General features: G+C 70.7%; 101 protein-coding genes, 3 tRNA genes and 1 other RNA gene (2 of these 105 only partly in view). 47 read left to right on the top strand and 58 right to left on the bottom strand.

Annotated elements, in window-relative coordinates; genetic code table 11:
- The 4 genes from ACZ6TB_RS25910 to ACZ6TB_RS25895 all read right to left on the bottom strand — a co-directional run.
- Window positions 1–840, bottom strand: partial view of a hypothetical protein gene (locus ACZ6TB_RS25910; protein ID WP_465557825.1) — the 5' portion only. Its footprint begins 558 nt before the window's first position; 840 of the gene's 1,398 nt are visible here — the first part of the coding sequence; the start codon lies at window positions 838–840; its stop codon lies beyond the left edge, outside the window.
- Between the two features lie 89 nt (window positions 841–929).
- Window positions 930–1,922 (bottom strand): glycine betaine ABC transporter substrate-binding protein, encoded by a 993-nt coding sequence (locus ACZ6TB_RS25905; RefSeq protein ID WP_465557823.1) that lies wholly within the window; start codon window positions 1,920–1,922, stop codon window positions 930–932.
- Window positions 1,923–2,058: 136 nt separating this feature from the next.
- Entirely contained in the window at window positions 2,059–2,772 is a 714-nt protein-coding gene (locus tag ACZ6TB_RS25900; RefSeq protein WP_465557821.1) for an ABC transporter permease, read from the bottom strand.
- A complete protein-coding gene (locus tag ACZ6TB_RS25895) occupies window positions 2,769–3,488 on the bottom strand; it encodes an ABC transporter permease (RefSeq protein WP_465557819.1) in 720 nt (239 codons plus the stop codon). Before ACZ6TB_RS25895 ends, ACZ6TB_RS25900 begins: the two co-directional genes overlap by 4 nt.
- A 2-nt stretch (window positions 3,489–3,490) precedes the next feature.
- On the opposite strand from ACZ6TB_RS25895, the gene ACZ6TB_RS25890 reads away from it, so the two are divergent.
- Window positions 3,491–4,504 (top strand): ABC transporter ATP-binding protein, encoded by a 1,014-nt coding sequence (locus ACZ6TB_RS25890; protein ID WP_465557817.1) that lies wholly within the window; start codon window positions 3,491–3,493, stop codon window positions 4,502–4,504.
- 45 nt (window positions 4,505–4,549) lie between these two features.
- Here ACZ6TB_RS25890 and ACZ6TB_RS25885 read toward each other — a convergent pair whose 3' ends face one another.
- The 7 genes from ACZ6TB_RS25885 to folP form a co-directional block, all read right to left on the bottom strand.
- Entirely contained in the window at window positions 4,550–5,041 is a 492-nt protein-coding gene (locus tag ACZ6TB_RS25885) for a hypothetical protein (protein ID WP_465557815.1), read from the bottom strand.
- A gap of 63 nt (window positions 5,042–5,104) precedes the next feature.
- The gene (locus ACZ6TB_RS25880; RefSeq protein WP_465557813.1) at window positions 5,105–5,410 is read right to left on the bottom strand and encodes a hypothetical protein; all 306 of its coding nucleotides are present in this window, start codon (window positions 5,408–5,410) and stop codon (window positions 5,105–5,107) included.
- 28 nt (window positions 5,411–5,438) lie between these two features.
- The gene (locus ACZ6TB_RS25875) at window positions 5,439–6,662 is read right to left on the bottom strand and encodes an ABC transporter permease (RefSeq protein ID WP_465557811.1); all 1,224 of its coding nucleotides are present in this window, start codon (window positions 6,660–6,662) and stop codon (window positions 5,439–5,441) included.
- Window positions 6,663–6,810: 148 nt separating this feature from the next.
- A complete protein-coding gene (locus ACZ6TB_RS25870) occupies window positions 6,811–7,290 on the bottom strand; it encodes a DUF3180 domain-containing protein (protein WP_465557971.1) in 480 nt (159 codons plus the stop codon).
- 35 nt (window positions 7,291–7,325) lie between these two features.
- Complete coding sequence (gene folK, locus ACZ6TB_RS25865; protein ID WP_465557809.1) at window positions 7,326–7,853, bottom strand: 2-amino-4-hydroxy-6-hydroxymethyldihydropteridine diphosphokinase; 528 nt, start codon at window positions 7,851–7,853, stop codon at window positions 7,326–7,328.
- Window positions 7,850–8,212 (bottom strand): dihydroneopterin aldolase, encoded by a 363-nt coding sequence (folB, locus tag ACZ6TB_RS25860; RefSeq protein ID WP_465557807.1) that lies wholly within the window; start codon window positions 8,210–8,212, stop codon window positions 7,850–7,852. The genes folK and folB overlap by 4 nt, the downstream gene beginning before the upstream one ends.
- Before the next feature lie 12 nt (window positions 8,213–8,224).
- Window positions 8,225–9,043, bottom strand: coding sequence for a dihydropteroate synthase (gene folP, locus ACZ6TB_RS25855; protein WP_465557970.1), 819 nt, complete (start codon window positions 9,041–9,043; stop codon window positions 8,225–8,227).
- Window positions 9,044–9,405: 362 nt separating this feature from the next.
- On the opposite strand from folP, the gene ACZ6TB_RS25850 reads away from it, so the two are divergent.
- The 7 genes from ACZ6TB_RS25850 (at window position 9,406) to ACZ6TB_RS25820 (ending at window position 17,845) form a co-directional block, all read left to right on the top strand.
- The gene (locus ACZ6TB_RS25850) at window positions 9,406–9,699 is read left to right on the top strand and encodes a hypothetical protein (RefSeq protein WP_465557805.1); all 294 of its coding nucleotides are present in this window, start codon (window positions 9,406–9,408) and stop codon (window positions 9,697–9,699) included.
- Window position 9,700: 1 nt separating this feature from the next.
- Window positions 9,701–10,063, top strand: a complete 363-nt coding sequence (locus ACZ6TB_RS25845; protein ID WP_465557803.1) for a hypothetical protein — start codon at window positions 9,701–9,703, stop codon at window positions 10,061–10,063.
- A 103-nt stretch (window positions 10,064–10,166) separates the two neighbouring features.
- Window positions 10,167–13,598: an ATP-binding protein gene (locus ACZ6TB_RS25840; protein WP_465557801.1), complete on the top strand. Its 3,432-nt coding sequence runs from the start codon at window positions 10,167–10,169 to the stop codon at window positions 13,596–13,598.
- Window positions 13,595–15,583, top strand: a complete 1,989-nt coding sequence (locus ACZ6TB_RS25835; RefSeq protein ID WP_465557799.1) for an MFS transporter — start codon at window positions 13,595–13,597, stop codon at window positions 15,581–15,583. The genes ACZ6TB_RS25840 and ACZ6TB_RS25835 overlap by 4 nt, the downstream gene beginning before the upstream one ends.
- Window positions 15,584–15,588: 5 nt before the next feature.
- Window positions 15,589–16,134, top strand: a complete 546-nt coding sequence (locus tag ACZ6TB_RS25830; RefSeq protein ID WP_465557797.1) for a hypothetical protein — start codon at window positions 15,589–15,591, stop codon at window positions 16,132–16,134.
- Complete coding sequence (locus ACZ6TB_RS25825) at window positions 16,131–17,243, top strand: M23 family metallopeptidase (protein ID WP_465557795.1); 1,113 nt, start codon at window positions 16,131–16,133, stop codon at window positions 17,241–17,243. The genes ACZ6TB_RS25830 and ACZ6TB_RS25825 overlap by 4 nt, the downstream gene beginning before the upstream one ends.
- A gap of 11 nt (window positions 17,244–17,254) precedes the next feature.
- Window positions 17,255–17,845 (top strand): hypothetical protein, encoded by a 591-nt coding sequence (locus ACZ6TB_RS25820; protein ID WP_465557793.1) that lies wholly within the window; start codon window positions 17,255–17,257, stop codon window positions 17,843–17,845.
- Between the two features lies 1 nt (window position 17,846).
- Here ACZ6TB_RS25820 and ACZ6TB_RS25815 read toward each other — a convergent pair whose 3' ends face one another.
- Entirely contained in the window at window positions 17,847–18,233 is a 387-nt protein-coding gene (locus ACZ6TB_RS25815; protein ID WP_465557791.1) for a hypothetical protein, read from the bottom strand.
- Window positions 18,234–18,521: 288 nt separating this feature from the next.
- On the opposite strand from ACZ6TB_RS25815, the gene ACZ6TB_RS25810 reads away from it, so the two are divergent.
- Genes ACZ6TB_RS25810 through ACZ6TB_RS25800 form a run of 3 tightly spaced genes read left to right on the top strand, consistent with a single transcriptional unit; the run spans window position 18,522 to window position 22,065 of the window.
- Complete coding sequence (locus ACZ6TB_RS25810) at window positions 18,522–21,116, top strand: FtsK/SpoIIIE domain-containing protein (RefSeq protein WP_465557789.1); 2,595 nt, start codon at window positions 18,522–18,524, stop codon at window positions 21,114–21,116.
- Window positions 21,113–21,796 carry a hypothetical protein gene (locus ACZ6TB_RS25805; protein ID WP_465557787.1) on the top strand — a complete coding sequence of 228 codons (684 nt, stop codon included), beginning with the start codon at window positions 21,113–21,115 and terminating at the stop codon, window positions 21,794–21,796. The genes ACZ6TB_RS25810 and ACZ6TB_RS25805 overlap by 4 nt, the downstream gene beginning before the upstream one ends.
- 8 nt (window positions 21,797–21,804) lie before the next feature.
- Complete coding sequence (locus tag ACZ6TB_RS25800; protein WP_465557785.1) at window positions 21,805–22,065, top strand: hypothetical protein; 261 nt, start codon at window positions 21,805–21,807, stop codon at window positions 22,063–22,065.
- Between the two features lie 4 nt (window positions 22,066–22,069).
- Here the strand turns inward: ACZ6TB_RS25800 and ACZ6TB_RS25795 are convergent, their stop codons facing one another.
- The 7 genes from ACZ6TB_RS25795 to dacB form a co-directional block, all read right to left on the bottom strand.
- Window positions 22,070–22,468 (bottom strand): RidA family protein, encoded by a 399-nt coding sequence (locus ACZ6TB_RS25795; RefSeq protein WP_465557783.1) that lies wholly within the window; start codon window positions 22,466–22,468, stop codon window positions 22,070–22,072.
- A gap of 47 nt (window positions 22,469–22,515) precedes the next feature.
- Window positions 22,516–23,163: a GTP cyclohydrolase I FolE gene (gene folE, locus ACZ6TB_RS25790; protein ID WP_465557968.1), complete on the bottom strand. Its 648-nt coding sequence runs from the start codon at window positions 23,161–23,163 to the stop codon at window positions 22,516–22,518.
- The gene (ftsH, locus tag ACZ6TB_RS25785) at window positions 23,160–25,172 is read right to left on the bottom strand and encodes an ATP-dependent zinc metalloprotease FtsH (protein WP_465557781.1); all 2,013 of its coding nucleotides are present in this window, start codon (window positions 25,170–25,172) and stop codon (window positions 23,160–23,162) included. Before ftsH ends, folE begins: the two co-directional genes overlap by 4 nt.
- Before the next feature lie 249 nt (window positions 25,173–25,421).
- A complete protein-coding gene (gene hpt, locus ACZ6TB_RS25780) occupies window positions 25,422–25,997 on the bottom strand; it encodes a hypoxanthine phosphoribosyltransferase (RefSeq protein ID WP_465557779.1) in 576 nt (191 codons plus the stop codon).
- 139 nt (window positions 25,998–26,136) lie between these two features.
- Window positions 26,137–27,087: a tRNA lysidine(34) synthetase TilS gene (gene tilS / locus ACZ6TB_RS25775; RefSeq protein ID WP_465557777.1), complete on the bottom strand. Its 951-nt coding sequence runs from the start codon at window positions 27,085–27,087 to the stop codon at window positions 26,137–26,139.
- Complete coding sequence (locus ACZ6TB_RS25770) at window positions 27,088–28,149, bottom strand: zinc-dependent metalloprotease (RefSeq protein ID WP_465557776.1); 1,062 nt, start codon at window positions 28,147–28,149, stop codon at window positions 27,088–27,090. It lies immediately after the preceding gene.
- 95 nt (window positions 28,150–28,244) lie between these two features.
- Window positions 28,245–30,071, bottom strand: a complete 1,827-nt coding sequence (gene dacB, locus ACZ6TB_RS25765) for a D-alanyl-D-alanine carboxypeptidase/D-alanyl-D-alanine endopeptidase (protein ID WP_465557775.1) — start codon at window positions 30,069–30,071, stop codon at window positions 28,245–28,247.
- Window positions 30,072–30,420: 349 nt separating this feature from the next.
- Here dacB and ACZ6TB_RS25760 point away from each other — a divergent pair, with 349 nt between their 5' ends.
- Window positions 30,421–30,921, top strand: a complete 501-nt coding sequence (locus tag ACZ6TB_RS25760) for an inorganic diphosphatase (protein ID WP_465557774.1) — start codon at window positions 30,421–30,423, stop codon at window positions 30,919–30,921.
- Window positions 30,922–31,219: 298 nt separating this feature from the next.
- Here ACZ6TB_RS25760 and eccD read toward each other — a convergent pair whose 3' ends face one another.
- Window positions 31,220–32,653, bottom strand: a complete 1,434-nt coding sequence (gene eccD / locus ACZ6TB_RS25755; protein ID WP_465557773.1) for a type VII secretion integral membrane protein EccD — start codon at window positions 32,651–32,653, stop codon at window positions 31,220–31,222.
- Between the two features lie 214 nt (window positions 32,654–32,867).
- Here eccD and eccCa point away from each other — a divergent pair, with 214 nt between their 5' ends.
- Window positions 32,868–36,839, top strand: a complete 3,972-nt coding sequence (gene eccCa / locus ACZ6TB_RS25750) for a type VII secretion protein EccCa (protein WP_465557772.1) — start codon at window positions 32,868–32,870, stop codon at window positions 36,837–36,839.
- 156 nt (window positions 36,840–36,995) lie between these two features.
- Window positions 36,996–38,234, top strand: coding sequence for a type VII secretion-associated serine protease mycosin (gene mycP / locus ACZ6TB_RS25745; RefSeq protein ID WP_465557771.1), 1,239 nt, complete (start codon window positions 36,996–36,998; stop codon window positions 38,232–38,234).
- A gap of 516 nt (window positions 38,235–38,750) precedes the next feature.
- Here the strand turns inward: mycP and ACZ6TB_RS25740 are convergent.
- From ACZ6TB_RS25740 to ACZ6TB_RS25720, 5 genes are read right to left on the bottom strand one after another with little or no spacing between them, the layout of a single operon-like run.
- Window positions 38,751–39,929, bottom strand: coding sequence for a MarP family serine protease (locus ACZ6TB_RS25740; protein ID WP_465557770.1), 1,179 nt, complete (start codon window positions 39,927–39,929; stop codon window positions 38,751–38,753).
- 34 nt (window positions 39,930–39,963) lie between these two features.
- Entirely contained in the window at window positions 39,964–40,671 is a 708-nt protein-coding gene (locus ACZ6TB_RS25735) for an NUDIX hydrolase (RefSeq protein ID WP_465557769.1), read from the bottom strand.
- Window positions 40,668–41,168 (bottom strand): TlpA family protein disulfide reductase, encoded by a 501-nt coding sequence (locus ACZ6TB_RS25730; protein ID WP_465557767.1) that lies wholly within the window; start codon window positions 41,166–41,168, stop codon window positions 40,668–40,670. Before ACZ6TB_RS25730 ends, ACZ6TB_RS25735 begins: the two co-directional genes overlap by 4 nt.
- A gap of 41 nt (window positions 41,169–41,209) precedes the next feature.
- Window positions 41,210–42,007 (bottom strand): endonuclease III, encoded by a 798-nt coding sequence (gene nth / locus ACZ6TB_RS25725; RefSeq protein WP_465557966.1) that lies wholly within the window; start codon window positions 42,005–42,007, stop codon window positions 41,210–41,212.
- A gap of 41 nt (window positions 42,008–42,048) precedes the next feature.
- Window positions 42,049–43,236 (bottom strand): CapA family protein, encoded by a 1,188-nt coding sequence (locus tag ACZ6TB_RS25720; RefSeq protein WP_465557765.1) that lies wholly within the window; start codon window positions 43,234–43,236, stop codon window positions 42,049–42,051.
- A 206-nt stretch (window positions 43,237–43,442) separates the two neighbouring features.
- Between ACZ6TB_RS25720 and ACZ6TB_RS25715 the strand changes: the two genes are divergently transcribed.
- The 3 genes from ACZ6TB_RS25715 (at window position 43,443) to ACZ6TB_RS25705 (ending at window position 47,682) form a co-directional block, all read left to right on the top strand.
- On the top strand, window positions 43,443–44,120 hold the full coding sequence (locus tag ACZ6TB_RS25715) for a Crp/Fnr family transcriptional regulator (protein WP_020515203.1): 678 nt from the start codon (window positions 43,443–43,445) through the stop codon (window positions 44,118–44,120).
- A 218-nt stretch (window positions 44,121–44,338) separates the two neighbouring features.
- Window positions 44,339–45,679, top strand: a complete 1,341-nt coding sequence (locus tag ACZ6TB_RS25710; protein WP_465557763.1) for a carboxyl transferase domain-containing protein — start codon at window positions 44,339–44,341, stop codon at window positions 45,677–45,679.
- Entirely contained in the window at window positions 45,676–47,682 is a 2,007-nt protein-coding gene (locus tag ACZ6TB_RS25705) for an acetyl/propionyl/methylcrotonyl-CoA carboxylase subunit alpha (protein ID WP_465557761.1), read from the top strand. The genes ACZ6TB_RS25710 and ACZ6TB_RS25705 overlap by 4 nt, the downstream gene beginning before the upstream one ends.
- Here the strand turns inward: ACZ6TB_RS25705 and ACZ6TB_RS25700 are convergent.
- From ACZ6TB_RS25700 to ACZ6TB_RS25680, 5 genes are all read right to left on the bottom strand, one after another.
- The gene (locus ACZ6TB_RS25700) at window positions 47,659–48,609 is read right to left on the bottom strand and encodes a serine/threonine-protein kinase (protein ID WP_465557759.1); all 951 of its coding nucleotides are present in this window, start codon (window positions 48,607–48,609) and stop codon (window positions 47,659–47,661) included. The two genes, ACZ6TB_RS25705 and ACZ6TB_RS25700, sit on opposite strands and share 24 nt — an antisense overlap.
- Window positions 48,610–48,640: 31 nt before the next feature.
- Complete coding sequence (locus ACZ6TB_RS25695; RefSeq protein WP_465557757.1) at window positions 48,641–52,339, bottom strand: adenylate/guanylate cyclase domain-containing protein; 3,699 nt, start codon at window positions 52,337–52,339, stop codon at window positions 48,641–48,643.
- Complete coding sequence (locus ACZ6TB_RS25690) at window positions 52,336–53,133, bottom strand: MBL fold metallo-hydrolase (protein WP_465557755.1); 798 nt, start codon at window positions 53,131–53,133, stop codon at window positions 52,336–52,338. The genes ACZ6TB_RS25695 and ACZ6TB_RS25690 overlap by 4 nt, the downstream gene beginning before the upstream one ends.
- Window positions 53,134–53,221: 88 nt before the next feature.
- A complete protein-coding gene (locus ACZ6TB_RS25685; protein WP_465557753.1) occupies window positions 53,222–53,707 on the bottom strand; it encodes a RidA family protein in 486 nt (161 codons plus the stop codon).
- Entirely contained in the window at window positions 53,704–53,859 is a 156-nt protein-coding gene (locus tag ACZ6TB_RS25680; protein WP_157437327.1) for a DUF4177 domain-containing protein, read from the bottom strand. Before ACZ6TB_RS25680 ends, ACZ6TB_RS25685 begins: the two co-directional genes overlap by 4 nt.
- A 109-nt stretch (window positions 53,860–53,968) precedes the next feature.
- Between ACZ6TB_RS25680 and ACZ6TB_RS25675 the strand changes: the two genes are divergently transcribed.
- The 3 genes from ACZ6TB_RS25675 to bagB are packed head-to-tail and all read left to right on the top strand — an operon-like array spanning window position 53,969 to window position 56,952.
- On the top strand, window positions 53,969–54,835 hold the full coding sequence (locus ACZ6TB_RS25675; RefSeq protein WP_465557750.1) for an Rv0361 family membrane protein: 867 nt from the start codon (window positions 53,969–53,971) through the stop codon (window positions 54,833–54,835).
- Between the two features lie 22 nt (window positions 54,836–54,857).
- Window positions 54,858–55,811: an ATPase BagA gene (bagA, locus tag ACZ6TB_RS25670; protein WP_465557748.1), complete on the top strand. Its 954-nt coding sequence runs from the start codon at window positions 54,858–54,860 to the stop codon at window positions 55,809–55,811.
- Window positions 55,812–55,830: 19 nt separating this feature from the next.
- Window positions 55,831–56,952 (top strand): ATPase BagB, encoded by a 1,122-nt coding sequence (gene bagB, locus ACZ6TB_RS25665; RefSeq protein ID WP_465557746.1) that lies wholly within the window; start codon window positions 55,831–55,833, stop codon window positions 56,950–56,952.
- Between the two features lie 25 nt (window positions 56,953–56,977).
- Here the strand turns inward: bagB and ACZ6TB_RS25660 are convergent, their stop codons facing one another.
- A complete protein-coding gene (locus tag ACZ6TB_RS25660; protein WP_465557744.1) occupies window positions 56,978–57,280 on the bottom strand; it encodes a WhiB family transcriptional regulator in 303 nt (100 codons plus the stop codon).
- 321 nt (window positions 57,281–57,601) lie between these two features.
- Between ACZ6TB_RS25660 and ACZ6TB_RS25655 the strand changes: the two genes are divergently transcribed.
- Window positions 57,602–60,022 (top strand): transglycosylase domain-containing protein, encoded by a 2,421-nt coding sequence (locus ACZ6TB_RS25655; protein WP_465557964.1) that lies wholly within the window; start codon window positions 57,602–57,604, stop codon window positions 60,020–60,022.
- Between the two features lie 114 nt (window positions 60,023–60,136).
- Window positions 60,137–61,246 (top strand): MrcB family domain-containing protein, encoded by a 1,110-nt coding sequence (locus ACZ6TB_RS25650; protein ID WP_465557742.1) that lies wholly within the window; start codon window positions 60,137–60,139, stop codon window positions 61,244–61,246.
- A gap of 190 nt (window positions 61,247–61,436) precedes the next feature.
- Here ACZ6TB_RS25650 and ACZ6TB_RS25645 read toward each other — a convergent pair whose 3' ends face one another.
- Window positions 61,437–62,192 carry an ankyrin repeat domain-containing protein gene (locus tag ACZ6TB_RS25645; RefSeq protein ID WP_465557740.1) on the bottom strand — a complete coding sequence of 252 codons (756 nt, stop codon included), beginning with the start codon at window positions 62,190–62,192 and terminating at the stop codon, window positions 61,437–61,439.
- Between the two features lie 59 nt (window positions 62,193–62,251).
- Window positions 62,252–62,674: a hypothetical protein gene (locus ACZ6TB_RS25640; protein ID WP_465557739.1), complete on the bottom strand. Its 423-nt coding sequence runs from the start codon at window positions 62,672–62,674 to the stop codon at window positions 62,252–62,254.
- 196 nt (window positions 62,675–62,870) lie between these two features.
- Between ACZ6TB_RS25640 and fdhA the strand changes: the two genes are divergently transcribed.
- Entirely contained in the window at window positions 62,871–64,109 is a 1,239-nt protein-coding gene (gene fdhA / locus ACZ6TB_RS25635; RefSeq protein ID WP_465557737.1) for a formaldehyde dehydrogenase, glutathione-independent, read from the top strand.
- A 348-nt stretch (window positions 64,110–64,457) separates the two neighbouring features.
- Here fdhA and ACZ6TB_RS25630 read toward each other — a convergent pair.
- Window positions 64,458–64,534: transfer RNA gene (locus tag ACZ6TB_RS25630), tRNA-Pro, on the bottom strand.
- 72 nt (window positions 64,535–64,606) lie between these two features.
- Window positions 64,607–65,503: a metallophosphoesterase gene (locus ACZ6TB_RS25625; RefSeq protein ID WP_465557735.1), complete on the bottom strand. Its 897-nt coding sequence runs from the start codon at window positions 65,501–65,503 to the stop codon at window positions 64,607–64,609.
- Between the two features lie 25 nt (window positions 65,504–65,528).
- Here ACZ6TB_RS25625 and ACZ6TB_RS25620 point away from each other — a divergent pair, with 25 nt between their 5' ends.
- Window positions 65,529–65,984, top strand: coding sequence for a GatB/YqeY domain-containing protein (locus ACZ6TB_RS25620; RefSeq protein ID WP_465557733.1), 456 nt, complete (start codon window positions 65,529–65,531; stop codon window positions 65,982–65,984).
- Window positions 65,985–66,057: 73 nt separating this feature from the next.
- On the opposite strand, the gene ACZ6TB_RS25615 is transcribed toward ACZ6TB_RS25620, so the two are convergent.
- The 3 genes from ACZ6TB_RS25615 to ACZ6TB_RS25605 all read right to left on the bottom strand — a co-directional run bounded on the left by ACZ6TB_RS25615 (window position 66,058) and on the right by ACZ6TB_RS25605 (window position 69,788).
- On the bottom strand, window positions 66,058–66,354 hold the full coding sequence (locus ACZ6TB_RS25615; RefSeq protein ID WP_465557732.1) for a hypothetical protein: 297 nt from the start codon (window positions 66,352–66,354) through the stop codon (window positions 66,058–66,060).
- 78 nt (window positions 66,355–66,432) lie between these two features.
- Window positions 66,433–68,625 (bottom strand): putative bifunctional diguanylate cyclase/phosphodiesterase, encoded by a 2,193-nt coding sequence (locus tag ACZ6TB_RS25610; RefSeq protein WP_465557730.1) that lies wholly within the window; start codon window positions 68,623–68,625, stop codon window positions 66,433–66,435.
- A gap of 2 nt (window positions 68,626–68,627) precedes the next feature.
- Complete coding sequence (locus ACZ6TB_RS25605; protein ID WP_465557728.1) at window positions 68,628–69,788, bottom strand: FIST signal transduction protein; 1,161 nt, start codon at window positions 69,786–69,788, stop codon at window positions 68,628–68,630.
- 92 nt (window positions 69,789–69,880) lie between these two features.
- Between ACZ6TB_RS25605 and pyrE the strand changes: the two genes are divergently transcribed.
- A complete protein-coding gene (gene pyrE / locus ACZ6TB_RS25600; protein WP_465557726.1) occupies window positions 69,881–70,399 on the top strand; it encodes an orotate phosphoribosyltransferase in 519 nt (172 codons plus the stop codon).
- 3 nt (window positions 70,400–70,402) lie between these two features.
- Here pyrE and ACZ6TB_RS25595 read toward each other — a convergent pair whose 3' ends face one another.
- A complete protein-coding gene (locus ACZ6TB_RS25595) occupies window positions 70,403–71,470 on the bottom strand; it encodes an aspartate-semialdehyde dehydrogenase (RefSeq protein ID WP_465557724.1) in 1,068 nt (355 codons plus the stop codon).
- Window positions 71,471–71,478: 8 nt separating this feature from the next.
- A complete protein-coding gene (locus ACZ6TB_RS25590) occupies window positions 71,479–72,744 on the bottom strand; it encodes an aspartate kinase (RefSeq protein WP_465557722.1) in 1,266 nt (421 codons plus the stop codon).
- Between the two features lie 182 nt (window positions 72,745–72,926).
- Here ACZ6TB_RS25590 and ACZ6TB_RS25585 point away from each other — a divergent pair, with 182 nt between their 5' ends.
- From ACZ6TB_RS25585 to ACZ6TB_RS25570, 4 genes are all read left to right on the top strand, one after another.
- Window positions 72,927–73,724 (top strand): hypothetical protein, encoded by a 798-nt coding sequence (locus tag ACZ6TB_RS25585; protein WP_465557721.1) that lies wholly within the window; start codon window positions 72,927–72,929, stop codon window positions 73,722–73,724.
- Window positions 73,725–73,925: 201 nt separating this feature from the next.
- Window positions 73,926–75,653, top strand: coding sequence for a 2-isopropylmalate synthase (leuA, locus tag ACZ6TB_RS25580; protein ID WP_465557719.1), 1,728 nt, complete (start codon window positions 73,926–73,928; stop codon window positions 75,651–75,653).
- A 100-nt stretch (window positions 75,654–75,753) separates the two neighbouring features.
- Window positions 75,754–76,455: an HNH endonuclease family protein gene (locus ACZ6TB_RS25575; protein WP_465557717.1), complete on the top strand. Its 702-nt coding sequence runs from the start codon at window positions 75,754–75,756 to the stop codon at window positions 76,453–76,455.
- On the top strand, window positions 76,455–76,820 hold the full coding sequence (locus ACZ6TB_RS25570; RefSeq protein WP_465557715.1) for a hypothetical protein: 366 nt from the start codon (window positions 76,455–76,457) through the stop codon (window positions 76,818–76,820). The genes ACZ6TB_RS25575 and ACZ6TB_RS25570 overlap by 1 nt, the downstream gene beginning before the upstream one ends.
- Before the next feature lie 54 nt (window positions 76,821–76,874).
- Here the strand turns inward: ACZ6TB_RS25570 and ACZ6TB_RS25565 are convergent, their stop codons facing one another.
- The 9 genes from ACZ6TB_RS25565 to ffs form a co-directional block, all read right to left on the bottom strand.
- On the bottom strand, window positions 76,875–77,912 hold the full coding sequence (locus ACZ6TB_RS25565) for an ABC transporter ATP-binding protein (RefSeq protein WP_465557712.1): 1,038 nt from the start codon (window positions 77,910–77,912) through the stop codon (window positions 76,875–76,877).
- Window positions 77,913–77,940: 28 nt separating this feature from the next.
- The gene (locus ACZ6TB_RS25560; RefSeq protein WP_465557710.1) at window positions 77,941–78,993 is read right to left on the bottom strand and encodes an ABC transporter ATP-binding protein; all 1,053 of its coding nucleotides are present in this window, start codon (window positions 78,991–78,993) and stop codon (window positions 77,941–77,943) included.
- 11 nt (window positions 78,994–79,004) lie between these two features.
- Window positions 79,005–80,003 carry an ABC transporter permease gene (locus ACZ6TB_RS25555; protein WP_465557708.1) on the bottom strand — a complete coding sequence of 333 codons (999 nt, stop codon included), beginning with the start codon at window positions 80,001–80,003 and terminating at the stop codon, window positions 79,005–79,007.
- Window positions 80,004–80,117: 114 nt separating this feature from the next.
- Entirely contained in the window at window positions 80,118–81,893 is a 1,776-nt protein-coding gene (locus ACZ6TB_RS25550; RefSeq protein WP_465557706.1) for an ABC transporter substrate-binding protein, read from the bottom strand.
- 84 nt (window positions 81,894–81,977) lie between these two features.
- Window positions 81,978–82,985, bottom strand: a complete 1,008-nt coding sequence (locus ACZ6TB_RS25545; RefSeq protein ID WP_465557704.1) for an ABC transporter permease — start codon at window positions 82,983–82,985, stop codon at window positions 81,978–81,980.
- 397 nt (window positions 82,986–83,382) lie between these two features.
- A complete protein-coding gene (gene recR / locus ACZ6TB_RS25540; protein WP_465557702.1) occupies window positions 83,383–83,976 on the bottom strand; it encodes a recombination mediator RecR in 594 nt (197 codons plus the stop codon).
- A 4-nt stretch (window positions 83,977–83,980) separates the two neighbouring features.
- Entirely contained in the window at window positions 83,981–84,292 is a 312-nt protein-coding gene (locus ACZ6TB_RS25535) for a YbaB/EbfC family nucleoid-associated protein (RefSeq protein ID WP_465557962.1), read from the bottom strand.
- Window positions 84,293–84,846: 554 nt separating this feature from the next.
- Window positions 84,847–88,236 carry a DNA polymerase III subunit gamma and tau gene (locus tag ACZ6TB_RS25530; protein ID WP_465557700.1) on the bottom strand — a complete coding sequence of 1,130 codons (3,390 nt, stop codon included), beginning with the start codon at window positions 88,234–88,236 and terminating at the stop codon, window positions 84,847–84,849.
- Between the two features lie 84 nt (window positions 88,237–88,320).
- Window positions 88,321–88,417: signal recognition particle sRNA small type (ffs, locus tag ACZ6TB_RS25525), an RNA gene on the bottom strand.
- A gap of 81 nt (window positions 88,418–88,498) precedes the next feature.
- Here ffs and ACZ6TB_RS25520 point away from each other — a divergent pair.
- A tRNA-Ser gene (locus ACZ6TB_RS25520) sits at window positions 88,499–88,583 on the top strand.
- 421 nt (window positions 88,584–89,004) lie between these two features.
- Here the strand turns inward: ACZ6TB_RS25520 and ACZ6TB_RS25515 are convergent.
- Entirely contained in the window at window positions 89,005–89,346 is a 342-nt protein-coding gene (locus ACZ6TB_RS25515; RefSeq protein WP_465557698.1) for an STAS domain-containing protein, read from the bottom strand.
- 777 nt (window positions 89,347–90,123) lie between these two features.
- A tRNA-Ser gene (locus tag ACZ6TB_RS25510) sits at window positions 90,124–90,210 on the bottom strand.
- A gap of 148 nt (window positions 90,211–90,358) precedes the next feature.
- Here ACZ6TB_RS25510 and deoD point away from each other — a divergent pair.
- Window positions 90,359–91,075, top strand: a complete 717-nt coding sequence (gene deoD, locus ACZ6TB_RS25505) for a purine-nucleoside phosphorylase (protein WP_465557696.1) — start codon at window positions 90,359–90,361, stop codon at window positions 91,073–91,075.
- A 69-nt stretch (window positions 91,076–91,144) separates the two neighbouring features.
- Here the strand turns inward: deoD and ACZ6TB_RS25500 are convergent, their stop codons facing one another.
- The 4 genes from ACZ6TB_RS25500 to ACZ6TB_RS25485 all read right to left on the bottom strand — a co-directional run bounded on the left by ACZ6TB_RS25500 (window position 91,145) and on the right by ACZ6TB_RS25485 (window position 94,216).
- Complete coding sequence (locus ACZ6TB_RS25500; protein WP_465557960.1) at window positions 91,145–91,561, bottom strand: nucleoside deaminase; 417 nt, start codon at window positions 91,559–91,561, stop codon at window positions 91,145–91,147.
- Window positions 91,562–91,694: 133 nt separating this feature from the next.
- Entirely contained in the window at window positions 91,695–92,210 is a 516-nt protein-coding gene (locus ACZ6TB_RS25495) for a tRNA adenosine deaminase-associated protein (RefSeq protein WP_465557694.1), read from the bottom strand.
- Window positions 92,211–92,550: 340 nt separating this feature from the next.
- On the bottom strand, window positions 92,551–92,946 hold the full coding sequence (locus ACZ6TB_RS25490; protein ID WP_465557692.1) for a hypothetical protein: 396 nt from the start codon (window positions 92,944–92,946) through the stop codon (window positions 92,551–92,553).
- Window positions 92,947–93,088: 142 nt separating this feature from the next.
- Window positions 93,089–94,216, bottom strand: coding sequence for an outer membrane protein assembly factor BamB family protein (locus tag ACZ6TB_RS25485; protein ID WP_465557690.1), 1,128 nt, complete (start codon window positions 94,214–94,216; stop codon window positions 93,089–93,091).
- Between the two features lie 79 nt (window positions 94,217–94,295).
- On the opposite strand from ACZ6TB_RS25485, the gene ACZ6TB_RS25480 reads away from it, so the two are divergent.
- Together ACZ6TB_RS25480 and ACZ6TB_RS25475 are read left to right on the top strand one after the other, a co-directional pair.
- Window positions 94,296–95,294: a prephenate dehydrogenase gene (locus ACZ6TB_RS25480; RefSeq protein ID WP_465557958.1), complete on the top strand. Its 999-nt coding sequence runs from the start codon at window positions 94,296–94,298 to the stop codon at window positions 95,292–95,294.
- A gap of 39 nt (window positions 95,295–95,333) precedes the next feature.
- Window positions 95,334–95,906 (top strand): DinB family protein, encoded by a 573-nt coding sequence (locus ACZ6TB_RS25475; protein ID WP_465557688.1) that lies wholly within the window; start codon window positions 95,334–95,336, stop codon window positions 95,904–95,906.
- Between the two features lie 162 nt (window positions 95,907–96,068).
- Here the strand turns inward: ACZ6TB_RS25475 and mtnA are convergent, their stop codons facing one another.
- A complete protein-coding gene (gene mtnA, locus ACZ6TB_RS25470) occupies window positions 96,069–97,031 on the bottom strand; it encodes an S-methyl-5-thioribose-1-phosphate isomerase (protein ID WP_465557686.1) in 963 nt (320 codons plus the stop codon).
- Window positions 97,032–97,062: 31 nt separating this feature from the next.
- On the opposite strand from mtnA, the gene ACZ6TB_RS25465 reads away from it, so the two are divergent.
- The 10 genes from ACZ6TB_RS25465 (at window position 97,063) to ACZ6TB_RS25420 (ending at window position 109,016) form a co-directional block, all read left to right on the top strand.
- Window positions 97,063–98,121: a PHP domain-containing protein gene (locus ACZ6TB_RS25465; RefSeq protein WP_465557684.1), complete on the top strand. Its 1,059-nt coding sequence runs from the start codon at window positions 97,063–97,065 to the stop codon at window positions 98,119–98,121.
- Between the two features lie 25 nt (window positions 98,122–98,146).
- Entirely contained in the window at window positions 98,147–99,817 is a 1,671-nt protein-coding gene (locus ACZ6TB_RS25460; RefSeq protein WP_465557682.1) for a DUF885 domain-containing protein, read from the top strand.
- Between the two features lie 500 nt (window positions 99,818–100,317).
- Entirely contained in the window at window positions 100,318–101,400 is a 1,083-nt protein-coding gene (locus tag ACZ6TB_RS25455) for a hypothetical protein (RefSeq protein WP_465557680.1), read from the top strand.
- Window positions 101,387–104,428, top strand: a complete 3,042-nt coding sequence (locus ACZ6TB_RS25450; RefSeq protein WP_465557678.1) for a sensor histidine kinase — start codon at window positions 101,387–101,389, stop codon at window positions 104,426–104,428. Before ACZ6TB_RS25455 ends, ACZ6TB_RS25450 begins: the two co-directional genes overlap by 14 nt.
- Complete coding sequence (locus ACZ6TB_RS25445) at window positions 104,425–104,889, top strand: roadblock/LC7 domain-containing protein (RefSeq protein ID WP_465557676.1); 465 nt, start codon at window positions 104,425–104,427, stop codon at window positions 104,887–104,889. Before ACZ6TB_RS25450 ends, ACZ6TB_RS25445 begins: the two co-directional genes overlap by 4 nt.
- The gene (locus tag ACZ6TB_RS25440; protein WP_465557674.1) at window positions 104,886–105,344 is read left to right on the top strand and encodes a DUF742 domain-containing protein; all 459 of its coding nucleotides are present in this window, start codon (window positions 104,886–104,888) and stop codon (window positions 105,342–105,344) included. Before ACZ6TB_RS25445 ends, ACZ6TB_RS25440 begins: the two co-directional genes overlap by 4 nt.
- A complete protein-coding gene (locus ACZ6TB_RS25435; RefSeq protein WP_465557672.1) occupies window positions 105,322–105,951 on the top strand; it encodes a GTP-binding protein in 630 nt (209 codons plus the stop codon). The genes ACZ6TB_RS25440 and ACZ6TB_RS25435 overlap by 23 nt, the downstream gene beginning before the upstream one ends.
- A 94-nt stretch (window positions 105,952–106,045) precedes the next feature.
- On the top strand, window positions 106,046–107,128 hold the full coding sequence (locus ACZ6TB_RS25430; protein WP_465557670.1) for a hypothetical protein: 1,083 nt from the start codon (window positions 106,046–106,048) through the stop codon (window positions 107,126–107,128).
- Between the two features lie 484 nt (window positions 107,129–107,612).
- A complete protein-coding gene (locus ACZ6TB_RS25425) occupies window positions 107,613–108,650 on the top strand; it encodes a UDP-N-acetylglucosamine 2-epimerase (RefSeq protein WP_465557668.1) in 1,038 nt (345 codons plus the stop codon).
- Window positions 108,651–108,665: 15 nt separating this feature from the next.
- Window positions 108,666–109,016, top strand: a complete 351-nt coding sequence (locus ACZ6TB_RS25420) for a hypothetical protein (RefSeq protein ID WP_465557666.1) — start codon at window positions 108,666–108,668, stop codon at window positions 109,014–109,016.
- 15 nt (window positions 109,017–109,031) lie between these two features.
- On the opposite strand, the gene ACZ6TB_RS25415 is transcribed toward ACZ6TB_RS25420, so the two are convergent.
- The gene (locus tag ACZ6TB_RS25415) at window positions 109,032–109,784 is read right to left on the bottom strand and encodes a dienelactone hydrolase family protein (RefSeq protein ID WP_465557664.1); all 753 of its coding nucleotides are present in this window, start codon (window positions 109,782–109,784) and stop codon (window positions 109,032–109,034) included.
- A gap of 59 nt (window positions 109,785–109,843) precedes the next feature.
- Between ACZ6TB_RS25415 and ACZ6TB_RS25410 the strand changes: the two genes are divergently transcribed.
- Together ACZ6TB_RS25410 and ACZ6TB_RS25405 are read left to right on the top strand one after the other, a co-directional pair.
- Window positions 109,844–110,404, top strand: a complete 561-nt coding sequence (locus ACZ6TB_RS25410) for a TetR/AcrR family transcriptional regulator (RefSeq protein ID WP_465557662.1) — start codon at window positions 109,844–109,846, stop codon at window positions 110,402–110,404.
- An 88-nt stretch (window positions 110,405–110,492) separates the two neighbouring features.
- Window positions 110,493–111,950 (top strand): cellulose binding domain-containing protein, encoded by a 1,458-nt coding sequence (locus tag ACZ6TB_RS25405; RefSeq protein WP_465557660.1) that lies wholly within the window; start codon window positions 110,493–110,495, stop codon window positions 111,948–111,950.
- A gap of 71 nt (window positions 111,951–112,021) precedes the next feature.
- Here ACZ6TB_RS25405 and ACZ6TB_RS25400 read toward each other — a convergent pair whose 3' ends face one another.
- Window positions 112,022–112,621 (bottom strand): TetR/AcrR family transcriptional regulator, encoded by a 600-nt coding sequence (locus ACZ6TB_RS25400; RefSeq protein WP_465557658.1) that lies wholly within the window; start codon window positions 112,619–112,621, stop codon window positions 112,022–112,024.
- 103 nt (window positions 112,622–112,724) lie between these two features.
- Here ACZ6TB_RS25400 and ACZ6TB_RS25395 point away from each other — a divergent pair, with 103 nt between their 5' ends.
- Window positions 112,725–113,162, top strand: a complete 438-nt coding sequence (locus ACZ6TB_RS25395; protein WP_465557656.1) for a MarR family winged helix-turn-helix transcriptional regulator — start codon at window positions 112,725–112,727, stop codon at window positions 113,160–113,162.
- On the top strand, window positions 113,159–113,490 hold the 5' portion of the coding sequence (locus tag ACZ6TB_RS25390; protein WP_465557655.1) for an MDR family MFS transporter. It continues 1,255 nt past the right edge of the window; 332 of the gene's 1,587 nt are visible here — the first part of the coding sequence; the start codon lies at window positions 113,159–113,161; its stop codon lies off the right edge, out of view. The genes ACZ6TB_RS25395 and ACZ6TB_RS25390 overlap by 4 nt, the downstream gene beginning before the upstream one ends.

The following is a 113,490-nucleotide window of genomic DNA, read 5'->3' as shown; positions in this document are numbered from 1 at the left end:
GCGCTGACGAGGGATGGCGGCCGACGCGGCGGCGGCCACGGGCCGGCCACCGGAGTTGAGGCCCGGCTCGCGCCCGGGAACGGATGCCATCCCGGCGCCGCCCGGCACCGACGCCCGACCGGGACCGCCCGGCACGGAAGCCCGGCCCGGACCGCCCGGCACGGATGCCCGGCCGGGACCGCCCGGCGCGGGCGCCATGCCGGAATCATCAGGACCAGCGCCAAAGCCGGCGTCCGGGCCGAAGCCCTCGGGCCCGCCGGCGTCGAAGCCGTCGACGTCCGGGCCGGGACCGCCGAAGCCGCCGGGAGCGATCGGCCGGACCGCGGCCGAAGCTGCCGCGGGAGCCGGGACCGCCGCCCGGCCACCGCTGGCGAAGCCGTCCATCGCCGGGCCATCGTGGAAGAAGTCGGAATTGTCGGGCCGGGCGGAACCGAAGCCCGTGGGACCGGGCGCGGCGGAACCGAAGCCCGCGGGACCGGGCGCGGCGGAACCGAAGCCGGCGGAACCGGCCGCGGCGCCCGGGCCGAAGCCGGCCGGGCCACGGGTGGCGGGAACGGCGGCGGCGAACTCGGCTCGCAAGTCGGCCCGCAGCGCTTGGATCTCCTCGGCAATGCGGTCTTCCACGTGCATGCGCTGAAGCACCGGGTCGGCCCGGATCAGCACCGAGGCGCCGACCAGGACGACACTCACCGCTATCAGCAGCACCGCGAAGCGCACCGAGTTGGAGCTTTGACCGAGCAGCACGATCGCCGCGGCCAGCGGGGCGAGCAGGACGCCCGCCCAGATCAGGCCGCGGAGCAGTCGCGAGCTGTGCTCAGTCTCGTGGTCCCTCTCCGGCATGGGCGCTGATGCTACCGAGAGTGCGCCACGGCGCAAACGGGTGAGCGCCGAGCTTCGATTACGCGAAACCCGGCGCCCCACCGAAACGGTCAGCCGGCGGCCAGTGCGCCGTCCGAGCTGAAGACCAGACCCACGCTGGCCGTGCCCTGCTTGAGGGCGGTCTTGGTGAGCGGGCCGCCCGCGTCCAGGGTGGCGAACTTGCCGGCCTGGAACTGGTAGGTGTCGACCAGGCCCTGCTGGCACTTCGGCCGCTGCGGGCACTCGGCCGGACCGCCGAGCACGGTGGCCGCGCCGGAGCACTTGGCCGCCAGGTCGGAGAGCGTCTTCACGCCGTACTTGTCGGAGAACGCCGTGGTGACCGCGAACGCGTTCTGGTCCTGCGCCTGCGACGCCTGACCGAAGACCAGGCCGACCTTGTCGCCCAGGGCCTTCAGGTTGGTCACCGTGGTGTTCAGGTCGGACGAGGACGGGTCCTTGCCGCTCTTGTCGACCTTGCCCTGCAGGAACGTGGCCAGGGTCGCCGCGTACTCGGGGACGACGTCGATGTCGCCCTTCTCCAGCGCGGGCTCGTACAGCTCACGGTTGCCGATCTGCTGCACCTTGACCTTGAAGCCGGCCGCGGTGAGGACCTGGCCGTAGATCTCGCCCAGCGTCGCGCTCTCGCTGAAGTTCGCCGCGCCGACCGTGACGTCGCCGGAGCCCTTGTCGAGGCCCGTGCCGAGGTTGTTGGTCGTGATGAACTCGGTCGCCGCCGCCTTGGACGACTTGCGGTCGATGTCGACCGCCTTGTTCAGCGCGATCAGCTTGGTGGTGTCGAGCGCCCCGGAAACCTTGTCCAGCGCGGCGATCAACTGCGGCGAGGACGCCTTCTTGTTGATCGCGGGGATCACGTTGTCGGTGTTCTGCAAGTTTTTGTCGTCGGTGAGCACCACCAGGTCGTTGCCGGCGACCGGGGCGCACCCCGCGCCCGCCGCCGACGAGGGTGGCGCCTCCGTGCCGGAGGAGCCGGCGTTTCCACAGCCGGCGAGAGAGACGACGGCCGCCGTGGTCGTGGCGGCCATCAGGAGCAGGTGTCGACGCATACTGCCGCCTTCTGTGTCCCGGCGTGACGTGTTGCCATGCCGCGTGTCCGACGGGCAGCCGAAGTGCGTGCCCGTTTGTATGCCCTGCAAGGTCTACCCGCTGGGTATGACAACTTCCCGGAAAGATGCTGGTCCGTTACCCGGCCGTGGCGGGGCGGGCGGCCCGGCGGCGGCGAACGGAACGCAGCGGACGGGGCGTGACCAGGCGTTCTATGCCGGCGAATAGCGCTTCGACCAGGAGTGCGAGGAGCACCACAGCGATGCCGCCGGCCACGATCTGGTTGCCGCCGACGTTGATGCCGAGCCCGAACCCGGCGGTGATGATCTGGCCGAGGCCGCCGCCGTTGACGAACGTCGCGAGCGTGGCGGTGGCGACCACCTGCACCGCGGCGGTCCGCAGGCCGGAGGCGATGTACGGCACCGCGAGCGGCAGCTCGACCCGGCGCAGCAACTGGCCGCCGGACAGGCCCATCCCGATCGCGGCGTCCTTGGTCTCGGGGTCGACCGAGCGCAGCCCGGTGTACGCGTTCGCGAGCAGCGGCGGCACGGCGAAGACGGCGAGCGCGATGATCACCGGCAGCTTGCCGAAGCCGAGCGGGGTGAGCGGCAGGATCGTGAGCAGCGCCAGCGTGGGCAGCGCCCGGGTGAGATTCGACACCGTGATCACGGCGCCGCCGCCCCGGCCGCGGTGCCCGAGCCAGATGCCCAGCGGCAGGCCGATCAGGCAGCCGAGCAGCACCGCCCAGAACGTGATCACCAGGTGCTCCTCGAGCCGGTCGAACAGCCCGCCCGGGTTGGTCCAGTTCAGCGGGTCGTTGAGCCAGATCAGGCCGTCCCGGAAGTAGCTCATGCGGCGCGCCTCCGGCTCCACGGGGTGAGCAGCCGGCCGAGACCGACGAGAGCCAGGTCGAAGATCAGCGCCAGGGCGACGCAGAGCACCGTACCGGTGAGAATCTCCGCCTTGTAGAAGTTGTTCCAGAAGCCGCCCATGATCAGATCACCGAGGCCGCCCTGCCCGATGATCGCGCCGATCGTGACGAGGGCCACCGTCGAGACCGTCGCCAGCCGCAGCCCGGTCACGATGCCGGGCATCGCCAGCGGCAGCTCGACGTGCCAGAGGCGCCCGAACCGGCCGTAACCCATGCCCGATGCCGCGTCCCGAACCTCGGCCGGAACCTGAGTGAGACCGGTCAGAGCGTTACGAATCAGGAGCAGCAGGGCGTAGAGCACGAGTGCGATCAATACCGTCACCCGGTTGGTCGCGCCCAGCAGCGGGGCCAGCAGCGCGAGCAGCGCGAGCGACGGAATCGTGTAGAGCACGCCGGAGAGTGCGAGAATCGGGCCGGTCAACGGTCTGATCCAGTACGCGATGACGGCGAGCGGCACGGCGACCAGCAGCGCGATCACCACGGTCTCGAGGGTGATCCCGATGTGAAAGCCGAGCTTGGTCATGATGGTGCCGGCGTTGTCCTGCACGTACTGCCAGGAGAACCACGGATTTCCCGGCCCGTCACCGGCGGGCGCGGCAAGCGGCGGGGGCGCCGGCGCCCACGACAGGAAGGACATACGTGGACGCTACCGCGATCAACGGCTCCGGGCCCGCCCGGAGCGCTGCGTCGATCACGCTGGAGGACATCGGCAAGACCTACCCCGACGGCACGGTCGCGGTCGGCGACTTCAGCCTCGAGGTGAGCGCCGGCGACCTGGCCGTATTGATCGGGCCGTCGGGCTGCGGCAAGTCCACGATCCTCCGGATGATCAACCGGTTGATCGAGCCGACGCAGGGCCGGATCCTCATCGACGGGCAGAACATCCTCGACCGCAACCCGGTCGAGCTGCGCCGGCACATCGGGTACGTGATCCAGAACGTCGGGCTCTTCCCGCACCAGAACATCCGCACCAACGTCGGCACCGTCCCGCGCCTGCTCGGCTGGACCAAGGCGAAGATCAACGCACGCGCCGACGAGCTGCTCGACCTGGTCGGCCTCGACCCGGCCCGGTACGCGAAGCGCTACCCGCACGAGCTCTCCGGCGGTCAGCGGCAGCGCGTCGGCGTGGCCCGGGCGCTCGCCGCCGACCCGCTGGTGCTGCTCATGGACGAGCCGTTCTCGGCGGTCGACCCGATCGCCCGCGGGCGCCTCCAGGAGGAGTTCCTCCGGCTTCAGGCGACCGTGCGCAAGACGATCGTGCTGGTCACCCACGACATCGACGAGGCGGTCCGGCTGGGCGACAAGATCGCGGTGCTGGCCGAGGGCGGCCGGCTTCTCCAGTACGCGGCCCCGGCCGAGCTGCTGCGCCGACCGGACTCGACCGCGGTCAGCGACTTCGTGGGCGCCGACCGCGGGATCCGCCGGCTGGCCGTGACCCCGCTCGCGCAGGCGATGCAGACGCTGGAGCCGGGCGCGGCGATCGACGGACGGCCCACGGTGGCGACCGGCGGCACGCTCTACGACGCCCTGGCGGCCATGCTCGCCGCCGACGCGACCGAGGTGGTGGTCATGGACGGCGATCGCCCGGCCGGCCTCGTCAGCAGGACGGCGATCTTCGACGTACCGGCGCCGGAAGCCGAAGCGACGCGATGAGTGGAGTGGGGGCCGGGTCGCGCTGACCCGGCCCCTTACCGCTTCTCAGCTTCTACCTCGGCGTCCGCCGAGGGTGGCGAGGCCGATGATCCAGCCGACGAAGAAGCCGTACGTGACGCCGACGCCGGTCAGCTTGAACGCGTTCAGCAGCGACGGGTTGGTGAAGAACAGGCCGGTCACCAGCGCGGCGAGGGCGGCCGCGAAGATGTACGCCGACCAGCCCGCGAAGAACTGGCTGAGCGTGCCCCGGGCCCGGGCCAGCTGGTTGCCGGGCAGCATGTACAGGAACATCGCGGTGAAGATGACCAGCAGGATCGCCTTGAGGTCGCCGACGAGGACGTCCCGCAGCGAGTCGTTGGAGTTGAACGTCCAGTGCGGCCAGGCGAGCAGGCGCAAGAACCAGCCGCCGGCCGAGTTCTCGTCGGCGTTCTTGAACACCCAGTTGAAGTACCACGGGCTGCCGAAGACGAGGACCAGTATGAGTGCGGCGAGCGTGCCCGCACCGGGCGCAGACTTGTAACGATTGCCGAGAGCCATGCGCCGCTAATTCCCAACGCGAGACTCTTTTCAAACGACGGTGGTAAATGCCTGATTTACCGGTTACTGGTGCTTTTGCAGGTAATCGATGAAGGCAGCTCGCAGCAACGGCTCCTGCTCGCCGTACCCGTGCTCCTCGTATCCGCCGCGGCCGCGCAGCTCGCGCCAGAGCGCCACCGCCTCGTCGATGGTGGGACCGATCGAGTTGGGCGCGCCGTCGAGCTCCGCCGCATCGTCCGAGTCGGGCAGGTGCTTGAACACCGACCAGATGAACTTGATGTCGTGGTGCTTGCGGGCCACCGTGAAGGCGCGCTCGCGCAGCTCCTCGGTCGGCAGCGCGTCCAGCTCGGCGAAGCTCGGAGAGGTCATGACGGCAAGCATAGGGTGACCGCGCGGGTCACTTGGCGGATCCCCAGGGGCCGTCGTCCCAGCGGTCGGGGCGGCCGGTCGAGGTCGCCGGGGTCCAGCTCTCCAGATCGGGCGTCCAGTTCGTGGCGGTGCTGGTGGTGGGGGCCGCGTTCCAGTCCTCGCCGGCCGGCGGGAGCGGCCGCCCGTACGTCTCGACCAGCCGGGTCACGATGAGGCCGCCACCGAAGACGCAGGCCGCGACGGCGAACAGCGCGATGTCGAAACCCTTCCGCGCCTGCCAGTCGAGGAACAGGGTGAGTGCGGCGACGGCGAAGAGCGTTCCGAAGATTCCACCCCGGCGTCCGTACGCGCTGGTGCCCGCCAACATGGCCAGACCGAGCGCGATTCCGGACCATTCGAGGCCGGTGCCGGGCGGGATCGGACCGGCCGACTGCGCCGACATGAGGATGCCGGCCGCGACCGCGAAGACCGAGGACAGCAGCAGGGACAGGATCACCGGCAGCGCGACGACGCCGCCGCGGCGCCGGGCCGGGTCGCCGGACGGGCGCATCCCGCCCAGCCAGCGGCGCACCGGCGTCACCGTGCCCAGCGCGCCGCCGAGCACGGCCAGCAGCGCGAACCCGCCGAAGAGGAAGAACGCCTGGTCGGTGGGGTCGTACTGGCCCTGCACGACGACCGGCGCGTTGCGCAGCTGGTCGTAGACGATCACGCCGAACCCGGCGGCGAGGGTGGCGGCCCAGCCCGGCACGTGCAGCACGAGGACGAGCAGGCCGACCGCGACCGCGCCGGCGGCCGCGATGATCAGCGCCGGGACGGCCGCCTTGACCAGGCCCTGGTCGCCCTGCTCGGCGTAGTTCAGGGCGGCGGCCAGCGCGATCGGGCCGAGCGCGAGGTTGGGCACGCCGGCCCGCAGGGTCAGGCCGGCGCCGAGCGTGAGCAGGCCGAGGACGGCGCCGTTGACGAGCAGGTTGTCGAGGGCGGGACGTTTCAGGCTGGTCGGGTCGAGGCGCCAGAGCAGGAAGCCGAACGCGGCGGCGGCCAGCAGGAGCACGACCTCCCAGCCGAGGTGGATGCCGAGGCGGTCACGGCCGTCGTCGTCGGCGCGCAGCAGGTCGGGCGAGGTGGTGACGGCCGCCGCCTCCTCCTCGGCGCGGCGGCGCTGCTCGGCCGCGGCCAGCGTATTGGCCCGGTAGGCGGCCGGATCGGTCGGCTGGTCGTCAGTCCGACGGAAGGTCGTCTCGTCGTACGCCATCGTCGCCTCCTCGTGTGCGTCTCCGTGCGGTCGAGACGCACGCCGAAAACCGCCGGGTGATTACACCCCGCGTCCAGAGCATACGGAAACGAGTCAGGCTCAGTTCAAGGCCGAATTCGTGCCGGATCAGCGACGGCGAGTAGCGCCCTCAGCGACGGCCGGTGGGGTGGTCCGAGTCGTCCTCGTCCTTGGCGTCCGGCTTCTCCGGAATGCGGCAGGCCCGCTCGAGCCAGAGCGCGCCGCCGACCAGGGCCAGGGCCGAGACCAGGCCGGCGGCCGCGGTGGGCAGGTCGTCGTGGGCGGCCTGGGTGGGCTCCATCGCGAGCCAGGCCGTGAGACCGGCCGAGAACCCCGCCGAGATGGCCCCGACCAGGGACGACGCCTTGGCCAGCGCGACGTAGCGGGCCACCGCGAGCGGGTCGACCGGGAGCGTGCCGGGCTTGCGCTGGATGCGGGCGCTGGTGTTCTGCGCGAGCAGGCCCTCGGCGATCGCCAGCACGACCAGCACGATCACCGGGGACCACGGCAGGTCGGGCAGGGAGGAGTAGGAGAAGCTCAGGAGCAGCCAGCCCAGGGCGGCGGCGGCCAGACCGGCGACGATCAGGACCGAGATGCTGGTCGGCCGCATCGACGGGTCCGACTTGGGCGCCTGCGGGTTGCTGCTCACGACCTCGACTCTAACGGCAGATCGGGACGCGGGGTCATCCCGGCGAGGTCGTCGGCGAGGGCGGGATCGTTCAGCAGGTCGGTCAGCCACCCATGGCCGGACAGTTGCCCGTACGGCTGGATGTCGATCCACGGGCGCAACACGAACGCCCGCTGGTGGGCACGCGGGTGGGGCAGGGTCAGCTCCGGGTCGTCGCTGAGCACCGGCCGGTCGTCGGCGTCCCAGACCGCGATCACGTCGACGTCCAGCGTGCGGGGGCCGAACCGGCGCTCGGGGTCGCGCACCCGGCCCGCCGCCGCCTCGCACGCGCGCGCCCGGTCGAGCCAGTCGCGCGGCGCCGCCCCGGCGTCGACGGCCAGCACCACCGCGTTGAGATAGGACGGCTGGTCGGGGTCGCCCCAGGGCGGGGTCTCGTAGACGCCGGAGACCACCGCCACGCTGTCGCCGAGCGTGCGGACCGCCTGCCGGAGGTGCTGGTAGCGGTCGCCGAGGTTGCTGCCGATCGACAGCACGGCCCTGGTCACGGCCGGCTCCGGCGCAGCGTGACGGCCACGTCCGCGAAGTCGTGCGGGATCGGGGCCTGCGGCTTGTGGACGGTGACCTCGGCGGCGGCCACCCGCTCGTCGGCCAGGCAGACCGCGAGCAGCCGGTCGGCGAGTGTCTCGATCAGATTGACCGGCTCCCCGGTGACCACCGCGACCAGCCGCTCGGCCAGCTCGCCGTAGTGGACGGTGTCCTGGACGTCGTCGCTGGCCGCGGCGCCGGTCAGGTCGAGCTCGAGCACGACGTCGACGACGAAGTCCTGCCCCTGCTCGCGCTCGAAGTCGTAGACGCCGTGGTTCCCGCGAGCCCGCAGCCCGCTCAGCATGATCCGCCCGCTCATCTCCGCCACCTCTCAGACGACCTTCTCAGGCGCGAGGCGCGGTGACCCGGAGGCGCGCCAGACGGCCAGGGCGTCGGCGGTTCCCCGTACGTCGTGGACCCGCACGCCCCACGCGCCGGCGGCCACCGCCAGGACCGACGTCGCCAGCGTGGCGGCCTCGCGCTCGCCGACCGGGCGCGGGTGGCCCTCGGCGTCGGCGAGCAGGCGTCCCAGGTAGGTCTTGCGGCTCGCCCCGAACAGGACCGGGAAGCCGAGGTCGACGACGACGTCGAGGCGTCGGGTCAGCAGCCAGTTGTGCTCGGCGTTCTTGGCGAAGCCGAGCCCCGGGTCGAGAATGATCTGTCGCGGGTCGACGCCCGCGCCGACCGCCGCGTCCACCCGGTCCAGCAGCTCGGCCCGCACCTCGGCCACCACGTCCTGGTAGACGGCCAGCTGGTTCATGTCGCGCGAATGGCCGCGCCAGTGCATCAAGATCCACGGGCAGCCGGCGTCGCGGGCCACGGTGGCCATCGCCGGGTCGGCCAGGCCGCCCGAGACGTCGTTGATCGCGGTGGCGCCCGCCGCCAGCGCCGCGGCGGCCACCGCGGCCCGGGTGGTGTCGATGCTCATCGGCACCCCGGCCGCGGCCAGGGCCTCGATCACCGGGACCACCCGGGCGATCTCGGTGGCGCCGTCGACCCGCGGGGCGCCGGGCCGGGTCGACTCGCCCCCGATGTCCACGATGTCCGCGCCGGCCCGATGGAGGGCCATGCCATGTTCGACGGCGGCAGCCACGTCCGTGTACCGGCCGCCGTCCGAGAAGGAGTCGGGGGTGACGTTGACGATCCCCATCACGACCGGGTGATCTCGACGGATTGCTTGTACGCCCGTGAGCTGCGCGTCTCTCGGCTGACTCGTCACGGAACGAGGGTAGGACGGGCGGGTTGTGGCACGTATGTACGATGGTTGGTAACTCATCTTCATTCACGCCTTTACGTTGCGTAACGTTTCAGGCGCTTGTAGGCAGGAAGTACGCGCCGTACTCTTCGGATCTGGGCATCATGAAGGAACCGAAGAGAGCAGACGAGCATGGCAGTGCCCGAACGGCTCACTCGACGCGGTGAGCTGGAAGTAGCACGATATGGGCGTCGCCGTGTGGCTACACAACTGCAGCGTGTCCGAATCCCCCTAACCGGACACGGGGAGGTTTATCAATGATCGCCACCGAGCTCGCCACGCAAGTGGTGACGGCGCTCCACCAGGGAACGCTGGCGGCAGCCGATCCCAAGGGCATCGACACACAAGGCATCGTCAAGTTCTTCGCCAGCAACATCGCGCCGATCCTGCTCGCGGTGCTCGGCGTGATCTTCATCGGACGAGCCAGCCGCGGCGAGATCTCCAAGGTGCTCACCAGCTCGGCCATCGCCATCGTCGGCCTGGCCTTCATCGCCGGTGCGGCGACACTCTTCTTCGTCGGCGACTACATCATCAACCTGATCTTCAACTGAGATGCGGCTTCGTACCGACGACGACATCTACCGGGCGCGCTTGGTCTATCTGGGTCCGCCCGGGTACACGCTGCCCATGCACCTCCCGTACGCGCAGTACGGCATGTTCGTCATCCTGGTTCCGCTGTTCATGGTGCTGCACTACCTGCTGACGTTCAGGTTCGACCCGTTCCCGGCGTGGGAGATCGCGCTCGCGATGGTCTCCACGTCGTACGTGTTCCGGCATGTCGATCCCGACCGGCCGGCCCGGGTCGTCATCCGCACCGCTCTCACCGACTGGCGCCGCACGCGGGAGCCCGCCGTGGAGCAACGCGATCCGAGACTCGTCGCCACTCGCATCCGGGTTCGGGAGGAGCTGGTATGACCAGTTTTGCCGTACGCTCCCTCGGGGTTGGCGCATGACCGGATCCCTACCGCACGGGCATCCCCGCGCGGATGCAGACACGCCGGGCAGGCAGAGTAACCCTATGCATTCGGACCGCTACTCCTCGTCCGATGCGGCCGACGTCAATGCCGACGAGTTCGTCGCCGCCCCCGGCCACGGCGCCGTCGGCGTCTTCCAGGCGCCGCAGCCGGTCCGGCCCCGCAACGGGGCGGTCGACACCACCCTGGACATCGACTCGCCGTTCCTCGACCTGTTCGGCGGCGCGCCGGTGGTCGAGCCGCAGGTCTCGCCCGCGGCGCCGGAGTCCGATGCGGAGTTCGACTTCGGGTTCGACTTCGACTCCCCCGGCCCGGCGCCGTCCTCGCCGGCCGCTCCCCGGTCCGCGCCGCCCGTCGCCCCCCGCTCCGCGCCGCCCGCGCCGTCTTATGGGCCGCCGGCCGCTCCGCTTTCCGGGCCGCCGGCCGCCACGCCGCCGCCCGCATCGGCCTCCGCGGCCGCACCTCCGCCCGCGCCGGCCTCGGCGCCACCGGCCGACGGTCCGGCCGGCGCCTGGGGCGTGCCGGAGCCGATCTCGCCCTTCAGCCGCGCCCCCGTCGGGCCCAAGGCCGACTTCTACCAGGAGGCCCAGACGCCGGCCCCGGCCGAGTCCTGGCCCGACTTCGACGCCTGGCCGGCCACCCCGCAGGCGGGCATCGCGCCGCCGGCCGCCACTCAGGACGCGGTGGCGACCCCGCCGGCCGCGCTCTGGCAGACCGTCGGCGCGGGCGCCTCGGCCGTGGAGCCGTACGCCCCGCCCGCCCAGGCTGAGCCCGAGACGGCCCTGCCCGTACCGTCGCCGGTCAAACCGCCCGCCAAGCGCAAGGAGAAGTCTCCCGCCCGCAAGAAGGACAAGGAGAACCTCCCGGTCCGGGCGAAGAAGGAAGTCAAGCCCGCGCCGCTGCGCCCGCACAAGCTGAAGTTCAGCGACCGCGACCCGGCCATGGAGCTGGCGATCAGCGAGATCGCCGGGCACCTGACCTTCACCCAGAGCACGGTCACCGCCTGGTACTACCTGCCCGAGGTGCGGTGGGCCTTCCGGCCCGACGCCGAGCGCGAGGCGCTGCTGTCGGCGATCTCCGAGCAGTACGCCGGCCTGGCCGGGTTCCGCCTGCACCTGCGCCGCACCAACCGGCCCTTCCCGGCCGACGAGTGGGCCCGCACGGTCGACTCGTTCACCGCCAAGCCCCTGCCCGACGTGCGCGGCGCGACCTCGTGGTCCGACCACCTCGTCGCGGCGCAGCGGCACCTGCTCTCGGTCAACCACGCCGAGGGCCAGACGTACCTGGGCGTGACGTTCGCCCGGCGGTCGCTCGGCGACACCTTCGCCGAGCGGATCATGCGGGTCTTCGGCCGCGGCACCACCGACGGCGAGCGGCGCAAGCTGGGCCGCACGGTCGAGCAGTTCGACGAGGTGCTCAACGCGTTCGGCATGCGCGGCCGCCGGGTCGCCCCGGCCGAGCTGGAGTGGCTGCTCTACCGCTCGGTGGCGCTGGGCATGGCCCCGCCGACGATGCTGTCGCCGATCACGAACGGACAATGGGAGACCGGCGATCTGCTTGCGCTCACCGAGCAGGTGGAGCGATACCGTACGCCGTACGGGTCGACGGTCAAGCTGGTGAACCGGATGACCGGCGAGGAGCGCCACGTCGCCGTCCTCTCCGTGGGCCGGATGGAGCCGCTGGAGATCCCCGAGAAGCACGAGCCGTGGCTGCACTTCCACGAGCGTCTGCCGTGGCCGATGGAGCTCTCCTCGCGGCTGGACATCCTCGGCTCCGGCAGCTCGTTCAAGAACCTCGAGCACCGGCTCCGGATGATCCGGTCGCAGCAGCTGGACTACGCCGAGCACGGCATCGACGCGCCGCCCGAGCTGGAGCGGCTGGCCAAGCGCGCGCTGGTGATCGGCGACGAGATGACCACCGGGCTGCCGGTGGAGTCGGCCCGGGCCCACGGCTGGCACCGGATCGCGGTCAGCGGCGCCACCCGCGAGGAGTGCCTCGAGCGGGCGCGCCGGCTCATCCAGCTCTACTCGCGCGAGCTGCGCATCTCGCTGCAGCACCCGAAGAACCAGGACCAGCTGGCCCGCGAGTTCATCCCGGGCGAGCCGATCGCGAACACCGGCTACGTCCGGCGCATGCCGGTCAAGCTGCTCGCGGCGGCGCTGCCCCAGGCCGCCTCCACGGTCGGCGACCGGCGGGGTGACCTGATCGGGCGTACGGCGGGAACGTGCCGCCGCCCGGTCTTCCTCGATCTCCATTTCCCGATGGAGGTGCGGGAGCGTTCCGGCCTCGGCGTCTTCGTGGCCGAGCCCGGCGGTGGCAAGTCGACGCTGATGGGCGCGCTGGGCTACCTCAACGCCCGGCGTGGCGTGCAGGTGACCCTGCTCGACCCGTCCGGGCCGCTCGCCCGCCTGGCCCAGATGCCGGAGCTCCGGCCGTACTCCCGCGTCCTGAATCTGACCGGGTCCGAACAAGGCACCCTGGCGCCGTACGCGTTGATCCCGACGCCGGTCCGCTCCGAGTTCCCGACCGGTCCGGGCGGTGACCGGGAGTTCGAGATCTCCGTCTCGAACGCCCGCGCCGAGCGCCGCATGCTGGTGCAGGACATCTGCTCGATGCTGGTCCCGCCCCAGGTCGCCAAGGAGGCCTCGACCGCGACCCTGCTGCGGCACGCCGTCCGGCAGGTGCCGGCCGAGGAGTCGTCCACCCTCGACGACGTGGTCCGCACGCTGCGCGGCCTCGACGACGACGAGGGCAAGGAGCTTGCCAACCTGCTGCTCGACACCGCCGAGATGCCGCTGGCGCTGCTGTTCTTCGGCTCGCCGCCGCAGCACCTGCTCGGCGCCGACGCGGCCCTGACCGTCATCACGATGGCCGGCCTGCGGCTGCCCGACCTGAAGATCGAGCGCGAGTACTGGTCGGCCGAGGAGGCCCTGGCGCTGCCGATGCTGCACACGGCGCACCGGCTCGCGGTCCGGCGCTGCTACGGCGGCTCGATGTCGTCGCGCAAGATGGTCGGCCTCGACGAGGCGCACTTCATGGAGGGCTGGCGGTCCGGCCGCTCGTTCCTGGTGCGGCTCGCCCGAGACTCCCGCAAGTGGAACCTGGCGGCGCTGGTGGCCTCGCAGAACCCGCGGGACATCCTCGGCCTCGACGTGCAGAACCTGGTCTCCACGGTCTTCGTGGGCCGCATCGCCGAGGACCAGGAGATCGCCTCGGAGGCGCTGCGCCTGCTGCGGGTACCCGTCCACGACGGCTACGAGGCGACGCTGGCCTCGCTGTCGCAGGTCGACACGTCCTCGCACAACCGCCTGGGTTTCCGCGAGTTCGTGATGCGCGACGTCGACGGCCGCGTGCAGAAGGTGCGCGTGGACGTGTCCTACGTCGAGGGCCTGCTGGAACACTTGGACACCACGCCGGCCGCGACGAAGGCGCCGCAGACGGCGATCCCGATGTCCGCGTCAGACCTGGAGGCATGACAATGGCACGGCGGGCCTTGGCGCTGGCCATGACGATGTTCGTCACGGTGGTGGCGTCAATCGTTTGGGCCGTGGCCGCGCCGGGAGCCGCAAACGCGGGCGTCGGCGGGGGCGTGCTGAAGGCTCCGAACGGGGCGTGCAACACCGAAGAGTGGCAGCAAGACTTCAAGTCTTGTGTCAGCCGGTTGACCGACGTCAGCGCCAGCCGTGCTCAATGCCTTCTGCCGCCCACTCCAAGCACGCCGGACTCCGGTCTCGCTGGATGGTTCGCGGAGCGTCCCGAGTCGTCGACCAAGCCCGGGCCACAGGGGCTTTACAGCCAATATGGTTACGCCGGCTACAGCTATACGACGTATGACTTGGACAGCGGCTGCGCGTCAACGCTGATAGATCCTGACTACAAATTCGAGACAACCGTCGCCAATGGCGAGTTCATGATCGCGACAGCGATCATCGGCGCGTCCAATGCCCTCCGAGAGCGTGCGTGGGATCCCCAATCGCTTTGGGGATGGGCGGATCCGCTGGTGCAGCAGGCCACCCAGGCGGTATACGAGAAGGTATTCAGCGTCTTCGGCGTCATCACGCTCGCCATCGTCGGTCTCTATCTACTCTGGCGGTCTCGTCAAGCTGACATGGGTGCAGCAACGACAACAGCTGGGTGGGCAATTCTGGTCATGGTCGCGGTTACCGCCATCGCGGCGTGGCCCGTTCGCTCGGCCAATCTCGCGGATCAGAGCCTGATCACCTCGTTGGGCGTTGTCCATGACGCGGTCGGTCCGCGTGCCCTGAACACGCCAAGCGGCAAATGTGACGACCCCACTCCGGGCGCTTGCGACGACAATCGGCCACCCGCGGTTCGGGCCAGCGATACGTCAACCGAAACCATGCTCTATCGCAACTGGTTGCGTGGAATCTTGGGCTCGGCGGATAGCGAGACTGCGAAGAAGTATGGACGGGCGCTTTACGACGCCCGCTCACTGACCTGGGACGAAGCGCAGAAGATTCGCGACAACCCAGAAACGCGCGAAGGAACGCTGAAGGCCAAGAAGGCACAGTGGGAGAAGGTCGCTGAGCAGGTCAAGCAGGAGGATCCCGAGGCCTACGAGTATCTGCAAGGCGTCAACGGGATGGATCGCATCGGCGCCGGCTTCATCGCAGTGCTGGCGTCGATCATGTTCGCCATGTTCGATGTGACCGCGTCGGTGCTGGTGTTGCTCGGCTTCCTGATCTTCCGGTGGGCGGTCATCGCGGCGCCGATTCTTGGCACCGTTGGGCTGTTGCGCCCGGCCAGCGCGGGCATCCGGCGGCTGGGCAACGCGGTCGTTGCCGCCATCTTCAACATCGCCATCTTCGGGACCGGGGCGGCGATCTATCTCTTCGCCGTGGATTTGATCATGAACACGGCAAGCCTGCCCGGCTGGCTGCAGGTCGTGCTCGTCTGGCTCTGCGGCGTCGTCGGCTGGCTGCTGCTACGTCCGTATCGGCGCATCACGCAGCTGGGCGGCAAGGACGGCACGCGGGCGATCGCTTCGGCTGGGCAGTGGCATCGGCGGTTCTTCCGGGACATGCGTGAAGCGGCCAAGCTGGACGTCGCCGAGGGCGGGGGCACGCGCGAGCCGACCATGGGCAAAAACGGTCGGACCGTCTACGCCGATCAGAGCAACCTGCGGCCCGAGGCTCGTCTCGAGGACCCGGCGCACAACGCGTCGAGCCGTGAGCTCGAGCCGGTCAGGACCGGCGGCCGTGAGGTCGTGCCGGCGCAGACGCGTCCCGATGGCAGCGAGTCCGTGCACGACGCCCCGCCGACGACCGGCGATCGGCCGCGGCAGGAGCCGGCCTCGGCGCCGTCCCGAACCCGGCGTGGCGCCGGCTGGACCGAGCCCGACGTGTCCGAGCAGCCGGCCTCGTACGCGATCTATCGACCGGAGACCGGGAACACCACCCGGGAGCCGGCGACGCCTCGGGTGCGCTCCGAGGCTAAGTGATCGGTATGCCTCGGTTTCTCGAACTCGGCCTCAATGGGATCTTCCGCTCGCGCGTCGGCGTCGCCATCGTCATCGTTGCCCTCGTGGCCGCGGTGGTGGGCATCGGCCGGATCTTCGCGGACGGCGGCCATGACTCGCCCACGGTGAGCGTCGCCTCCCCCGCGCCTGCCGTCAGCATCGACCCGAGCGATGACGACAGCGTCATCGACACGGCGGCGCCGCCGAGTCCGTCGACCAGCCCGGGGCGGGCTCAGCCGGAGACGGTGGCCTACGCATTCGCGTCGGCGTGGTCCAACCACAAGGGCATCACGCCGAAGAACTGGCGGGATCGGCTGCTGCCGAACTCCACGAAGAACCTCGCCGACGAGCTCAGCGGCGTGGATCCGGCCGGGGTTCCGGCCGATCGGGTGGTCGGCAAGCCGGCGCTCGTGCCGGTCAGCGCCACCGTGGTGACCGCGGTCGTCACGATGGACTCGGGCAAGCTCACCCTTCGCCTGGTCTCGCCGGACGGGCACTGGCTCGTCGACGGCATCGACTGGGACAACTCATGAGCCTGCCGCGACCACGCAAGGTAGTCCTGCTGGTCGCGCTCGTGGCGACGCTCGCCCTGCTCTGCTGCGGAGGCAGCGTCACCGCCATCCTGCTGGGCGGCCTCAACGACAACGACGCCAAGCTCAACGCTTCGCTCGGCTGCGGCAAAGGCGGCCCGGTCGACCCCGACTCCAAGCTGCCCCGGATCCGGCAGTACGGCGCCGCGCAGATCCGGAACGCCGCGATCATCATCAACGTCGGCTCGGATCTGAAGATGCCTCCCCGGGCCTGGGTCATCGCGGTGGCCACCGCCATGCAGGAGTCCCGGCTCACCAACCTCGGCAACCTCGGCTCGCGGAACGACCACGACTCGCTCGGGCTGTTCCAGCAACGGCCGAGCTCCGGGTGGGGCACGCCGGCGCAGGTCACGGATCCGGTCTACTCGAGCACCAAGTTCTACGAGAAACTCAAGACCATCGCGGGCTGGGAGACCATGCCGCTGACCGAGGCGGCTCAGCGGGTGCAGGTCAGCGCCTATCCCGACGCGTACGCGAAGCATGAGCCGGTAGCTACCCAGATGGTCAATGAGCTCGCGGATGGCGCGGCCGGCGCCGTGGGAAGTTCGATCAGCATGGTGTGCGCGTCGGCCGGGCAGATCGCGGCCTCGGGGTGGACCATTCCGCTCAAGGCCGTGGTCGGCTCCGGCTTCCGGACCGCGGATCGGCCCACGCACCAGGGCGTCGACCTGATCGTCGGGCGGTACACCCCGATCGGGGCGGCGGCCAGCGGCATCGTCTCGAAGGTCAAGTGCGATGAAGACCACAGTGGCCGGCAGACCTGCAACGTCGACGGCTACCCGGGCAAGGGCGGCTGCGGCTGGATGGTGGAGATCCAGCACGCCGGCAACATCATGACCCGGTACTGCCACATGGTGCAGCGGCCGTTCGTGAAGGAGGGCCAGGAGGTCAAGGCCGGCGAGATCATCGGCCGGGTCGGCACCAGCGGCAATTCATCCGGGCCTCACCTGCATTTCGAGGTACACCTGAACAATGACCGGTCGAGCGCCGGCGCGATCGACCCGGTTCCGTTCATGAAGGAGCAGGGCGCCCCGCTGGGAGGTGAGGGATGACCGGAGGATCCATGCCCGACCCGTTCGCCGCGCATCCCGAGTGGGCGCTGGACCCGCCGCGCTCGATCGTGCCCACGCCCGCGAACATGAGCGGCCAGCTGCGTGGCCGTCGGGTTCTGGTCGGCTTGCCGGGGCACGGCTGGCGTGCCGATCTGCGCGCCGACGAGAAGGTCGTGCAAGGTAGCCGTACCTATGTGCCGGTCATGGTCGAGTCCGAGTGGTATCGGGCCGAGGCCGAGCAGACCGAGGTCTTCGCGCCGCTTGTGCCGATCGAGCGGGTCTGGGTGGAAGAGTTCGGGATCGCGGGGTCGCTGTCGGCCGATCGCGGGAACGCGCCGCGGCTGGTGTCGCTCGACGAACCGCCTCGCCGGGAACCGACCGCCGCGCTTGACGCCGGCGCCATCACGGGGCGGCGGGTGGTGCGGATGCTGGAGGACGGCGGCGAGCGGCGGAACCTGCGAGCGGTGACGGAGCTGCACACCAACGATGTCGGGGATGTCTGCGCCCGCGTGGCTGGGGAACTCGACTGGTATCGGTGGGCGTGGAGCGGGAAGGCTCCGAAGACTCTGGAAGTGCCCGCTCACCTGCTGTGGGTCGAGTAACTCACGACAGCTTCGTAGCGCTACAGGCTCGCCAACCGTCCTCGTCGACCACACCGAATCTCCATGACTCGGTCCGTCGGCTTACAGTGTTTCCCTCCGACGAACCTGCGATGGTGAGGTCGGCGCTGACGTTCTTGTCGGACTTGTCGACGTCAGTCACGGTCAAGGTACTCCAGGTCGCATTGACCTTTACATCGAAGTTCTTCTCACGATTGATCATTTCGACGCGAAGACCCGAGAGCGCCGCAAAGTCGCCGCCGGACTTGCACGTGAACAGCGAGGCTTCCTTGTCGTCCCGGTCAACGAGGTAGGCCCGCAGGAAGCTGTCCACGACCGCGTCCGGGGCGGTTCGCTTGATCTCGGTGGCCTGGTCGTAGATCAGGAACACGACGCCGGCGCCGCCTAGGCAGAGGATTGCCAGGACGCCTCCGAGGATTGCCAGGATCAGGCGGGGGCGGTTCGCGCGGCGTTTGGGGCTCGTTGACACGGGCACCGCGGGGGGCGGGGCTCCTCCGGTCACGGGCTCTCGCGGCTGCACACATACGACAGTAATGCCTCCCGGCACCCAGACCCGCCCACACCACCCACGATCGTGAATGCGCGCCGCGCAAGGTGGTCGGGCCCGGGAACGCGATGTGCGCCCCGGTCTGGGATAAGTTTTATCCGCACACAGGAGGTGAGGGCGGTGGCGGATTCGGGTTTGCGGGTCCAGCAGGCTGCTGCCCTGCATCGGCAGGCCGTCGCCGCGGTCGAGGCGGCCGAGGTCGCGCTCGAGGCCGAGGCGCCGCCCGCCGCCGACCCGCTCGAGCAGCACTCGCTGGCCGAGCAGTTGCGGGCCGCGGCGGCGGTGCTCGCGCCGGGGTGGCTCGGGTCGCCGCTCGAGGCTCAGTCGGCCAGCACGCCGCTCGGCGGCGTCTACCCGCCTCAGTTCGTGCGCCTCGGCATCGCCCAGCCGCTCGACGACGCCAGCTTCCCGGCCCTCGTCCCGCTGCTCGGCACCGGGCACCTCACCATCGACGCCAACGCCACCGACAACCGCGTCTTCGGGCTGCTGCGGTGTTTGCTGCTGCGGCTCGTGGCCGCCGCGCCGGCCGGGTCGCTGCTCGTGCGGGCCGTCGACGGCGTCGGCGGGGGCGCGGTCTTCGAGCCGTTCGCCGATCTGGCCGACGCCGGGCTGATGTCGCCGCCCGCGACCGACCGGCAGGGGCTGCTCGATGTGCTCGCCGAGGCCGACAAGTGGCTGCGGCCGGGGCGGGGCGGGCCGCCGCGACGCGCCCGGCGTGACCGGATGATGCTGGTCGTCATCGCGAGCCTGCCCGCACAGACCGAGGGCGAGGAGCTGCGGCGCATCGCCGCCCTGGCCCAGCAGGGGCCCGACTCGGGACTGCACCTGATCGTCGCCGGGTGGCCGCCCCCGCCGCTGACGGCCGAGACGACCCAGCCGCCGCTGCCCCGCACGACCACGGTCTCGGTGCGCAACCCGTACGCGGTGATCGGTGATCCGCCGGGCGCGACCTACGGCTCCGCGCCCGAGGCCACCTGGTTGAACGCTCCCGTCTTCCTCGATGAGGACCCGCCGCCGCACCTGGTCGACGCGGTCTGCCGCGAGCTGGCCACGCACTCGGCCGCCGCCTCCCGGGTCAGCCTGAGCGACCTGCTGCCCGAGCCGGGCGAGGAGCTGTGGGGCGGCGACGCGGCCGACGGGCTGGGCACGATCGTGGGCCACGACGGCGACACCCCGCTGGTGCTGCGCTTCAACGACCTGACGCCGCACTGGCTGGTGGGTGGCCGGTCGGGCGCCGGCAAGACCGCCTTCCTGATCAATGTGCTGTACGGGTTGGGCGCGCGGTACAGCCCGGCCGAGATGGCGCTCTACCTCCTCGACTTCAAGGAGGGCGTCTCCTTCGCCGAGTTCGTGCCGACCCAGCGCGACCGCACCTGGCTGCCCCACGCCCGCGCGGTCGGTGTCGAGTCCGACCGCGAGTACGGCCTGGCCGTGCTGCGCGAGCTCGACGCCGAGATGACCCGCCGCTCGGTCGCCTACAAGCGGGCCGGCGTGACCCGATTCGCCGAGCTCCGGCAGGCCGCCGACGACGGTGTGCAGAAGAAGCTGACCCGCATCCTCTGTGTCATCGACGAGTTCCAGGTGCTGCTGGCCGGCAACGACACGATCGCCACCGAGGCGGTGAGCCTGCTCGAGTCCCTGGCGCGCAAGGGCCGGTCGTACGGCATCCACCTGATCCTGGCGAGCCAGACGGTGCTCGGCGTCGAGGCCCTCTACGCGAAACGTGACTCGATCTTCGGCCAGTTCCCGGTGCGGATAGCGCTGCCGGGCGGCGGCGACGTGCTCGAGCCGACCAACGACTCGGCCGCCGGTCTGCCGCTGGGCACCGCGGTCGTGAACACGGCGGGCGGCCTGGGCGGCCCGCGCGGCGCCACCCGCGGGCACGAGAAGACGGTCCGCTTCCCCGACCCGCACGCCGACCGCGACGTGCTGAGCGCGCTGCGGCACAAGCTGTGGGGCGCCCGCGATCCCGAGGCGACGCCGCCGCGCATCTTCGCCGGCTACGCGCACCAGCATCTCGCCGACGACCCGACCTATCGCGCCGCGCTCGCCGGCCGCGCGGCCCGCCCGGCCGCCCTGGTCGGGCGCGTGATCGACGTGAACCTGTCGACCGCGGCCTTCCCCCTCGACTCGTCCCCGGGCCGCCACCTGGCCATCTTCGGCTCGCAGGCGTCCGGCTCCGAGGTCCTCGACGCGGCCGCCCGCAGTGTCGCCGCGTTCCACCCGCCGCGTACCACCCGCTTCGTGATCGCCTCGCTGGTCGCCGAGGGTGACCGGCTCGCCGAGGCCCTCGCCGCCGAGATCGGGCACCGGCAGGAGGTGGCGCTGGTCGACGCGGCCGGCCTGGCCACCGCCATGGATCTCGATCGCCCGGGCTACGTCGTCGTGTTCGGCATGGACGCGGCCGGCCCCGGCGGCCTGCCCGGCCTGCGCCGCCTGCTGCGCGAGGGACCGGGCCACGGCGTGCACCTGCTGTCCTGGTGGCGGGGCATGCGCCGGTTCAACGAGGAGACCGGCGGCGTCGGCGGCCGGGAGGACGTGGCCGGCCTGCTCTTCCTCAACTGCTCACCGTCCGATGTGGGCCTGATGCTGGGCCGCCCGGTCGACTGGCACCCCCGGCCGAACCGGGCTCTGCTGCACGACCGCCAGGCCGACCGCACGGTCAACGTGGTGCCGTTCGTGCAGCCGGAAGGCGACGAGCCATGACGGATCAGCAGGAACAGGCGACCGCCGCGATCCCGGCCCAGGCCACGCCGCCCGCGCCGGGACCCTGGGCGGACTATCTGGCGGCGGCGCAACGGCTCGACGCGGTCCGCCGGGCCGCGAGCCAGGCGGCGGGCGAGCAACAGGCGGCGGCTTCCGCGGCGCGTCAGGAGCTTGCGGCCGTACGGGATCGACTGGCTCCCCAGCATGCGCGGCTGGTGCGGGATTTCGGCGTACCGGAAACCGAATTGACGCCGCACCCCGCCGAGCTGGAGTCCGCCTCGTTCGCCGTGGCCGGCGGTTCGGCCGCCGTGCTCGCCTCGCTGCAGCAGGCCCGCCGCACCGCCGACGCCGCGGACGCCGCCATCATCGGACCGGGACCGGCCCGAGCGCTGCGACCGTGGGCCCGCAACCTGCTGGTCTACGGACCGTTCGCGGCCGCCGTGCTGCTCGTGCAGATCGTGCTCTACCTGGTCGCGCCGCAGGGCTCGGTGCCGACGTACGCGCTGCTCTGCGGCCTGAGCATGCCGGTGCTCGCGTTCGGGCTCGGCTGGGTCACGATCGGCTTCGTCTACGGCGCCACCAGGCCGGTCGACCGCACGCCGATCCTGGGCGCGGTCGTCTGCCTCACGCCGGTGCTGCTGACCTGCATGGGCGTCGGCCTGCTGGCCTTCTTCCGATAGGAGACTTCGTGGCGAACGTCGAGGAAGTGAAGGCGCACGTGGCCGCCTCGGTGGACGGCGCGGGCCGGGCCGTCAACGGCATCCAGCAGGTCGGCGACCAGCTGGACGACGCGCTGGCGCTGCTGCGGATGACGGCGGTGGGCTCGTTCCACCCGTCGGTGGCGTCGGCGATCGCTCAGCTCGAGCAGGCCCGCCTGCGGCTCGACGAGGCGGCCCAGCTGACCCGGGCCGCGATGGACGCCGCCGACCGCTTCCGCGCGATCATCTGAAGATCTAGAGCGCCGCGGTCAGGTCGACCTCGATCAGCTGGCCCCGATAGCCGAGCGACGCCACCCCGAGCAGCGTGCTGGCCGAGGTGAAGGCCGGCGCGAGCGGCGACGCGTTCAGCCGCTCCCACACGCCGGCGAGCACCGCGCTGTCCGGGCTCACCACGTAGATGATCGAGCGGACCACGTCCTCGGGCGCCGCACCGGCCGCCTCCAGCACGGCGAGGCAATTCGCGATGACCTGGTCGGTCTGGGCGTCGAAATCGCCGGCCGTGCCGACCACCTCGCCGGCCAGGTTGAGCGGGCACTGCCCGGCCAGATGCGCGATCCGGCCCTCGGACGAGATCGTGACGTGGCTGTAGCCGGCCGGCTCGTGGACGGTCGGCGGGTTGAATTTCTCGATCACCGGGTCAGTATCGCGAGGCGCCGCGGGACGGGGACACCGAATTACCGCTAGCGGGCGTTGATCAGCGCCATCGCCTCGGCGCGCACCTTGCCGTCGGTCTGGAACGCGCCGCGGACCGCGCTGGTCACCGTGCGGGCGCCGACCTTGCGGATGCCGCGCATCTCCATGCAGAGGTGCTCGCACTCGAGCACCACGATCACGCCGCGGGCCTCCAGCCTCTCCAGCAGCAGATCGGCTATCTGGGAGGTGAGACGCTCCTGCACCTGGGGGCGGCGGGCATAGACCTCGACCAGGCGGGCGAGCTTGGACAGGCCGGTGATCCGGCCGTGCGTGCCCGGGATGTAACCGACGTGCGCGACGCCCTTGAACGGGAGCAGGTGATGCTCGCACATGCTCATCACCTCGATGTCGCGGACCAGCACGAACTCCTCGTGGTCGGCCTCGAACGTCGTGGTGAGAACCTGGGCGGGGTCGACCCGAAGGCCGGCGAAGAGCTCGGCGTAGGCGCGGGCGACCCGGGCGGGAGTCCGCTCCAGGCCGTCCCGGTCCGGGTTCTCACCGATGGCGATGAGGATCTCCCGGACCGCCTTCTCGATCCGCGCGAGGTCGACGGCGTGCTCGACCGGGGTGCCGGTGAGCTTGCCGTCGACCAGACGCGCGGCGAGATAGTCGAGGTCGTCGTCGTCGCTGATCAGTTGCTGCCTTCCGCGATCCCATTCGGGTTCGAGCCGACCGCGAACTGCCCATCGGCCTCGGCCTGCGCCTTCAGCTTCTCCCGCTCGGCGGGGGTGAGCACCGGCGGCGCCTCGGACGGCAGGCGCTTGCCGAAGCCGTTGAACGGCGACATCGGCGGGCGCTTGACGACCCGGGCGCAGATCCGGTCCATGTCCTCGCGGGTGATGGTCTCCTTCTCCATCAGCTCGAGGACCATGCTGTCGAGCACGTCGCGGTACTCGACCAGGATCTCCCACGCCTCGTCGTGCGCGAGCTCGATCAGCGCCCGAACCTCCGAGTCGATGTCGGCGGCAACCGAGTCGGAGTAGTCCCGCTCGTGGCCCATGTTGCGACCCATGAACGGCTCGTCCCCGCTGGTGCCGTACTTGACCGCGCCGAGCTTGGAGCTCATGCCGTACTGGGTCACCATGGCCCGGGCCAGACCGGAGGCCTTCTCGATGTCGTTGCCGGCGCCGGTCGTGGGCTCGTGGAAGACGAGCTCCTCGGCGGCGCGGCCACCCAGCGCGTAGGCCAGGGTGTCGATCATCTCGGCGCGGGTCTGCGTGTACTTGTCCTCGGTCGGCAGGACCAGCGTGTGACCGAGCGAGCGGCCACGCGGCAGGATCGTCACCTTGTGCACCGGCGCCGAGTGCGGCAGCGCGTACGCCACCAGGGCGTGCCCGCCCTCGTGGTAGGCGGTGATCTTCTTCTCGTTGTCGCTCATCGCCCGGGTGCGGCGCTCGGGGCCGGCGATGACCCGGTCGATCGACTCCTCGAGGAAGTAGTTCGAGATCGCCCGCTTCTCGTTACGGGCGGTGAGCAGCGCTGCCTCGTTGATCACGTTGGCCAGGTCGGCGCCGGAGAAGCCGGGCGTGCGACGGGCCACCGCGTCGAGGTCGACGTCGGGCGTGAACGGCTTGCCCTTGGCGTGCACCCGGAGGATCATCTTGCGACCCTCCATGTCCGGGTTGTCGACCGCGATCTGCCGGTCGAAACGGCCCGGGCGCAGCAGCGCGGGGTCGAGGATGTCGGGCCGGTTGGTGGCCGCGATCAGGATGACGCCGCCCTTGGTGTCGAAGCCGTCCATCTCGACCAGCAGCTGGTTGAGCGTCTGCTCGCGCTCGTCGTGACCGCCGCCCATGCCGGCGCCGCGGTGCCGGCCGACGGCATCGATCTCGTCGACGAAGACGATCGCCGGCGCGTTCGACTTGGCCTGCTCGAAGAGGTCGCGGACGCGGCTCGCGCCGACACCCACGAACATCTCGACGAAGTCCGAGCCGGAGATCGAGTAGAACGGCACGCCGGCCTCGCCCGCGACCGCGCGGGCCAGCAGCGTCTTACCGGTTCCGGGCGGGCCGAACAGCAGCACGCCCTTCGGGATCTTGGCGCCGAGGGCCTGGTATTTCGCCGGGTTCTGCAGGAAGTCCTTGATCTCGTAGAGCTCCTGCACCGCCTCGTCGGCCCCGGCCACGTCGGCGAACGTCGTCTTCGGCGTGTCCTTGGTGATCATCTTCGCCTTGGACTTGCCGAAGTTGAGCACCCGGGAGCCGCCGCCCTGCATCTGCGACATGAACAGCAGCAGCAGGACCACCAGAATGGCGATCGGCAGCAGGTTGATCAGCAGGCTGAAGAGGATGTTGTCGCCGGAGACGGTGGTGTTGATCGTCCCGGTGATCCGGCCGGCGGTCTTCGCCTCCTGGACGTCCTGCCAGACGGCGTTGGTCGACTCGTATGGATACTGAGTCTCGATCTTGTCGGTCGTCTTGCCTTCGAACCGTTCGGGGCTCGCGAGGTCGATCTGGAGCGTCTGCTCCTTGTCCTTGATGACGACCTTTTTGATGCCCGGCTGGTTAAGGCGATCCTGCGCAACCGAGGTATCGACGCGCTGGTAGCTCGGACCACTGGTGAAGAACGAGCTCAGCGCGATAACGCCGATGATCACCAGAATGATCCAGACCACCGGGCGGCGGAAGAAACGCGTACGCTCCATGCTGTTGTCGGGCGGCGAGCGCCCGGACCCTCCTGATCGGCGTCCTGGTCACCTCAACGTCGCCGCGGGCGCGGCCCCGACGGCGTTTAGTGACACTGCGCCATCGGTCACTCGACGGTACACCGTGGGTGCCGTTCGCGAACCCGTGAGCCCGGTGGCCGGACAGCCATGCGTCCCCGTCCGTTCAGCCTGCTTTCGTGTCAAATCCACCCATAAAGACGAATTCTGAGAACAGGCTGAGAAAGTGGTTCAGCTACGGGCGTAGACCTCGGGCTTCAGCACACCCACGTAGGGCAGCTCACGGTAACGCTCGGCGAAGTCCAGACCGTAACCGACCACGAACTCGTTCGGGATGTCGAAGCCCACGTACTTCACCGGGACCTGCACCTTCACCGCGTCCGGCTTGCGGAACAGGGCGACCACCTCGACGCTCGCGGGTGACCGCGATTGAAGGTATTTCATCAGCCACGAGAGGGTCAGCCCGGAGTCGACGATGTCCTCGACGATCACCACATGCCGGCCGGTGATGTCGCGGTCCAGGTCCTTGAGGATGCGCACCACGCCCGAGGAGGTGGTGCCCTGCCCGTAGGACGAGACGGCCATGAACTCCATCTCGATGGACGGACCGTGGTGGCCGAGCGCCCGGGCGAAGTCGGCCATGAACATGACCGCGCCCTTGAGCACGCAGACCAGCAGGACGCCGCCCTCGGCGCCGGTGTGGTCGGCGGAGACCTGCTTCGCCAGCTCGGCGGTCTTTTCCCGGATCTGCTCCTCGGAGATGATCACGTGATCGATGTCGGCGTCGTACCAGGAGCCGTCAGCCATGACGGTAAGACTGCCGCATGAAGGTTGCGGTCCGTCGCACGGGGCCGTAGTCCGACGCTGTGGAATCGCGGGAAAACTGCCCCTTCCGCCGCCCAAGCCCGGCGAATCAGGCACGGTGAGTGACAGTTCTCACAGGGGGTCAGGGCACTCGAACGAGTTCACCACGCACCCGGCCGACCCGGATCCCGCCAGGCAGGTACACCGGCCCCTGACCATGCCATTCGGTGATCAACGCGTCGAGGGCGCCGACGTGCCGGTGCGACAGAGCCGAGCCGGAGGCGCCGAGCTCCTTGGCCCAGGCGTGCAGCACCCGCGTCCGTACGGCGTCGTTGAGGTCTGCAAGATCAAGAACTTTCAGACCGGTTTTCCCGTACGCCGTGAGCAGCGCCGTTGTCGCGATGGCATCCAGGGCGGCGTTGTCCGCCGCGATCTGCGCCGCCGACCGGGCCAGGTTGGCCACCACCGCCGGCCCCAGCGCCTCCACCAGCGCAGGGAGAGCCGCGCCGCGCACCCGGGAGCGGGCGAACGCGGGATCGACGTTGTGCGGGTCGTCCCATGGCGCCAGCCCGAGCGCCGCGCAGGCCTTGCGGGTGTCGGCCCGCGCCACGCCCAGCAGCGGCCGCAGGAAGATCCCCTTTTGCGCCGGCATCCCGGCGATCCCGCGCGGCCCGGCGCCCCGGGCGAGCGCCAGCAGCACCGTCTCGGCCTGGTCGTCGCGGGTGTGCCCGAGTAGTACTGCCACGGCGCCGGTCTTCTCGGCCACGTCGGTCAGCGCCGCGTACCGGGCCGTCCGCGCCGCCGCCTCCGGGCCGCCGGGCAGTCCCGCCACCGACACGGTGGCCACCTCGACCGGCGAGAAGCCCGCTTTTATCGCCCATTGTTCGACATTTCGGGCCCGGGCGTCGGAGCCCTCCTGAAGCCCGTGATCGACCGTGACCAGCCCGACCTCGCGGCCGACGAAGCGGGCGGCGGCGGCCAGCGCCAGCGAGTCGGCGCCGCCCGAGCAGGCGACGAGGACGAGCCCCGCCGGCGGGAGCGAGCGGCGGACGGCCTGCCGCACCGCCGCGACCGCCGCCGGGATGCGCGCCATCTACCCCTCGATCGACGCCTGCGGCCCGTGCACGCGGGACACCCACGCGTCCGGGTCGCCGAGCTCCTCGAGCCGGGGCAGGGTCAGCGGCGAGTCGAAGACCTTGTTGAAGCCCTCCATGCCGACCCGCTCGACCACGCCGTGCACGAACTTGCGGCCCTCGGCGTACTGCCGCATCTTGACCTCGATGCCGAGCAGGCGGCGTACCGCCTTCTCCAGCGGGTTGCCGGTCTCGCGCCGGCGGTTGAACTTCGAGCGGATCGACTCGACGCTCGGGATCACCTCGGGACCGACACCGTCCATCACGAACTCGGCGTGCCCCTCGAGCAGCGTCATCAGCGCCGTGAGCCGGTCGAGGACGGCCTTCTGCGCCGGCGTCTGCACGATGTCGATCACCGAGGCCCGGCTCTCCGGGTCGCGCAGCGCCTCGGACATCGTCGCCACGCCCCGGCGCAGGCGCTCGAGGATGTGCTCGCCGCTCTGCGACGCGTCGGTGAACGCCTGGACCTCGCCCAGGAAGTAGCCCCGCATCCAGGGCACGGCCGTGAACTGCGTGCGGTGGGTCACCTCGTGCAGGCAGACCCACAGCCGGAAGTCGCGCGGGTCGGCGCCGAGCTTGCGCTCGACCTCGACGATGTTCGGCGCGTTCAGCAGCAGCTGGCCCGGGTTGCCGGAGAACACCTCGTACTGCCCCAGCACGCGGCCGGAGAGATAGGCCAGGACCGTGCCCGCCTGCACGCCGGTGACCCGCGACCCGATCGCGTCGGCGAAGCCGCCCGGCTGCCGCTCGCCGGAGAGCCGGGTGACCAGCGGGATGATCACCTGCTTCAGGCCCTCGATGTTGACCGCGGCCCAGTCCTTGCGGTCGACCACGCGCACCGGTGGCACCTCGACCTGGGAGGTCAGGCCCGTGTATTCCGCGACGTGGCCGGCGGCCTCGTCGGTGAGCGCCCGCAGCTCGGACACCACCTGCATCGCGTCTTCGTAGGAGACCGCGGGCCCGGATTTGGAGAGGGCGCCGGCGGTCGCAGCGGCCAGATCCCAGTCAACGAACTGCGCCATGAACCCACCGTACCCGCGGATTTCCAGCCCGCACTCGGGGTGAACCCTGACTCCGCGGCCTGCCTCTCCGGCCTGCCTTGCGGCTGCGGAAGCGCTCAGCAGCCGCAGGCCACGAGCCGGGCCGGCACCTTGTCGAGGGCGGCCTTGGCCGTGAACGCGTTCGCCGACCCGCTCGCCATGATCGCGAAGACCAGCAGCCGGCCGTCCTTCGTGATCAGCTGCCCGGCCATCGTGTTGACCCCGCTCAGCGTGCCGGTCTTGGCCCGCACCACGCCCTGCCCGACCTGGTTGGTCCTGGGCGAGGTGAACCGGTCGGCCAGCGTCCCCGACCAGCCGGCCACCGGCAGGCCGCCGACCAGCCCGGTGATCTCCGGGCGCTTCCCGCTCGCGGCGAGCGCCAGCACCTGGGTGAGCAGCGTCGGGCTGATCCCGTTGTGCCGGGAGAGCCCGCTCCCGTCGTACAGGTCGGCCTCGTCGCCCGGCAGTCCCAGCTGCTGAAGCTTCGCGATGATCGCCTCGGTGGCTCCGTCGAAGGTCGCCGGCTTGTCGTTGGCCAGCGCCACCTGCCGCGCCATCAGTTCGGCGATGGTGTTGTCGCTCTGCTCGAGCATCCAGTCGGTGATCTGCACCAGCGGCGGCGACTGCACCCGGCCGAGCCGCGTGCCGGGCGCGATGTCGCCGGCCGTGGCGCTGCCGGCCGAAGCCGGCGCGGTGGCGGCCTCGGGCGCCTTGCCCCGCTTGACCGACGACGTCGGCGCGCCGAGCAGCTTCGCGAACGCCTTGCCGGCCGAGATCGCGGGGTCGGTGAAGCGCGGGTCGCCGCCGTGCTCGTTGTGCACCGGCTTGATCCGCCCGGCGTTGGTCATCAGCGGCTGGATCCGGGCCACCTGCCCGAGCGGCGAGATGTCGTCCGAGGACCAGCCGGTGCCCGTCTCGGGCCCGCTGAACAAAGAGGTGTCGACCACGACCTTGGTCGCCTTGGTCGTACCCAGCGCCTTCTTCACCTGGTCGGCGAGCCGGTCGAGCCGGGCCGCGCCGGGGAAGAGCTGATTGCCGTCCACCGACATCGTCGGGTCGCCGGCGCCGATCAGCACGACCTCGCCCGGCTCGTCGCCGGCCACCGCCACCGTGCTGATCCGATAGCCCGGCCCGCGCGAGGCGAGCACGGTCGACGCGGTCAGCAGCTTGGTGGTCGAGGCCGGCGTGGTCGGGACGTCGGCGTTCCGCGCGTAGAGCACCTGCCCCGAGGCCACGTCGAGCACCGCCGCGTTCACGGTCGTGCCCAGCGCCGCCGAGCCCACCAGCGGGTCGAGCGCCACCTTCACCCGGGCCGGGTCGGGCTCGGCGCCGCCCGAGGCCGCCGCCAGCACCGGCGTGGGCGCGGGATCCGGCGCGACGGTCCCCTTGGTCGGCGCGGGCGTGCTCTCCCCCGCCAGCAGGTTCTTGATCGGTCCGGGTCTGACCAGCCCGACGACGCCGATGCCCAGAACGAGCACCAGGACGACGGCGATGAGGGACTTTCGATTCTTGTCCGTACGCCGCCGGCTGCCACCCGGGCCGACCGGCTCCGGGGCCGCTTGACCGCCCGGCGCCCGAGTGTCCCCGGTGATCGGCGGGCCGCCCACGGACGCCGAGCTCGGCCCGGCGACCCACGGCTCCTTCTTACCGGCCTCGGGCCCCGCGGGACCGGCCGTGTTCAGCGGAACCGACGCCCGCCCATAGGTCCCCCCGGTCGTGGGCGCGGCCGGCGGCGGGCTGCCGGGCGCCGTTGGCTGCGGCTGCGGGCTTCTGGGGGCCGCCGGCTGCGGGCTTCCGGGCGGCGCCGGCTGCGGGCTTCCGGGCGCCGTCGACCAGGCGCCCGGGGCCCACGGTGAGCCCTGCTCGTCGCCGGGCCGCTCGTTGCCGGGATGCTGGGGTCGCATTTGTCGATCTTCCGCCCGTTCCGCGCCGCCGAGCCGTTCTTGCCGCGATTCCACCCGGCCCGACGACTTCGCCGGGGGCATCGAAGATCCGGAAGGCACGCCTGCGCGCCCGGCGGATGGGTTACGGTAACCGGAGGCATGATGCGGCTCGGGCGCGCCGCCGTAAACGGGTCCGTTGTGTGAATCTTGCCTCCCCACGCGCCCCTCCTCGCCCGCTGCGCCAGACTTAGGGGAGACTAGCGACATCCGGCACATCGTTGCGCGCGGATCCTGTAGGCACTGATTCCCCGCCTCGGTTCCCGCCCGTCGTGACCGGCACTTTTCGGTGGGCGAGTCAAGGGAGCGAATGATGGATTTCGACGTTTTGGTTGAGATCCCCAAGGGCCAGCGAAACAAGTACGAGGTCGACCACAAGACGGGCCGCATCCGTCTCGACCGGACCCTGTTCACCGCGACGCAGTACCCCGCGGACTACGGCTTCATCGAGGGCACCCTCGGTCAGGACGGCGACCCGCTGGACGCCCTGGTCCTGGTGCAGGAGCCGACCTTCCCGGGCTGCCTCATCCGCGCCCGCGCCATCGGCATGTTCCGGATGAGCGACGAGAAGGGCCGCGACGACAAGGTCCTCTGCGTCCCGTTCGAGGACCCGCGCCAGGAGCACCTGCGCGACATCCACCACCTCGGCGAGTTCGACCGCATGGAGATCCAGCACTTCTTCACGGTCTACAAGGACCTCGAGCCCGGAAAGTCCGTCGAGGGCGCCACCTGGGTCGGCCGCGTCGAGGCCGAGGAGGAGATCCGCGCGTCCTTCAAGCGCGCCGAGACCGACGACGCCGAAGACCACCACTGACCCGACCGGCGCCGCCCGACCGTCGCCGGAATCGCCACCCACCCGGTCGAGTACCCGAGCACCACCTCCCAGCCCGCCGCCCGGCCACCACGGCCGCCGGCGGGCTGATTCGTCTCGAGCCCGCCCCCGCGCGCGTTATCCACAAGTCGCGTGCAATCCACAGGTCGCTCCCGCGCAGCCGCACGCCCCCCAAATTTCCGCGATAATGGCTGCGGGGGCGCCCCCAAGGGAAGGGCGGGGTCTGACGATCGGCGAGTCTGCAAAGGTGGCGCCGCGTCCGGAGACCGGCGACGCCTGGTCAGAGGCTGATGCTGCCTACCGCGTCGTAGAGGCCGACGACCGCGCACGCGACCGGGATGACCGACACCACGACCAGGGTGTCGAAGAGGTCGGCGGCGCGGCCGAGGTAGGGCGACGGCGGCTTTCGTGAATACGTGGCGCCGGCGACCACGGTCAGGATCGCCAGCACCAAGCCGACGGCGGTGACGGCCAGCAGCTGCACCGAGTTGCCGCGCCAGACCAGGTCGAAGCCCAGGCAGAAGGCGCCGACCAGGCCGCCGATCACCAGGGGCACGCGCTGGCGCAGCGTCACGAACAAGCGCGAGCGCAGCAGCAGGGCCGCCGACGAGACCGCGAGCAGGATGCGGGACGACAGGCTGCCCGACGCGGCCAGCACCAGGAACGCGCCGGCGGCCAGCACCACGTGCCCGAGCAGCATGCCGGCGAGCAGCTCCTCGGTGCGGGTGACCGCCGCGAAGACCGTGGCCCGGTCGGGACGCTCGCGTGCCGCGTCCAGCGGGTTGGCCGGGGCGATGCCGGTGAACCCGGCCGACGCGTCGATGCCGGTCGGCAGCGTGACCGGCGGCGTGGGCATCTTGCCGAAGCGGATCGCCAGCAGCGGCAGCGCGCCGATGCCGCAGACCAGCAGCGAGATCAGCACCGCCGCCGCGCCGGCCGCCGTGGTGACCATGCTGACCAGCGCGGAGAGCGCGCCGAGCAGGCCGACGACCACGCCGGCCGTGAACAGCCGCCGGTTGGCCGCGACCCCGACCCCGCCGAGCACCGCCACCAGCAGCAGCGCCACCGAGCCCGAGAGCAGCTCCGAGTCGCCCAGCCAGGGCAGCGGCGTCAGCACGCCGACCCGGTCGTTCGAGGCGACCAGGACCGCGCCGCCGGCGAAGGCATAGGGCATCGCGTACGCCCCGAGCGCCGCGCCCGCACGCGCGTCGCCGTAGGCCCGCGACGCGGTGACGCCGGCCAGCGCCAGCACGACCGCGACCACGAGCCCGGCGACGGCGCCGCCGTTCCAGGACGGGCCGGCCAGCAGGATCGCGATCAGGCCGAGCGCCAGCAGCACCCCGGCCGCCGCGAGCGTCGCCGTGCGGGTCGAGCTCGGGGTCCAGGCGCTGCCCCGGCGACGCGCGCCCTCGGCGATGGCCTCGACCACGTCGTCGTACTCGAGCTCCGGCCAGTCGTTGTGCGCCGGCACGAGGTGGAGCACTTCTCCATCCCGTACGCCCTGGGGGAAAAGCCCTTGGGACGTCGCCAGCGCGACGCCGTCGGTGCGCCGCAGCACCCACCCGCCATGTTTCTCGCCGTCGTCGGCGAGGCCCTCGCCGGCGTGCCGCAGCACCTCGGGCAGCAGCTCGGCCAGCGGGACGTGCTCGGGGAGCGCCACGTCGACGCGGCGGTGGGGCGCACTGATGGTGACCCGCGCCAGACCGACGCTCACGCAGCCACCACCCCGGACAAATCGGTTCCGCACGCCATGAGCCGGACGAATGGCAAATTCCTATGGCTCATGACTTCTTTTCTCCATCGATGGGGACGAGGCTGCGGGACGGTCCGCACTTTACCTACCATGAGGCCGTCGCGATGTCCGGATAGCGGGCGCGCGCAGCGGGGGGTGACCACACACCCTTGTGGACGAGAGGGATATTCCAGGCATGAGCACGGTGGTGATCAAGCGGTCGGCCCGCCGCCCGGCGCCGGAGATACCGACTGGGGAGATCGCCGTCGAGCCGCCTCCGGAGATCCCGCAGGCCGCGGGCGGTCGCTGGCAGCAGGCGATGATGGCGCTGCCCATGCTCGGCGGCTCGGTGGCCATGGCGATGATGATGGGTCAGGGCAATCGCGGCCCCTTCGCGTACGTCATCGGTGGTCTGTTCGGGGTTTCCTCGATCGCCATGCTCACCACCAGCCTCGGCTCGAGCGGCTCGCCGAAGAAGGCCGAGATGATGGCCGCCCGCCGGGAGTACCTGCGGCATCTGTCCGGTTTGCGGCGGCGGGTGCGCGACACGGCCACCCGGCAGCGCGTCGGCCTGCTCTACCGGCACCCCGACCCGGGCCAGCTCTGGTCGACCGCGTCCAGCCACCGGGTGTGGGAGCGCCGCCCGGCCGACCCCGACTTCGGCGTGGTGCGCCTCGCGGTCGGGCCGCAGACCCTGGCCACGCCCCTGATCCCGCCGGTGACCCGGCCGCTCGACGAGCTCGAGCCGATGACCGCCGGCGCGCTGCGGCGCTTCCTCGACGCGTACTCGGTGGTCCCCGACCTGCCCGTCGCCGTCTCGATGCGCGGCTTCGCGCGGGTCTTCCTGCGCGGCGCCGGTCAGGCCGGCGAGCAGGACGCCCGCGCGCTGGCCCGGGCAGTGATCAGCCAGCTCGCCACGTTCCACGCGCCGGACGACATGATCGTCGCGATCTGCGCCGGTCCCGACCGGCGGGCCGAGTGGGAGTGGGTCAAGTGGCTCCCGCACAACCTGCACCCGTCGCGCACGGACGCCCTCGGGCACGTGCGGCTGGTCGCCAGCACCGGCCCCGACCTGGAGAAGCTGCTCGAGGACGTGATCGGCAACCGGCCGCGGTTCAACGCGGCGGGCATCTCCGGCCACTCGCCGCACGTGGTGATCGTGCTCGACGGCATCAACCTCAAGGGCGCCACCCAGCTCGACGACGGCATCGACGGGGTCACCGTGCTCGACCTCGACGAGCAGCCGCCCCGCCTGCTCGACCGGTCGCTGCTGGTGCTCGAGGTGGCGCACGGCCGCGAGCGGCGCGTGCTGAACACGTACGCGATGGACCACGAGGCCGAGGTGGGTACGCCGGACCGGCTGACCGTCGAGCAGGCCGAGGCCGTGGCGCGCCGGTTGTCGCCGTTGCGCCTGGCCGCCATGTCGAAGTCCTCGGACACCCCGCTCGCCACCGAGATGGGCCTGGCCGAGCTGCTCGGCCTGGGCGACCCCGAGTCGTTCAGCGTGCAGCAGAGCTGGGCGCCCCGGCCCAACCGCGACAAGCTGCGGGTGCCGATCGGCCTCGGCGCCGACGGCAACCCGGTCGAGCTCGACCTCAAGGAGTCGGCGCAGGACGGCATGGGCCCGCACGGCCTGCTGATCGGCGCCACCGGCTCGGGCAAGTCGGAGCTGCTGCGGACGCTGGTCATGGCGCTCGCCGCGACCCACTCGTCCGAGTCGCTCAACTTCGTGCTGATCGACTTCAAGGGCGGCGCGACCTTCTCCTCGCTCGACCGGCTGCCGCACACCGCCGCCGTCATCACCAACCTGGCCGACGAGCTCGTGCTGGTCGACCGCATGGTCGACGCCATCGACGGCGAGATGATCCGGCGGCAGGAACTGCTGCGGAAGGCCGGCAACTACGCCAGCCTGCGCGACTACGAGAAGGCCCGGGCCGGTGGCGCCGCGCTGCCCCCGCTGCCCTCGCTGCTGGTGATCTGTGACGAGTTCTCCGAGCTGCTCAGCGCCAAGCCCGACTTCATCGACCTGTTCGTCCAGATCGGACGGCTGGGCCGGTCGCTCGGCGTGCACCTGCTGCTGGCCAGCCAGCGGCTCGAGGAGGGCCGGCTCCGCGGCCTCGACACCCACCTGTCGTACCGGGTCGGCCTGCGGACGTTCTCGGCGCTGGAGTCGCGGGCGGTGCTCGGCGTTCCCGACGCGTACGAGCTGCCCCGCGCGCCCGGGCACGGCTACATGAAGTTCGGCACCGAGCCGCTGACCCGCTTCAAGGCCGCGTACGTCTCCGGCCCGATGCGCAAGGCCGGCGCCCGCAACATCGGCGGTGGCGCCTCCGCCGTCCCGCAGGTCCTGGAGTACTCGACCCGCTACGTGCCGGCGCCCAAGCCGGTGAAGACGGCCGAGCCCAAGTTCGAGGAGATCCCGGCCGGCGAGAGCGTCCTCGACGTGATGGTCGACCGGCTCAACGGCCAGGGACCGCCGGCGCACCAGGTCTGGCTGCCGCCGCTCAACCAGTCGCCGGCGCTCGACGAGCTGCTCGGCCCGGTCACCACCGACCCGACCCGCGGCCTCGCCTTCGCCAACCCCGAGCTGCACGGCGCTCTCCAGGTGCCGATCGCCATGGTCGACAAGCCGCGTGAGCAGCTGCGCGACGTGCTGTGGCTGCACCTGGGCGGCGCGGCCGGTCACGTGTCGGTGGTCGGCTCGACCCTCTCCGGCAAGTCGACGGCGCTGCGCTCGATGATCTGCGGCCTCGCGCTCACCCACACCCCGGCCGAGGTGCAGGTCTACTGCCTCGACTTCGGTGGCGGCTCGCTCACCACGATGAAGGACCTGCCGCACGTCGGTGGCGTCTCGAGCCGTCTCGACACGGTGGGCGTCCGGCGTACGGTCGGCGAGATCTCGACCCTGCTCACCGAGCGCGAGACGCGCTTCGCCAAGCTGGGGGTCGACTCGATGGCGTCGTATCGGCGGCGGCGAGCCAACGCGTTGGGCAACGGCGCCGACACCGACCCCTTCGGGGACGTGTTCCTGGTGATCGACGGCTGGGCCACGCTCCGCAAGGAGTACGAGGAGCTCGAGTCGGTCATCACCGACATCGCCACCCGCGGCCTCTCCTACGGCATCCACGTGGTGGCCTCCAGCTCCCGCTGGATGGACTTCCGCCCGGCGATCCGCGACCTGTTCGGCTCCCGGCTCGAGCTGCGCCTCGGCGACCCGAGCGACTCGGTGATCAACCGGCGGGCCGCGATGAGCGTGCCGGAGAAGCCGGGCCGCGGCATCGTCGAGCACCCGACCGACAAGAACAAGTTCCTCCACCTGCTCACCGTGCGGCCCGAGCTGAGCACGATGGCCGACACGAACGCGCTGGTGAAGGCCATCGCGACCAACTGGCAGGGCCCGCTCGCCCCGCGGGTGCGCATGCTGCCCTCCTCGGTGCCGTACGCGGAGCTCGACCTCGACCGCGGCACCGGCCTGCGCCTGCCGATCGGCATCTCGGAGTCCGATCTCCAGCAGGTCGAGATCGACTTCGCGTCCGACCCGCACTTCCTGCTCTTCGGCGACTCCGAGTGCGGCAAGAGCTCGTTCCTGCGGGCGCTGGCCACCTCGGTGATCCGGCGGTTCTCCCCCGAGGAGGCCCGGCTCATCCTGGTCGACTACCGGCGCAGCCTGATGGACCTGCCCGAGTCCGAGCACCGCATCGGCTACGGCATCCAGGCGCAGAAGACGCTCGAGCTGATGCAGTCGGTGGCCGGCTACATGGAACGGCGCCTGCCCGGCCCCGACGTCACCGCCCAGCAGCTGCGCGAGCGGTCCTGGTGGACCGGGCCCGAGCTGTTCGTGCTGGTGGACGACTACGACCTGGTGGTGGCCGGCCCGACCAACCCGCTCACGCCGATCCTCGAGTACCTCCCGCAGGCCCGCGACGTCGGCCTGCACCTGGTGCTCACCCGGCGGGCCGGCGGCGCGAGCCGGGCGCTCTACGAGCCGGTGATCCAGCGGCTGCGCGAGCTGTCGGCGCCCGGCATGGTGATGTCCGGTCCGTCCGACGAGGGCGCGCTGATCGGCCCGCTGAAGCCGACGCTGATGCCGCCCGGGCGTGGGCGGCTGCTCACCCGTCGTGAGGGCGTACGGCTCGTGCAGCTCGCCCACCTGCCGCCCTACGCGTGATGGCTTTATCAGACAGCCGGTGCGATATCCATTGACCAAGCCAAGCAACTGGACCCGGTTTCGGAGTAATCTGCATCGACCCTCCGAGATCGGATCAGCGATGCGCGTGAGTGTGGAGTCTCGCCCCGCCCGGGCGCTGCCCTGCGGCGGTGGTCGTTGCTGAGCGGCCGCCGGCTCGCGTCGGCCGCGCTCGCCGGGGTCTTCGCCCTCGCCGCGCCGGCCGCCCCCGCGGTCGCCACGCCCGCCCTCGATCCGCCGAGCCCGCTCGTCGGCGACGCCTTCCGTAACGACCAGTGGTACCTGAAGACGCTGAACGTGACCGGCGCCTGGACCTATGCGAACGGCGCCGGCGTCACGGTCGCGGTCGTCGACTCGGGCGTCGACTCCACCCACCCCGACCTCCAGGGCCAGGTGCTGCCCGGCCTCGACCTGGTCGACCCGAAAGGCGACGGCGACACCGACCTGGTCGGCCACGGCACCACGGTCTCGGCGATCATCGCGGGTCGCGGCGACGACACGGCCGGCGTCATCGGCATCGCCCCGAAAGCCAAGATCCTGCCGGTCCGCGTGCTCGACGAGGAAAACCGCTACAACGACGCCATCATCGTGGCCAAGGGCGTCCGCTGGGCGGTCGACCACGGCGCCCGCGTGATCAACCTGTCCCTCGGCGGCAACGGCAGCAGCGCGGCCCTGGCGGCGGCCCTCGACTACGCGTTCGCCAAGGACGTGGTCGTGGTCGCCTGCACCGGCAACACGAGCGCCTCCCCCGACACCGAGGTGTGGTACCCCGCCCGGGAGCCCGGCGTGATCGCGGTGGCCGGCATGGACAAGGACGGCAACGCCCTCTGGGCCGGCTCGATCACCGGCAAGGAGACGGTCGTGACGGCCCCGGCCACGCAACTGGTCGGCGCCCAGGCCGGCGGCGGCTACTGGAAGGTCCAGGGCACCAGCTTCGCGGCCCCGATGGTGACCGCCACGGCGGCGCTGATCCGCTCACGCTGGCCCACCATGCCCGCCGGCGAGGTGATCAACCGGATCATCCGGACCGCGTACGACCGGGGGCCCGCCGGCCGTGACCCGACCTTCGGATTCGGGATGGTCGACCCGACGGGGGCGCTGACCGCCTCGGTGCCGGCGGTCTACGACAATCCGCTCGACACGTCGCCTTCGCCCGGGGTGGCCGGCTTCGGGTCGGCGCCAGTGCCGGGGCAGGCACAGTCGGCGCCGCTGGACGCCACCGCGCTGTCGCCGAAGATCTCGTCGGGGCAAGCGGCGTCGCCCGTGCCGCCCAGCGCGCCGCCGGCTCATCGGGCCTGGTGGGTGGGGGCCGTCCTGCTGGCGATCTCGGGGGCGGCGGCTCTGCTTACGGTGCGGCGGTTCGCGTACACGACCTGAGGGTTGCATTCTCGGTTGGCTGCGCCGTTGTTCTCCATCCCGCCCTTTGCGGCGCGGTCTCGCGTCGCGGCGGCCTGCTCCACCCCACCCCGTAAGTCGGCCTACTCGACCGCCCTACTCGACCCCACCCCGTAACTGGGTGGGGTCAACCTACGGCCTCGGTACGACAGTTTTCTGCGGCTATCCACAAGCTTCTCGTCGGTTGTCTGGCGGCACGGACTGCCTGCCGCCGACTCGAGATGGCTAATCGGTGGTGCTTGGGAGCGCGGCCCCAGCCATGAGCGCGGCAGCTTGGACGATGGGCACGGCCGGGGCGGCGGGCACAGCCCGGACGGCGGCACAGCTTGGGCGCCAGGCACGGCCCGGGCGAGCGGGAAACGGCCAGGGGCGGCGGCACAGCTTGGGCGGGGGCACAGCCCGGGCGAGCGAGCACAGCCTCGCCGTTGGGCACGGCCGCAATGACAGGGCACAGCCATGACGGCCGACTGAACGCCCGGCGCCTTGAAGGCGGAAGCGTCAGGCGCAATCGTCGGTCGAGACGCCCCGAGTGCGGTCGATGCCGGCCTTTGCGACCGGCGCCGCCTCGGCCGCGGTCAAGGCGAAACCCGTGTACTTGTCGTCCGCCGCGGCGGCGAAGATCACGCCCATCACCTGGCCGGTCGGGGTGATCAGCGGGCCGCCGGAGTTGCCGCTTCGGACCAGGGACTTGATGGTGTAGATCTCGCGGGTGACGTCGCCCGAGTCGTAGATGTCGGGGCCGGTGATGTTGCCTACGTCGCGGACGCGGGCGGACTGCGCGTCGTACGGCCCGTCCTGCGGGTAGCCCAGCACGATCGCGCTCGCCCCGGTCGCCGCCGGCTTGGGCACGAACGGCATCACCGGCGCGCGCAGGCCGGGCACGTAGACCACGGCCAGGTCGCGCTCGGGGTCGTAGACCACGACCTTGCCGTCCAGGCGTGCGCCGTTGACCTCGACCGAGACGTCGCGGGTGCCGGCCACCACGTGCGCGTTCGTCATCACGCGCTCGTTGGAGTAGACGAAGCCGGAGCCCTCGATGCGCCGCGAACAGCTCGGCGCGGTGCCCAGCACCTTGATCACCGACTGCTTCGACTTCTGCACGATCTGGGAGCCCTTGAGCGCCGGGTCGGGCGCCGCCACGTCCTTCACCTTGGTCGGGGTGAGGCCGCCGAACACGTCCGGGAAGCCGTTGGTGTCGAGCGTGTCGCGCAGCGCCGACGACAGCGCCTGCGCCTGCTCGGGCATCAGGCCGTTGATGCCGCGCAGGATCGCGCTGTTGCGCACCTCGCTGTTGAGGCCGGGGAACGGCGTCGAGCCCAGCGGCACCGCGATCAGCCAGGCGACGAGCAGCACGGCGACGAGCGAGATGAGCGCGCCCCCGGCGTCGTCGGCGCGCTGGAGCGGCTTGCTGGAGATCTGCCGGCGCAGGTGGGTGCCGAGCCAGCCGGCCAGGGTCTGCCCGAGCACGGCGAGCGCGAAGATCGAGGCGAGCGAGACGACGAGCCGGGCGGTCGGGTCGGTGAACTTGTCGGCGATGAGCGGGCCGACCTGAAGACCGATCAGGACACCGCTGAAGAAACCGCCGAAGGAGAGCGCGCCGATGACGAAGCCCTGGCGGTAGCCGCTGATCGCGAAGACCAGCATGAGCAGGATCAGGATGGCATCGACCACGAACACTCACTCAGAGTAGAGGCCGCGGGCCAACCCGGGATCACGGCAGAACCTCGTCCGGCGCACCGCCGCGGGTCGCCGGCACCGGAGCGGAAGCATCCGGCAGCTCCACCAAGCGTCCCGGCTCCCAGGGACGCGACCAGCCGGCCATGTCGAGCAACTCCGAGATCACCCCCGCCGTGAAGCCCCAGACCAGCAAGCCGCGGGCCTGGAATGCCGGCCCGATCCAACCACTGCGATGCCGCACCCGGATACGGTTCTCCGGGTCGACAAGTTCACCGATCGGCAGACGGGCCACGTGGGCGACCTCGGCCGGCTGCCGCGGGCTGACCGGATGCGGACGACGCCACCAGGCCAGCACCGGGGTCACCACGAACGAGCTGACCGGAATGTAGAGGTCGGGCAGCAGGCCGAGCACCTCGACGCTGGACGGGTCGAGGCCGACCTCCTCCTGGGCCTCGCGCAGCGCGGTCGCGACCCCGTCGGCGTCCTCGGGGTCGGTGGCGCCGCCCGGAAAGGCCGGCTGCCCGGCGTGGTTCCGCATCGTTGCGGCGCGCTGGAGGATGAGAAGGTCGGGCCGCCCCTCAGAAACACCGAGCAACACCAGCACCGCGCTGGGCCGGCCACCGCCGGCGGGCGGACGCAACGGCGTGAAATCTTCGGTACGGCAGGTGGCCACCCGCGACAGCAGGGGCTCGAACCAGGACGGCAGATCGTCGGGGCGCGCCAGCACCCGTCCCTGGCTCACAGCGTCACTTCCACGCCGGCGTGCTCCTTGACGAGCTGGGTCAGCTTCGCGGCATCCAAGGGCAAGATGTTCACGTACGCCTTACCCGTCGCGTCCACGAAGACGGTGATCGGCAGGTTGGTGCGGGCCAGCGCGTTGATCAGCTTGTTGTCCTGGTCGAAGAGCGTGGGCAGCTTGACTCCCCGGTCGGACGCGAAGGAGGCCCCCGCCGAACGCCGGTCACCGGTGTCGACGCCGATCACGGTGAGCTGGTCGCCGGCCTTGTCGGCGAGCTGCTGCACGACCGGCAGCTCCTGACGGCACGGGCCGCACCAGGACGCCCAGATGTTGACCACCGCCGGCCCGCGCAGCGAGCGCAGCGACACCTTGTCGTCGCCGGTGAAGCAGGGCAGCGTCACGTCGGGCAGCCCGGTCGCGGACGGCGTGGGCGTGGTGAGCGAGTCGCAGCCGGCGAACGGCGAGGGCGGGTCGGAAGCGGAGGCGGTGCACCCGGACACGGCCGCCAGCAATAAGGCGGCGGCCGCAAGGCCCCTCGACCTCACGGCGCCTCCGGCGCGGTGATGGCGGCCGCCGGCACCAAATCGGGGTCGACCCCGGCGGCGATCGCCAGCTCGCGGGCGCGCGGGCCCTTGAGCAGCTTGGCCGCGGCGGCCGCCTCGGTCGGGCCGGTGCCGTAGGACGGGCACATCGTGGCCAGCGTGCAGGCGCCACAGGCCGGCTTGCGGGCGTGGCAGACCCGGCGGCCGTGGAAGATCACGCGGTGCGACAGCATCGTCCAGTCGCGCTTCTCGATCAGCTCGGCGACCTGAAACTCGATCTTGACCGGGTCTTCCTCCTGCACCCAGCCGAAACGGTTGGTCAGGCGGCGGAAGTGGGTGTCGACGGTGATGCCGGGGACGTCGAACGCGTTGCCGAGGATGACGTTGGCCGTCTTGCGCCCGATGCCGGGCAGCGCCACCAACTCGTCCAGCTTTGCCGGCAGCACGCCGTCGTGCTTCTCCACGAGCGCCTGGCCCAGCTTCATCAACGAGTCGGTCTTGGCCCGGAAGAAGCCGGTCGGGCGCAGCAGCTCCTCGAGCTCGCCGCGATCGGCGCCGGCGTAGTCGGCCGCCGTCACGTACCTCTTGAAGAGAGTCGGCGTCACCAGGTTGACCCGCACGTCGGTGGTCTGCGCGGAGAGGATCGTCGCGACCGCAAGCTCGAGCGGCGTCGTGAAGTCGAGCTCGCAGTGCGCGTCGGGATGAGTCTCGGCCAGAACCTTGGCCATCTTGCGGGCACGTCGCTTGCGCCCGATCGGCGTCTCGCCCGCGAATCGCTTGCCCGATCGCACCACCAGAGTCACCGGTAAAGAGTACGTCGTGGGTACGACAGGATCGGTTACGCCGGCTCCCCGATCGATCCGTCCTTCCCGATCGTTGCCGCCGTGGCCCCGAAATCCGCCGTGCTGAGCTGAGACACGAGGCGGCGGCCCGTCTCCTGCCCGGTGTCGCGGGTCGGGAGGCCGACCGAGCTCATGTACGTCGAAAGGAACTTCCCGCCCGCGTACGTGCCCTCCTTGGTGAGGCGCACCCGCAGGATGCCGCCGTACTTGAGCGCCCCCTGACTGGAGAGCGTCTTGCCGCCGCCGGCGAAGTTCCCGAGGCTGTACGCGATGAGCTTGCCCTGATAGAACTCCATGCCCCGCAGGACGTGCGGGCTGTGTCCCACGACCAGATCGGCCCCGGCGTCGATCACCGCGTGGCTGAACTTGATCGGGTCGCCCCGGTTCTCCCCGTAGAAGATCTCGCTGCCCGGCTTCACGTGCTGCATCGCCGCGCCCTCGGCGCCCATGTGCACCTGCACCACGACGAGGTCGGCCTGCTTCTTCGCCTCCTGGATCACCTCGCGCGAGTGGTCGAGGTCGTTCAGGTTGTTGGCCCCCGAGTAACCGGAGAAGCCCACCACCGCGACCTTGATCCCCTTGACCTCGACGACGGTGATCTCGTCCTCGTTGCCGGTGTACTTCAGCCCCGCGTCGTCCAGCGCCGCCCGCGTGTTCCTCGCCCCCGCCACGCCGAAGTCCCGGGTGTGGTTGTTGGCCAGGTTCATCAGCTGGAACCCGGCGTCCTTGAGGTGCGCCGCGTAGGACGGCGGCGACCGGAAGGCGAAGCAGTTCGTCGACGGCGGCTTGCCGCACTTGGAGGCGCCGGTGTCGTCGGTCAGCGGCTGTTCGAGATTGCCCATGACGAGATCGGACTTCAGGTCGTCGCGCACCGAGTCGAAGAAGCCGTCGCCGTCGTTCGGCGGCATGCGGTTCGGGGCGTTGCTCATCATGATGTCGCCGGTGGCCGAGAGTGTGATCGTGGGCACGCCGGAGGAGGCAGCGGCGGACGAGGCGGCAGCGGAAGAGGCAGCGGGAAGAGCGCGTGCCGAAGGCTCGCGCCACTGCGCCGCCGGAGCCGAGCGTCGACTGGCGAAGGCAATGCTGCCGGCGCCGACGCCGGCCAGGACCGCCAGGACAATCGTGATAGTAAGGACAGGCCGCCCGAAAAGCCCAGGGCTTTGCCGCGAGGGGTGGGAATTCATCGACGGCGACGATACCTTCGGGTAGCGACGCGGAGGACCCGTCGAATGGCTTGTTGTCGCCCTCCTCCGGGCGACGAAAAACACGGCCCGTCACGGTCGAGTTGGTTACCCTGCGGTATCTAGATCAAGGGGTGCCTGCCCGATTCCCGCCCGCGTGCGCCTAGACTGATCGAGCGCAGGCGTTGCGCGTGTTCGGAGGTGCGCAGATGGATGAGGTGCTGGCGCGGAGCGGGATCTTCCAGGGCGTTGACCCGGAGGCCGCCGAGGCGCTCGCCAAGGAGATGGACACGGTCGAGGTCCGCAAGGGCGACGTCCTGTTCAACGAGGGCGAGGCCGGTGACAGCCTGTACATCGTGCTGTCCGGCAAGATCAAGCTTGGTCGCCGTGCCGCCGACGGCCGGCAGAACCTCGTCTCGATCATGGGTCCGTCCGACATGGTCGGCGAGCTCTCCCTCTTCGACCCCGGCCCGCGCACGGCGACCGCGACCGCGGTGACCGACGCCCGGCTCGCCCGGCTCAAGAAGACCTCGCTGCGCCCGTGGCTCAACAACCGCCCCGAGATCGCCGAGCAGCTGCTCCGCGTGCTCGCGCGCCGGCTCCGCCGCACGAACGACGCGCTGGCCGACCTGATCTTCACCGACGTGCCCGGCCGCGTGGCGAAAAACCTGCTGCAGATGGCCGGCCGCTTCGGCACCCGCGACGGCGGTGTGTTGCGCGTCACGCACGACCTCACCCAGGAAGAGCTGGCCCAGCTCGTCGGCGCCTCGCGCGAGACGGTGAACAAGGCGCTGGCCGACTTCGCCTCGCGTGCCTGGCTGCGGCTGGACGGCAAGAGCGTGATCATCCTGGACCCCGAGCGGCTCGCCCGCCGGGCCCGCGTCTGACCCAGATCTCCTGAGGCCGGGCACCGTTAACGGTGCCCGGCCTCTGTCGTCCCGGAAATAGCTGTAAAACCCCCGAAAAGGCTACAAATCCGCCGCTTTCCGATCCGTGTCGCACCCGCTTGGCCGCTCGTTACGGAGGTGGTCGAGAGGCACCGGCGATACGGAGAGGGCGCGGCTTTGAACATGGCTGGGGGCGTACAGCGCAACGGGGTCCCGACATGACCGTGCTCGACACGGCGATCGACCCGCGCACCCCTGCCTACCTGGAGAGCCGCGGCGTCGTCCTGGAGCGGCTCGCCCGGCTGGAGGCGGCGCTGGACGAGGCGCGGGCCGGCGGCGGCGAGAAGGCGGTGACCCGGCACCACGCCCGGGGCAAGCTGCTGCCCCGGGAACGCGTCGAGATGCTGCTCGACCAGGACGGCCCGTTCCTCGAGCTGTCCCCGGTCACGGCCTGCGGCACCGAGTTCCCGGTCGGCTGCGGCGTGGTCACCGGCATCGGCGTGGTCGAGGGCGTCGAGTGCGTGGTCATCGCGACCGATCCGACCGTGGAACGCAACCCGCTCGACCCGTACCCCCTGGAAAAGATCCGCCGTGCCGCCCGGATCGCCGCGGCCAACCGCCTGCCGCTGGTCAACCTCGTGGAATCGGCCGGCGAGGCCACCGCGGGCGGACCGCCACCGGCCGGCGGCCTGGCCCGCGACCTCGGCCGGCTCGCCATCGAGCGGGTGCCCACGGTCTGCGTCGTCTTCGGTCCCACCCGGGGCGACGACGCCTACCTCCCCCAGCTCTCCGACTACACGATCATGGTGCGCGGGCACGCCAAGATGCTCACCATCCACCCGCAGCCGGTCAACGGCAGCGCCAAGGGCCCCAAGGTCCGCAGCGCGCCCACCGTCCCGGCCGGGGTCACCGGGCCCGCCGACCAGCTGGCCGAGGACGAGCGGGACGGGCTGCGCCTGGCCCGGCAGAGCATCCGCCGGCTGAACTGGCGCAAGCGCGGCCCGCTCCCCCGGACGTTCCCCCCGAACCCGCCCAAGTACGACGCCGAGGACCTGTTGTCCCTCACCACAACGGAGGACCCCCGCGAGATCCTCGCCCGGATCCTCGACGGCAGCGACTTCGACGAGTTCAAGCCCGGCTACGGTCCCGCGCTCGTGGCCGGCTGGGGCGAGCTGCACGGCTACCCGGTCGCCGTCCTGGCCGGAACCGGCGCGGCGCACACCCCGGCCGAGACGCAGAAGGCCGTCCACCTCATCCAGCTCGCCAACGCGACCGACACCGCGCTGCTGTTCGTGGCCGCGCGGTTCGGCCCGCCCGAGATCGAGGCGCTGGCCATGTCCACGGTGCCGCATCTGGCCCTGGGCACCGGCCGCGCCGGCGACCCCCGCTTCGTGTTCAGCTGGCCGGCCGACGAGCCGGCCGGCGGTGATGACGACGGTGTCATCGACCCCCGCGACACTCGTACCGTCCTCGGTCTCTGCCTCTCCGCCACGCACAGCGCGGTCGTCGAGGGCGCCGGGCACGTCGGCGTGTTCCGTACCGGAAAGGTAGACCTGTGATCCGACGTCTTCTGGTGGCAGACCGTGGGGAGATCGCCCGCCGGGTGTTCGCCACCTGCCGCCTGGTCGGCATCGAGACGGTCGCCGTCTACTCCGACGCCGATTCCGACGCGCCGCACGTCGCCGAGGCGGACTATGCCGTACGCCTCGACGGCGGAACGGCCTCAGCGGCCTATCTGCGCGGCGACCTGATCATCACCGCCGCCCAGCGCACCGGCGCGAACGCGATCCACCCCGGCTGCGGCCTGCTCGCCGAGGACCCGGACTTCGCGGCCGCGGTCGCCGACGCCGGCATGATCTGGGTCGGCGCGCCGGCCAAGACGCTCGGCACGCTGCGCAGCAAGCGGGAGACGAAGGAGCTGGTGGCCGAGGCCCGGGTGCCGGTGCTGCCGACCTTCACCGATCCGTCCAAGGTGTCCGGTTACCCGGTGCTGATCAAGCCGGACGCGGGATCGGGCGGCGCCGGCATGCGGGTGGTCCGGGACGCGTCGACGCTGGCCGAGGCGATCGCCTCGACGCGGCGCGAGGTCGGCTCCGACGTCTTCTGCGAGCCGTACGTCGAGGACGTGCGCCACATCGAGATCCCGATCCTGGCCGACGAGCACGGCGCGGTCGTGCCGTTCGGCGAGCGCGAGTGCTCGGTGCAGCGGCGCTACCAGCAGATCATCGAGGAGACCCCGTCCCCGGCGGTGGATCCCGGACTGCGCGAGGAGCTGTGCCGGGCGGCGATCGTGGCGGTCCGGGCGATCGGCTACGTGGGCGCCGGCGCGGTCGAGTTCCTGCTCGACCCCGAGGGCGACTTCTGGTTCCTCGAGCTGACCCCGACGCTGCAGGCCGAGCACGCCGTCACCGAGTGCGTCTCCGGCTACGACCTGGTGCGGCTCCAACTGCTGGTGGCCGAGGGCGGCATGCTGCCGATGCCGGGACCACCGCCGATCCGCGGGCACGCGATCGAGGTCCGCATCTGCGCGGAGGATCCGGCGTACGCCTGGTTGCCCGCCAGCGGCACGCTGCACCGTTTCGCCGTGCCCGACGTGGCCGGCGCGTTCCGCCCGCTGCCCCAGCCCGGCCTGCGTCTGGACGCCGGGGTGGTGAACGGCTCGGTGATCAGCGCGCATCCCGACCCGACGCTGGCCAAGCTGATCGCCTGGGCGCCGACCCGGCAGGAGGCGGCGCGGATGCTCGCCTCGGCGCTGACCCGCACGCAACTGCACGGCGTGGCAACCAACCGCGACCTTCTCGTACGCGTCCTGCGGCACCACTCGTTCCGCGCCGGTGACCTGGACACCGGGTTTCTCGACCGCCGTCCCGAGGTCTTCGCCCCGCTGCTGTCGGCGGTCGACGCCGTACGCATCTCGTGTCTCGCCGCCGCCCTGGCCGGCGCCGCCGGACGCCGCACCGCCGCCACCGTGCTCGGCTCGATGCCCTCCGGCTGGCGCAACGTCCCCTCCGGATCGCAGACCGCCGTGTACGACGGCCCGGCCGGCCCGGTCGAGGTCGGCTACCGGATGAACCGGCACGGCGAGCTCGCCGGCTGGTGGGTGCGCGCGGTCGACCCCGAGGAGCTCGACCTGGCCGGCCTCGGTCAGGCGCCGGTCGTGGACGACCACCCGGAGACGGTGGTGGTGGCGGCCGGCGACGAGCGGGTGGTGCTCGACGTCAACGGCATCCGGCTGACCTTCAACGTGCACCGGGTCGGCGAGGTCTCCTACGTGGACAGTCCCGAGGGATCGGTGGCGCTGCGCGAGCTCTCCCGCTTCCCGCTGCCCGCGCCGGAGGCGGCCGAGGGCTCGCTGATCGCCCCGCTGCCGGGTGCGGTCCGCCGGGTGCTGGTGGTGCCCGGTCAGCGGGTGCGGGCCGGCGAGCTGCTGCTCACCCTGGAGGCGATGAAGCTCGAGCACCCGGTGCACGCGCCGAGCGCGGGCGTGGTGGCGTCGCTGCCGGTGCATCCCGGCGCCGAAGTGGACACCGGCGAGCTGCTAGCGGTCCTGGATCCCGAGTAGCCCGAACAGCCACTTCTTCTTGGGCGGCTTGATCTGAGCCCGTACGGTCGGCGTGTCGTCGCCCGCCGACCAGCGCGGCGGCGGGACCGGCGGGCCGCCCGCCCGCAGGTCCAATGTGGTCAGCAGCTCGTGCAGCTGGGCCGCGGTGGGCCGGGACGCCGGGTCGTTGGCCATGCCGTAGCGCAGCAGCTGGGTCAGCTCGCGCGGCACCCCGGGCAGGTCGGGGATGGGCTGGTGGAACAGGTCCATCAGGGTGATCAGGCTGGGGTTGCGCTCGCCGTCCCACCGCGGCGGCCGGCCGCGCATCACCGCGTACAGCGTGGCGCAGAGCGCGTAGACGTCGACCGCGCCGGACGGGTTGTCGTGCCGGAACATCTCGGGCGGCGCGTAGGCCGGCGTGAGCACCTCGAGGGTCACCGACGAGTCGCGCATCTCGCCGAGCACGGCCAGGCCGAAGTCGGCGAGCACGGCCGAGTTGAACTGCGAGTAGAGGATGTTGGCCGGCTTCACGTCGCGGTGCAGCACGCCGTTGGCGTGCGAGTGCACGAGCGCATCGGCGATCTTGATGCCGAGGTCGCGCGTCTCGGCGGCGTTGAGCGGCCGTACCCGCATCCGGTCCAGATAGGAGCCATCGCAGAGTTCCATGATCAGGTATGGGTGCTGGTCGACCGTGACGCCGACGTCGAAGAGATCGACCACGTGCGGGTGTGACGACATGCGGCCGGCGGCCCGGGCCTCGCGCAGGAACCGGGCCTGGTCACGGTTGCTCTCGAGGCGACGGTTCTCGACCTTGATGGCGACCTCACGGCCGACCGAGTCCTGCATGGCGCGATAGACGGTGGCGTATCCCCCACGGGCCATGACCGACAAACCGGACATGCCCGGCACGTACGGCACGGGTAGCGATCCCGGCGGGGTCTCCGTCATGCCACAGAACTTACGCCAGGTGCGGCGAACGTCATCCCGGCACGTCGGACGCGTACGCGACAGTTTCCGGCGGGGACGACTCGACCGGCTCGGCGGCCAGGGCCGCGCGCAACTCCTCGGCCGCGACGCGCTCACTGGCCTGCTCGGTCGAGTATGCGAGCAGGACCGCTTCCTCGGCCGCCTGCCGCGACTCCTCGCAGCGGTCGGCGGCGGCGAGCACCCGGGCGTACGTCATCGCGGCCAGCACGCCGCTGCGAACATCCTCGCTGGTGGCGGCCCGGGCGCGCTCGATCCAGGTCATCGCCGAGTCGACCCGGCCGTCGGCGAGCAGCGCGGACGCGTACGACGCCAGGGCGTGCCGCCGCGAGAACAGCAGCGAGGGCGACCCGGTGTCGCTCGCGATCGGCGCCAGCAGCCCGATCGCCGTGGCCGCGTCGCCCGCCCGCAGCCGCGCCTCGGCCAGCAGCACCCGGGGCCCGACCTGGGCCGGCGCCAGCGGATTGTGCGGCTCGACCGCGATCATCACCCGGCGGGCGTCGGCCTCGGCCCGGGTCAGGTCGCCGCGGTGCAGGTCGACGAAACCGCGCATGGTGCCGGCCATGCCCAGCAGCAGCGGGTGGCCGGTGCGGTCGGCGTACCCGAGGGCGTCGGTCAGCAGGTCGAAAGCATGGTCGAACTCGCCGAGGCCGCGAGCGATCGCGCCGCGTACGACCAGGGCCAGCCCTCGCCCCCAGTCGTCGCCGACCGCGTTGAAGTCCCGGAAGGCCCGGCGCGCCTCGCCGTCCGCCTCGCCCAGCTCGCCGAGCTCGCTCGCCGCGTACGCCTCGACGGCTCGCAGCGTGCCGACCGCCCAGGCCTCGCCCACCCGGTCGCCGAACGGCAGGAACACCCGGGCCAGCCGGCGCGACTCCTGCAGGCGCCCGGCCAGCAGGCGGGCGAACGCGGTGGTGCCGCGCAGCCAGGAACGGCCCACCGGATCGCCCAGCTCGGCGAACAGCCGCGCCGCCCGGCCGAGCACCGCGTCCGTACCGGCGAAATCGCCCCGCGTCGTGGTCACCCAGGCCAGGTTTTGCAGAGCCCAGGCCTGGCCGTGCCGATCGCCGGCCGCGAGCGTGACCTGGTAGGCCGCCGCGAACCGGCTGCTCGCCTGGCTCAGCCGGCCGGCCAGGAAGTCGGCCATGCCGAGCCGGCGCATCGCGTTCGCCCGCTCCGGCAGCAGCTCGGCCTCGGTCGCCACGTCGAGCGCCTCTTGCCAGGCCGCGACCGCCCGGCCGGCGTCGCCCAGCGCCTCGTGCGCCCGGCCCACCACGAGCAGCGCCTCGGCCCGGCACACCGGCTCGTCGGCCGAGCCCTTGGAGATCTTCTCGCCGTACGCGAGCGCCTCCTCGGCCCGGCCCAGGCGCAGCAGCGCGCGGGCGTGCACGAGCTGGTCGGGCAGCGGCAGCGCGTCGTGCGACAGGGACGTGGCCCGTTCCGCGTACTCGATGGAGGCGGCCGGCTCGATGTTCGCCAGCGCCCGCCGGGCCATCCGGCCCAGCGCCGCCACGCCGAGCGGCGCGACGTCCCGCACCGACGCCTCCGGCCGCAGCCGCACCTGGTCGGCCAGCTCCACCGTGCACTCGGCGTGGGTCGCCACGAACGCGTCCCGCTCGTTCTCGGTGAGGCTCAGCCGCGAGGCGCCGTCGTAGCCGATCCGGTCGATCGTCTCGGGGGCCGCCCAGTTGGCCAGGTATGCGTGCCGGTCGGCGAGGTCGGCCTTGCCGATGCCGGAGTAGGCCGCCTCGCGCATCAGCGGGGTGGTGAACGCGTAGCCGCCGCGCACCCGGTGCAGCATGCGGCGCTGGAGCAGCTCGTCGATCGAGCGCTCGAGCTCGACCGCGGCCACCGCGCCCGGCCGCGTGTCGCTGGTCGCCCGCCGCTCGCGCAGCGCCTCGATCACGCCGGTCGGCACGGTGTCGCCGACCACCGCCGCGTCCCGCAGGACCGCGCGCGGCTCGGCCGGCAGCGCGTCGATACGCGCCGCGAGCACCGCCGCCAGGTCGCGGGAGAGCAGCTGGCTGCCCAGCGACCCGGCCGCGAGCTGCCACTTGCCGGCCGCGTTCGCCCCGATCGCCGGGGTCAGCGCGCCCCGCTCCATCAGCAGCGTGACCATCTCGGCCAGGTAGAACGGGTTGCCCTGGGCGGTGGCCAGCAGCCGGTCGGTGTCCGGCTGCGGCAGCTTGCCGCCGTTCAGATAGGAGGTGAGCAGCCGGGCCGCGTCGGCGCCGCGCAGCGGGGGCAGCGTGTACACCTCGGCGTCGGCCAGCCGGGTCAGCGCGCCCGCCGTGCGGACCAGCTCGGGACGGCCGAGCAGCAGAACCACGACCGGACCTTCGAGCATCGAGAGCGTACGGCCCAGAGCGTCCACGGTCGACGCGGTCGCATCGTGCAGGTCGTCGACGATGACCACCAGCGGCGCCTCGGCGGCGAGCGCGGAGAGCAGGTCGGCCACGGCCGTCGAGACCGCCTCGGCGTCCTGCCGGGTGGTCGTCGGCTGCCAGTCGGCGGCGGCGGCCGGGCCGACCGGGTTGGCCGGGGCCTCGCCGTAGCCGAGCAGCGCCAGCAGCCGGTCGAGGTCGATCTTGACAGCCTCCCCCCCATCCGACCGCCCCGCCGCCGCCCCTGACCGGACTGAAGACTCGTCTCGATTGAGCCGGTTTGCGAGCTTGCGTAACCGCTCCTCGACCACCGTGCGGCCGACCGTGGACACCACGTCCTTGGGCAGGCCGACCGACTTGCGAACCAGGTCGGCCAGCGGTGCGTAGCGGCGGCGCTCGCCGAACGCGCGGCAGCGCACCCGCAGCACCCGGGCGCCGGTGTGTGCCGCGTACCGGCCGCCGGCGCCGACGTCGTAGCCGGCCGCCAGCCGCTTCACCTCGCCGGCGAAGCGCGACTTGCCAATGCCGGCCTCGGCCGTCATCACCATGACCCGGGACGTGTCCGAGTCGATCGCCTCGGCCAGCCGGCCGGAGACCCGGCCCAGCTCGGTCTCGCGGCCCACGAACGGCGCCTCGTCGCCGAGGCCGGATCGGGTGCCGGGCGCGTCGTGCAGGCCGAGCAGCTCGAACGCGGGAACCGGCTCGCGCTTGCCCTTGAGCCGCAGCGGGCGCAGCTGCCGCCAGGAGGCGACGTGCCGGGTGCCGGCGCTGGTGCGCGAGCCCGCGTAGACGGCGCCGACCGCGGCCGCGTCGGCGAACCGGGCCGCGGTGTTGACCGTGTCGCCGATGACCGTGTACTCGATGCCGGCCTGGATGCCGGCCACCACGTCGCCGGTGTTGACGCCGATACGCAAACCGAGCGGGGCGCCCCCGCCCCGCTCGTCGTCCAGCACGCGGCGGACCGCGCGCTGCATGCTCAACGCGGCACGCACGGCACGCTCGGCATCGTCCTCATGGGCCACCGGGGCGCCGAAGACCGCCATGATTCCGTCGCCGGTCAGCTTGTCGACGTGGCCGCCGAACGTCTTCACGGCGCCGGCCAGCGCGGCCAGCACCCGGTCGGTGACCGCGCCGACCCGCTCGGGGTCGAGGTCTTCCGACCAGGAGGTGAAATCGGACAGGTCACCGAAGAGCACGGTCACGATGCGCCGCTCGGCGGCGGGCAGCGTGGCCGCGGCCGGGAGGGCGGCCCCGCAGTTGTGGCAGAAGCGGGCGCCGGGGATGGCGACGGTTCCACACACCGGACAGGTCACAGCCGATCCAACCCGTCGGCCCTTGTTCCTTGTTCCCGATTTTTGTGACGGAGATAATCCAGCTGCGCCTTGGCCGAGAAGATCGCCGCGAACCGTACGGCTTGGTCAATGTCCGGATATACCCGGTCGACGACCTTTTCCGGGGTGTCGGCGCCCTCACCGAGCGCGGCCTCGACCTGGGCCAGGCGCTCGCGCCGGTGCTCCAGATAGAACTGCGCCATCGCGGCCACGTCGGGCTGGGCCGGGCCGTGGCCGGGGAGCATCGCCACGCCGGGGTGGCTCTTCAGGAGCTCGAGGCTCGCCAGGTAGGCCCCGAGGTCGCCGTCGGGCGCCGCGACGACCGTGCTGCCGCGGCCGAGGATCGTGTCGCCGGTGAACATTGCCCGGTCATTCCCGTGTTCGACGAGAAAACACACCGAATCGGAAGTATGTCCGGGAGTGTCCAATACGTGGACGGTCAGGCCGTCGCTCTTGATCTCGCCGCCGAACGGCCCGCCGTGCTCGGGATCGGCGGCCAGCACCGGCGTGCCGCCGAGGACCCCGGACAGCCGGGCCGCACCCTCGACGTGGTCGTGGTGACCGTGCGTAATCAGGATGGCACGGAACGGCGCCCGGTCGGCGATCGCGCGGAGATGTCCCTCGTCGAGCGGGCCCGGATCGATCACGAAACCGAGCTCCTCGCCCGGCGCCCGCAGGACCCAGGTGTTGGTGCCATCGAGCGTCATCGGCCCCGGGTTGGGCGCGCGGAGCAGCGTCACCCAGCCCGGCAAGCCGTCGAGCACTACTCCCCCCATGCGCGAAATCGTACGTCGCGCACGGGGGTTGAGCCGAGGACCGGATGTGCGATCTCAGCGGCCGCTCAGGTCACGCTCAGCGACCCTTTCAGGCGACCTCGACAATCGCCTCGACCTCGACCGGGGCGCCCAGCGGAAGCTCGGCCACGCCGACCGCGCTGCGGGCGTGCCGGCCCTGCTCGCCGAAGACGTCGCCGAAGAGGTTCGAGGCGCCGTTCACGACCGCCGGCTGCCCGGTGAAGCCCGGCGCCGACGCCACGAAGCCGGTCAGCTTGACGATCTTGACGACCCGGCCGAGGCCGACCAGCGCCTCGACCGCCGCCAGCACGTTCACGGCGCAGGTGCGGGCCAGGTCGGCGGCCTGCTCCGGGGTGACCTCGGCGCCGACCTTGCCGGTCGCCGGCAGCTTGCCGTCGACGAGCGGGAGCTGCCCCGAGACGTACACGTGATTGCCGGTCTGCACGGCCGGAAGATAGGCGGCCAGCGGGGGCACCACCTGCGGCAGCGTGATGCCGAGCTCGGCCAGCTTGGCGTAGGCGTCGACGCCGCCCTCGCCGGCGATCGGCGTCGTCACGACTTCGGCCGCTTCATGTATGCGATCAACTGCTCCGGGTTCGGACCCGGCACGACCTGGACCAGCTCCCAGCCGTCCTCGCCCCAGTTGTCGAGGATCTGCTTGGTCGCGTGGACCAGCAGGGGCACGGTCACGTACTCCCACTTCTGCATCGCCTGCATACTCCCTAATCGTCGGGTACCGGGTCAGCTTAGGGCCCACGCCCGTCCCGGTTTGGCTAGGCTGAGCCCAGGCCTCGTCGGATAGATCATGGAGGGCGCGATGACGCACCCGCAGGGGGGCTGGCCGGGTCATCCGGAGCCCGCGCCGGTGCCGTCGCCCGACCCGGAGCCGCCGCAGCCGATCCCGCCGGAGCCGATCCCGGCGCCGGAGCCGCCGCATTACGCGTACGACTTCATCGACGCCATGCCGGACCTGGCGGCGACCGAGTTCCCGCCGCCGGGCGCGTTCTCCGACGAGGCGCCCACCGCGACCATGCCCGCGATTCCGGCCGAGCACACCCAGGTCATCCCGGCCGCCGTGCCGAGCGGGCCGTGGCACGCCCAGCACGAGGCCCCGGGCGAGTGGCAGACCCAGCCCCCGGAGCACCTGGCCTGGCAGCACTCCCCGCCGGCCGAGATCCAGCCGGAGCCCATTTGGACCGGTCCCCAGCAGCCGTGGCAGGTGCCGCCGGCCGCCGCCCCGGTCAAGAAGCGCGGCGCCCTCTGGGTCTCGCTCGCCCTGGCCGCGACGCTGATGCTGTGCGCGGGTGGCGCCGTCTCGGCCTACTTCCTGCTGCGTGATGCCGACAATCCGGGCTCGCCCGACCCGGCGACCGCGGTCAACCGCTTCCTCACCGCCGTCTACACCCAGCAGGACGCGACCGCCGCCGACGATCTGGTCTGCCGCGAGGCGCGTGACCAGACAAAGCTCACCGACCGGGTCAATGAGATCAAGACGTACTCGGACGGCTATCAGGACCCGGTCTACCGCTGGGACGAGCCGGCCGTGTCCAGCTCGGGCGAGGACCGCGCCGAGGTCTCCGTGCAGGTCACGCTCTCCACCGGGGACGAGAAGACGGCGAAGCAGGACCTCGAGTTCACCGTGATCCGCAAGACCGGCTGGCTGGTCTGCGAGGTGGCCGGCTGATCGCCCGCCGTACCGTGGAGTCATGGGCGAGCACGTCAACAGCAGATGGCCGGCGCGGCTGCACGTCGTGACCGGCAAGGGCGGCACCGGCAAGACCACGGTGGCCGCCGCGCTCGCGCTGGGTCTGGCCGCCGAGGGCAAGCGCACGCTGCTGGTCGAGGTCGAGGGCCGGCAGGGCATCGCGCAGCTCTTCGAGGTCGAGCCGCTGCCGTACAAGGAGTTGCGGATCGCGCAGACCGCCGGCGGCGAGGTGCGGGCGCTCGCGGTCGACCCGGAGGAGGCCCTCCTGGAATACCTCGACATGTTCTACCACCTGGGCGCGGCCGGCCGGGCCCTGCGCAAGGTGGGCGCCATCGACTTCGCCACGACCATCGCGCCGGGCCTGCGTGACGTACTTCTCACCGGCAAGGTGAAGGAGGCGACCACCCGGTCGCACGACGGTCGCCGGGTCTACGACGCCGTCGTGCTCGACGCGCCGCCCACCGGCCGGATCGGCCGGTTCCTCAACGTGACGGCCGAGACCGCGAAGCTCACCAAGGTCGGCCCGATCAAGACGCAGAGCGAGGGCGTCGCGTCGCTGCTGCGCTCGCCGATCACCGCGGTGCACGTGGTGACCCTGCTCGAGGAGATGCCGGTCCAGGAGACGCTGGACGCGATCGCCGAGCTCAAGGCCCTGAACATCTCGCTCGGCCGGATCATCGTGAACGGCGCCCGCCCGGCGCTGCTGACCGGCGGCAAGGTGACCAAGGCCGAGCTCAAGCGCGGCCTCGGCGAGGCCGGCCTGCCGACCGACGCGGCTACGGTGAACGGGCTGGCCGCCGAGGCGAGGGCCTATCTGACCCGGCGCGAGCTGGAGGAGTCGCTGCGGGCCGACCTGGTCGAGGCCGGCCGCCCGACGATCGAGCTCCCGCTGCTGCCCGGCGGCGCCGACCGCGCCGGCCTGGACGAGCTCGCACGCGAACTGATGCGTGCCTGACCGTGATTACTCTGGAGTAGTGGTGGCTGAACCTCTCGACGTCGACCGTCTTCTCGCCGATCCGGCCACCCGGATCGTCGTGTGCTGCGGCGCCGGCGGGGTGGGCAAGACGACCACCGCCGCCGCGCTGGGCCTGCGGGCCGCCGAGGTGCACGGCCGGCGCACCGTGGTGCTGACCATCGACCCCGCCCGCCGGCTGGCCCAGTCGATGGGTCTCAGCGAGCTCGACAACACCCCGCGCCAGGTCAAGGGCATCGACGGCGAGAACGGCGGCGAGCTGCACGCCATGATGCTCGACATGAAGCGCACGTTCGACGAGGTGGTGCAGCAGCACACCACGCCGCAGCGGGCCACCGAGATCTTCGCGAACCCCTTCTATCAGGCCATGAGCTCGACCTTCGCCGGCACCCAGGAGTACATGGCGATGGAGAAGCTGGGTCAGCTGCGGTCCACCGACGAGTGGGATCTCATCGTGGTCGACACGCCGCCGTCGCGCTCGGCCCTCGACTTCCTGGACGCGCCGGCCCGGCTGTCGCGCTTCCTCGACGGCCGGATGCTCCGGCTCCTGCTGGCTCCCGCGCGGTCCGGGAAGAGCATGTTCTCACTGGTCACGGCATCGTTCGGGCTATTTTCCCGTACGGTGCAAAAGGTCCTCGGAGCTCAGCTGCTGACCGACCTGTCGGGGTTCGTCGCCGCGCTCGACTCGATGTTCGGCGGGTTCCGCCAGCGTGCCGACGAGACGTACCGCATCCTGCAGGACCCGCAGACCGCGTTCCTGCTGGTCGCCGCCCCGGAGCGGGACGCCGTGCGGGAGGCCGCCTACTTCGCCGAGCGGCTGGTCGCCGAGCGCATGCCGCTGGCCGGGCTGGTGCTCAACCGGATGCACCGGTCCGACGTCGTGCTGGACGTGGCGAGCAGTGCGGCCGCGGCCGAGGCCCTGCCGCCCGAGCAGCAGATGACCGCCGACGCCCTGCGGATCCACGCCACGCTGATGCGGCAGATCGAGCGCGAGGTGCGGGTGGCGGCCACGCTCACCGACGCGTTCCCGTCGGTGCCGGCCGCCACGGTCACGGCGCAGCCCGCCGACGTTCATGACGTCGACGGGCTGCGGACGATCGGTGCCCTGCTCGCTTCGAGCTGATTCAGCTCGCTCCGAGTTGATTGATTCAGCGGGTGGGCACGAGCACCTTGTCGGCGCTCTTCTCCTTCATCGCGGCCTCGAACATCTTTCGCCAGCTCGCGACGTGCGGGTGGCGGCGCAGCAGCGCCCGCCTCTCCCGTTCGGTCATGCCGCCCCAGACGCCGAACTCGATCCTGTTGTCCAGGGCATCGGCGAGGCATTCGTAGCGAACCGGGCAGCTGCGGCAAATTCTCTTCGCCACGTTCTGCTCGGCGCCCTGCACGAACAGTGCGTCAGGGTCGCCACTCTGACACGCCGCCATGCTGGGCCAATCGCTGATCATCCCCATCTGTACACGTCCCCCCTTGCGTTCACCCCCTGACGTCCGCGCGCTTATGTCCCCCAAGCGGTGCAGACGTCGTGCGATAACTCGCCGGACCATCATGCTCTGTAGTTGGGCGATTACGCAACGTTGTCCCTCAAATACGTACAGCTCGGAAGTACCGGGCACGGGGTTGGGGAACGGTTTGAGGGACGGTTTCGGGAACGGTTTGGGGAACGGGGCAGCGCTCGAGCCGCCGCCGGGGCACAATCAATCTGGGCGAACCGTAACCTTCTCGACGCGCGGTCACTCATTCCCTTCGCGTACCCTGCCCAGGTGACCTCCTGGATGCGCAGACGCGATCACAACATCTTCGCCAACGCGACCTCGTTGCTGGTCTGCGGTCTACTCGCCGGCGTCGTCGTCGCCGCGGCCGCGTTCCCGGCCGCCGCGATGTCGGGGCTGGCCGCCAAGGCCGGCGGCCAGACGTTCGCGAGCCTGCCCAGTGAGCTCAAAGACTTCAGTTCCCCGCAGATCACCCGGATCTACGCGTCCGACAACAAGACGCAGATCTCGCAGTTCTACGACGAGTTCCGCAGCGACGTCCCGCTGAAGGAGATCTCGCCCTACATGCGGGACGCGATCGTCGCCGCCGAAGACCGGAACTTCTACCACCACAACGGCGTCGACCTGAAGGGCGTGGCCCGCGCGTTCGTCAACAACAACAGCGGCAAGTCGCAGCAGGGCGCCTCGACGCTGACCATGCAGTGGGTGCGCATGTCGCTGGCCTACTCGGCGACCAACCCGCAGGAGGTCGTGGACGCGACCAAGGACACGCCGAAGCGCAAGATCACCGAGATGAAGTACGCCGTCCAGGTCGAGAAGGAACTGAGCAAGGACCAGATCCTCGAGCGCTACCTGAATATTGCTCCCTTCGGCAACCAGGCGTACGGGGTCTTCGCCGCCTCCCAGGTCTACTTCAACAAGAAGCCCAAGGACCTGACGATCGCGCAGGCCGGGATGCTGGCCGGCATGGTCAAGGCCCCGACCAGCTTCAACCCCACCACCAAGGAGGGGTACGACCAGATCCTCCAGCGCCGCAACAACTACGTCATCCCCGGCATGGTGCAGATGGGCGCCATCACCCAGGCCGAGGCCGACAAGGCGGTCAAGGAGGCCCTGCCCCGCTCGGTGCGGCCGGTGGGCAACGGCTGCGTCTCGGTCGCCAAGAACGCGTGGGGCTTCTTCTGCGACTACTTCTACCGCTGGTGGATGGGCCGGGAGGAGTTCGGCGAGACCGCGTACGACCGGGAGCGTCGCCTGAAGAGCGGTGGTTACCGGATCACCACGACGCTGGACATCAAGGCGCAGACCGCGGCCCGGGACAACATCTCCGCCGAGATCAAGGACTCGAACAAGAACGCGCTGCTGCTCGCGGCGGTCGAGCCCGGTGACGGCAAGGTCCGCGTGCTCGCCGCCAACCGCAAGTACAAGCTCGACGACCCGGCGCACCCGCAGAACAAGATGTCGTCCGACCCGCGGAAGGCGGCCAAGGGCGCCCGCGGCACGTACCCGAACACGACGAACCCGCTGCTCAGCGGCGGCGGCGACATCACCGGCTACCAGGCCGGCTCGGTGTTCAAGATGTTCACCATGGTCGCGGCCCTGGAGAAGGGCTATCCGCTCGGCTACACGATCAACGCCCCGAAGCAGTACAAGTCGGGGTACATCATCGATTCGAGCAGCCCGTCGGCCTGCAAGGGCACGCACTTCTGGTGTCCCGGCAACGCCGGCGAGGGCGAGGCCGGCGTCTACAACATGTGGACCGGCTTCGGTAACTCGGTGAACACGTACTTCGTACCGCTCGAGGAACGCGTCGGCGCCGAGAACGTGGTGGCCGTGGCCAAGCGGTTCGGCGTGCAGTTCCGGGTCAAGGAGGACGCCGACCTGGCCGCACCCGGCTCGGCCGAGCAGTGGGGCGCGTTCACGCTCGGTGTCTCCGCCTCCACCCCGCTCGACATGGCGAACGCGTACGCGACGCTGGCCGGCGACGGCATGTACTGCGAGCCCACCCCGATCGAGCAGATCACCTCGCAGGCCGGCGAGAAGCTCGACGTCGGCAAGTCCCACTGCATTCGCGCCACCAGCAAGGACGTGGCCCGAGCCGCGCTCGACGCGGCCCGCTGCCCGGTCGGCGACTCGTCCCAGCTCGGCCAGTGTCACGGCACGACGGCCGGCCAGACCCACGGCCAGGTCGGCCACCCGGTCTTCGGCAAGACCGGCACCACCGACCACGACAAGACCGCGGCCCTGATCGCCGGCACGACGTCGCTGGTGGTGGCCGGCTACCTGGTCAACCCCGACTATCAGGACCACTCCGACCGCATGTCGCACCAGATCGTGAACCCCGCGGTCTGGAACACCCTGGGCGACTTCATGGACGGCAAACCCAAGGTCCAGTTCAAGACCCCCGGCAACGAGAAAATCGCGTACGGCGACCAGCGCTCCATCCCCGACGTAACTTGCGACTCCATCGACAGCGCCCGGGGCCGCCTGGAGTCCGCCGGCTTCGACGTCTCGGTCGGCAACGACGTCGACTCTTCTTGCCCCGCCGGCACCGCAGCAGGCACAAACCCAAGCGGCCGCACCATCAAGGGCGGCGTGGTAGTGATCGAGAAGAGCAACGGAAAGAGCGCGCAGCAGCCTGATCCACAGCAGCCGGGCTTGCCCACGCTGCCCACGGTCAAGCCGACAAGACCAAGACGGTGACACAGCGGTCGAGGTCATTGATCTGATCTGTTCGAGGAGTCTGCGGCATAGGCTCGGAGCAAGCCAACCTCTGGCTATGGTGACCGGCACCAATAGGCGCACTGAGGTCGGTGAATGATGCGATTAAGCGAATTTCTCGTCGCAGTCGCGGAGGGCTACGACTACCACGACGGCTTCGAAACTATCCAGCAACGTCTACTTAAACGAGCCCCGGAAGAACTCCGCGACTACGGTCCGGCGGACTTCGTCATCAAGTCCAGCGGCGGCCAAACGAATCTTGGGGCGACTCTCACCCCCTGGATCGGCTTCTTCGACCCGGACGAGTCCACGACCCCGATGGACGGCCTGTACGTCGTTTGGCTCCTGGACGCCACTGGACAGAACTGGACCCTCAGCCTGAACATGGGCACCGAGAAGCGGGCGCGAAGCCTCGCCGATCAAGGTTCAGCGACGAGCACGACGGGATCGAAGGAGTCGAGGCTCCTGAATTCCTTGCGCGCCGAGGTAGTGGCGATCCGTGAGGCTCTTCCCGAGAACATCGTTGACGCGTGGGACAGCGCCATTGATCTGCGTAGCAACGGTACGCGGCAAAGGCGTTACGAAGCCGCCACCATCCTGGCGCAGACTTATCCAGTCAACGGTCTGCCAAACGACTCAGTCCTCAACGCTGACGTTCGCGCCATGTGTGTCGCGCTTCAAGTAGCGACCCAGGTAAAACGGCGCATCGCCGCCTTGAGTCCTGGTGTGATCTCAACGAGCAGTGTCGCCTTCGAAGACGGCGTGGCGCGCGACTTGGTGTTCGACCCGGGCATCGATAGAAACTCGATCGTCAAACTGTCCAAGCAATCGATCGAGCGTTCACCTCGCCACGAGGGAGGACTAAAGCGGTACGGCTTATGGCTCCAAAGCCGAGGCTTTCGGCCAGCGACAAACGTGCATCCTCGTGACTTCATCATTCCTGGTGCGCCCGAGTGGCTCGGCGAATACAAAGTGGTATACGGCAACAACGTCGCTCGTGCCACCCGCGAGGCGCACAGTCAGCTCAAGGAATATCGCCACTTTCTTTATACGGCAAGTAGTCCCGGACTAGTCGCCGTCTTCAGCGATGCAGTGACCGAACCGCGTGTCTCGTGGCTGAACGCGGAAGGAATCGCGGTCGTTTGGGAGCATAATCGACGGTGGCTCGGCTGCGATCGAGCACGAAATGCCGGGCTAGCCGTCTAGAGTCCCGAGCGCGATCGCCGGTTTGTGTCGCCGCCGACCCTCAGGCTCGGCCAATCAGAGCGGCAAGTTTGACTGCCCAGACTCGGCAGTTGGCGCTCGAAACGTCGCGACGTGGGCCGACCCCTTCGAACGGGCCGGCCCGACACGGGCAGCTGCCCTCCGCTCGGCCGGCGCGCTCGTCAATGCTCCGCTAGTCGGTGAAGCCCAGTCCCCGCAGCAGGTCGAGCACCAGCTTGTTGCGGGGGTCGACGACGGCGAGCGGCGTCTTGTTCTCGTTGTTCTCGGCGTTCGGGTTCGCCCCGGCGTCGAGCAGGACCCGGATGCAGTCGGCGCCCTGGTCCAGGGCCAGGGCGTCGTCGATGTAGCGGACCAGGTGGAACATGGCGGTCTCGCCGTTGATGTCGGTGGCGCCCACGTCGGCGCCGTTCTGCACGACTGCGGCGATGACCGCCGGGCGCACGTCGAAGGACGTGCCGAGCCCGGTCACGGCCCACATGAGCGCCGTGCGGTCCTGGTCGTCGCGGTCGTCGATGTGCGCCCCGGCCTGGACCAGTGGGGCAACGTTTGCCGAGGTGTCCAGGCCGCGGTGGAACTGGGTGTCGACCATCCACATCAGCGGCCGCTTGTTCGTGCGGTCGCCGAGGTTGGGGTCGGCGCCGTTGTCGAGCAGCAGCTGGATGGACTCGCCGCCCCGGCCGCTCGCGGCGAGGATCAGGGCGGTCTCGCCCAGGGCGCCTTTCAGGTCGACGGAGGCGCCCGCTGCCAGCAGCACTTGCATGATCTGGATGAAGCTGCGCATCGATGCCGACATCAGGGCGGTCCGGCCGCCGGAGCCTCGCGCGTCGACGTCGGCGCCGGCCTCGAGGGCGGCTTTCACGGCCTCGACGTCGAACGCCTCGACGGCGGCCAGCAGGTCCTCGTCATGAGCAGAGTCGTGAGCAGACATGGGCGCCTCTTTCGCCGAGTCATGACTGCGACCAGCCTGACAGATCCACAAGTCGCCCGCTACGAAAGGGCCTGCCGCAGGAGTTCTATGTCGGAAACGTCCTTCAGGCGCCCGGCGGATTCCTTCCATCGCAGGACCTCGGTAAGCGTCACGAAGCGAATTCCGTCGACGACGTCGGCGCCGTCGATCAGGGCGTCCGTGTCCCAAGAAGGGGACGTCCAGGCGTTGAAGATCTGGATGCGGCCGCCCTCCAACTCGATCATCTCGCCATATCCGGAGGACGGGACCACCGGCGTCCCGAGTTCGAGCGCCCTCGCCCACGCCGGGCCCCGGGCCAGGATGTCGAGGTCGCCGGCGCTGTCCTTGATGCCGTGGGCGACCAGCGGCCCGCTCCCGAAGACCGCGCAGTCGTCGGCCGGCAGCCCGAGCCGCAGCAGCCGCTGGAACAGCGGGTTCATCAGCACGTGAACACCATCAGACACGTCGATGAATGATCACAATAGGTGATCCCGCGGGCACCGTCGGGATATGCGCACAATGCCGGAATCGGCGTGAGCCGCCACAAACTAGTCGTTTTGCTCGGACGTGACGGGTGAAGACTGACGTTCGTGGGCGCCGCGGCCCCGGCCTGACGGGGTGCGCGCGCCGCCAGTTCCCCACGTCTGGACGGAGGCAACGATGCCAGGAAACCGAGCAGTGATGTACCAGGGACCCGGACGCGTCGAGGTCCACGACATCGACTACCCGACGTATGAACTGAAGGACGGGCCGGGCGTCAACAAGGCCAACATCGGCCGCAAGGTCCGGCACGGGGCGATCCTCAAGACGGTCGCCACCAACATCTGCGGCAGCGACCAGCACATGGTGCGCGGGCGGACCACCGCCCCCGAGGGCCTGGTGCTCGGCCACGAGATCACCGGCGAGGTGGTCGAAGTCGGGCCGGACGTCGAGTTCGTCAAGGTCGGCGACGTGTGCTCGGTGCCGTTCAACATCGCCTGCGGGCGGTGCCGCAACTGCAAGGAGGGCAAGACCGGAGTCTGCCTGAACGTGAACCCGGATCGTCCCGGCTCGGCGTACGGCTATGTCGACATGGGCGGCTGGGTCGGCGGCCAGGCTGAGTACGTGCTGGTCCCGTACGCCGACTGGAATTTGCTCCGCTTCCCCGACCGCGACCAAGCGATGGAGAAGATCCTCGACCTGGCCATGCTCACCGACATCTTCCCGACGGGTTACCACGGCTGTGTCAGTGCCGGCGTCACGACGGGTTCGACGGTGTACGTGGCGGGCGCCGGTCCGGTCGGGTTGGCCGCGGCGACCTCGGCGTACCTGCTGGGCGCCTCGGTGGTGATCGTGGGTGACCTGAACGAGGAGCGGTTGGCGCAGGCCCGCAGCTTCGGTTGTGAGACCGTGAATGTCGCCGAGGGTGACCCGGTCGAGCAGGTGCAGCAGATCCTCGGGCCCGACACCCCGGCGATCGGTGAGCCGCTGGTCGACTCGGCGGTGGACGCGGTCGGTTTCGAGGCGCGCGGCCACGGCCAGGACGCGCAGACCGAAATGCCGGCCACGGTGCTCAATTCGCTGATGACGATGACTCGCGCGGGCGGTGCCATCGGCATTCCCGGCCTGTACGTCACCGGCGACCCGGGCGGCGTCGACGAGGCGGCCAAGGTCGGGTCGTTGTCGCTGCGGCTGGGCCTGGGCTGGGCCAAGTCCCACTCGTTCGTGACCGGCCAGTGCCCCGTGATGAAGTACAACCGCAACCTGATGATGGCAATCCTGCACGACCGCGTGCAGATCGCGAAGAACGTCAACGCGACGCCGATCCCGCTGGACCAGGCGCCGCAGGGTTACCAGGATTTCGACCAGGGCGCAGCACGCAAGTACGTGCTCGACCCCCACGGCGTGATCCGTCGCTGACCCAGTGATCCAAGGACGGGACCGGTTCGCGGAATGCGCGGGCCGGTCCCGCACTTCGCCGCCGCCGTCGCGCTCATCCGCTTGGCAAACCACCGGGTGGCCACGGCTCATCGGCTGGTTGAGGCACCGAGCGGGCCCGAGGCTTCCGATTGGCCCGCCGACGCACGCGGCGAGCGCTACGGTCGCGCCGGCCGTTGGTACGGGCGCAAGCGACGGAAACTCCCGGTATCCACCGCCCGATCGCCCGTCTGTGCAGCACCGGGATTGCATCCACCCAGAAGCCTACGACCCCAGACGCAGTTCAGGGCCGATCCGACTGGCGGACCGGCCCTGAACTGGCAAAGCTCTTGGTCGGGGTGGCCGGATTTGAACCGACGGCCTCTTCGTCCCGAACGAAGCGCGCTACCAAGCTGCGCCACACCCCGAGCTGCCTGGAAATACTATCCGACGCCGAGGCCCACGCGAAATCGGTATACCCCAAACCGTAAAACCGCAGGTCAGCGCGGTATCAGGGTGAGGATCGAGGCCTCGGGGCGGCAGGCGAAGCGGATGGGGGCGGTGGGGTGGGTGCCCAGGCCGGCGGAGACGTGCAGCCACGCGTCGGAGTCGGGCCAGCGGTGCAAACCCCTGGCCATGGACTTCGGGAGGTCGCAGTTTGTCGTCAGGGCGCCGTACAGGGGGACGCAGACCTGGCCGCCGTGGGTGTGGCCGGCCAAGAGCAGTTCGAAGCCGTCGGCGGCCATCGGGTTGAGGACTCGGGAGGCGGGGGTGTGCGTCACGCCTATGTGCAGGTCGGCTCCGGGGGAGACCGGGCCTGCCACGGATGGGTAGTCGTCCTGCTCGATGTGCGGGTCGTCGACGCCTACCAGCTCGATCGAGCGGCCGCCGGCCTTGATGATGGTGCGGGCGTTGTTCAGGTCGGACCAGCCCGCGTCGACGAACGCCGCCCTAAGGTCGGCGAAGGGGAGGTCTACGCCCTGGATGTACTCGCGCTCGCCGGGCAGCACGTAGCGCAGCGGGTTGCGCCAGACCGGGCCTCGGTAGTCGTTCGAGCCGAAGACGAAAGCGCCGGGCAGCGACAGGTACGGGTCGAGCGCCCGGAGCACGCCGGGGACCGATGCCGGGTCGGCCATGTTGTCGCCGGTCACCACGACGAAGTCGGGGTCGGTGCCGGCCAGCGCGGCCACCCATTCCTGCTTGCGCCGCTGGTCGGGCATCATGTGCAGGTCCGAGATGTGCAGGATGCGCAGCGGTTCGGCGTCCGGCTCGAGGACGGGCACGTCGAAGCGGCGCAGCGTGAAGAGGTTGCGCTCGATCAGCGAGGAGTAGGCGAAGGTGGCCGCGCCGGCCGCCGCCACACCGGCGGCCAGGGCGATAAGGGGGCGCTTACGCATGACGGCAAGAGTAGTTTCTCCGTCCATGGGAACGTTGAAAGATCGCCTGAACGATGACCTGCACACCGCCATGAAATCCCGCGACGACATGACCACTGCCACGCTGCGGATGACGCTGGCCGCGGTTCGCAACGCCGAGGTGGCCGGCAGCCAGGCGCGCGATCTCTCCGACGACGAGGTGCTGGCCGTGCTCGCCAAGGAGTCGAAGAAGCGTCGCGAGGCGGCCACCGCCTTCGCCGACGCGGGCCGGTCCGAGCAGGCGGCCAAGGAGCGTTCCGAGGGCGAGATCATCGACCGCTACCTGCCGAAGCAGCTCACCGATGAGGAGATCGGCTCGATCGTCTCCGAGGCGCTCGCGGCGGGCGGCTTCAACGGCAAGGCGCAGATGGGCCCGGCCATGAAGGCGGCACAGGCCGCGGTGGCGGGGCGGGCCGAGGGCGGCCGGGTTGCCGCCGAGGTGCGCCGCCAGCTGGGCGTCTAAAGGGCGATGGGCACCAAAAGCGAAGAGCCGTCCACAATTGTGGGCGGCTCCTCTCGTACGGTCGCTGGATGATTTAAAGCGCGAGTTGCGGACGGACCGGAACCGCCGCCACCGCCGGCCCGACGCTGCGTCCCGGCAGCTGTTGCGGCACCGAGTAGGGGCCGAGCATCGACTCGACCGCCGGAGCGATGGCCGGGCGGGCGTCGAGCTGGATGAGGCGGGCGGCCCGGGCCAGGGAGCCGGTCTCGCCGTCGCGGAAGCCCTCTCGGTAGCCCTTCTCGTAGCGCTCGCCGCGACCCAGGGCGCGGCCGAGCGCAAAACAGGAGGATCCGGCGAGTGCCAGGAGGAAGAACAATGCGAAGGGTGTCACGGAATGTTCCTTCCGAGTAATTAGCACCAATTAGGCGAAAAGTACCCCAAAAGGATCTTCCATGTTGTAGCGCGGAGATCAAGTACGCGGATGGGTGACGAGGTCCGCGACCGCCGGGCGGGCCAGCCGGGACGGCAGTTGATCGGGGTCGGTGGGACGGCACAGGTGGTACCCCTGGCCGTACGCGCAGCCCAGCTTGCGCAGCGCGTCGAGCTGGGCGGCGTTCTCGATGCCCTCGGCGACCGTGCGCAGGCCGAGGATCTGCGCGAGCTCGACGATCGTGCGTACCAGGGCCAGGTCCTCGCCGGTCAGCTCGGCCCGCGCGATGAAGGCGCGGTCGATCTTCAGCTCGTCGACCGGGAGCTCGCGCAGGTAGGCCAGCGACGAATACCCGGTCCCGAAATCGTCGATCGACAGCTGCACACCCAGGCCGCGCAGCACGTGCAGCGCCGCCTTCCCCAGGTCGGGCTCGCTCATCAGCACCGACTCGGTCAGCTCGAGCGTCACGGCGCTGGACGGCAAACCCGCGATGGCGAGCGCCCGCATCACATTGTCGGCAAATCTCGGGTGTACGAGTTGATGCCCGGACACGTTGACGTTCAGCCCCAGGTCGGGGAAGTCGCGCCGCCAGCGGGCGACCTGCAGCGCGCTCGTCTCGAGCGCCCACTGGCCGACGTCGATGATCAGGCCGAACTCCTCGGCGATCGGGATGAAGTCGACCGGGGAGACGAACCCCCGGGTCGGGCTGTGCCAGCGGATCAGCGCCTCGACGCCGGTCGCGACGCCGTCGGTCAGCCGGATCAGCGGCTGGTACTGGAGACGGAACTCGCCACCGCGCAGCGCCCGCTGAAGGTCGCCGCGCATGCTCAGGTGGTCGAGCGCCTCGGTGTGCATGAACGGCTCGTAGACCAGCACCCGGCCCGGGCCGTCCTTCTTCGCCCGGTACATCGCCACGTCGGCGTTGTGCAGCAGCGCCTCGGAGCGCTCGACGGGATCGCGGGAGGTGGCGATGCCGACGCTGGCGCCGATGAAGACCTCGCGGCCGGCCACCCGGAACGGCTCCTTGATCGCCGCGACGACCCGGTCGCCGACGATGGTGGCGGCCTCGACCGGCGAGTCGTGCAACAGCGCGGCGAACTCGTCGCCGCCGAGCCGGGCGGTGGTGTCGCTGGCCCGTACGCAACCGCGCAGTCGCCGGGCCACCAGGGCGAGCAGCTGATCGCCGGCCTCGTGCCCGAGACTGTCGTTGACCGCCTTGAACCGATCGAGGTCGACGAAGAGCACGCTGGTCGGGTCGGTGTCGGTGACCCGCGAGGCCAGCACCCGGTTGAGGATCTTGAGGAACAAGGCGCGGTTGGGCAGGCCGGTGACCGGGTCGTGGTGCGCCTCGCGGACCGCTTCGACGGTACGGGCGTCGGTCAGCGCCAGGCTCACCTGCTGGGCGAAGGCGGCCAGTTGGTCGCGCTGCTCGGTGTACTGGTCGACGCTCCCGGGCAGGTGGGCGACGAGGCTGCCGGCCATCTCGCCGGTCACCCGCACCGGCGCCGCGATCACCGAGCCGGTCGCGTCCGGCCGGATCAGCACCGTGCCGCCGGACATCGCGGCCCGCGCCGCCGACTCGTGCAGCGGCCCGCCGTCGGTGCCGCCGCAGGTCGACGCCACCGAGAGCCGCCGGTCCGGGCCGCCCTCGGCGAGCAGCAGCGCGACCGTGGCGCCGTCCAGCAGCTCGGCCGCGCCGCCGGTCACCGCGTCCAGGATCTCGGGCAGCGGCCGCCGTCCGGAGATCGCCCGCTGGATGGTCAGCAGCGACTCCACCAGCCGCTGCCGGGTCTGCGCCGAGGTCGCCTGCCGTTCCTTCTCGGCCCGCAGATGGCGCTCGGCCGCGAGCACCCGGATGCTGCGCAGCGCGAGGCCGAGCACCTGGCCCATGCCCTGGAGCATCTGCCGTTCGGCCGGGGCGAACGGCTCGTCGGCCCGGCAGACGATCAGCGCGTCGCCGTTCTCGCCACCCAGCGGGTTGGACGCGGCGTGCAACTCGCCCAGGCCGGGAAGGTCGAGCAGCGTCTGGCCGGCGGCCACGGCGAGCAGGCCGGCGACGGGGACGTCCGGGCCGAAGCCGTACGCGCCCGAGACCCGCCCCTCGCGGACCACGGCGCCGGCCTCGGCCTCCACCATCTCGGTCGCCCGCTCGACCGCGCCGGCGATCGCGGACTCTTCGGTCTCGGCGGCGTTGACGGCCGTGAAGTACTCGGTGAGCAGGTAGGTCAGCATGCTCAACCCAGGGCGAGGGTGACCAGGGTCAGGTGGTGCATGCCGCTCGCGCCACGGACCCGCGCGATCTCGCCGGTGGTGTAGAACCCGGCGAACGGGGCGCCGTTCAGGGCGGCGCGCATCGCGGCGATCTCATCCTCCATGCCGCCCTCGACCAGGCCGGCCCGGCGGCCGCCGCAGTCGAAGGCGAGCACCCCGAGTGGGGCGAGGCCGTCGAGCCGGGCCAGCGCCTCGGTGCAGGACCAGGTGGCGCCGTCGAGCAGGGCCTGGCGGTCGGCCTCCATGAGCCAGACCAGCGCGCCCTGCGGGACGTCGGCGGTGCCCCAGACCGAGCGCTCCTCGTCGTCGCCGGCGTGGATCACCCGGATGTCCTCGCCGTTGCGCCGGGACAGCCCGAGCGGCTGGAGCTGGCGTCCCCGGTCGAAGAACTCGGCCGCCGTCCCGTCGAAGTTGTTGCGGCGCAGCAGCACGTCCAGCGCCGGCTCGTCGTCGAGCTCGTAGACGTGCGCGCCGTGGCTTTTCGTGACGATCATCGCGGGCTCGGTGCGCCGCCAGCCGTGCGCGATCCCGATGCCGATCGGGCCGTCCGAGCCGAGCGCGAGCCCGACCACGGCGCCGGAGTAGACCTCGTCGCCGCAGAGCTGGTACGTCCGCTCGAAGTGCCGGTCGTCCGCGCCGAAGCCGCCGACCAGCGGGTACGCCGCGCCGGCCGACGAGTACGCGCCCCGGACGATCTCGTGCGGGTGCCCGGTCATCCCGTCGCAGAGCAGGATCAGCACCCGGTTGTCGTCGTGCAGCCCGCGCAACGCCTCGGCGGCCGCCGCCCCGGCCGCGCGCGGGTCGTGCTCGTCGACCTGAGCCACCCGGGTATGCACCGTGAAGCCGTCGCCGCCGAGCGCCGCGACCGCGACCCCGCCCACGGTCATCCCGCCGTTGCCCATCTCGCCCATGGTCGTGCTGCCGACGATCGCGCTGTCGGGGCCGGCCTCCTCGCGGACCGCGGCCAGCAGCTCCGGCAGGTCGTGCGCCACCGAGCTGAAGACGAAGACGGCCTTGGCCACGCGGCCGCCGATCGCCTCGGCCGCGGCCTCGGCCCCCGCCTTCGCGGAGTCCGCGGCGCTGCTCTGCCCGGCGCCGAACCAGCGGTGCGGGTTGATCTGCATGATCCCCTGATCGGCACCATTTGTCGGTTGCTGAGTGGTTGCGGCCGGGGTGCTGTTCGGTGTCTTCGGGCGGCCTGCCAGGCTTGGTCCTTGTGACTTCTCCTGATGACCTGGCGCGGCGCGTCCGCGACGTGAGCCGCCTGACCGGTGAATTCGTGCTGCGGTCCGGCCGGACGGCGACCGAGTACTTCGACAAGTACCAGTTCGAGGCCGACCCGGAGCTGCTCGACCGCCTGGCCGAGCAGATGGCGGTGCTCATCCCCGACGGCACCGAGGTGCTGGCCGGGCTCGAGATGGGCGGCATCGCGGTGGTGACGGCGCTGGCCCGGCACGCCAAGCTGCCCACGGCGTTCGTACGCAAGGAGGCCAAGAAGTACGGGACGGCGCGGCTGGCCGAGGGCGCCGAGGTGGCCGGCCGCCGGGTCCTGGTGGTCGAGGACGTCGTCACGTCCGGCGGCCAGGTCGTGATCTCCACCGGCGAGCTGCGGAAGCTCGGCGCGCACGTGGATCACGCGCTGTGCGTGATCGACCGCAAGGAGGGCGGCGCGGAGGCGCTGGCCGCCGAGGGCATCAAGCTGCGGGCGCTGCTCTCGCGCGAAGACCTGTCGTAGACGTCATCGGCCGCCGGGCTCCTTCATCTCGGCGGCCAGCAGCTCGGCGATCTGCACGGTGTTGAGGGCCGCACCCTTGCGCATGTTGTCGCCGGTGATGAAGAGGTCGAGCGCGCGCGGGTCGTCCATGGCCCGGCGGATGCGGCCGACCCAGGACGGGTCGGTGCCGACCGCGTCGATCGGCATCGGGAACTCGCCGGCCTCGGGGTCGTCGACCAGGATCACGCCCGGGGCGTTGCGCAGCACCTGACGGGCGCCGTCCGCGTCGACCTCGGAACCGAAGACGGCGTGCACGGCGATCGAGTGACCGGTCACGACCGGCACGCGTACGCAGGTGGCCGACACCTTGAGAGCCGGGATCCCCAGGATCTTGCGGGACTCGTTGCGCAGCTTGAGCTCCTCGGACGACCAGCCCTTGGGCGCCAGGTCGCCCGACCAGGGCACCACGTTGAGCGCGAGCGGCGCGGTGAACGGCCCGAGGTCGTCGCCGACCGCCTGGCGCACGTTGCCCGGCCGCGAGCCCAGCGACCGGTCGCCGGCCACCTTGCTGAGCTGGTCGTGCAGGGTGTCGACGCCGACCTGACCGGCGCCCGAGGCGGCCTGGTAGGACGCCAGGACCAGCTCGCGCAGGCCGTACTCCCGGTGCAACGGCGCGATCGCCATGATCATCGCCATCACCGTGCAGTTGGCGTTCGACACGATGCCGCGCGGCCGGGTGGCCATCGCCTCCTGGTTGACCTCGGGCACGACCAGCGGCACGTCCGGCTCCATGCGGAACGCGGCCGAGTTGTCCACCACGATGACGCCGCGCTCGGTGGCGATCGGCGCCCAGGCGAGCGACACGTCGTCGGGCAGGTCGAACAGCGCCACGTCGACGCCGTCGAAGGCTTCCGGGGTCAGCTCCCGCACGGTCAACTGCTCGCCGCGGCAGGACAGCTGCTTACCGGCCGACCGCGCGGAGGCGAGCAGCCGGATCTCCCCCCAGACGTTGCGCCGGGAGGTGAGCAGCTCGAGCATGACGGTACCGACGGAGCCGGTGGCCCCGACGACGGCGAGCGTGGGCTGCGCCATCGGAGCGCTTACCGCCCGGTGCCGGCGTAGACCACCGCCTGCTCGTTCCCACCCAGCTCGAACTGGTCGTGCACGGCACGGACCGCGGTGTCGAGGTCGGTGTCGCGGCAGACCACGGAGACCCGGATCTCGGACGTGGAGATCATCTCGATGTTGACCCCGGCCTCGCCGATGCAGGCGAAGAACGAGGCGGCGACGCCCGGGTGCGAGCGCATGCCGGCGCCGATCAGCGAGACCTTGCCGACGTGGTCGTCGAAGAGCAGGCTCTTGAACTTGATCTGCTCTTTGATCTTGTCGAGCGCGGTCATCGCGGTGGGCCCGTCGGCCTTGGGCAGCGTGAACGAGATGTCGGTGCGGCCGGTGCCCTCGGTCGACACGTTCTGCACGATCATGTCGATGTTGATCTCGGCCTGGGCCACCGTGTTGAAGATGTGGCCGGCGGCGCCGGGCTCGTCGGGCACGCCGACGATCGTGATCTTGGCCTCGCTGCGCTCGTGGGCGACCCCGGTGATCAGCGCCTGTTCCACGTCAGGGTCCTCCATAGATCCGGTGACGAGCGTGCCTTCTTTGTTCGAGTACGAAGAGCGTACGTGGATCGGCACTTTGAAGCGCCGCGCGTACTCCACGCATCGCAACATCAGCACCTTCGCCCCGCCGGCGGCGAGCTCGAGCATCTCCTCGTACGTGATCTTCTTGATGTGCTTCGCGTCGGGCACGATGCGCGGGTCGGCGGTGAAGACGCCGTCGACGTCGGTGTAGATCTCGCAGACGTCGGCGTGCAGCGCGGCGGCCAGCGCCACCGCGGTCGTGTCGGAGCCGCCGCGGCCGAGGGTGGTGATGTCCTTCGTGTCCTGCGAGACGCCCTGGAAGCCGGCGACGATGGCGATCGCGCCCTCGTCTAGCGCCGAGCGCAGCCGGCCGGGGGTGACGTCGATGATCCGGGCCTTGCCGTGCACGGAGGTGGTCAGCACGCCGGCCTGCGAGCCCGTGTAGGAACGCGCCTCGTAGCCCAGGTTGTGGATCGCCATCGCGAGCAGCGCCATCGAGATGCGCTCGCCGGCGGTCAGCAGCATGTCGAGCTCGCGGCCCGGGGGCAGCGGGCTCACCTGGTTGGCCAGATCGAGCAGCTCGTCGGTCGTGTCGCCCATCGCGGACACCACCACGACCACGTCGTCGCCGGCCTTGCGGGCGGCCACGATGCGCTCCGCCACCCGCTTGATGCGCTCGGCGGTCGCAACGGACGAGCCACCGTACTTCTGCACCACCAGTGCCACGGGTAACCATTCCTTACTGATGCGTGCGGATCACAAACCGGCAACACCGGTCGGTTCAATCGCCACCACCCTAGCCGCGACCCCGCGGAACTCCGACAGCCGATCCCAGAATCCGGCCTCCGTCGCGACACGCCAGGGTTACGACGCCGACCGGTTCGGCCCGCGGAGGCGAGAATGTCTCGGTGCGCCCACGCTTCCGCTCTTTGTCCGTCCCGGCCGCCGCCCTGCTGGTGCTGGCCGGCGCCGCGGCGTGCGGTGGCGGCGACCCGGCCGCCGATCCCACGCCATCGGCCTCGATGCCACCGGCCGGGGGCGACGCCGGCCCGGACGCGCGGGCCGATCTCGTGGCCCGGGCGACGCTGTCGCTGGACAAGGCTTACGCCGCCCTCTACACACTGGACGACAAGGACGGGCACCGGCACAACGTGGTCGCCACGATCGGCGCCGACGGCACCTGGCGGGTGGACGTCAGCGACGGCATGCTCGGCGGCACCACGGATGTCTCGATCGTCTCGACCAAGGCCGGCGTCGACCAGTGCACGGTCGCCTCGGCGAGCAACCCGATCACGCCGACCTGCGTGAAGGTGGCCGAGCCGGGCAAGCGCGTGCCGAAGGCGAACTCGCCGGACGTGGAACGCCTCTTCCGGCAGTGGCTGCCGGTCTTCGCCGATCGGCAGTCGGCGCTCTCGGTGACCGAGGTCGAGCCGCTCCCGGGCGCGCAGGGCACGTGCTTCTCGGTCGACTCGGTCTCGGCGTCGCTCAAGGCGCCGGTCGACGTCGGGATCTACTGCTACGCCGACGACGGGGTGCTGACCGCGGCCCGGGTCGACTTCGGCACGCTCAAGCTGGTCAGCCAGGTGGCCGGGCCGGCGACCGTGGCGCTGCCCGGTCCCGAGGCGGGCGCGCAGCCGATGAGCACCGACTCCCCGCCGGCGCCGCCCGTCGTCACCCAGCCGTCCGGGGCGGCGTCACCCGCCTGACCCCGGCCATCCCACGATCCGGGCGTAGAGTTAGTCACGTCCCACTTGATCACGTAGGGTGATTCCGACATGTGGCAGGCACTCCTTCTTCGCTGCCGCGACGAGGCCCCATCCCAGGCCGGCACCTCGTCGCGGAGTTTCTGCGTTATCTAGAAACGCGGGCGCCGCCTCCTAAGCCTCGCCTTCCTTGGAGCAGCCGACATGTCCACCTCTTCTTTTGATACCCAGCGCCCGTCTTCCATGCCCTTCGAGCGCTACCAGCCGTACCAGAAACAGTTCGCGATCGATCTGCCCGACCGCACCTGGCCCACCAAGCACGTCGAGACCGCGCCGCGCTGGTGCGCGGTCGACCTGCGGGACGGCAACCAGGCCTTGATCGACCCGATGTCCCCCGAGCGCAAGCGGCGCATGTTCATGCTGCTGGTGCAGATGGGCTACAAGGAGATCGAGGTCGGCTTCCCGGCCGCGTCGCAGACCGACTTCGACTTCATCCGGCAGCTGATCGAGCAGGACCTGATCCCGGACGACGTCACCGTCCAGGTGCTGACCCAGTGCCGCGAGCACCTGATCGAGCGCACCTTCGAGTCGCTGCGCGGCGCCAAGCGGGCGATCGTCCACTTCTACAACTCGACGTCGGTGCTGCAGCGCCGGGTGGTGTTCGGCCTGGACAAGGACGGCATCACCGACATAGCCACGAGCGGCGCCCGGTTCTGCCAGAAGTACGCCGAGATCTACACGCCGGACACCGAGATCTTCTACGAGTACTCGCCGGAGTCGTACACAGGCACCGAGCTGGAGTACGCGCTGGAGGTCTGCTCGGCCGTCATCGACGTGATCGACCCGACCCCGGACCGGCCGCTGATCATCAACCTGCCGGCCACGGTCGAGATGGCCACGCCCAACGTGTACGCGGACTCGATCGAGTGGATGCACCGGCACCTGCCGCGACGCGAGTCGGTCGTGCTGTCCCTGCACCCGCACAACGACCGGGGCACCGGCGTGGCCGCCGCCGAGCTGGGCCTGCTGGCCGGCGCCGACCGCATCGAGGGCTGCCTGTTCGGCAACGGCGAGCGCACCGGCAACGTCGACCTGGTGACGCTGGGGCTGAACATGTTCTCCCAGGGCATCGACCCGATGATCAACTTTGCCCAGATCGACGAGATCAAGCGGACCGTCGAGTACTGCAACCAGCTGCCCGTGCACGAGCGGCACCCGTACGTGGGCGACCTGGTCTACACCTCGTTCTCGGGCTCCCACCAGGACGCGATCAACAAGGGCTTCGCGTGGCTGAAGTCCGATGCGGACGGCGCCGGCGTGCCGGTCGAGGAGTTCACCTGGGGCGTGCCCTACCTGCCGATCGACCCCAAGGACGTCGGCCGCAGCTACGAGGCGGTCATCCGGGTCAACTCGCAGTCCGGCAAGGGCGGCGTGGCGTACATCATGAAGGAGGAGCACAACCTCGAGCTGCCGCGACGGCTGCAGATCGAGTTCTCCGGCGTGGTGCAGCACCACACCGACGAGGAGGGCGGCGAGGTCAGCCCGCAGCAGATGTGGGACATCTTCGCGGCCGAGTACCTGGTCGACCACCAGATGTCGACCGCCTTCAAGATCGAGGGCTACACGACGGCCACGGTGGACGGCAAGGTCGAGATCGACGTGGAGATCTTCCACCGGGGCGTACGCCGCCCGCTGCTCGGTGTCGGCAACGGCCCCATCGACGCGTTCGTGCAGGCGGTCAAGCCGCTGGACATCCAGGCCCGCGTGCTGGACTACAACGAGCACGCGCTCACCTCGGGTGGTGACGCGCAGGCCGCGGCGTACGTCGAGGTCGAGGTCGGCGACAAGGTGGTGTGGGGCGTGGGCATCGACGCCAACATCGTGAGCGCCTCGATCAAGGCCGTGACCAGCGCCATCAACCGCGCTCGCTGATTCTCGGAGATCCCGCGCGCCGTCCTCGCGGCGCGCGGGATGATCCACTCACGGGTTACCGACCGGGGCAGAACGGGCGGGGCACACCTAGTCTGAAATCGTGCCCCCTCACGCTCCTCGATGGACCGCCGTTCTCCTCGCCGCCGCTCTCGGTCTCGGCGCATGCCAGGGTGTCTCGATCGATGTCGGCCCCACCCCCACCGCCACCAAGACCACCAAACCCGCCACCAAGCCCACCACCAAGGCGACCACCAAGCCCGGATCGGGCGCCGGTGGCAGCGCGTCGGCCGCGGCCCAGCTCAAGAAGCTGACCGTGGCCAAGGCCGGGTCGATGAAGGGCTACAGCCGGGAGAAGTTCCCGCACTGGCGCAGCACCGGCGCCAACTGCGACGTACGCGACTCGGTGCTCAAGCGGGATGGCAGCAAGGTGAAGTTGTCCGGCTGCAACGTGGTGGCCGGCACGTGGAAGAGCATCTACGACGGCAAGACGCTGACCTCGCCGACCCAGGCCGACATCGACCACCTGGTGCCGCTGGCCAACGCCTGGCGGTCGGGCGCCTCGGCCTGGACCACCGCCCAACGCGGAGACTTCGCCAACGACCTCGCCGACCCCCAGCTGGTCGCGGTGTCGGCGTCGTCGAACCGCTCCAAGGGCGACCAGGATCCGTCCACCTGGAAGCCGACGGATAGCAGCAGCTGGTGTGGGTATGCGGAAGACTGGATCGCGGTGAAGACCCACTGGAAGCTGACGGTCACCACCGCCGAAGTGACCGCCCTCGACTCGATGCTGAGGAAATGCTGATGATCGATTCCGAGTCCGCGCCCTCCGAGGCGCCCGCGGCGCCCGAAAAGGCAGCGCCCGACAAGGCAGCGCCCGACGCCGCGGCCGCCGACAACGCGGCGGCTCCCCAAGAGACCGCCGGCCTCTCCACCAAGATCACGGCCGGGCCGGGCGGGGTCATGACCGACGAGGTCGGCGTGATCACCGGTGAGCTGACGGTGCAGACCGAGACGTCCGGCGACGACGTCACCGTGCGGGTGCAGTACTTCGAGGCCGACGAGTGGTACACGATCACCGGCGGCAAGGCGACGATCAAGGATCCCGCCGACGCCGCGGCGATTCACAAGATCGTGGTGGGCCTGCTCGACCGGCCGGAAGAAGGCTGAAGCCCGCGCTCTCACGAGCGCGGGCTCCGGGCGTACGGCCGAATCGGTCTTGGGTCAGGCCGGCGCCGTCGCCGGACGGCGACCGGCCACCTGCTCGTCGTTGACCACCGGGAAGTGACACGCCGTCAGGTGCGAGGCCGGGTCGTCCATCCGCGTGGTCAGCGGCGGCTCCTCCGTCGCGCAGATGTCCTGCGCCTTCCAGCAACGCGTGCGGAAGCGGCAGCCCGACGGCGGGTTGATCGGGCTCGGCACATCGCCGGTGAGCAGCACCCGCTCGCGCTGCGCACGATCACGCCGAGCGGGGTCGGGCACCGGAACCGCCGACATCAGGGCGACCGTGTAGGGGTGGCGCGGGTTCTTGTAGAGATCGTCGCGCTCGGCGATCTCCACCACCTTGCCCAGGTACATCACCGCGACCCGGTCCGAGATGTGCCGGACCACCGACAGGTCGTGCGCGATGAAGACGTAGGTCAGGTCGAACTCGCTCTGCAGGTCGTCGAGAAGGTTGACGACCTGCGCCTGGATCGACACGTCGAGCGCCGAGACCGGCTCGTCCGCAATGATCATCTTGGGCCGCAGGGCGAGCGCGCGGGCGATGCCGATGCGCTGGCGCTGACCGCCGGAGAACTCGTGCGGGTACCGGTTGTAGTGCTCGGGGTTGAGGCCGACCAGCTCGAGCAGCTCCTGCACGGCCTTCTTGGTGCCCTGCGGGGTCGGGATGTTCTGGATCTGCAGGGGTGCGGCGATGATCGAGCCGACCGTGTGCCGCGGGTTCAGCGACGAGTACGGGTCCTGGAAGATCATCTGGACGTCGCGGCGCAACGGCCGCATCTGGGACACCGACCGGTGCGAGATGTCCTTGCCGTCAAAGACGATCTTGCCGGCGGTCGGCTCCAGGATCCGGCTGAAGAGCCGGCCCGTGGTCGACTTGCCGCAGCCGGACTCGCCGACCAGACCCAGCGTCTCGCCGGCCTTCACCACCAGATCGACGCCGTCGACCGCGCGCACGGCGCCGACTGTCCGCTTGAACAGGCCCTTCGTGATCGGGAAGTGCTTTTCGAGCCCCGACACCTCGAGCAGGTTCTCGCTCATCGTTCCTCAACTCCGCTCACAGGTTCGCTCACAGGTTCGGGAGCACTTCCTCGTGGAAGATCTTGCGCCGATCCTCCGCGGGCAGGTGACAGGCGACCAGGTGCCCGGTGCCGTGCCCATCGTCGCGCAGCAGCGGCACCTCGGTGAAGGACCGGTTGCCGTTACGCCCCGCGTAGGGGCAGCGCGGGTTGAAGGCGCACCCCTTCGGCAGGTTGATCAGGCTGGGCGGCGTGCCCTTGACCGGCGTGAGCCGCTCGCGAACGTCACGGTCGAGGCGGGGCATCGAGCCGAGCAGACCCCAGGTGTACGGGTGCTGCGGGCTCTTGAAGACATCGAGGGCCGGACCCTTTTCGATGACCTTCCCGCCGTACATGACCAGGACGTCGTCGGCCAGCTCGGCCACCACACCCAGGTCGTGGGTGATCATGATGACCGCCGAGCCGAACTCCTCCTGGAGGTCGCGGATCAGGTCGAGGATCTGCGCCTGCACCGTGACGTCCAGCGCCGTGGTCGGCTCGTCCGCGATCAGCAGCGCCGGGTCGTTGACCAGCGCCATCGCGATCATGGCCCGCTGCCGCATACCGCCCGAGAACTGGTGGGCGTAGTCGCTGAAGCGGCGCTCCGGCTGCGGGATGCCGACCCGGGCGAGCATGTCGATCGCCCGCTCGCGGGCGACCTTCTTGCTCGCCCCCGGGTGGTGCACCCGGTAGGCCTCGACGATCTGCGAACCCACCGTGAAGTACGGGTGCATGGCGCTCAGCGGGTCCTGGAAGATCATCGCCATCTTGCCGCCGCGGAGCAGGCGCACCTGCTCGTCGGTGGCGGTGACGAGTTCCTCGTCCTCGAGCCAGATCTCGCCGGTGACCTTGGCGTTGCTCCGGGTGCGGTGCAGGCCGAGGACCGCCAGCGAGGTCACGCTCTTGCCGGAGCCGGACTCGCCGACGATGCCGAGCGTCCTGCCCTTCTCCAGGGTGAACGCCGAGCCGGTGACGGCCTGGACGGTGCCGTCGTCGGTTTCGAACCGGACGTTGAGGTCCTTGACCTCAAGGAACGGTCGCGGGTTGGCGGAGCCGATGGACAACGTATCCTCCCTCAGCCCAGCCGCACGCGCGGGTCGATGACGCCGTACAGCATGTCGACGATCAGGTTCATGATGACGATGAAGGACGCGGCGAACAGCGTCACGCCCAGGATCACCGGCAGGTCGCTGGTGCGGATGCCGTTGAGGGCGTAGTAGCCGAGGCCGCGCAGGTTGTAGACCGCCTCGGTGAGGACGGCGCCGCCCAGGAGCGCGCCGAGGTCGAGGCCGAAGACCGTGACCAGCGGGGTCAGGCCGGAGCGCAGACCGTGCTTGCCGATGACGGTGCGCTCGCGCAGGCCCTTGGCCCGGGCGGTGCGGATGTAGTCCTCGCCGAGCGTCTCGAGCATGTTGGCCCGGGTGAGCCGGGCGTACGTCGCCGCGAACAGGAACGCGAGCGTGATCCAGGGCAGGATCAGCCCCGTGAACCAGTCCAACGGATTGTCGACGAACGGTGTGTAGCTCGGGTTGGGCCAGCCCAGCCAGTACACGAAGATGCTCAGCGTCAGCAGACCGGTGAAGTAGATCGGTAGCGATACGCCGGCGAGGGCGATGGTCATCACCGATCTGTCCCATATCGTGCCGCGTCTCAGCGCCGAGATGACGCCGAAGACGACGCCCATCAGCACCCACAGCACGGCGGCGCCGATGGCGAGCGAGACAGTGACCGGGAGGGCGTCCGTCAGCAGCGGCCACACCTCCTGGTTGGTCTTGAACGAGTAACCGAGGCAGGGGGCGGCGCAGTGCGTGACGTCCGAGCCGTTGGTGTAATCGCGGCCGGCCACCAGGCCGCCCAGGAATTTGCCGTACTGAACCAGGATCGGGTCGTTGAGCCCGAGCTTGGTCCGGATGCCCTCGATCGCCACCGGATCGGCCTGCTTGCCGAGGTACAGCAGAGCGGGATCGCTGCCGGTGGCCTTGGGCACCAGGAAGAAGACGCAGAAGGTCACAAAGGTGACCACAAGCAGCGTCACGACGGAGTTGAATATCCGTCGGATGAGGTAAGCCAGCACGACTCTCGGCCGAATACCGGGCGGGTGCCGAGCTCTTGCGAACCCGGCACCCGCCCGGAGGGGGCGGCCTTCACCTGCCCTTCGATCTACCCGTGGGTGTTACACGATCGGGTACTACTTGCCGTCGCTGACACCGATCGACGCGAAGTCGACCATGGCCAGGCCCTGGTGGAAGTACACGTTCGTCAGCCGCGGGTTGTAGTAGTTGAGCGCCTTGTCGAAGACGAACGGCACGAAGTAGTAGCCGTCCATGACCTTCTCGTTGGCCTGCTTGTAGTCGTCGGCCGCGGCCTGCGCGTCCTTCTCACCAAGGCCCTTGGTGAAGAGGTCGTTGATCGCCGGGTCGTTGATCTCGGGCAGGTTGTAGTTACCGGTCTTGGCGATGAACGAGCCCATCGCGATCGGGGCCAGGTATCCGTAACCGGTCGGGAAGTCGGCGCCCCAGCCGGAGATCATGATGCCGTAGCCCTTGGCCTTCACGACGGCCGGCGAACCGACGACCGAGCTGACGTTCTTACCGTCGTACTGCTCGATGCTCGCGTTGATGCCAACGGTCTTGAGCGCGGCCTGAAGGGCGGTCGCGGTCGCGACCTCGGCCGGCTTGTTGTTGCGGACCGCGATCTTGGTGTCGAAGCCCTGCGGCTTGCCACACGCCTGGAGGGCGGCCTTCGCCTTGTCGACCTGCGGCTTGCCCTGGGCGCGACCGTAGGGGTCGTACTTCGGGTCGGAGCCGAGGATGTTCGGCGGCAGCATGTTCGTGGCGATGTCGCCACCGGCCACCGGGCCACCGCGAGCGGTCTGCAGCGTGGTCGGGTCGGACGCGTAGATGACGGCCTTGCGGCACTCGACGTTGTCCAGCGGAGCCACGGTGGTGCCCAGCGCCGCGTACCGGATGAAGCCGTTGTTGGGGTTGTACGCGGTTTCCTTGAGCTTGTCGTTCGTCAGGATCTGCGTACGGGCCTGGGTCTGCACACCGCTCTGGCTAACGTCCAGGTCGGCGGTGCCGGCGATCAGGCGGGAGTCCATGTCATCGGCGTTCGTGGTGATCGTCAGAACGATCTTGTCCACCAGCTGCTTGCGGTTCGGGTCGGTCGACGCGTCCCAGTTGGTGTTGGGAACCAGCGTCGCGCCCTTGCCCGGCTCGATGCTCTGGAACTTGTAGGGGCCCGAGGAGGCCGGCGCGAGGGCGTACTTGTCGCCGGTGTCCCGCTTCTGCGGCACCGGAGCGCCGCCCGGGAGGGCCAGCTCGTACGGGAAGTTCGCGTTCGCCGCCTTGAGGTGGAAGACGATCGTCGAGTCGTCCGGCGTCTCGACGGTCTTCAGACCCAGCTTGTTCGGGTCCTTGTCCTTGTACGGGCCGGGGTAGCTCTGACCCTGGTCCAGCTCCTCGATCAGGTACAGCGGGCCGCCGGGGACGACGTCCTGAGCGAAGATGCGCTCGATGCCGTACTTGATGTCCTTCGAGGTGATCGGCGAGCCGTCGTCGAACTTCAGGCCGCTCTTCAGCTTGAACGTGTAGGTCTTGCCGTCCGCGCTGACCTCCGGGGCCGCCGACGCGAGGTCGGGGGAGAGGATCAGACCGTCCTTGCCGGGCTTCGGCGTGTAGGTCATGAGGGTCCGGCTGTAGAGCCGGTTCATGTCGATCGTCCAGGCGTAGTACGAGATCGCCGGGTCGAACGAGTCAGCGTCCTGCGGGCTCCAGAAGTTGAGCGTGCCGCCCTTCTTGTCGCTCGCGTTGATGACCTGGGTCGCCGCCGCGTTGAAGGACGCACCCGTGCTCGAGGTGCCACCGTTGCTGTTCTTGTCATCCGAACCGCCACCGCATGCGGCGGTCAGCCCCAATGTGACAGCGGCCGTGGCGGCCACCATCACTTTCGTCTTGCCTGCCACCAAAACTCCTACCTCCTCGAACGGCGACCTGCGGGGTGTCGCCGAGATTCATGCGATGGAACCGCTGCGGATTCCTGAACTACGTCAGCGAGCCTTCGGATCAAGAGCGTCCCGGAGGCCATCGCCGAACAGGTTGAACGCCAATACGGTGATGAAGATCATTACGCCCGGGATGATCATGAACCACGGGTCGTACCGATAGAACTGGAGTGCATCCGAGAGCATGCCGCCCCAGGACGGGTACGGCGGCGGGATGCCGACGCCGAGGAAGCTCAACGCCGCCTCGGTCAGGATGTTGGTCGGGATGATCAGCGTCGTGTAGACGAGGATCGGCGCCGCCAGGTTCGGCAGCATCTCGCGGAACAGGATGCGCGGCGAGCGCGCGCCCAGGCTCCGCGACGCCTCGACGAACTCTCGCTCCCGGAGCGAGAGCGTCTGCCCGCGGACGATGCGACCGATGTACGGCCAGCCGAAGAACCCGATCACGGCGACCAGCACGAAGGTGCGCGACCAGCGTGGGCCGAGGCCGAACGAGGTGGCCGGCAGCACCGAGACCAGCGCGATCGAGAAGAGCAGCTGCGGGAACGCGAGCAGGAAGTCCATGATGCGGCTGACGATCGAGTCGACCCAGCCGCCGATGAAGCCGGCCGCCATGCCGAAGAACACGCCGAGGATCGTCGACAGGAAGGCGGACAGGAACGCGACGGTCAGCGTGGTCTGTGCGCCGTAGACGATCCGGCTGAAGATGTCGCGTCCGTTGACCGGCTCGACACCCAGGATGAAGTCCTTGGACATGCCACTGAGGTGACCCAACGGCAAGCCGAGCGTCGGGTCGATCTTCTCGTTGTGGTACTCGTCGAACGGGTGCCCGAGCAGCTTGATCAGCAACGGGGCGAGGATCGCTATGACGACCAGGACGATGATGACGATGCCACCGCCGACCGCGACCCGGTCTCTCTTGAGGCGACGCCAGGCGATCTGCTTGAGCGATCGACCGGCGACCGCAGCCTCGCCACTATCCCGCTCCGCAGCCGCGTCGGCGATGGGCGTCGTCGTCTCGTCGGAGATTGACGCCTCTGGGCCAAGCGACATCTAGCGCCGGTCCTCTCCCGGTATCCGGCGCGAAGCGGGGCGCTCACAGCCAGCGGCACGCCAAATGCGGCGGGCCGTAGGCGATGGCTACCCGCAGCGTCCGGCAACCGATCGGTTGTCTCATGCCTCGAGTGCCGACCCTCGTCGCGACGGTCAGATGAGCCCGCGCCACGAAGGCGTCGACGGCGGGGGTGCCGCCATCGCAAGGAACATTCACCTAATGCGGTGCCTCGGTCAAGTTCACCGACCGCACACGGACAGTTCCGTGTCTCCCTCGTGATGTGGCTGTGACCTATGGCACCGACCAATCGGAAACTACCGCGTTAGATGGCCTGCATCTAGCTAATTCGGACTAAATCACTAGCGTGGCGTTACGGCCACGTTACGCGATGTAGATCTAAATTGCTCTACGTCCTTCGAACGCACGACCCAGCGTGATCTCGTCGGCATATTCAAGGTCACCACCCACCGGAAGGCCGCTCGCGAGCCGGGTGACGGAGATCCCCATGGGTTTGACCATCAACGCCAGATATGTGGCCGTTGCCTCACCCTCCGTGTTGGGGTCTGTGGCGAGAATCAACTCTTTGACCTCGCCCGTCCCCAGCCGCAGAAGCAGCTCACGGATCCGCAGATTGTCCGGTCCGACACCTTCGAGCGGATTGATCGCCCCGCCGAGCACGTGATAGCGCCCGCGGAACTCGCCGGTCCGCTCGATCGCGACGACGTCCTTGGGCTCCTCGACCACGCAGAGCACCTCGTTCGTACGGCGACTGTCCCGGCAGACCCGGCACTGCTCCGACTCGGCCACGTTGAAGCAGGTCGTGCAGAAGCGAACCAGCTCCTTGACCTTCCGCAGCGCGGTGGCGAGCCGGTTGACGTCGGCCGGGTCGGCCGAGAGGACGTGGAAGGCGATCCGCTGGGCGCTCTTGGGTCCCACCCCCGGGAGCCGGCCCAGCTCGTCGATCAGGTCCTGGATTGCGCCTTCGTACACCGGATCAGAACCCCGGAATGCCGAGGCCGCCGCCGAGGCCGCCGGTGGCTGGGCCCATCTTCGCCTCGGCGAGCTCCCGCTGCGACTCCGCGGCGTTCCGGATCGCGGCGAGCACGAGGTCTTCCAGCGACTCGATGTCGTCCGGGTCGACCGCCTTGGGGTCGATGCGCACCGAGCTGACCTCGCCGAGCCCGGTCATGACGACGCTGACCAGCCCACCGCCGGCGCTGCCGGTCACCTCGGCGGCGGCCAGCTCGGCCTGCGCCTGAGCGACCTGCTGCTGCATCTTCTGCGCCTGCTTCATCAGCTGCTGCATGTTCGGCTGTCCACCGGGGCGCATGCCATCGCTCCTCAAATAAAAGTCACCGGTCGTTTCTGACCGCCGTCGATACCCGGCAGCCCGACCACGTCAATCGCCGCCCAGCGTAGCCGTCCCACGGGGCCCATCCGCCACACGCCACCCGGGCGGTTCGCGGTGGCGGGATCTTGCCTGGGGTTGGTTGGCGGTTGCGCCCGGTCGGAGGTCGCGCCCCACGTCGGAGCCGCGCCCCACCTCGGAGCCGCGCCCCACCTCGGAGCCGCGCCCCACCTCGGAGCCGCGCCCACCCCACTGGCCACGCCCCCGGAGCCGCGCCCACCCCGGAGCCACGCCCCCTGGGCCACGCCCACCCTGAGACGCGCCCACGTCCGAGCTGTGCCCGCCCCGGGCCGTGCCCGCGCAGGAGCCGCGGCCAACCGTCCGGGGGCCGCGCCCGCACGGGAGCTACGCCCGTTGGTCGCGCCGGAGACGCTCGCGGGCACGGGCGGCTCAGGCCCGCGTTCAGCCCGAGGCCTACCGTCCGCCGCTCGGCGCGGGCCGCCGGGTGTGGCTCAGCTCTCGCCGATCTTCTCGGCGCCCAGGACCTCCTGCAGCAGTCGCATGGCCTGTTGCTCGCTGCTCTCGCGGGCCGTCTTCTCGTCGATCACGTCGTCGAGCGGTTCGTCGCCCGGGTCGAAGCCCACGAAGCTCGACCCTCCGCCGTCCTTCGGCGGCCCGTCGAACTCGGGGTCGTAGGGCGCCTCCTCGGTCGGCGACCCGTCGGACCAGGCCGGCGAGGCGGGCGTCCCCGGCGACGCGGCGGCCGGGCGGGCACCGCTCTGGCGGGCCGCCGCGGCGGCTCGTGCGCCCGCTGCCGCGGCCCGGGCGGCTGCCAGACCGCTTCCGGGACCGCCGTTCCGAGCGGCTCGGGCAGCGGCTGCCGCACCGGCCGAGCCGGGCGTCGCGGCCGGACTCGCGCCACCCGCCGGAGCGGAGGGTCCCGCCACCGCCGTCGGCCCGGATGGTCCCGACGTGACCGGCGAGCCGGATGGGCCGATCGCGGCCGTCGGCCCGGACGAACCCGCCGCGGTCGTCAACTCGGATGAGCCCGCCACGGCTGTCGGCTGGGACGAGCCCGCCACCGCCGCGCCGGCCGATGGGGAGCTCGGTGAACCGACGCCGCCATCGGAACGGTGGACCGGATCCGACCCGTTCTGGACGGTGGCGCCGCGTGGGCCGGCGGAATCGACCACCGATGCGTCGAGATCTCGCGTGGCTGCCGAGGTATCGGGGCGTAGAGCGTCCGTGGCACCTTCCGCGGCGCCATCGGATGCCCGGGGAGGGCGGTCCGGTTCTGGCGCGGCACGAAGGGCGTCAGCGGCGTGGGCGGGCACGGCGGCATGCTGCGATGACGCCCGGCGCTCGGCGGCCGGCTGATCGGCGGCCGGCTGATCGGCGGCCGGCTGTTCGGCGGCTGGCTGATCGGCGGCTGGCTGTTCGGCGGCCGAGGTGCCGATGGGGCTGACTTCTGGCCAGTCCTCTTCCTCGTCGTGGACCTCCGGCGCCGGGCCGCCCGGTTTGGCCGGTTCTGGCCAGTCGTCGTCGCCGGACGAGGAAGGCGACTCGCTCTCCTGACGGCGGCTCTGGGCCGGACGGGCCGCGGCCGCCTGGGGTTGCTGGGCGCCGGGGCTCATGGGGGCCTGGCGGCCCTGGCGGACTCCGGAGTATTCGGGGGTGCCGCTGCGGGCCGGCTCGCGCGGGGCGGGCGGCATGGGGCCGTCGCCGGCCGTCTCGCAGCTGATCTCCCAGCGGCCGCCGAGCGCCTCGTAGAGGGCACGGGCCACTTCGGGAGCGCCGTTCGTGGCCATCTCGGCGAGCCGCGCCGAGCGGAAGATGAGCACCACGGTGCGGCCGTCGAAGTCGCGCACCACGGCGTCGATCAGCAGGGCGGCGAGGCGCTTGTTCTGGCGGCGGATCGCGCCAACGATCTCGGGCCAGACCTCGCGGACGTTGGCGGCGGTCAGCTCGCCGGATGGGGGCTCGACCGCGGCGGCGCCGGGTTCCTCGGGGGCGTCGGGAAGGACGCCGCGAGGCTCGGGACGGCCGCGCTGGGCCGGGCGCTGCGCCTCGGCGGCCGGGGCCTCGACCGGGCGATGCGCCTCGGTGGCCGGGGCTTGGGATGGACGCTGGGCATCGGTGGCCGGAACTTGGGACGGACGCTGCGGCTCGGCGGCCGAGGCCTCGGCAACTGGGGCCGGCGGACGCTGCGGCTCGCCGGCAGAGGCGGCCGAGGCTTGCGGCGCACGCTGCGGCTCGGCGGCCGGCGCCGGCGGAGCGGATGCGGGCGCCGACACGGCGAGCCCGGCGGGTGCCGGCGCGCTGTCGTAAGCGTCGGGCTCTGGCTCGTCGTCCCACGGTGGTTCGTCGTCGTAGTGCTCCGGCTCGGGCGACGGCGACGGCGACGCGAGGCCTGGGGCGGGTGCGGGAGACGACGGCGCGGCGGAGACGGGTGCGGCCACGGGGGCAGCGGAAACCGGCTCGGCGGAAACTGGCGCGGCCGACACGGGAGCGGCGGAAACTGGCTCGACCGCGGGGGCGGCGGGGGCCTCGGCCGGGGCCGGGCGGCGGCCGGTGGTGGCGGTGGGCGATCGGCGGCTTGCCGCGGCGGCTGCCGCTCGTGCCGCTGACAAACCGCCGCGGCCGGAGCCTGACGGGTCGTCGGTGGGCGGGGGCGGGGCTGACTCGACCGCCGCCGGTGGGGGGACGGGGGCTTCATCGCGTACGGCCGGAGTGTCACCGCTCAGGGTTAGGCGCCGCTCCATGCGCTCCAAACGCTGTAGCAGGGCGCCTGTTGAGTCTTCGGCTCCGGGCAGCAGCATGCGGGCCGTGATCAGCTCGAGCAGCAGGCGGGGGGCCGTCGTGCCGCGCATCTCGACCAGGCCGTTGTGGGTGATGTCGGCGCAGCGGGAGAGGGTCGCCTGGCCCAGGCGGGCGGCCTGCGCGCTCATCGCCTCGAGCTGGTCGGAGGGGCCGTCGATCAGGCCCTTGGACACCGCGTCGGGCACCTGCTGCAGCACGATCAGGTCGCGGAAGCGCTCGAGCAGGTCGGTGGCGAAGCGCCGGGGGTCGTGGCCGGCCTCGGCGACGCGGTCGATCGTCTCGTACGCCGCGGCGCCGTCGCCGGCCGCGATCGCGTCGCACATGTCGTCGATCAGGGTGACGTCGGTGACGCCGAGCAGGGCGACCGCCCGCGGGTAGGAGACGCCCTCGGGGCCGGCGCCGGCGATCAGCTGGTCGAGCACCGACAGCGTGTCGCGCGCGCTGCCGCCGCCGGAGCGGACCACCAGCGGGAACACGGCCGGGTCGACGTGGATGCCCTCGGCCTCGGTGAGCTGCTGGAGGTACGGCCGGAGCACCGCCGGCGGGATCAGCCGGAACGGGTAGTGATGGGTGCGGGACCGGATCGTGCCGAGCACCTTTTCCGGCTCGGTGGTCGCGAAGATGAACTTCACATAATCCGGCGGCTCCTCGACGAGCTTGAGCAGCGCGTTGAAGCCGGCCGGCGAGACCATGTGCGCCTCGTCGATGACGTAGATCTTGTAGCGGCTGCTGGCGGGGGCGAAGAACGCCTTTTCCCGCAGCTCGCGCGCGTCATCGACGCCGCCGTGGCTGGCCGCGTCGATCTCGATGACGTCGATCGAGCCGGCGCCGTCGTTGGCCAGCGAGCGACAGGACGCGCACACCCCGCACGGCTCGGGCGTAGGGCCCTGCTCGCAGTTGAGCGAGCGGGCCAGGATGCGCGCGCTCGACGTCTTGCCGCAGCCACGTGGGCCGGAGAAGAGGTAGGCGTGGTGGAGCCGCCCGCTGCGCAGAGCCTGCGACAACGGCTCGGTGACGTGCTCCTGCCCGATGACCTCGGCGAACGTGCGCGGACGGTACTTGCGGTAAAGCGCGAGTGCCACTACCCCTCCTCAACGACCGGGCCATTCTCCGTCGGGGGTACGACAAGAACAAAGTCGCTCAGGGGTGGCGCGTGTGCCAAGGAAAAAAGGGACCCCCCGTGCACCCGTCAGAGCCCGCTTATCCTTGCTGCCTTCCGGCCCTGGGGAGGTTCACGAGATGCACGCCGCACGAGGGGCTGACCAAGAGCGTACCCGTCGCCGGAAAGCCGTGAGCGCCGACCCGCGCGCAACCGTGGCCCCGGATGTCTGTATCCTGGCCGACGGAGGATTCGCCTAGTGGCCTAGGGCGCACGCTTGGAAAGCGTGTTGGGTTTACACCCTCACGAGTTCGAATCTCGTATCCTCCGCAACCAGAGATGATCGGCCGGGCTCCCGCGAGCCCGGCCGTTGTCGTTTGCCGCGTCGGCGGGGAGACCGGGCCGCCGGGAGACATGATCGGCCGGGTGGGGCGCGGCGTGGGCGCTCGGCGCGGGCGGCATCCGGCGCGGGCAGCATCCGGCGCGACGCGGCGCGGGATCCGGCGCGGGGTGAGCGCGGCACGGCGCGGGCGGCATTCGGCGCGGCGCAGGCGCGGGCGGCGTTCGGCGCGGCCGGCGCGAGCGGCATTCGGCGCGGCCGGCGTGAGCGGCGTTCGGCGTGGGCGGCGCAGGCGCGACTCGGCACGAGCGCGGGTCCGCGCGGGGACAGCCGCGCGGGCGGCAGGGGGCGCGACCCGGCGCCGGCGGGACTCGGCGATACGCCCGGGCGACCCCATGACCCCCGCAACGATCAGAGCTGCGCCGCGGCGATCGCGTCGTCGACCTCGGGGAAGATCGCGAAGTAGCGGCTCAACCCGACGGTTGCCAGCAAGCGGGTGAGGAACGGGTTCGGCCCCGCGAAGCTCATCCACCCGCCACGCGCCGCGATCACCTGTTTGGCGGTGATGAAAGCGCTCAGCCCGACCGAGTCGCAGAACTTCAGGTCGGTCAGGTCGACCACGATCCGGGGCACCGGGCGCTCCAGCAGCTCGGCCAGCGTCGAGCGCAGCTTCTCCGCCGTGTCGGCGTCGAGCTCGCCCTTGAGATGCAGCACCGCGACGTCGCTGCGGTGGTCGGTGACTGTGGCCTGCATGGGGTGAAACGTTATTCCGGGCCGGCTGCTTGCCGCCGGACAACCAGTCCGGTTTGTGCGCGTTCAACGCACACGAAACGGGCCGGACCCTGGGGGTAGGGTCCGGCCCGTCCGGAAATATCGGCTGGCCGATGAGTCAAGCGAGCGGCGCAGCCGGCCCGAGGCGCTAGATCTCGCGCCAATGCCAGCGTGGACCACGCCACGCGTCAGCCAGGATCAACGCCGAGGCGCGTCCTGGACATGTTTGCACCTTCGACTTGCCGTCGGGGCCGCCCATCTGAGCCACAACCTCCCAGGCTTGGCCGTCGGTGCGCACGTAGACGTCACGGCGCGCGAGCCGGACGTCACCATTCCACCAGTGGTGCTCAACTCTCACATGTCAAATCTAGGACAGTTCTCGGAGATCGGCGTAGGGCAATCTTGTGAAAAGTTCTCGCCAGCCGGTTGGAGCACATTGTCTGATCCGGTGGTTTTTGGCTCCGTGACTTGCGTAACACCCGCCGTATTAGGGCCGTCCCGTCATCGTGACGCCCGGTAATCGATCCAGGTCGGACCGAGCGCCGCGGGACGCCGAAACGGGCGCGTTACGTACACGACATCTGATCATGGAGAACAGCCGAACGGCGGAGCGGCCGATCGAGCGTACGGATGAACGCACTTTCGCCACGCAGCGTGATGCTCGTCGATCACCATAAGCATTGACACAGATACACGACGTAAGCGATTAAGCACTAAAAAAGCCCGGCGACTCCGCAAGGAAGCCGCCGGGCTGAAGAGCGGTGGTGAAGGGATTTGAACCCTTGGAGGGCTTGCACCCTCACACGCTTTCGAGGCGTGCTCCTTAGGCCGCTCGGACACACCACCGGTAAGTACGTTACCGGACGCTTGGGCGCCCTTGCCGCCGGGTCACCCTTTGCCCCGGCCACGCTCGCTGACCTGGCAGGATCGGCGACATGAGCAGAGGCGACACAGGCCGAGGCGACATGAGCAACCGAGCAGAGGAGCACGAAGGATGAGCGTGCACATCGGCGGGCAGCCGGGCGACATCGCCGAGCGGGTGCTGCTCCCGGGCGACCCGATGCGGGCGAAGTGGATCGCCGAGACCTTCCTCCAGGACGCGAAGTGCTACACCCAGGTCCGCGGGATGCTCGGCTTCACGGGCACCTACCAGGGCGTCCGGGTGTCGGTGCAGGGCTCCGGCATGGGCATGCCGTCGGCCTCGATCTACACCCACGAGCTGATCAACGAGTACGGCGTGAAGTCCGTGATCCGGATCGGCTCGTGCGGCGCGCTGGCGATGGACCTCAAGCTGGGTGACGTGATCGCGGCGATCGGCTCGGCGACCGATTCGAACATGAACCGGGTCCGCTTCGACGGCCTGATCGACTACGCGCCGGTCGCCGACTTCGGTCTGCTGCGCACGGCCGCGGAGGTGGCCGAGCGGCACGGCACCCAGCTGCGGGTGGGCCCGATCCTGGCTGCTGACGCGTTCTACACCGACCGGCCCGACCTCTACGACTCCCTGGCCGACTACGGCGTGCTGGCGGTCGAGATGGAGTCCGCGGCGATCTACACGATCGCGGCGCGCTACGGGGCCAAGGCGCTGACCATCCTCACCGTGAGCGACCACATCAAGACCGGCGAGAAGATGGACTCGGCCCAGCGCGAGCAGGGCTTCGGCGACATGGTGCGGATCGGGCTGGAAACCGCGATCGCGGGCGCGGCCTGAGCTCACTGACGCGGCGTCACCGTGCGCGACGACGCGACTGCTTCGGCCGTACGGGCAAAAGCGTCCCGCCTAGCGGAAGAAATCCCGCAAGAGCGCCGCGCACTCCGCCTCGAGGACGCCCGAGTAGACCGCCGGCCGATGGTTGAGCCGGCGGTCCCGGACGACGTCCCAGAGCGAGCCGACCGCGCCCGTCTTGGGCTCCCAGGCGCCGAAGACGAGCGTCGAGACGCGCGCGAGCACCAGGGCGCCGGCGCACATCGTGCACGGCTCGAGGGTCACCACCAGCGTGCAGCCCTCGAGACGCCAGCTGCCGAGCAGCACGGCCGCCCGGCGCAGCGCGAGGATCTCGGCATGGCCGGTCGGATCGCCGGTCGCCTCCCGCTCGTTGCCGGCGGCGCTCAGCTCCGACCCGTCCGGCCCGTAGATGACCGCGCCGACCGGCACGTCCTCCGGATAGGCCGAGGCAACCTCGATCGCCCGCCGCATCCAGGACTCGTGCCGCAACGAGGGCGAGAGGCTCACGCTGAACCGGCCGGGCGTGGACTCGTGGCCCTCGCGACCAGCACGCGCTGAGCGGCCCGCACGCGCTGAGCGGCCCGCTCGCGGCCGGTGCGCTCGCTCACGCCTCCCGCAGCTCTTCCATCTCGTCGCCGCAACCCAGGCGCTGGCAGATCTCGGCGGTCACGTCGGACGGCAGCATGCCCTCCTGACCGCAGAGGCCCAGCAGCCGGTGCGAGCCGATCCCGAGGTCGTTCAGCAGGTCGGCGTCGCCCACCGGGTCGGCGTCCGGGTCGGCCGGCTGGTCGCCGTCCTCGTCATCGTCGGCGCCCGCGGTCAGGTCGTCGATCTCCAGTGCCGGCGCCTCGATCTCGCCGAGCAGCACCGACCCGATCCGCGACTCCTCGACGAACGCCGAGTCCGACCCGAACAATCGCAGGTCCTCGCCCTCGTCGAGGCGCAGGATCGCCAGGTACTGGTCGTCGCTCTCGACGAAGAGCAGAGCCAGGTCGGCGTCCGGCTCGACGTCTCGCAGCGCGTCCACCACCTCGTCGATGTCGGCGAGGCCGGTCAGGTCCAGCTCGGACGCCGTCCACCCGTTCTTTCCGCGTGCGACGGCGGCAGCGAAAGTCGACAAGATTTCCCCCCACGCGACTTTTGTCTTCAGCGAGTGACGGTAGCGGGAAGAACGGCGGGCGCGGCGCGCCACGCCCCCAAAAGGGTTGGTAAGTCAGTTGGCCAGGCGACGGCGCGAGGCGATGAGCTCGCGGAGGCGTGCCCCGCGAAGCCGTTGCGGCTGCGCGGACTCCCGCGCTTTCGCATCGGCGAGAGCCGCAAGCAACTCCAGTCGGCGGCGGCGACGATCGGGGTCGAGCCGTGGCGTTGTGGGGGCCATGATGCCGACATTGCCCACCGGGCCGACGCGAGTCAAGACCCAGTGCGGACGGCGACGACTACGGCACGTCCCGTCGCCGGATTCACCACAGCGGCCAGTCGTACGTGGAGATCCAGCGCGCGCCCACGAAGGCCATCGCGATCGACAACCCCACGCCGCTCGCGAGGGCCACACCGACCGCCGCGCCACGGTCACCGAGGACGGTCAGCACGAGCGCCACGGCCCAGGCGCTGATCGCGGCCACGAGCGTCCACCACGCGTAGGAGGCGAGATCGTGCGCGAGCCCGCCGAAGAGCCCGAACCAGAGCAGCCCGGCCCCGAGCCCGGAGAGCACCGGCGCCGCGGCGATCGGGTGGGCCTCGCGATAGACGGGCCGGGTCGGTCCCGGGAACAGCCCGGAGGGCGGCCGCGCGTGCGTCTGCGCGTACGCCGGGTGGGCGGCCGGCGTCGCCGGCCAGGACGGCTGCCTCTCGGTCACCAGCCCAGCCTAGCGAGCGTCCGGCCGCACGTGACCAAGCACAGGACCAAGCACGGCACAAAGCAAATGGCCGCACGGGATAAAGGGCGCGGGGCCGCATCCTCGCCCAAAGATGCGGCCCCGCGCTGCCGGGAGAAAAGTCTCAGCTGAATTGGGCGAGGCGCTTCTGCGCCTGCCCGTCGACGGTGGTGAAGGCGCCACCCATCGCGACGGTGTTGCGGTCGGGGTTGCTGGCCAGGGCGAAGACGCCCTCGACCCCGTTGGCGTCGGCGGTCCAGTCGAGCAGGTGCCCGTCGCCGGTCGCGAGCGCGGCGAGCTTGATCCGGTCGTCCGAGCCGTCGACGCAGGTGCCCTGGGTTCCCGTGCGGGCGGTGCTGCAGGCCCGGTCGAAGTGGCCGCCGGCGTAGACCACCGAGCCGAGCACGGTGATCGCCTGGGCGTCCCCGTCGAAGGTCGCCGACCACCGCAGCTGCCCACCCGGCGTGTAGGCGCTGACCCGGCCGCCCTGACCGCCGTGCGCGGAGTACACGCCGTCCGCGGTGACCGCGATCGCGTACGTGATGACCGGCGGTTTCGGTTTGAAGGACGGCACCACGGCGCCGGTCGAGGGATCGAGCGCGACCAGCCGGTCGTACCCGGAAACGCTGTTGACCTTGTGGAATTTGCCCCCGGCGTAGACCCGTCCGGCGCCCGCCGCGACCACCTCGACCTGATCGTCGGCGGTGGGCCGCCAGCGGGTGTCGAGCGCGCCCGTGCTCAGGTTGAACGCGGCGAGCCGGCCGCGCGCCTGCCCGTCGACCGCGGTGATCGCGCCGCCGAGGTAGAGCCGGTTGCCGGCGGCGGCGATCGAGGCCGGCCGGCCGCTGATCGCGTGCTTGAAGGTGGCCGAGAGGGCGCCGCTGGTCGCGTCGACCCGGGCCAGGCTGTCCCGCTTCTGCCCGCCGACCGTCGCGAAGTCGCCGGCGAGGTAGACCGAGCCGCCGCTGACCACGATCGCCTTGACCCGTCCGTCGGCGGCCGGCGCCCAGGCCAGCAGCGCGCCGGTGCGGGAGTCGACGGCGGCGACGTGACCGCGGGCGACCTGCTTGCCCCGGACGATGGCGGCGGTGAAGTCGCCGCCGAGGTAGAGGACGTCCCCCGCGTAGGCGACGGTGAGGACGGCGCCGTTGAAGCTGGGCATGAGGTCGGACGACTGCGCCTGGGCGGGCGCGGCCACCGCGACGAGTGCCGCGGCCAGTCCGATGGCGAGTGATTTCCCCCGGTAAGTCACGTGATCACCGTATTGCGGGAGATCGCGGTTTATCAGGCACAAAACGGACACATTGCGCCTGGCCGAACGGCTGATCTTGGTGGTGTGGGAGAGTTCCGGCGTGGACGTGGCGGTCATCGGTCTCGGGCTCATCGGCGGGTCGTTGCTCCAGGCTCTGCGCGCGGCCGGGCACCGTGTCACCGGCTACGACGCCGATCCGGCGACCCGCGTGCTGGCCGGTTCCGCTTCCTCGGTCGCCGAGGCCGTCGCCGGGGCCGATCTCGTCGTTCTCGCCGTGCCGCTTCCGGCGCTGCCCGGGGTGCTGGCCGAGCTCGCCGGCTTCGACGGCCTGATCACCGACGTCACCTCGGTCAAGGGCCCGGTGCGCGACCTGACGATCAAGAACGGCTTGCGACGGTACGTCGGGGGGCACCCCATGGCCGGGAAGGAGACCTCGGGCTTCGCGGCCGCCGACCCCGCGCTGTTCGAGGGATGCGCCTGGGTCCTCGGCCTCGAGCCCGGCGAGACCTCGCTGGACGACTGGCTCACGCTCGCCGCGCTGTTCACCGCCATCGGCGCCCGGGTCGTACCGGCCACCGCCGACGAGCACGACCGGGCCGTGGCCCGGATCAGCCACGTGCCGCACCTGTTCGCCGCCGCGCTGGCCCGGCAGCTCGACGGAAACCCGCTGGCCGGCGCCCTGGCCGCGGGCTCGTTCCGGGACGGCACCCGGGTCGCCGCCACCCGGGCCGAACTGATCGTGGCGATGTGCGAGGGCAACGCCACCGCCGTGCACTCCGTCCTGCGCGGCCTGATCGACGACTTGAAGGCGATGGACGAGGCGCTCGCGAACGGCACGCTCACTCCCCTGGTGGCGCTCGGCGGCTCGCTGCGCCGGGCGTGGCCGGCCGCGGGCGGTGAGCCGGTCGAGATGCCGGTCTCGGTCGATGACCTGCTCGCGCTCGGGCGGGACGGCGGCTGGGTCACCGCGGTCACCTCGACCGCCTCGACCGCCTCGACCGCCTCGACCGCCTCGACCGCCGAAAATCGTGTCAGCGTCACGACAATGCGGCCGGAAAGTGGCCGCATTGCTTCATAGGCTCGTCGTCGACAGCGATTCTTCGAGCTAGGAGACGATATGCCCGGTCAGGTCGGCCCGGTCAACAACGAGCAGGAGGGCCTGCTCGCCTACCTCGCCCAGATGCGGTACGTGCTTCGGTTGACCGCTTACGGCCTCACCGACGAGGAACTGCGGGCGACGCCGTCGGCGAGCGCGCTGAGCGTCGGCGGTCTCATCAAGCACTGCGCCTCGACCGAGGAGAACTGGCTGGCGACGATCCGGCGGGAGCCGCAGTCGGTCGACTACCAGCAGTACGCCGAGAACTTCCGGCTGGCCGACGGCGAGACGATCGAGGACGTCTTCGCGCGCTACGACCGGGTGGCCGAGCAGACCGAGAAGACGGTGACCGAGCTCGGCGACCTCGACTTCGCGATCGAGATCGACCACTCGGTGCCGTGGAACCGCAAGGACCTCACCCACTGGAACGTGCGCTGGATCCTGCTGCACCTGATCCAGGAGACGGCGCGGCACACCGGGCACGCCGACATCGTGCGCGAGTCGATCGACGGCGCGAGCGCGTACCCGTTGATGGCCGCGGCCGAGGGCTGGCCCGAGACGCCGTGGCTCTCGCCCTGGAAGAAGGAAGGCTAGGGTCTGTCTCGTGGATCGCGCGAGTGCGAGGCGCGGTCCAGGTGGTGGCTGGCGTCGGCCGCGAAGTGGCCGCATCCCGGTGTTGGATTCGGTCGCTTCGCGGCCGCCGTCAGGCGCCGCCTGGGCCACGCCGCAGCCCCGCGTGATCCGCCGAGACAGACCCTAGGGGCGCTGGCCCTTGTCGAGGCGGATCACTCGCCGGTCGGTGACGATCGCGGTGACCAGGTCGCGCGGCGTCACGTCGAAGGCCGGGTTCACCGCGTCGGACCAGGGGGTGATCTCGGCGGCGCCGCGGTCCTCGATCGGGACCGCGTCGCCGCTGGGCGTCGCGACGTCCACGGTCGACTCCGGGGCCACCACCACGAACGGCAGGCCGGCCCGGCGGGCGCCGAGCGCGTGCGCGTACGTGCCGATCTTGTTGATCACGTCGCCGTTGGCGCAGATCCGGTCGGCGCCGAGGATCACGGCGTCCACCTCGCGCCGGGCCATCAGGAACGGGCCGGCCGAGTCGACCGCCACCCGGTGCTCGATGCCCCAGCGGGACAGCTCCCACGCGGTCAGCCGGGCGCCCTGCAGCAGCGGGCGCGTCTCGCTGGCCACCACGCCGGCGAGCGCGCCCCGCCGATGCAGCTCGTAGACCACGCCGAGGGCGGTGCCGAGCACGACGGTCGCTAGCCCGCCGGTGTTGCAGTGAGTCAGCAGGCGCGGCCGATGGCCGCAGAGCTCGATCATCAGATCGGCGCCGCGGGCGGCCATCGCCTCCGAGGCGGCGATCTCCTCATCCCGGATCGCGTACGCCTCGGCCAGCACCGCCTCGGGACCACGGCGCAGCTGGGCCGCCGCCCGGCGCGCGCCCCGGGCCAGGTTCACCGCGGTCGGCCGGGCGGTCTCGACCCGGGTCACCGCCGCGGCCAGCGCCTCGGGGTCGTCGGCGTGCACCCGGGCCGCCAGCGCCACGCCGAACCCGCCCGCGACGCCGAGCGCCGGCGCCCCGCGGACGGCCAGCGACTGGATCGCGGCGACCAGCTCCGGCACGGTGTGCAGGCGCAGGACACGTACCTCCCGGGGTAATGCCGTCTGATCGATGATCTCGACGGCCCCGTCCACCCAATCGATCGTCCGCACGGGGCCGAGCCTAACGTCCTACTCTTGCCGCATGGCATCTCGCGATCCGGTCGACGACCTGCGGCGCATCGCCTTCCAGCTCGAGCGGGCGAACGAGGCGACCTATCGGGTACGGGCGTTCCGCTCGGCCGCCGCCACCATCGCCAAGCTCCCGGCCCAGGAGCTGGCGGCCCGGGCCGCGGCCGGCACGCTGAGCGAGCTCGCGGGCGTCGGCGACGTCACCGCCCGCTGCATCGCCGAGTCGCTGGCCGGCGAGGAGCCGGTCTATCTGCGCCGGGTGCGGTCCACCGAGGGCGCCGACCTGCCGGCCGCCGCGGCCGCGATCCGCTCGGCCCTGCGCGGCGACTGCCACTCGCACTCCGACTGGTCGGACGGCGGCTCCCCGATCGAGGAGATGGCGCTGGCCGCCGTCGAGCTCGGCCACGAGTACCTGGTGCTGACCGACCACTCGCCGCGGCTCACCGTGGCCAACGGCCTGTCGCCGGCCCGGCTGCGCACCCAGCTCGACCGGGTGGCCAAGCTCAACGACCAGCTGCCCGAGGGCTTCCGCATCCTCACCGGCATCGAGGTCGACATCCTCGACGACGGCTCGCTCGACCAGGAGGACGAGCTGCTGGCCCGGCTCGACGTGGTGGTCGGCTCGGTGCACAGCAAGCTGCGCGACGAGTCGCCGCGGATGACCCGGCGGATGGTCAACGCGATCGCCAACCCGCACCTGGACATCCTCGGCCACATGACCGGCCGCAAGGTGTCGGCGGCCGGCGAGGGCGACAAGGGCCACCGCGGCGGGCGGACCCGGCCGCCGAGCACGTTCGACCTCGACAAGGTGATCGCCGCCTGCCTCGAGCACCACAAGGCGATCGAGATCAATTCCCGGCCGGACCGGCTCGACCCGCCCAAGCGGATGCTGACGGTCGCGGTCGAGGCGGGCTGTCTGTTCAGCATCGACACCGACGCGCACGCGCCCGGCCAGCTCGACTGGCTCGGCAATGGCTGCGAGCGGGCGGCGCTGTGCGCCGTGCCGGTCGAGCGGGTCGTCAACAGCTGGCCGATGGAACGACTGCTGGAGTGGACGGCGGGCCACAAGTAGGGTTTCGTTCCCGTAGGGTCGCGTCGTGGGACGAATTGACGACCTCGCCAACCGCTACGTCGACGACTGGGCCGAGCTGAGCCCGCTGGGCGCGACCTCGGTCGGCATCGCCGGCCACGACGACAAGATCGACGACCTCTCGCCCGAGGGCTACGCGGCCCAGGCCGAGCTCGTCCGGCGCACCCTCAACGACCTCGACGTGATCGAGCCGGAGCACGAGTCCGAGCAGGTGGCGAAGGACGCCATGATCGAGCGGCTCGGGCTGGAGCTGGCGACGTACGACGCCGGCTACACCAAGAGCGCGATCAGCGTGATCTCCAGCGCCCTGCACGGCATGCGCGGCACCTTCGACATCATGCCGACCGAGGGCGAGCAGGCGGTGGCCAACATCGCCGCCCGGCTCAACCTCTTCGCCCCCGCGCTCGAGCAGTACAAGACGACCCTGCGCGAGGAGGCGGCCGCCGGCCGGGTCAGCGCGAGCATCCAGATGCTGGCCGTCGCCGAGCAGTGCGACTCCTGGACCGACCCGCGCCGCGACGACTTCTTCCACGGGCTGGCCCGGCGGCTCGACGCGAGCGGCGCGCTCGCGACCGAGCTCGAGCGCGGCGCCGCCGCGGCGACCGCGGCCACGGCCGGCTTCGCGTCCTTCCTCCGCGAGGAGCTGGCGCCGCTCGGCCGCGACAAGGAGGCGGTCGGCCCCGAGCGGTACGCGCTGGCCTCGCAGTACTTCCTGGGCGCCAAGGTCGACCTGCACGAGACCTATCTCTGGGGCTTCGCCGAGCTGCACCGGCTCGAGCGGGAGATGGCCGTGGTCTCGGCCGCGATCGCCGGCGCCGGCGCCACCGTCGACCAGGCGGTGGCCACGCTCGACGCCGACCCGGGCAAGCGCATCCCGGGCAAGGAGGCGTTCCGCGACTGGATGCAGGCGCTGGCCGACAAGGCGATCTCCGAGCTGAACGGCACCCACTTCGACATCGAGCCGCCGGCCCGCAAGATCGAGTGCTGCCTGACGCCGACCAGCGACGGCGGCATCTACTACACCGGCCCGAGTGAGGACTTCTCCCGGCCCGGGCGCATGTGGTGGGCGGTGCCCGAGGGCATCACCGAGTTCTCCACCTGGCGCGAGGTCACCACCGTCTACCACGAGGGCGCGCCCGGCCATCACCTCCAGGTCAGCCAGGTCATGCTCCGGTCCGACCTGCTCAATCGCTGGCAGCGACTGCTCTGCTGGTGCTCGGGGCACGGCGAGGGCTGGGCGCTCTACGCCGAGCGCCTGATGGACGACCTGGGCTACCTCGAGGACCCGGGCGACCGGCTCGGCATGCTGGACGGCCAGGCCCTCCGTGCGGCCCGAGTGATCGTCGACATCGGCATGCACCTCGAGCTGGAGATCCCGCGGGACAACCCGTTCGGCTTCCACCCGGGCGAGAACTGGACGCCCGAGCTGGGCTGGGAGTTCCTGCGGGCGCACACCCGGATGTCGGACGAGGTGCTGCGCTTCGAGTGGAAGCGTTACCTCGGCTGGCCCGGCCAGGCCCCCTCCTACAAGGTGGGCGAGCGGATCTGGTTGCAGGCACGCGAAGAGACGAAGCGCCGCAAGGGCGCCGATTTCGACCTCAAAGCCTTCCATCGGGACGCTTTGAACCTCGGCTCGCTCGGGCTCGACCCGCTGCGCAAGGCGCTGGCCCGCCTCTAGGCGTTTCGGGGCGTTTCCCCGGGTTAACGGCGGGGAAACGCCCTTTTTGCGGCACGACCGACATTACCTAATGCGATTATCTTTCGTTGAGCGAGCGGATGACTACACTCCGTGAATGGCGCGCCGAGTCATAATCGTTATCTATTGCGAATCTTGTATCTTTTCGTAAGCCTGCCTTCCCGTTACCATCTCCGCGGTAGCCAACCGGCTTCCGGAACCGGCCTGCGCTGCGGCTTCGGTCCGAAACAACGGGATTGGAATCGCGCGCGACGCCGGAAGAAGGCCGAGCCCGTATCCACCGATCAGCCGAGCGAACTTCGCCCCTTGGCGAGGGGCTTCCTGAGGTTTTCTCGGATAGATTGGCCCGGATCCGTGCGCCCATCCGGCTACGGACAGTAGTCGTCACCAACGGCTCATCGCGTGTTGCATGGCGGAGGACGAAAGCAATGAACAGCCGGCGAACCCGTTTACGCTCCGCTCTCGCGGTGATTTTGACGGTTTTGGTACTTGTACCAACTGCGGTCCTTTTTGGACGCGTATGGCAGCAGAACTCGGACCGCCGAGCGCAGACCGATCTGGAGAAGAAGGGCGTCGAGTACATCACCGCCCTCACTCCGTTGGTCAGCGCGCTCACCGAGTCGGAGTCGTCGGCGATCCAGGGCGTCTCGGCCCCGCCCGACTCGCTGAAGTCCGCCGTCGCCAAGGTCGCGGCCGCCGACGAGAGCCTCGGTGACGACCTCAAGACCAAGGAGCGCTGGGCCGATCTGAAGGCGAAGATCGACAAGCTGCCCAAGGCCGCCGGCGCCCTCGCCGCGTTCCAGGCGCACATCGAGGTGACCGACCTCGCGCTCGCCCTCTACTCCTCGATCTGGCGCAACGCTCAGCTGAACCGCGACCCGGACAGCGACGTCTCGAACCTTTCCGAGGCGGTCGCCAACGACATGCCCAAGACCGTGATCCTGGTGAGCCGGATGGGCGACTACGCCCAGCTGCTGCAGGTCGCCGCGGCCAAGGACAAGCCGGCCCTGGGCGTCCAGTTCGGACAGGCCGTGCTCACCGTGCAGGACTCGGTGAACGACCTCACCGAGGACCTCCAGGCCGCCGTCGACGACACCAAGAGCCCGACGCTGAGCGGCTCGCTGGTCAGCACGCTCGACTCCTTCCGCCGCGGCGTCGAGTCGATGACCCGCGGCGCGAACCCGGGCGGCACCCCGAACGTCGCGACCATGTCGACCGCGCAGACCGCCCTCCAGACCGCGCTGAACGCGCTGGCCGGCGTGACGCTCAAGGAGATGGCGAAGCTTCTCGACGACCGGTCGGACACGATCTCGTACCGGCGCTCCGAGGCGGTCGTCATGGGCCTGCTCGCGATCCTGCTGGTGCTCGCCGCGCTGATCTGGCCGATCCTCGGCCGCCGCCGCGAGACCGAGGCCGCCCCGATGGCGTCGCCGATCGGCTCGACGACCCGCGACATCCCGGCCAGCCGGCCGGCGCCGCCGCCCTACGGCGGCCAGTACGACATCGCCCCGGCCTACGGCGACAACGACCCGACACGGCGGGAGCGGTCCGGTGCTGTTCGGTAAGTTCCGCATCCTGGGCAAACTGGCCCTGCTCGTCATCGTTCCCCTGCTCGGCGTCGTGGCGCTGAGCGTGCCGATCATCGTCACGCGTATCAGCGACGCGCAGGACGCGCAGAAGACGTCGGACACCATTCAGCTCGCGACCCGGGTCAGCACCGCCGTGCAGGAGCTCCAGGAGGAGCGCCTGCTCTCGATCGGCTTCCTGTTCGGCCTGATCCAGGAGCCCGAGCTCGTCGTGCAGAGCGCCAAGGCGACCGACGCGATCGCCCGGATCGACGACGGCGGCCAGCCGCTCTCCAAGGAGATGCGGCGCGCGCTGCGCGGCGCCGACCGCCTCGACAACACCCGGCAGAACGTGATCAACCGGGCGATCCGCCCGGACATCCTGGTCACCGAGTTCACCGGCGTGATCACCCCGCTGTTCAACGGGCTGGACCTCGCGTCGCACGCCGACCTCACGACCGGCGTCGGCCGGCAGGTGTTCGCGCTCGAGCAGTCGCTGCGTTCCGACGACATGATCAGTCAGGCGTCGGCCTACCTGACGGTCGCGACGATCACCAAGAACGCCGGCTTCGTCAGCCTCTTCTACTCGACGCTGGTGCAGCTGCAGCAGGTGATCCTGAACGCCCAGTCGTTCTTCACCGACGCGCAGTACAAGCTGTACCTCGGCGCCCAGGACGCGTTCTCGTCCCGGGTCGGCTCCGACTTCCTCACCCAGGCCGCGATCGACCCGAACTCCGCGGTACAGACGCTGAACATCAAGACGCTGTTCCCGTCGCTGCGCTCGGTGCTCGTTCTCGGTGGCTTCGTGGAGAAGCGCGTCGCCGCCGACGTGGACACGATCGCGACGAACAACCGGGACACGGCACTCCGGGACGCCTTCCTCATCGGTGGCGGCTCGCTGCTCCTGCTGCTCCTGGTGATCACGCTGAGCATCTTCATGGCCCGCGCGGTCGCCCGGCCGCTGCGGCGCCTCACCACCTCAGCCGACCGGATCGCCCGCGCCGCCGAGGCCGAGCTCGAACGGGTCGCCGACGACGAGGCGGAAGCCGTACGGCCGATTCGCCTCGACTCGGTCGACGTCGAGGCCCAGGACGAGATCGGCGACCTGGCCCGCGCGTTCGACCGGGTGCAGACCACCGCCGCCCGGCTGGTGGAGCGCCAGGTTCTCGGCCGCCGCAACGTGGCCCAGATGTTCGGTCACGTCGGACGGCGTACGCAGAACCTGGTCGGCCGCCAGCTGGCCCTGATCGACAACCTGGAGCGCAAGGAGACCGACAGCGATCGGCTCCGCGAGCTCTACCGGCTCGACCACATGTCCAGCCGTCTGCGGCGGAACGCGTCCTCGCTGGTCGTGCTCTCCGGTGGGGCCGGCGCGAACGAGCACATGGCGCCGCTGTCCCTCTCCGACGTCGTCCGTCTCGCCCTCGGTGAGATCGAGGACTACACCCGCGTCGACGTCGAGGTGCCCGAGGAGATCGTGGTCGTGCCGGCCATCCTGGCCGACCTGACCCTGATGCTCGCCGAGCTGATGGAGAACGCCACCGCGTTCTCCCCGCCGACCACCCGGGTGCTGATCAGCGCGACCGAGCTGCGCGGCGGCGCCCGCCTGGCGATCGTCGACAACGGCCTGGGCATGTCGCCCGAGCGCCTCGCCGAGGAGAACTCGCGGCTCACCCGCCGTGAGCGCCTCGACCTGGTGCCCTCCGAGGTGCTCGGCCTCTTCGTGGTCGGTCGCCTCGCCCGGCGGCACGGCATCGAGGTCACGCTCACCGACACGCCCGGCGGCGGTGTCTCGGTCTGGATCGACCTGACCCCGGCCCACCTCATCTCGCGGGTGCCGAGCACCACGTCGATGGCGGGCGCGCCGTTCCCGATGGCGGGGCCGGGCGCGATGCCCGGTTACCACACCTCCGAGTTCGCCCAGGTGATCGCCGGTTCCGCGGCGCGCGCCTCGGTGCCCGGCAGCCAGCTGCCGTTCGACGCCAACGTGCTCGAGCGGGCCACCCGGACCCTGGAGTCGGGCGGGTCGTGGAACGCCTTCGCGACCCCGGCCGGTCCGGCCCTCACGGCGCCGGAGGGCCGGGCGCTGGCGGCCCCCGCCTACGCCGAGCCCGTCTACGACGCCGAGCCGGTCTACGCGCCGAGCCAGGTGTATCAGCCGCCGGTGGCGCCCCAGCCGGTCTACGACCTGGGCGCGCCGGTCGCCGGCCGGGTGCCGGCCTCGCTGCCGGAGCTGCCCGCGGCCGGGCCGTCGGCCTGGAACCAGCAGCCGATCGAGGCGCCGCAGCCGACCTGGAACACCCCCGAGGTCGCTGCCGCCCCGTCGAACCCGGCCATCCCGCGTCAGCGGACCGAGGAGGACTACCGGTACAGCACGCCCGCGGCGTACAACCAGCCGCAGGCTTACGCCCAGCCCACTTACGCCGAGCCGGAGCCTCAGGTGCAGCAGCCGTACTCCGAGCCTCAGGGCTACGGCCAGTCGCCGGACTACGGCCAGCAGCCGCAGGGGTACGGCCAGCAGCAGGGGTACGGCCAGCAGCCGTCCTACACCGAGCCGGCGGCTCAGCCGTACGCTCAGCCGGATCCCTACGCTGCCCCGCCGGAGCCGCAAGAGCCGCAGCAGCAGGCTCCGCTCCGCTCCGCGAACGGCGGACCGCTGCGCCGCCGAGTTCCCGGCAGTCAGCTGCCGGCCGAGTCGGGCACGAAGCTGCCGACCGCTCCACCGTCGCAGGACGACGCGGTCGCGGCCCGTGCCGCGTTCGACGCCTTCGAGGCCGGCGTCAGCCGCGCCCACTGGGACGTCGCCGAGACCGAGATGACGGCGCCGCCGTCGGCCGGTCACGCACCCCTCGCCCGCCGGGTTCCGGGTGCCACCCTTCCGCGAGACGAGCCGCACAGCCCGCCCCCGCCCGCTCCGGCACTTCCGCTTGATCCGGATGCCGCACGAGCACTAATGGAACAGTTCGAGTACGGCGTCGCACTCGCACTGAATGAAACTCAGCCACAACCCGAGGGACAACCGCGATGACTTCCCCTTACTCCACGGACACCGGTAACGGCTACGGCCAGGCACAGCTCAGCGCCGAGGCCAAGACCTTCAACTGGCTGCTGGACTCGTTCACCTCCGGCACCGCGGGCGTGATCGAGGCCATCGCTGTCTCTTCCGACGGTCTGTTGATGGCGATGTCGGCGATCAAGGACCGGCCGAACGCCGAGCGTCTCGCGGCCGTCGTCTCCGGGCTGACCAGCCTCGCCGGCGGCGCCGCCAGCTGGTACCGGCTGGGTTCCCTGAACCGGGTCATCATCGACATGGCCGAGGGGTACCTGCTGGTCACCGCGATCAGCGCCGGCTCGGTGCTGGGCGTCATCGCGGACCGGTCGGCCAACCTGGGCACCCTCGCGTACGAGATGACGCTGTTCGCAACGCGGGCCGGTGGCGCGCTGAGCCCGCGTCTGATCGCGGAATTGAAGAACGCCGTCCAGCAATGACCTATCCGGACCCCGACGACCCGGCTCACCCGGCTCGGCCGAGTGTCCGGCCCTTCCTGCAGTCTGGTCTTCACTCGACCGGCGGCTACCGCCCTGCACCACAGAGCGAGCCGCTGGTCGAGGAGCAGGCCACGACACTGCGCCCGTTCGTCATCACGTCCGGGCGTACCGACGGCGCCGATCCCGACATCGGGATGGAGACCCAGGTGTCCGTCAACCACGCCGCGAGTCCCATGCGGCTTTCCCCGGAGATGCGCGCGATCGTCGCGCTCTGCGGGGAACCAACGTCCGTGGCGGAGATCTCCGCCCGGCTGCGTCTGCACCTCGGCGTCACCCGCATTCTCGTCGGCGACTTGCGCGCCGCCGGGCAGCTGGACGTTCACGTGCTGGACAACGACACCCCCGACCCTGAGACCATCATGCGAGTGATCCGTGGACTTCGAGCAATCACCTGACCGCATCGTCGGCACCGCCCGGGTGGGCAGCGGCGGAAAGCCGAAGAAGGCCCCGGTCCCGGTAAAGATCATCGTGGCCGGCGGCTTCGGTGTCGGAAAGACGACAACCGTGGGCGCGATCTCCGAGATCTCCCCGCTCACCACCGAGGCGGAGATGACCGCGGAGTCGGTCGGCATCGACGATCCCGGCCAGGGAAGCACGAAGACCACGACCACGATCGCCATGGACTTCGGCGTCCTGACCATCGACCAGACGCTGAAGCTCTACATCTTCGGTACGCCCGGGCAGTCACGCTTCGCATTCATGTGGGACGACCTGATCAAGGGTGCCCTGGGCGCGTTGGTGGTGGTGGACACGGCTCGGATCGACGATTGCTACCCCGCGATCGACTACTTCGAGCGAGCCGGACTGCCGTTCGTCGTCGGCGTGAACACGTTCAACGGGCAGATGACCTACAGCCTCGAGGAGGTTCGCTGGGCGCTCGCCATCCGTGACGACGTGCCCGTCCTGTCGTACGACGCGCGGTTCCGCGCCTCCGTTCGCGACGCCCTGCTGGTCGTGCTCGACCAGGCACTGGACAAGGCCATTCGAGCCAAGTCCACGTAGGGTGTGCGCAGAGTCGCGGAGATCGAGGTTTCCAAATCGGCCTTCCAGCGGGCACAGTAGTTGTGGACAACCCGCACAGGAAGGACGGTGACGCGTGCGAGGCGGACTGGACGATGCGCTCGACAAGCTCGCGCGCCGTGATGAGCTGCGTAGGCGCGCGGCCGGAGAGGCCACCGGTACGTCACCGGCAGTGACCGAGCTGGTCGAGGCGATCGCCGCGGTCGTGGCCCGCCATCCCGAGCTGGGCGTGTCCGTGGGCGCCGAGGGCTCGGGCGACCCGATCCTGCTGCACTTCTTCTTCGCCGAGGGCCAGGTGCAGGTCAGCGCCGACACGCCGCCGCGCGAGGAGGCCCCGCCGGCCCGGCACGCCGAGATCGTCGACGTCGACCTGGACGAGCCCGCCCGCCCGACCACCGACCAGTTGCGGCGCAATCAGGACGACCAGGACCGCTACGGTGCGCCGCAGTACGGGTACGCCGAGCCGAACGCCTACTACAGCGACTCGGACACGGCCGAGCGCCGGTACGGCTCGTTCGACAATCCGCCGCCGGATTCGCGCTACATGTCCCACGACCCGGGCGAGACGTCCCGCGATCTGGGTGCCCGCATGCGTGACCTGGGGATGGCTTCCCGCGGCCAGAACGCGGCCGGCCCGGTCCCCGGTGATCCGGTCTCGGGCGGTCCCGTCTCGAACGGTCCCGTCTCCGGCACTCCCGTCTCGGGCGGGCATTTCCAGGGTGGTCCGGTCTCGGGCAGCCCGATCTCGCCCAGCTCGATGCCGCCCAGCTCGATGCCGAGCCCGGCGCCCGCGGCGCCGCAGTACCCGCCGCACCCGTTCGCGGCCACCCCACCACCGCCCGTGCCGCCGCACCCGTTCGCGGCCACCCCGCCGCCGGCCGTGCCCCCGCAGACCTCGTCGCGACCGTCGCACGACGCGGCGCAGTCGACCCGGCGCATCCACGCCGAGCAGCACCGGGCCCCGGCCGAGCCGGCCGCCACCGAGCGGATCATCCCGCCCCAGCCGCAGCCCCAGCGTGGCGCCATGCCGACCCCGCTGCCCCAGCCGATTCCGCTGCAGGTCGAGCGCCCCGAGGAGACCGAGATGGCGGCCCGCCGCCTGGCCGCCCTCCTCCGCGACGACCCGTCCTTGCTGAACCAGGCCCCGCGCGGCGAGTAGCCCCGCCTGTGGACGACCGCGGAAAAACGTCGTACCCCGCTGCTCTACTCAACCCCACCCAAGAGGGCGGGGTCTGGTCTGGGGGTCGCTGCAAGCCGGATCGGGGCATGCTCGCGGCGCCGGGCGCCGATGCAGATCCGCTCGTCCTCGTTCAACGACCGGGCGCCGGGCGGCCGTGGTGATCGGGTAGGGCCCGTTCACCGGTGCGCGGGTTGATCCCGAAGAGTCCCCTGATCCACCAAGGCAAGGCAGGCCGCCCTCTCCCGCAGCGACACCCGCCTTCATCACTCTAAGTGATGCACGAGTTTCGAATTCATGTTGCTCTGAGTAACGTCTCGGTGGGAGCTAAATCCGGTTTCGAGCGATAAACGCCCTCTGAGCTCGACCGTTCGGCCACAATAAGTGGCGACCACTTGTCTCACCCTATGTAACTGCATAGCGTCCTGACCTGCCGCTCGACCCCCAGCAGGCCCGGAGAGAGAACATGTCGCTGCCCGAAGTCCACCTCGCCGGTGGCACGTGCGCCGAGGCGCTTCGCCTGGCGCCGGTTGCGCTGGCCATGCGTGAGCAGGGCCGGGTCGCTCCGGTGCTGCTCGCCGGCGGGGCCGACCCGACCGCCGTGGCCCGCACCTTCATCGCCTGCGGGCTCGCCGCCGACGTCACGCTGCCGGCCTCGCCCGACACCGCGGCGGCCGTCCGCCGGTACGACCAGCTGTGGGCGACCCGGACCCCGTCCGCCGTCGTGGTGCGCGGGGACAACCTGGCCGCCGCGCTCGCCGCCTACTGGCGTCGCGTCCCGGTCATGCACATGGACTCCGGGCGTCGCTCCGGCTCGCTCGTGGCCGACGACGCCGACGGCGATCGGCGGCTGCTCACCCAGGCCGCGACCGTGCACCTGGCGCCCGCGCCGCTGGCCGCGATGAACCTGCTGGACGAGCGGGTGGTGGCGGGCGACGTGCTGCTGACCGGCGGCACCGCGGTGGAGGGCGCGCGGCTCATCGCGTCGCGCTTCCGGGCGAGGTCCGAGACGAGCACCAACCGGGTCGTGCTGGCCGGTATTTCAAAAAACAGCGAGCACGATGAGCCCGTACGCGAGGCAATGCTCGCCCTGACCGCCCGGTACACCGAGCTGGACGTCTTCGGCGGGCTCGCCATGCCGTACCCGGAGCGGTCCCGCCTGATCGCCGCCGCCGAGGTGGTCATCACCGACGACGTCGACCTGGCCGAGGAGGCCCTCGCCGCCGACACCCCGGTGCTGGTCCCGGGGGACGGTGGCGCGCTGACCGAGGCCGTGCACGCCGGCTGCGCCCGGCTGGTCGAGCCCGAGGCCGGCGCGATCGTGGCCGCGGTCGCGGACCTGCTGGAAAGCCGCGTGCGCCGGGATTCGATGTCGGTGATCGGCAGCCCGTACGGGGATGGCCTCGCCGCCGCCCGGATCGCCCAGGCCACCGCCGCCCTGCTCGGACACGGGCAGTTCCCGGAACCGATGCCCGCCCGGCCCGAGGCCGGCGTGCGCAACTGAGCATCAGGGAGAGTCATGGACGTCATCGATTTCTGGACCAAGTCGTGGACCAGTGACGACAAGACCGCCGTCCGCAAGCTGCTGGCGCCCGACGTCGAGGTCGAGTGGAATCTCGACGCGCCGGTCGACGACGAGGAACTGCTCGCCGTGCAGCATCGGATCGCGGCGTTCGCCGACTCGGTCACCGTGGTCGGGCAGACGATCGCCGAGGACGGCGCCGCAGTCGTCTACGACCTGACGGCGCCGTTCGGCACGGCCCGGATGGTGGAGTTCCTCGCCGTCGTCGACGGCCGGATCACCGAGGTGCGCCAGGTCTACGACGTGACGCTGACCGACCGCTATTTCCCGGGTTTGTACGAAAACTAAAGGTACGAGAATTAGCTAGAAGGCGCGGTCGAGCAAGGCGAACAGCTTCTCCCAGTGCCGCCGCTCGCCCTCGGGGTGGAACGAGGCGGTGTCGCTCATCGTGAAGCCGTGCGGCGCGCCCTCGTACACCTCGGAGGTGTAGGTGACGCCGGCCTCGTCGAGCGCCGCCTCGAACGCCTTGATCTGCTCGGCCCCCATCGACCGGTCGTTGTCGGCGTGGCCGAAGTACACCTCGCCGGTGACGTTGCCGACCGCGAGGTGCGGGCTGTCCGGCTGGTCGGTGACGATGCCGCCGGCGTGGAAGCTGCCCAGCACCTTGATCCGGTCGGGGTGCGCCTCCATCGCGACCAGCGCGTTGCGCCCGCCCATGCAGTAGCCGACCGCCGCCGCCGGTCCGGCCGCCACGCCCGGCTGAGACGCGAGGTAGTCGAGGTATGCGGCGCTGTCGGCCGCCATCCGCGGCGGGGTGAGAGCCTGCATCATCGGCATGAGCCGGCCGAAGGCGGCGCCCCGCTTCTCCGGGTCGGTCAGCTCCTCGGCGGTCACCAGCGGGCCCTGCGCGCTGCGGTAGAGGAGATTCGGCACGAGCACGACGTAGCCGCGCTCGGCGATCCGCTGGGCCATCTCGGCCAGCCGGGGACGCAGCCCGAACGCGTCCATGAACATGAGCACGGCGGGAAACGGCCCGTCGCCCTCGGGCTTCACCAGGTACGCCTCCGCCTCGCCGTCGGCGGCCGGTACCTGGACTTCGGTGGTCTGGGTCTGCATGAGCGCAACCTAGCACCAACCGGGGAGGCATCCCCGGTCGTCGTCGTACCCTGTCACCCATGCCCAATCGTCTGCGCGCGGATGCGGAGCGGAACCGGGTCGCGCTGGTCGCGGCGGCCCGGCAGATCTTCGGTGAGCACGGGCTGGACGCCTCGCTCGACGAGATCGCGCGCCGGGCCGGCGTCGGCAACGCCACCCTCTACCGGCGCTTCCCGACCCGCCGCGATCTGATCGCCGAGGTCTTCGCCGGCCAGATGTCCGAGTACGTCGAGCTGGCCCAGCTCGCCCTGCACGAGCCCGATCCGTGGGCGGCGTTCGTCGGCTACCTCACCCGCATCTTCGAGCTCCAGGCCACCGACCGCGGGCTGTCCGAGCTGCTGGTCTCGACGAGCTTCGACGACGACGACCGGCTCGCGTCGCTGCGGGCGGCGGCCCAGCGCGGGGCCACCGAGGTGATCGAGCGGGCCCAGGAGGCCGGCGTGCTGCGCGCCGACTTCACCCGGCAGGACATCGGCATTCTGATGCGCGCCAACGCCGGCGTGGTGCAGCGGTCCCCCGATCCGAACGCCTGGAAACGTCAGCTGATGCTGCTGCTCGACGGCCTGGCCAACCGCATTTAAGGATCTTTAAGGTCTGGTCAAGGTCGTTTAAACGGTCCGCTCGCCAGAATCGACTCCCGTCGTCATCTCCTGCGATCGGAGTCATCCCATGCAACGCAGCCGTCTGCGTATCGCCATCTACGCCTCGGCGGCCGTCCTCGCCGTCGGCGGTGGAGTCGGCGCGGCCCTCGCGGCCACCACCCCGACCACCAAGGCGGCGGGCGTCCTCACCGCCACCTTCAGCAAGGACAGCGATTGGGGTTCGGGCTACCAGGCGCGCTACACCATCAAGAACGACACCGGCGCGACCGTGAACGGCTGGCAGGTCGTCTTCGCGCTGCCGTCGAGCGCGAAGCTGGGCAGCTTCTGGGACGCCACGGTCACCACCTCAGCCGCGACCTCGACCGCGAAGAACCCGAGCTGGGCCACCACGATCCCGGCCGGCGCCACCGCCGAGTTCGGCTTCGTCGTGGCCGGTAGCGGCGCGCCGACGAGCTGCACGATCAACGGGGCCTCCTGCGCCGGCGGCGGGACCACGACGACCGCCCCGACGACTCCGGCGACGACCAAGCCGACGACGACCCCGACCACGGCGCCCACCACCAAGGCCCCGACCACGGCGCCCACCACGAAGGCCCCGACCACGGCGCCGACCACCAACCCGCCCACCTCCAACCCGGGCGGTGGCAGCGTGCTGGTCGCCCCGTACGTGGACATGGGTCTGCTCTCGAACGGCTCGACCACGCTCGCCCAGCTCGGCAGCGGCGGGAACGTCAAGTCCTTCAGCCTGGCCTTCGTGACCAGCGTCGGCTGCAAGGCGAGCTGGTTCAACGCCTTCGACCCGCGGCAGAAGCAGTTCGCCGACCAGATCGCGGCGGTCCGCGCGGCCGGCGGCGACGTGAAGGTGTCGTTCGGCGGCGCCACCGGCATCGAGCTCGCGCAGGCCTGCACCAGCGTCTCCGCACTCCAGGCCGAGTACCAGGCGGTCGTCTCGGCGTACAACCTGAAGTACATCGACCTCGACATCGAGGGCGCCGCGGTGGCCGACCCGACCACCATCGCCCGACGCTCGACCGCGCTCGCCGCGCTTCAGAAGGCCAACCCGGGCCTCAAGATCTCGCTGACCCTGCCGGTGCTGCCCGAGGGCCTCACCCAGGACGGCGTCAACGTGGTCAAGGCGGCCAAGGACGCCGGCGTGAACCTCGACCTCGTCAACATCATGGCGATGGACTACGGCCGTTCCGGCCAGGACTACGGCGACCTCGCGATCCAGGCGGTCAAGAGCACCAAGGACCAGATCAAGTCGCTGTACGGCAACAGCGACGCGGCCGCCTTCAAGATGGTGGGCGTGACCCCGATGCTGGGGGTGAACGACGACCAGGGCAAGTTCCTGCAGAGCGACGCCAAGGATCTGGTCGCCTTCGCCAACGCCAACCACATCGGGTTCGTCTCGTTCTGGGAGCTGAACCGCGACAAGAACGCCTGCAGCGGCGCGCTCTTCCAGTGCACCAACGTGACCCAGACGCCGCTCGAGTTCAGCAAGATCTTCGCCGGCTTCACCGGCTAGAGCTTTACTCTCATCCCCAAAAAGTAGGAAGCGCGCGGCTCCGGGCCCCCACCCGGAGTCGCGCGTTTTCGTTAGGCGAAGCCGCGGCCGGCATTGGCCAGCGCCTCTTCGACGATGTCCCACAGCGGCGTGCCGGCCGGGGCGTCGATCCACATGTTGAGGGAGACGCGCAGCGCGACGAGGAACGTCGCGGCCGTCATCCGGGCCCGCACCCCGCGCGGGTCGTCCCCGGCCATCCGGGCCGAGACCTCGGCGGCGAGCTCGCGCTCGACCGCGGCGAACGTCTGGACCTGGGCGGCGATCAGCGTCGGATGGGTTCGCAGCAGGCGGCCCTGAGCCACCGTCTGCGGGTCGAGGTCGCCCAGCTCCCGGTTGAAGGCGGCGGCCGCCGCGGTGAGCGCCGACCAGGGCGACTCGTCGGCGGGCCGGGCCCGCACCCACGAGATCAGGCTCCGGACGCGCTGGAAGTCGCCGTACATCAGCGCTTCCTCTTTGCTCCCGAAGTAGTTCGAGAACGTACGCCGGGAGACGCCGGCCTCGTCGGCGATCGCCTCCACGGTGATGCGATCGAGGCCGTGTTCGGTCGCCAGCTGCACCGCCGCAGCGTGCAGGGCCTGCCGGGTCGCGGCCTTCTTACGCTCTCGCAGCCCCGGCTCCGCCGTCGTGCTCATGAATGAAGCGTACCGGCGTGTGACTTGCTTCTCAATGAGAAAGATTGCGCAATGAGAAGCGTTGGCCGATCGTTGTATGTAGCAACCACCCGAGGAGGTCCTCATGCACGAGCGCCATCGGGAGTTGCTGTCCCACCTCCGCGACGCCCTCAAGGCCGTGCGCCTGTTCAAGCAGCGCACTGCCCCGCGCGACACGGTGGTCCCGGCCTGCGCTCTCGGCGTTCTCGCCACCATCACCGCCGGCCGCGGCTCCCACGTGAAACAGCTGGCCGCGGAAAGCGCGCTCGACCCGTCCACGATCAGCCGCGCGGTCGCCGCCCTGGTTCGGGACGGGCTCGTCGAGCGGGCGGCCGATCCCACCGACGGCCGGGCCTGCGTGCTGACCGCCACCGACGCCGGCCGGGCCGCCTACGACCAGGTGCTCGACCGCTACGACCGCGGCCTCGCCGACGCGCTGCGCGACTGGACCCCCGACGAGCTGCGGACCTTCTCGACCCTGCTGCACCGCTTCACCCACGACCTTCTGGAGGCTGCGCGATGAGCGCGAAACCCATGACCCACCGCCAGATCATGGAGGCTCTCTCCGGCCTCCTGCTGGTGCTCTTCGTGGCGATGGCCAGCTCGACCATCGTCTCCACCGCGCTGCCGAAGATCATCGGCTCGCTCGACGGCAGCCAGACCCAGTACACGTGGGTCGTCACCGCCAGCCTCCTCACCGCGACCGCCTCCACCCCGATCTGGGGCAAGCTCGCCGATCTCTACAGCAAGAAACTGCTGGTCCAGATCGCGATCGTGGTGTTCGTGCTCGGCTCGATCGTGGCCGGCTTCAGCCAGTCGGCGCCGCAGCTGATCGCCGCCCGCGCGTTCCA

It is taken from the genome of Actinoplanes sp. NPDC051537 (assembly GCF_055586105.1).
This window is presented reverse-complemented; position numbering and strand designations above follow the sequence as displayed.

Excerpts from the sequence above, each read along its gene's own strand:
- ACZ6TB_RS25905 (WP_465557823.1), bottom strand. The coding sequence starts at position 1,922 with ATGCGTCGACACCTGCTCCTGATGGCCGCCACGACCACGGCGGCCGTC.
- ACZ6TB_RS25900 (WP_465557821.1), bottom strand. The coding sequence starts at position 2,772 with ATGAGCTACTTCCGGGACGGCCTGATCTGGCTCAACGACCCGCTGAAC.
- ACZ6TB_RS25895 (WP_465557819.1), bottom strand. The coding sequence starts at position 3,488 with ATGTCCTTCCTGTCGTGGGCGCCGGCGCCCCCGCCGCTTGCCGCGCCC.
- ACZ6TB_RS25885 (WP_465557815.1), bottom strand. The coding sequence starts at position 5,041 with ATGGCTCTCGGCAATCGTTACAAGTCTGCGCCCGGTGCGGGCACGCTC.
- ACZ6TB_RS25880 (WP_465557813.1), bottom strand. The coding sequence starts at position 5,410 with ATGACCTCTCCGAGCTTCGCCGAGCTGGACGCGCTGCCGACCGAGGAG.
- ACZ6TB_RS25875 (WP_465557811.1), bottom strand. The coding sequence starts at position 6,662 with ATGGCGTACGACGAGACGACCTTCCGTCGGACTGACGACCAGCCGACC.
- ACZ6TB_RS25870 (WP_465557971.1), bottom strand. The coding sequence starts at position 7,290 with ATGCGGCCGACCAGCATCTCGGTCCTGATCGTCGCCGGTCTGGCCGCC.
- folB (WP_465557807.1), bottom strand. The coding sequence starts at position 8,212 with ATGAGCGGGCGGATCATGCTGAGCGGGCTGCGGGCTCGCGGGAACCAC.
- folP (WP_465557970.1), bottom strand. The coding sequence starts at position 9,043 with ATGGGGATCGTCAACGTCACCCCCGACTCCTTCTCGGACGGCGGCCGG.
- ACZ6TB_RS25850 (WP_465557805.1), top strand. The coding sequence starts at position 9,406 with ATGATCGCCACCGAGCTCGCCACGCAAGTGGTGACGGCGCTCCACCAG.
- ACZ6TB_RS25845 (WP_465557803.1), top strand. The coding sequence starts at position 9,701 with ATGCGGCTTCGTACCGACGACGACATCTACCGGGCGCGCTTGGTCTAT.
- ACZ6TB_RS25840 (WP_465557801.1), top strand. The coding sequence starts at position 10,167 with ATGCATTCGGACCGCTACTCCTCGTCCGATGCGGCCGACGTCAATGCC.
- ACZ6TB_RS25835 (WP_465557799.1), top strand. The coding sequence starts at position 13,595 with ATGACAATGGCACGGCGGGCCTTGGCGCTGGCCATGACGATGTTCGTC.
- ACZ6TB_RS25830 (WP_465557797.1), top strand. The coding sequence starts at position 15,589 with ATGCCTCGGTTTCTCGAACTCGGCCTCAATGGGATCTTCCGCTCGCGC.
- ACZ6TB_RS25825 (WP_465557795.1), top strand. The coding sequence starts at position 16,131 with ATGAGCCTGCCGCGACCACGCAAGGTAGTCCTGCTGGTCGCGCTCGTG.
- ACZ6TB_RS25820 (WP_465557793.1), top strand. The coding sequence starts at position 17,255 with ATGCCCGACCCGTTCGCCGCGCATCCCGAGTGGGCGCTGGACCCGCCG.
- ACZ6TB_RS25805 (WP_465557787.1), top strand. The coding sequence starts at position 21,113 with ATGACGGATCAGCAGGAACAGGCGACCGCCGCGATCCCGGCCCAGGCC.
- ftsH (WP_465557781.1), bottom strand. The coding sequence starts at position 25,172 with ATGGAGCGTACGCGTTTCTTCCGCCGCCCGGTGGTCTGGATCATTCTG.
- hpt (WP_465557779.1), bottom strand. The coding sequence starts at position 25,997 with ATGGCTGACGGCTCCTGGTACGACGCCGACATCGATCACGTGATCATC.
- tilS (WP_465557777.1), bottom strand. The coding sequence starts at position 27,087 with ATGGCGCGCATCCCGGCGGCGGTCGCGGCGGTGCGGCAGGCCGTCCGC.
- ACZ6TB_RS25770 (WP_465557776.1), bottom strand. The coding sequence starts at position 28,149 with ATGGCGCAGTTCGTTGACTGGGATCTGGCCGCTGCGACCGCCGGCGCC.
- dacB (WP_465557775.1), bottom strand. The coding sequence starts at position 30,071 with ATGCGACCCCAGCATCCCGGCAACGAGCGGCCCGGCGACGAGCAGGGC.
- ACZ6TB_RS25760 (WP_465557774.1), top strand. The coding sequence starts at position 30,421 with ATGGATTTCGACGTTTTGGTTGAGATCCCCAAGGGCCAGCGAAACAAG.
- eccCa (WP_465557772.1), top strand. The coding sequence starts at position 32,868 with ATGAGCACGGTGGTGATCAAGCGGTCGGCCCGCCGCCCGGCGCCGGAG.
- ACZ6TB_RS25720 (WP_465557765.1), bottom strand. The coding sequence starts at position 43,236 with ATGAATTCCCACCCCTCGCGGCAAAGCCCTGGGCTTTTCGGGCGGCCT.
- ACZ6TB_RS25715 (WP_020515203.1), top strand. The coding sequence starts at position 43,443 with ATGGATGAGGTGCTGGCGCGGAGCGGGATCTTCCAGGGCGTTGACCCG.
- ACZ6TB_RS25710 (WP_465557763.1), top strand. The coding sequence starts at position 44,339 with ATGACCGTGCTCGACACGGCGATCGACCCGCGCACCCCTGCCTACCTG.
- ACZ6TB_RS25700 (WP_465557759.1), bottom strand. The coding sequence starts at position 48,609 with ATGACGGAGACCCCGCCGGGATCGCTACCCGTGCCGTACGTGCCGGGC.
- ACZ6TB_RS25690 (WP_465557755.1), bottom strand. The coding sequence starts at position 53,133 with ATGGGGGGAGTAGTGCTCGACGGCTTGCCGGGCTGGGTGACGCTGCTC.
- ACZ6TB_RS25680 (WP_157437327.1), bottom strand. The coding sequence starts at position 53,859 with ATGCAGAAGTGGGAGTACGTGACCGTGCCCCTGCTGGTCCACGCGACC.
- ACZ6TB_RS25675 (WP_465557750.1), top strand. The coding sequence starts at position 53,969 with ATGACGCACCCGCAGGGGGGCTGGCCGGGTCATCCGGAGCCCGCGCCG.
- bagA (WP_465557748.1), top strand. The coding sequence starts at position 54,858 with ATGGGCGAGCACGTCAACAGCAGATGGCCGGCGCGGCTGCACGTCGTG.
- ACZ6TB_RS25660 (WP_465557744.1), bottom strand. The coding sequence starts at position 57,280 with ATGGGGATGATCAGCGATTGGCCCAGCATGGCGGCGTGTCAGAGTGGC.
- ACZ6TB_RS25655 (WP_465557964.1), top strand. The coding sequence starts at position 57,602 with ATGCGCAGACGCGATCACAACATCTTCGCCAACGCGACCTCGTTGCTG.
- ACZ6TB_RS25650 (WP_465557742.1), top strand. The coding sequence starts at position 60,137 with ATGATGCGATTAAGCGAATTTCTCGTCGCAGTCGCGGAGGGCTACGAC.
- ACZ6TB_RS25645 (WP_465557740.1), bottom strand. The coding sequence starts at position 62,192 with ATGTCTGCTCACGACTCTGCTCATGACGAGGACCTGCTGGCCGCCGTC.
- fdhA (WP_465557737.1), top strand. The coding sequence starts at position 62,871 with ATGCCAGGAAACCGAGCAGTGATGTACCAGGGACCCGGACGCGTCGAG.
- ACZ6TB_RS25625 (WP_465557735.1), bottom strand. The coding sequence starts at position 65,503 with ATGCGTAAGCGCCCCCTTATCGCCCTGGCCGCCGGTGTGGCGGCGGCC.
- ACZ6TB_RS25620 (WP_465557733.1), top strand. The coding sequence starts at position 65,529 with ATGGGAACGTTGAAAGATCGCCTGAACGATGACCTGCACACCGCCATG.
- ACZ6TB_RS25610 (WP_465557730.1), bottom strand. The coding sequence starts at position 68,625 with ATGCTGACCTACCTGCTCACCGAGTACTTCACGGCCGTCAACGCCGCC.
- ACZ6TB_RS25605 (WP_465557728.1), bottom strand. The coding sequence starts at position 69,788 with ATGCAGATCAACCCGCACCGCTGGTTCGGCGCCGGGCAGAGCAGCGCC.
- ACZ6TB_RS25595 (WP_465557724.1), bottom strand. The coding sequence starts at position 71,470 with ATGGCGCAGCCCACGCTCGCCGTCGTCGGGGCCACCGGCTCCGTCGGT.
- leuA (WP_465557719.1), top strand. The coding sequence starts at position 73,926 with ATGTCCACCTCTTCTTTTGATACCCAGCGCCCGTCTTCCATGCCCTTC.
- ACZ6TB_RS25570 (WP_465557715.1), top strand. The coding sequence starts at position 76,455 with ATGATCGATTCCGAGTCCGCGCCCTCCGAGGCGCCCGCGGCGCCCGAA.
- ACZ6TB_RS25565 (WP_465557712.1), bottom strand. The coding sequence starts at position 77,912 with ATGAGCGAGAACCTGCTCGAGGTGTCGGGGCTCGAAAAGCACTTCCCG.
- ACZ6TB_RS25545 (WP_465557704.1), bottom strand. The coding sequence starts at position 82,985 with ATGTCGCTTGGCCCAGAGGCGTCAATCTCCGACGAGACGACGACGCCC.
- ACZ6TB_RS25535 (WP_465557962.1), bottom strand. The coding sequence starts at position 84,292 with ATGCAGCAGCTGATGAAGCAGGCGCAGAAGATGCAGCAGCAGGTCGCT.
- ACZ6TB_RS25515 (WP_465557698.1), bottom strand. The coding sequence starts at position 89,346 with ATGCAGGCCACAGTCACCGACCACCGCAGCGACGTCGCGGTGCTGCAT.
- deoD (WP_465557696.1), top strand. The coding sequence starts at position 90,359 with ATGAGCGTGCACATCGGCGGGCAGCCGGGCGACATCGCCGAGCGGGTG.
- ACZ6TB_RS25500 (WP_465557960.1), bottom strand. The coding sequence starts at position 91,561 with ATGCGGCGGGCGATCGAGGTTGCCTCGGCCTATCCGGAGGACGTGCCG.
- ACZ6TB_RS25475 (WP_465557688.1), top strand. The coding sequence starts at position 95,334 with ATGCCCGGTCAGGTCGGCCCGGTCAACAACGAGCAGGAGGGCCTGCTC.
- ACZ6TB_RS25465 (WP_465557684.1), top strand. The coding sequence starts at position 97,063 with ATGGCATCTCGCGATCCGGTCGACGACCTGCGGCGCATCGCCTTCCAG.
- ACZ6TB_RS25445 (WP_465557676.1), top strand. The coding sequence starts at position 104,425 with ATGACTTCCCCTTACTCCACGGACACCGGTAACGGCTACGGCCAGGCA.
- ACZ6TB_RS25440 (WP_465557674.1), top strand. The coding sequence starts at position 104,886 with ATGACCTATCCGGACCCCGACGACCCGGCTCACCCGGCTCGGCCGAGT.
- ACZ6TB_RS25425 (WP_465557668.1), top strand. The coding sequence starts at position 107,613 with ATGTCGCTGCCCGAAGTCCACCTCGCCGGTGGCACGTGCGCCGAGGCG.
- ACZ6TB_RS25420 (WP_465557666.1), top strand. The coding sequence starts at position 108,666 with ATGGACGTCATCGATTTCTGGACCAAGTCGTGGACCAGTGACGACAAG.
- ACZ6TB_RS25415 (WP_465557664.1), bottom strand. The coding sequence starts at position 109,784 with ATGCAGACCCAGACCACCGAAGTCCAGGTACCGGCCGCCGACGGCGAG.
- ACZ6TB_RS25410 (WP_465557662.1), top strand. The coding sequence starts at position 109,844 with ATGCCCAATCGTCTGCGCGCGGATGCGGAGCGGAACCGGGTCGCGCTG.
- ACZ6TB_RS25405 (WP_465557660.1), top strand. The coding sequence starts at position 110,493 with ATGCAACGCAGCCGTCTGCGTATCGCCATCTACGCCTCGGCGGCCGTC.
- ACZ6TB_RS25400 (WP_465557658.1), bottom strand. The coding sequence starts at position 112,621 with ATGAGCACGACGGCGGAGCCGGGGCTGCGAGAGCGTAAGAAGGCCGCG.
- ACZ6TB_RS25395 (WP_465557656.1), top strand. The coding sequence starts at position 112,725 with ATGCACGAGCGCCATCGGGAGTTGCTGTCCCACCTCCGCGACGCCCTC.